General features: G+C 61.6%; 104 protein-coding genes, 2 tRNA genes and 3 pseudogenes (2 of these 109 running past the window's edge). 60 read left to right on the top strand and 49 right to left on the bottom strand.

The annotated features are described in order from the left end of the window. Nucleotides 1-689, top strand: partial view of a pyridoxal phosphate-dependent aminotransferase gene (locus FJ970_RS30685; protein WP_140765125.1) — the 3' portion only. 478 nt of this gene lie to the left of the window's left edge; the window shows 689 of its 1,167 coding nt (coding positions 479-1,167); the start codon falls outside the window, past its left edge; the stop codon is at nucleotides 687-689. Nucleotides 690-702: 13 nt separating this feature from the next. Here the strand turns inward: FJ970_RS30685 and hemA are convergent, their stop codons facing one another. After that, entirely contained in the window at nucleotides 703-1,980 is a 1,278-nt protein-coding gene (hemA, locus tag FJ970_RS30680; protein ID WP_227791987.1) for a 5-aminolevulinate synthase, read from the bottom strand. Nucleotides 1,981-2,259: 279 nt separating this feature from the next. On the opposite strand from hemA, the gene galE reads away from it, so the two are divergent. The 4 genes from galE to FJ970_RS30665 all read left to right on the top strand — a co-directional run bounded on the left by galE (nucleotide 2,260) and on the right by FJ970_RS30665 (nucleotide 5,881). Then, complete coding sequence (galE, locus tag FJ970_RS30675; RefSeq protein WP_140758862.1) at nucleotides 2,260-3,255, top strand: UDP-glucose 4-epimerase GalE; 996 nt, start codon at nucleotides 2,260-2,262, stop codon at nucleotides 3,253-3,255. A gap of 118 nt (nucleotides 3,256-3,373) precedes the next feature. Continuing rightward, a complete protein-coding gene (locus FJ970_RS30670; protein WP_140758863.1) occupies nucleotides 3,374-4,624 on the top strand; it encodes a D-amino acid dehydrogenase in 1,251 nt (416 codons plus the stop codon). Continuing rightward, nucleotides 4,521-4,841, top strand: coding sequence for an alanine racemase (locus tag FJ970_RS33995; RefSeq protein WP_415752020.1), 321 nt, complete (start codon nucleotides 4,521-4,523; stop codon nucleotides 4,839-4,841). The genes FJ970_RS30670 and FJ970_RS33995 overlap by 104 nt, the downstream gene beginning before the upstream one ends. A 59-nt stretch (nucleotides 4,842-4,900) precedes the next feature. Next, the gene (locus FJ970_RS30665; RefSeq protein WP_227791985.1) at nucleotides 4,901-5,881 is read left to right on the top strand and encodes an arginase family protein; all 981 of its coding nucleotides are present in this window, start codon (nucleotides 4,901-4,903) and stop codon (nucleotides 5,879-5,881) included. On the opposite strand, the gene FJ970_RS30660 is transcribed toward FJ970_RS30665, so the two are convergent. The 7 genes from FJ970_RS30660 to FJ970_RS30630 form a co-directional block, all read right to left on the bottom strand. Then, entirely contained in the window at nucleotides 5,882-7,258 is a 1,377-nt protein-coding gene (locus FJ970_RS30660; RefSeq protein WP_140758864.1) for an FGGY-family carbohydrate kinase, read from the bottom strand. Continuing rightward, complete coding sequence (rhaM, locus tag FJ970_RS30655) at nucleotides 7,255-7,572, bottom strand: L-rhamnose mutarotase (RefSeq protein WP_140758865.1); 318 nt, start codon at nucleotides 7,570-7,572, stop codon at nucleotides 7,255-7,257. The genes FJ970_RS30660 and rhaM overlap by 4 nt, the downstream gene beginning before the upstream one ends. Continuing rightward, nucleotides 7,572-8,573, bottom strand: a complete 1,002-nt coding sequence (locus tag FJ970_RS30650; RefSeq protein WP_140758866.1) for an ABC transporter permease — start codon at nucleotides 8,571-8,573, stop codon at nucleotides 7,572-7,574. Before FJ970_RS30650 ends, rhaM begins: the two co-directional genes overlap by 1 nt. Beyond that, nucleotides 8,570-9,550, bottom strand: coding sequence for an ABC transporter permease (locus FJ970_RS30645; RefSeq protein WP_140758867.1), 981 nt, complete (start codon nucleotides 9,548-9,550; stop codon nucleotides 8,570-8,572). Before FJ970_RS30645 ends, FJ970_RS30650 begins: the two co-directional genes overlap by 4 nt. Next, nucleotides 9,547-11,088 carry a sugar ABC transporter ATP-binding protein gene (locus FJ970_RS30640; RefSeq protein WP_140758868.1) on the bottom strand — a complete coding sequence of 514 codons (1,542 nt, stop codon included), beginning with the start codon at nucleotides 11,086-11,088 and terminating at the stop codon, nucleotides 9,547-9,549. Before FJ970_RS30640 ends, FJ970_RS30645 begins: the two co-directional genes overlap by 4 nt. Before the next feature lie 83 nt (nucleotides 11,089-11,171). Then, complete coding sequence (gene rhaS, locus FJ970_RS30635) at nucleotides 11,172-12,167, bottom strand: rhamnose ABC transporter substrate-binding protein (protein WP_140758869.1); 996 nt, start codon at nucleotides 12,165-12,167, stop codon at nucleotides 11,172-11,174. 54 nt (nucleotides 12,168-12,221) lie between these two features. Beyond that, nucleotides 12,222-13,025: a DeoR/GlpR family DNA-binding transcription regulator gene (locus FJ970_RS30630; protein WP_140758870.1), complete on the bottom strand. Its 804-nt coding sequence runs from the start codon at nucleotides 13,023-13,025 to the stop codon at nucleotides 12,222-12,224. A 187-nt stretch (nucleotides 13,026-13,212) separates the two neighbouring features. Between FJ970_RS30630 and FJ970_RS30625 the strand changes: the two genes are divergently transcribed. The 3 genes from FJ970_RS30625 to ggt all read left to right on the top strand — a co-directional run bounded on the left by FJ970_RS30625 (nucleotide 13,213) and on the right by ggt (nucleotide 18,556). Next, nucleotides 13,213-15,315, top strand: coding sequence for a bifunctional rhamnulose-1-phosphate aldolase/short-chain dehydrogenase (locus FJ970_RS30625; RefSeq protein WP_140758871.1), 2,103 nt, complete (start codon nucleotides 13,213-13,215; stop codon nucleotides 15,313-15,315). Nucleotides 15,316-15,408: 93 nt separating this feature from the next. Then, nucleotides 15,409-16,701, top strand: a complete 1,293-nt coding sequence (rhaI, locus tag FJ970_RS30620) for an L-rhamnose catabolism isomerase (RefSeq protein ID WP_140758872.1) — start codon at nucleotides 15,409-15,411, stop codon at nucleotides 16,699-16,701. A gap of 115 nt (nucleotides 16,702-16,816) precedes the next feature. Then, entirely contained in the window at nucleotides 16,817-18,556 is a 1,740-nt protein-coding gene (gene ggt / locus FJ970_RS30615) for a gamma-glutamyltransferase (protein WP_140758873.1), read from the top strand. An 84-nt stretch (nucleotides 18,557-18,640) separates the two neighbouring features. Here ggt and FJ970_RS33830 read toward each other — a convergent pair whose 3' ends face one another. Next, entirely contained in the window at nucleotides 18,641-18,982 is a 342-nt protein-coding gene (locus tag FJ970_RS33830; RefSeq protein WP_135916977.1) for a hypothetical protein, read from the bottom strand. Nucleotides 18,983-19,287: 305 nt separating this feature from the next. Here FJ970_RS33830 and FJ970_RS30605 point away from each other — a divergent pair. Then, nucleotides 19,288-19,476, top strand: a pseudogene (locus tag FJ970_RS30605) (hypothetical protein); the annotation flags it as partial. Here the strand turns inward: FJ970_RS30605 and FJ970_RS30600 are convergent. The 5 genes and pseudogenes from FJ970_RS30600 to FJ970_RS30580 all read right to left on the bottom strand — a co-directional run bounded on the left by FJ970_RS30600 (nucleotide 19,465) and on the right by FJ970_RS30580 (nucleotide 22,673). Next, nucleotides 19,465-19,953 carry a hypothetical protein gene (locus FJ970_RS30600; RefSeq protein WP_227791982.1) on the bottom strand — a complete coding sequence of 163 codons (489 nt, stop codon included), beginning with the start codon at nucleotides 19,951-19,953 and terminating at the stop codon, nucleotides 19,465-19,467. The pseudogene FJ970_RS30605 and the gene FJ970_RS30600 sit on opposite strands and share 12 nt — an antisense overlap. Nucleotides 19,954-20,207: 254 nt before the next feature. Further along, on the bottom strand, nucleotides 20,208-20,648 hold the full coding sequence (locus FJ970_RS30595; protein WP_140758874.1) for a hypothetical protein: 441 nt from the start codon (nucleotides 20,646-20,648) through the stop codon (nucleotides 20,208-20,210). A 328-nt stretch (nucleotides 20,649-20,976) separates the two neighbouring features. Beyond that, nucleotides 20,977-21,273 carry an adenylate cyclase gene (locus tag FJ970_RS30590; RefSeq protein ID WP_140758875.1) on the bottom strand — a complete coding sequence of 99 codons (297 nt, stop codon included), beginning with the start codon at nucleotides 21,271-21,273 and terminating at the stop codon, nucleotides 20,977-20,979. A gap of 537 nt (nucleotides 21,274-21,810) precedes the next feature. Further along, nucleotides 21,811-21,963, bottom strand: a pseudogene (locus FJ970_RS30585) (L-rhamnose mutarotase); the annotation flags it as partial. Nucleotides 21,964-21,998: 35 nt separating this feature from the next. After that, the gene (locus FJ970_RS30580) at nucleotides 21,999-22,673 is read right to left on the bottom strand and encodes a GntR family transcriptional regulator (protein WP_140758877.1); all 675 of its coding nucleotides are present in this window, start codon (nucleotides 22,671-22,673) and stop codon (nucleotides 21,999-22,001) included. Between the two features lie 469 nt (nucleotides 22,674-23,142). Between FJ970_RS30580 and FJ970_RS33990 the strand changes: the two genes are divergently transcribed. Further along, nucleotides 23,143-23,556 (top strand): LLM class flavin-dependent oxidoreductase, encoded by a 414-nt coding sequence (locus tag FJ970_RS33990; RefSeq protein WP_140758967.1) that lies wholly within the window; start codon nucleotides 23,143-23,145, stop codon nucleotides 23,554-23,556. 142 nt (nucleotides 23,557-23,698) lie between these two features. Here the strand turns inward: FJ970_RS33990 and FJ970_RS30575 are convergent, their stop codons facing one another. Next, complete coding sequence (locus FJ970_RS30575) at nucleotides 23,699-23,863, bottom strand: toxin-antitoxin system HicB family antitoxin (protein ID WP_140758878.1); 165 nt, start codon at nucleotides 23,861-23,863, stop codon at nucleotides 23,699-23,701. Nucleotides 23,864-24,006: 143 nt separating this feature from the next. Between FJ970_RS30575 and FJ970_RS30570 the strand changes: the two genes are divergently transcribed. Next, entirely contained in the window at nucleotides 24,007-24,726 is a 720-nt protein-coding gene (locus tag FJ970_RS30570) for a hypothetical protein (protein ID WP_140758879.1), read from the top strand. Between the two features lie 184 nt (nucleotides 24,727-24,910). Here FJ970_RS30570 and FJ970_RS30565 read toward each other — a convergent pair whose 3' ends face one another. Both FJ970_RS30565 and traA read right to left on the bottom strand, forming a co-directional pair. Next, nucleotides 24,911-25,141 (bottom strand): helix-turn-helix transcriptional regulator, encoded by a 231-nt coding sequence (locus tag FJ970_RS30565; RefSeq protein ID WP_140758968.1) that lies wholly within the window; start codon nucleotides 25,139-25,141, stop codon nucleotides 24,911-24,913. A gap of 129 nt (nucleotides 25,142-25,270) precedes the next feature. After that, the gene (traA, locus tag FJ970_RS30560; RefSeq protein WP_140758880.1) at nucleotides 25,271-28,306 is read right to left on the bottom strand and encodes a Ti-type conjugative transfer relaxase TraA; all 3,036 of its coding nucleotides are present in this window, start codon (nucleotides 28,304-28,306) and stop codon (nucleotides 25,271-25,273) included. A 173-nt stretch (nucleotides 28,307-28,479) separates the two neighbouring features. Between traA and FJ970_RS30555 the strand changes: the two genes are divergently transcribed. From FJ970_RS30555 to FJ970_RS30535, 5 genes are all read left to right on the top strand, one after another. After that, the gene (locus tag FJ970_RS30555; protein WP_140758969.1) at nucleotides 28,480-28,806 is read left to right on the top strand and encodes a conjugal transfer protein TraD; all 327 of its coding nucleotides are present in this window, start codon (nucleotides 28,480-28,482) and stop codon (nucleotides 28,804-28,806) included. Nucleotide 28,807: 1 nt separating this feature from the next. Further along, complete coding sequence (locus FJ970_RS30550) at nucleotides 28,808-29,056, top strand: conjugal transfer protein TraD (RefSeq protein WP_140758881.1); 249 nt, start codon at nucleotides 28,808-28,810, stop codon at nucleotides 29,054-29,056. Between the two features lie 206 nt (nucleotides 29,057-29,262). After that, entirely contained in the window at nucleotides 29,263-29,508 is a 246-nt protein-coding gene (locus tag FJ970_RS30545) for a hypothetical protein (RefSeq protein WP_227791981.1), read from the top strand. Nucleotides 29,509-29,716: 208 nt separating this feature from the next. After that, entirely contained in the window at nucleotides 29,717-29,953 is a 237-nt protein-coding gene (locus FJ970_RS30540; protein ID WP_140758883.1) for a hypothetical protein, read from the top strand. Nucleotides 29,954-29,979: 26 nt separating this feature from the next. Further along, entirely contained in the window at nucleotides 29,980-30,690 is a 711-nt protein-coding gene (locus FJ970_RS30535) for a hypothetical protein (RefSeq protein WP_140758884.1), read from the top strand. Here FJ970_RS30535 and FJ970_RS30530 read toward each other — a convergent pair. Continuing rightward, nucleotides 30,656-31,732, bottom strand: coding sequence for a ComEC/Rec2 family competence protein (locus FJ970_RS30530; protein ID WP_140758885.1), 1,077 nt, complete (start codon nucleotides 31,730-31,732; stop codon nucleotides 30,656-30,658). The genes FJ970_RS30535 and FJ970_RS30530 overlap by 35 nt on opposite strands. A gap of 120 nt (nucleotides 31,733-31,852) precedes the next feature. Between FJ970_RS30530 and FJ970_RS30525 the strand changes: the two genes are divergently transcribed. After that, complete coding sequence (locus FJ970_RS30525) at nucleotides 31,853-32,659, top strand: ComEC/Rec2 family competence protein (RefSeq protein WP_140758886.1); 807 nt, start codon at nucleotides 31,853-31,855, stop codon at nucleotides 32,657-32,659. 231 nt (nucleotides 32,660-32,890) lie between these two features. Next, a complete protein-coding gene (locus FJ970_RS30520; RefSeq protein ID WP_140758887.1) occupies nucleotides 32,891-34,699 on the top strand; it encodes a hypothetical protein in 1,809 nt (602 codons plus the stop codon). An 11-nt stretch (nucleotides 34,700-34,710) separates the two neighbouring features. On the opposite strand, the gene FJ970_RS30515 is transcribed toward FJ970_RS30520, so the two are convergent. The 3 genes from FJ970_RS30515 to FJ970_RS30505 all read right to left on the bottom strand — a co-directional run bounded on the left by FJ970_RS30515 (nucleotide 34,711) and on the right by FJ970_RS30505 (nucleotide 36,242). Beyond that, nucleotides 34,711-34,899, bottom strand: coding sequence for a hypothetical protein (locus tag FJ970_RS30515; protein ID WP_227791979.1), 189 nt, complete (start codon nucleotides 34,897-34,899; stop codon nucleotides 34,711-34,713). A gap of 195 nt (nucleotides 34,900-35,094) precedes the next feature. Further along, nucleotides 35,095-35,943 (bottom strand): IS3 family transposase, encoded by an 849-nt coding sequence (locus FJ970_RS30510; protein WP_140758888.1) that lies wholly within the window; start codon nucleotides 35,941-35,943, stop codon nucleotides 35,095-35,097. After that, a complete protein-coding gene (locus tag FJ970_RS30505) occupies nucleotides 35,892-36,242 on the bottom strand; it encodes a transposase (RefSeq protein ID WP_140758889.1) in 351 nt (116 codons plus the stop codon). The genes FJ970_RS30510 and FJ970_RS30505 overlap by 52 nt, the downstream gene beginning before the upstream one ends. A gap of 99 nt (nucleotides 36,243-36,341) precedes the next feature. Here FJ970_RS30505 and FJ970_RS30500 point away from each other — a divergent pair. The 12 genes and pseudogenes from FJ970_RS30500 to FJ970_RS30450 form a co-directional block, all read left to right on the top strand. Beyond that, nucleotides 36,342-36,491 (top strand): annotated as a pseudogene (locus FJ970_RS30500) (IS3 family transposase); the annotation flags it as partial. A gap of 245 nt (nucleotides 36,492-36,736) precedes the next feature. Then, entirely contained in the window at nucleotides 36,737-36,928 is a 192-nt protein-coding gene (locus FJ970_RS30495) for a hypothetical protein (RefSeq protein ID WP_227791978.1), read from the top strand. Nucleotides 36,929-37,012: 84 nt separating this feature from the next. Then, entirely contained in the window at nucleotides 37,013-37,312 is a 300-nt protein-coding gene (locus FJ970_RS30490; protein ID WP_140758890.1) for a hypothetical protein, read from the top strand. Nucleotides 37,313-37,326: 14 nt separating this feature from the next. Next, complete coding sequence (locus tag FJ970_RS30485) at nucleotides 37,327-38,118, top strand: hypothetical protein (RefSeq protein ID WP_140758891.1); 792 nt, start codon at nucleotides 37,327-37,329, stop codon at nucleotides 38,116-38,118. Between the two features lie 203 nt (nucleotides 38,119-38,321). After that, a complete protein-coding gene (locus FJ970_RS30480) occupies nucleotides 38,322-39,275 on the top strand; it encodes a tetratricopeptide repeat protein (RefSeq protein WP_140758892.1) in 954 nt (317 codons plus the stop codon). Nucleotides 39,276-40,283: 1,008 nt separating this feature from the next. Further along, on the top strand, nucleotides 40,284-40,418 hold the full coding sequence (locus FJ970_RS33745; RefSeq protein WP_265336210.1) for a hypothetical protein: 135 nt from the start codon (nucleotides 40,284-40,286) through the stop codon (nucleotides 40,416-40,418). Nucleotides 40,419-40,493: 75 nt separating this feature from the next. Next, a complete protein-coding gene (locus FJ970_RS30475; RefSeq protein ID WP_140758893.1) occupies nucleotides 40,494-40,694 on the top strand; it encodes a hypothetical protein in 201 nt (66 codons plus the stop codon). Between the two features lie 226 nt (nucleotides 40,695-40,920). Next, entirely contained in the window at nucleotides 40,921-43,185 is a 2,265-nt protein-coding gene (locus tag FJ970_RS30470) for a hypothetical protein (protein ID WP_227791976.1), read from the top strand. Nucleotides 43,186-43,525: 340 nt separating this feature from the next. Then, the gene (locus FJ970_RS30465; RefSeq protein WP_140758895.1) at nucleotides 43,526-43,981 is read left to right on the top strand and encodes a MucR family transcriptional regulator; all 456 of its coding nucleotides are present in this window, start codon (nucleotides 43,526-43,528) and stop codon (nucleotides 43,979-43,981) included. Nucleotides 43,982-44,537: 556 nt separating this feature from the next. Continuing rightward, nucleotides 44,538-45,140, top strand: a complete 603-nt coding sequence (locus FJ970_RS30460) for a hypothetical protein (protein ID WP_140758896.1) — start codon at nucleotides 44,538-44,540, stop codon at nucleotides 45,138-45,140. Between the two features lie 52 nt (nucleotides 45,141-45,192). Continuing rightward, nucleotides 45,193-46,050, top strand: coding sequence for an RES family NAD+ phosphorylase (locus FJ970_RS30455; protein ID WP_140758897.1), 858 nt, complete (start codon nucleotides 45,193-45,195; stop codon nucleotides 46,048-46,050). 88 nt (nucleotides 46,051-46,138) lie between these two features. After that, the gene (locus FJ970_RS30450) at nucleotides 46,139-47,941 is read left to right on the top strand and encodes an SIR2 family protein (protein ID WP_140758898.1); all 1,803 of its coding nucleotides are present in this window, start codon (nucleotides 46,139-46,141) and stop codon (nucleotides 47,939-47,941) included. A gap of 389 nt (nucleotides 47,942-48,330) precedes the next feature. On the opposite strand, the gene FJ970_RS30445 is transcribed toward FJ970_RS30450, so the two are convergent. From FJ970_RS30445 to FJ970_RS30430, 4 genes are all read right to left on the bottom strand, one after another. Then, on the bottom strand, nucleotides 48,331-48,708 hold the full coding sequence (locus FJ970_RS30445) for a hypothetical protein (RefSeq protein WP_140758899.1): 378 nt from the start codon (nucleotides 48,706-48,708) through the stop codon (nucleotides 48,331-48,333). Between the two features lie 538 nt (nucleotides 48,709-49,246). Then, nucleotides 49,247-50,434: a tyrosine-type recombinase/integrase gene (locus FJ970_RS30440; protein WP_140758900.1), complete on the bottom strand. Its 1,188-nt coding sequence runs from the start codon at nucleotides 50,432-50,434 to the stop codon at nucleotides 49,247-49,249. Nucleotides 50,435-50,604: 170 nt separating this feature from the next. After that, nucleotides 50,605-50,680, bottom strand: a tRNA-Phe gene (locus tag FJ970_RS30435). A 171-nt stretch (nucleotides 50,681-50,851) separates the two neighbouring features. Continuing rightward, nucleotides 50,852-51,745 carry a helix-turn-helix domain-containing protein gene (locus FJ970_RS30430; RefSeq protein ID WP_181178605.1) on the bottom strand — a complete coding sequence of 298 codons (894 nt, stop codon included), beginning with the start codon at nucleotides 51,743-51,745 and terminating at the stop codon, nucleotides 50,852-50,854. A gap of 83 nt (nucleotides 51,746-51,828) precedes the next feature. Between FJ970_RS30430 and FJ970_RS30425 the strand changes: the two genes are divergently transcribed. From FJ970_RS30425 to FJ970_RS30405, 5 genes are all read left to right on the top strand, one after another. Beyond that, nucleotides 51,829-53,100: an ABC transporter substrate-binding protein gene (locus FJ970_RS30425; protein ID WP_140758902.1), complete on the top strand. Its 1,272-nt coding sequence runs from the start codon at nucleotides 51,829-51,831 to the stop codon at nucleotides 53,098-53,100. Between the two features lie 160 nt (nucleotides 53,101-53,260). Continuing rightward, on the top strand, nucleotides 53,261-54,121 hold the full coding sequence (locus FJ970_RS30420; RefSeq protein WP_140758903.1) for a carbohydrate ABC transporter permease: 861 nt from the start codon (nucleotides 53,261-53,263) through the stop codon (nucleotides 54,119-54,121). Further along, complete coding sequence (locus FJ970_RS30415; protein ID WP_140758904.1) at nucleotides 54,118-54,954, top strand: carbohydrate ABC transporter permease; 837 nt, start codon at nucleotides 54,118-54,120, stop codon at nucleotides 54,952-54,954. Before FJ970_RS30420 ends, FJ970_RS30415 begins: the two co-directional genes overlap by 4 nt. A gap of 8 nt (nucleotides 54,955-54,962) precedes the next feature. Continuing rightward, complete coding sequence (locus FJ970_RS30410; RefSeq protein ID WP_140758905.1) at nucleotides 54,963-56,042, top strand: ABC transporter ATP-binding protein; 1,080 nt, start codon at nucleotides 54,963-54,965, stop codon at nucleotides 56,040-56,042. A gap of 36 nt (nucleotides 56,043-56,078) precedes the next feature. Continuing rightward, nucleotides 56,079-58,106 carry an aldo/keto reductase gene (locus FJ970_RS30405; protein ID WP_140758906.1) on the top strand — a complete coding sequence of 676 codons (2,028 nt, stop codon included), beginning with the start codon at nucleotides 56,079-56,081 and terminating at the stop codon, nucleotides 58,104-58,106. Between the two features lie 22 nt (nucleotides 58,107-58,128). On the opposite strand, the gene FJ970_RS30400 is transcribed toward FJ970_RS30405, so the two are convergent. Continuing rightward, nucleotides 58,129-59,004 carry an AraC family transcriptional regulator gene (locus tag FJ970_RS30400; protein ID WP_140758970.1) on the bottom strand — a complete coding sequence of 292 codons (876 nt, stop codon included), beginning with the start codon at nucleotides 59,002-59,004 and terminating at the stop codon, nucleotides 58,129-58,131. Between the two features lie 246 nt (nucleotides 59,005-59,250). On the opposite strand from FJ970_RS30400, the gene FJ970_RS30395 reads away from it, so the two are divergent. The 6 genes from FJ970_RS30395 (at nucleotide 59,251) to FJ970_RS30370 (ending at nucleotide 68,309) form a co-directional block, all read left to right on the top strand. Next, on the top strand, nucleotides 59,251-60,717 hold the full coding sequence (locus FJ970_RS30395; RefSeq protein ID WP_140758907.1) for an alpha-glucosidase/alpha-galactosidase: 1,467 nt from the start codon (nucleotides 59,251-59,253) through the stop codon (nucleotides 60,715-60,717). A gap of 160 nt (nucleotides 60,718-60,877) precedes the next feature. Further along, nucleotides 60,878-62,959, top strand: a complete 2,082-nt coding sequence (locus FJ970_RS30390) for an ABC transporter substrate-binding protein (protein WP_140758908.1) — start codon at nucleotides 60,878-60,880, stop codon at nucleotides 62,957-62,959. A 137-nt stretch (nucleotides 62,960-63,096) separates the two neighbouring features. Next, nucleotides 63,097-64,104: an ABC transporter permease gene (locus tag FJ970_RS30385; protein ID WP_140758909.1), complete on the top strand. Its 1,008-nt coding sequence runs from the start codon at nucleotides 63,097-63,099 to the stop codon at nucleotides 64,102-64,104. After that, nucleotides 64,105-65,241, top strand: a complete 1,137-nt coding sequence (locus FJ970_RS30380) for an ABC transporter permease (RefSeq protein ID WP_140758910.1) — start codon at nucleotides 64,105-64,107, stop codon at nucleotides 65,239-65,241. A 10-nt stretch (nucleotides 65,242-65,251) separates the two neighbouring features. Further along, on the top strand, nucleotides 65,252-66,919 hold the full coding sequence (locus FJ970_RS30375) for an ABC transporter ATP-binding protein (RefSeq protein ID WP_140758911.1): 1,668 nt from the start codon (nucleotides 65,252-65,254) through the stop codon (nucleotides 66,917-66,919). Between the two features lie 19 nt (nucleotides 66,920-66,938). After that, the gene (locus FJ970_RS30370; RefSeq protein ID WP_140758912.1) at nucleotides 66,939-68,309 is read left to right on the top strand and encodes an alpha-glucosidase/alpha-galactosidase; all 1,371 of its coding nucleotides are present in this window, start codon (nucleotides 66,939-66,941) and stop codon (nucleotides 68,307-68,309) included. A 49-nt stretch (nucleotides 68,310-68,358) separates the two neighbouring features. Here FJ970_RS30370 and yacG read toward each other — a convergent pair whose 3' ends face one another. From yacG to FJ970_RS30325, 9 genes are all read right to left on the bottom strand, one after another. Further along, a complete protein-coding gene (gene yacG / locus FJ970_RS30365) occupies nucleotides 68,359-68,556 on the bottom strand; it encodes a DNA gyrase inhibitor YacG (protein WP_140758913.1) in 198 nt (65 codons plus the stop codon). Further along, on the bottom strand, nucleotides 68,553-69,179 hold the full coding sequence (locus tag FJ970_RS30360) for a Maf-like protein (protein WP_140758914.1): 627 nt from the start codon (nucleotides 69,177-69,179) through the stop codon (nucleotides 68,553-68,555). Before FJ970_RS30360 ends, yacG begins: the two co-directional genes overlap by 4 nt. Before the next feature lie 18 nt (nucleotides 69,180-69,197). Beyond that, nucleotides 69,198-69,416, bottom strand: a complete 219-nt coding sequence (infA, locus tag FJ970_RS30355; protein WP_006329283.1) for a translation initiation factor IF-1 — start codon at nucleotides 69,414-69,416, stop codon at nucleotides 69,198-69,200. Nucleotides 69,417-69,613: 197 nt separating this feature from the next. Next, nucleotides 69,614-70,024 carry a low molecular weight phosphatase family protein gene (locus FJ970_RS30350; protein ID WP_246682584.1) on the bottom strand — a complete coding sequence of 137 codons (411 nt, stop codon included), beginning with the start codon at nucleotides 70,022-70,024 and terminating at the stop codon, nucleotides 69,614-69,616. Between the two features lie 47 nt (nucleotides 70,025-70,071). After that, nucleotides 70,072-70,557: a UPF0262 family protein gene (locus FJ970_RS30345; RefSeq protein WP_140758916.1), complete on the bottom strand. Its 486-nt coding sequence runs from the start codon at nucleotides 70,555-70,557 to the stop codon at nucleotides 70,072-70,074. 6 nt (nucleotides 70,558-70,563) lie between these two features. Beyond that, complete coding sequence (hisD, locus tag FJ970_RS30340; RefSeq protein WP_140758917.1) at nucleotides 70,564-71,856, bottom strand: histidinol dehydrogenase; 1,293 nt, start codon at nucleotides 71,854-71,856, stop codon at nucleotides 70,564-70,566. A gap of 7 nt (nucleotides 71,857-71,863) precedes the next feature. Beyond that, nucleotides 71,864-72,295 (bottom strand): DUF2948 family protein, encoded by a 432-nt coding sequence (locus FJ970_RS30335; protein WP_140758918.1) that lies wholly within the window; start codon nucleotides 72,293-72,295, stop codon nucleotides 71,864-71,866. Between the two features lie 304 nt (nucleotides 72,296-72,599). After that, on the bottom strand, nucleotides 72,600-73,892 hold the full coding sequence (gene murA / locus FJ970_RS30330) for a UDP-N-acetylglucosamine 1-carboxyvinyltransferase (RefSeq protein ID WP_015316269.1): 1,293 nt from the start codon (nucleotides 73,890-73,892) through the stop codon (nucleotides 72,600-72,602). Between the two features lie 129 nt (nucleotides 73,893-74,021). Next, a complete protein-coding gene (locus FJ970_RS30325) occupies nucleotides 74,022-74,198 on the bottom strand; it encodes a hypothetical protein (RefSeq protein ID WP_140758919.1) in 177 nt (58 codons plus the stop codon). Nucleotides 74,199-74,359: 161 nt separating this feature from the next. Here FJ970_RS30325 and FJ970_RS30320 point away from each other — a divergent pair. Further along, nucleotides 74,360-74,434 (top strand) — tRNA-Thr (locus FJ970_RS30320). A gap of 1,033 nt (nucleotides 74,435-75,467) precedes the next feature. Here the strand turns inward: FJ970_RS30320 and FJ970_RS30315 are convergent. Then, nucleotides 75,468-75,608, bottom strand: a complete 141-nt coding sequence (locus tag FJ970_RS30315; RefSeq protein ID WP_181178609.1) for a hypothetical protein — start codon at nucleotides 75,606-75,608, stop codon at nucleotides 75,468-75,470. Nucleotides 75,609-75,977: 369 nt separating this feature from the next. Between FJ970_RS30315 and FJ970_RS30310 the strand changes: the two genes are divergently transcribed. The 5 genes from FJ970_RS30310 to FJ970_RS30290 all read left to right on the top strand — a co-directional run bounded on the left by FJ970_RS30310 (nucleotide 75,978) and on the right by FJ970_RS30290 (nucleotide 81,253). Then, a complete protein-coding gene (locus FJ970_RS30310) occupies nucleotides 75,978-77,549 on the top strand; it encodes a DUF882 domain-containing protein (protein WP_140758920.1) in 1,572 nt (523 codons plus the stop codon). Nucleotides 77,550-77,681: 132 nt separating this feature from the next. Beyond that, nucleotides 77,682-79,070: a multicopper oxidase family protein gene (locus tag FJ970_RS30305; RefSeq protein ID WP_140758921.1), complete on the top strand. Its 1,389-nt coding sequence runs from the start codon at nucleotides 77,682-77,684 to the stop codon at nucleotides 79,068-79,070. A gap of 169 nt (nucleotides 79,071-79,239) precedes the next feature. Beyond that, entirely contained in the window at nucleotides 79,240-80,553 is a 1,314-nt protein-coding gene (locus tag FJ970_RS30300) for an NAD(P)H-dependent oxidoreductase (protein ID WP_140758922.1), read from the top strand. Nucleotides 80,554-80,618: 65 nt separating this feature from the next. Continuing rightward, nucleotides 80,619-80,861, top strand: coding sequence for a type II toxin-antitoxin system VapB family antitoxin (locus FJ970_RS30295; RefSeq protein ID WP_140758923.1), 243 nt, complete (start codon nucleotides 80,619-80,621; stop codon nucleotides 80,859-80,861). Next, the gene (locus FJ970_RS30290) at nucleotides 80,861-81,253 is read left to right on the top strand and encodes a type II toxin-antitoxin system VapC family toxin (protein WP_140758924.1); all 393 of its coding nucleotides are present in this window, start codon (nucleotides 80,861-80,863) and stop codon (nucleotides 81,251-81,253) included. Before FJ970_RS30295 ends, FJ970_RS30290 begins: the two co-directional genes overlap by 1 nt. A gap of 13 nt (nucleotides 81,254-81,266) precedes the next feature. Here the strand turns inward: FJ970_RS30290 and proC are convergent, their stop codons facing one another. From proC to FJ970_RS30275, 3 genes are all read right to left on the bottom strand, one after another. Beyond that, the gene (gene proC / locus FJ970_RS30285; protein ID WP_140758925.1) at nucleotides 81,267-82,082 is read right to left on the bottom strand and encodes a pyrroline-5-carboxylate reductase; all 816 of its coding nucleotides are present in this window, start codon (nucleotides 82,080-82,082) and stop codon (nucleotides 81,267-81,269) included. A gap of 62 nt (nucleotides 82,083-82,144) precedes the next feature. Continuing rightward, nucleotides 82,145-83,473 carry an O-antigen ligase family protein gene (locus FJ970_RS30280; protein WP_140758926.1) on the bottom strand — a complete coding sequence of 443 codons (1,329 nt, stop codon included), beginning with the start codon at nucleotides 83,471-83,473 and terminating at the stop codon, nucleotides 82,145-82,147. Next, nucleotides 83,442-84,440: a glycosyltransferase family 2 protein gene (locus FJ970_RS30275; RefSeq protein ID WP_140758927.1), complete on the bottom strand. Its 999-nt coding sequence runs from the start codon at nucleotides 84,438-84,440 to the stop codon at nucleotides 83,442-83,444. The genes FJ970_RS30280 and FJ970_RS30275 overlap by 32 nt, the downstream gene beginning before the upstream one ends. Before the next feature lie 170 nt (nucleotides 84,441-84,610). Between FJ970_RS30275 and FJ970_RS30270 the strand changes: the two genes are divergently transcribed. Genes FJ970_RS30270 through FJ970_RS30260 form a run of 3 tightly spaced genes read left to right on the top strand, consistent with a single transcriptional unit; the run spans nucleotide 84,611 to nucleotide 87,506 of the window. Further along, nucleotides 84,611-85,783, top strand: coding sequence for a glycosyltransferase family 4 protein (locus FJ970_RS30270; protein ID WP_140758928.1), 1,173 nt, complete (start codon nucleotides 84,611-84,613; stop codon nucleotides 85,781-85,783). Further along, a complete protein-coding gene (locus tag FJ970_RS30265; protein ID WP_140758929.1) occupies nucleotides 85,780-86,583 on the top strand; it encodes a WecB/TagA/CpsF family glycosyltransferase in 804 nt (267 codons plus the stop codon). Before FJ970_RS30270 ends, FJ970_RS30265 begins: the two co-directional genes overlap by 4 nt. Next, nucleotides 86,580-87,506, top strand: coding sequence for a DUF6492 family protein (locus tag FJ970_RS30260; RefSeq protein ID WP_181178611.1), 927 nt, complete (start codon nucleotides 86,580-86,582; stop codon nucleotides 87,504-87,506). The genes FJ970_RS30265 and FJ970_RS30260 overlap by 4 nt, the downstream gene beginning before the upstream one ends. A gap of 105 nt (nucleotides 87,507-87,611) precedes the next feature. Here the strand turns inward: FJ970_RS30260 and FJ970_RS30255 are convergent, their stop codons facing one another. Further along, on the bottom strand, nucleotides 87,612-88,907 hold the full coding sequence (locus FJ970_RS30255) for a lipopolysaccharide biosynthesis protein (RefSeq protein ID WP_140758930.1): 1,296 nt from the start codon (nucleotides 88,905-88,907) through the stop codon (nucleotides 87,612-87,614). Between the two features lie 200 nt (nucleotides 88,908-89,107). Here FJ970_RS30255 and FJ970_RS30250 point away from each other — a divergent pair, with 200 nt between their 5' ends. From FJ970_RS30250 to FJ970_RS30235, 4 genes are all read left to right on the top strand, one after another. Then, nucleotides 89,108-91,708 (top strand): Wzz/FepE/Etk N-terminal domain-containing protein, encoded by a 2,601-nt coding sequence (locus FJ970_RS30250; RefSeq protein ID WP_140758931.1) that lies wholly within the window; start codon nucleotides 89,108-89,110, stop codon nucleotides 91,706-91,708. A gap of 181 nt (nucleotides 91,709-91,889) precedes the next feature. After that, nucleotides 91,890-92,789 carry a bifunctional methylenetetrahydrofolate dehydrogenase/methenyltetrahydrofolate cyclohydrolase FolD gene (gene folD / locus FJ970_RS30245; RefSeq protein WP_140758932.1) on the top strand — a complete coding sequence of 300 codons (900 nt, stop codon included), beginning with the start codon at nucleotides 91,890-91,892 and terminating at the stop codon, nucleotides 92,787-92,789. 7 nt (nucleotides 92,790-92,796) lie between these two features. Further along, nucleotides 92,797-93,816 (top strand): GlxA family transcriptional regulator, encoded by a 1,020-nt coding sequence (locus FJ970_RS30240; protein WP_181178613.1) that lies wholly within the window; start codon nucleotides 92,797-92,799, stop codon nucleotides 93,814-93,816. Between the two features lie 110 nt (nucleotides 93,817-93,926). After that, nucleotides 93,927-95,579, top strand: a complete 1,653-nt coding sequence (locus tag FJ970_RS30235; RefSeq protein ID WP_140758933.1) for a vWA domain-containing protein — start codon at nucleotides 93,927-93,929, stop codon at nucleotides 95,577-95,579. A gap of 67 nt (nucleotides 95,580-95,646) precedes the next feature. Here FJ970_RS30235 and edd read toward each other — a convergent pair whose 3' ends face one another. The 3 genes from edd to zwf all read right to left on the bottom strand — a co-directional run bounded on the left by edd (nucleotide 95,647) and on the right by zwf (nucleotide 99,714). Further along, on the bottom strand, nucleotides 95,647-97,470 hold the full coding sequence (edd, locus tag FJ970_RS30230; protein ID WP_140758934.1) for a phosphogluconate dehydratase: 1,824 nt from the start codon (nucleotides 97,468-97,470) through the stop codon (nucleotides 95,647-95,649). A 73-nt stretch (nucleotides 97,471-97,543) separates the two neighbouring features. After that, nucleotides 97,544-98,260 carry a 6-phosphogluconolactonase gene (pgl, locus tag FJ970_RS30225; protein WP_140758935.1) on the bottom strand — a complete coding sequence of 239 codons (717 nt, stop codon included), beginning with the start codon at nucleotides 98,258-98,260 and terminating at the stop codon, nucleotides 97,544-97,546. Next, the gene (gene zwf, locus FJ970_RS30220; RefSeq protein ID WP_140758936.1) at nucleotides 98,242-99,714 is read right to left on the bottom strand and encodes a glucose-6-phosphate dehydrogenase; all 1,473 of its coding nucleotides are present in this window, start codon (nucleotides 99,712-99,714) and stop codon (nucleotides 98,242-98,244) included. The genes pgl and zwf overlap by 19 nt, the downstream gene beginning before the upstream one ends. A 305-nt stretch (nucleotides 99,715-100,019) precedes the next feature. Between zwf and FJ970_RS30215 the strand changes: the two genes are divergently transcribed. Next, entirely contained in the window at nucleotides 100,020-100,766 is a 747-nt protein-coding gene (locus FJ970_RS30215; RefSeq protein ID WP_140758937.1) for an SDR family oxidoreductase, read from the top strand. 19 nt (nucleotides 100,767-100,785) lie between these two features. Here the strand turns inward: FJ970_RS30215 and FJ970_RS30210 are convergent, their stop codons facing one another. The 3 genes from FJ970_RS30210 to FJ970_RS30200 all read right to left on the bottom strand — a co-directional run bounded on the left by FJ970_RS30210 (nucleotide 100,786) and on the right by FJ970_RS30200 (nucleotide 104,786). Beyond that, nucleotides 100,786-101,670, bottom strand: a complete 885-nt coding sequence (locus FJ970_RS30210; RefSeq protein WP_140758938.1) for an SH3 domain-containing protein — start codon at nucleotides 101,668-101,670, stop codon at nucleotides 100,786-100,788. Nucleotides 101,671-102,056: 386 nt separating this feature from the next. Then, on the bottom strand, nucleotides 102,057-103,343 hold the full coding sequence (locus FJ970_RS30205) for an NAD(P)/FAD-dependent oxidoreductase (protein ID WP_140758939.1): 1,287 nt from the start codon (nucleotides 103,341-103,343) through the stop codon (nucleotides 102,057-102,059). Between the two features lie 6 nt (nucleotides 103,344-103,349). Then, nucleotides 103,350-104,786, bottom strand: coding sequence for a glutamine synthetase family protein (locus FJ970_RS30200; protein ID WP_181178615.1), 1,437 nt, complete (start codon nucleotides 104,784-104,786; stop codon nucleotides 103,350-103,352). A 149-nt stretch (nucleotides 104,787-104,935) separates the two neighbouring features. Here FJ970_RS30200 and FJ970_RS30195 point away from each other — a divergent pair, with 149 nt between their 5' ends. Next, nucleotides 104,936-105,652, top strand: a complete 717-nt coding sequence (locus FJ970_RS30195; RefSeq protein WP_140758941.1) for an HAD family hydrolase — start codon at nucleotides 104,936-104,938, stop codon at nucleotides 105,650-105,652. Nucleotides 105,653-105,724: 72 nt separating this feature from the next. Here FJ970_RS30195 and FJ970_RS30190 read toward each other — a convergent pair whose 3' ends face one another. The 3 genes from FJ970_RS30190 to aceA all read right to left on the bottom strand — a co-directional run bounded on the left by FJ970_RS30190 (nucleotide 105,725) and on the right by aceA (nucleotide 108,003). Continuing rightward, complete coding sequence (locus FJ970_RS30190; RefSeq protein ID WP_140758942.1) at nucleotides 105,725-106,129, bottom strand: response regulator; 405 nt, start codon at nucleotides 106,127-106,129, stop codon at nucleotides 105,725-105,727. A gap of 277 nt (nucleotides 106,130-106,406) precedes the next feature. After that, nucleotides 106,407-106,649 carry a hypothetical protein gene (locus FJ970_RS30185; protein WP_006202762.1) on the bottom strand — a complete coding sequence of 81 codons (243 nt, stop codon included), beginning with the start codon at nucleotides 106,647-106,649 and terminating at the stop codon, nucleotides 106,407-106,409. A gap of 64 nt (nucleotides 106,650-106,713) precedes the next feature. Further along, entirely contained in the window at nucleotides 106,714-108,003 is a 1,290-nt protein-coding gene (gene aceA, locus FJ970_RS30180; RefSeq protein WP_140758943.1) for an isocitrate lyase, read from the bottom strand. Between the two features lie 237 nt (nucleotides 108,004-108,240). On the opposite strand from aceA, the gene FJ970_RS30175 reads away from it, so the two are divergent. From FJ970_RS30175 to FJ970_RS30160, 4 genes are all read left to right on the top strand, one after another. Then, nucleotides 108,241-109,689 carry a helix-turn-helix domain-containing protein gene (locus FJ970_RS30175; RefSeq protein ID WP_140758944.1) on the top strand — a complete coding sequence of 483 codons (1,449 nt, stop codon included), beginning with the start codon at nucleotides 108,241-108,243 and terminating at the stop codon, nucleotides 109,687-109,689. 152 nt (nucleotides 109,690-109,841) lie between these two features. Then, nucleotides 109,842-110,741: a DUF2167 domain-containing protein gene (locus FJ970_RS30170; RefSeq protein ID WP_140758945.1), complete on the top strand. Its 900-nt coding sequence runs from the start codon at nucleotides 109,842-109,844 to the stop codon at nucleotides 110,739-110,741. A gap of 140 nt (nucleotides 110,742-110,881) precedes the next feature. Then, nucleotides 110,882-111,853: a DMT family transporter gene (locus FJ970_RS30165; protein ID WP_140758946.1), complete on the top strand. Its 972-nt coding sequence runs from the start codon at nucleotides 110,882-110,884 to the stop codon at nucleotides 111,851-111,853. 328 nt (nucleotides 111,854-112,181) lie between these two features. Then, nucleotides 112,182-113,277: the 5' portion of a polyamine ABC transporter substrate-binding protein gene (locus FJ970_RS30160; protein WP_140758947.1), read on the top strand. 2 nt of this gene lie beyond the right edge of the window; the window shows 1,096 of its 1,098 coding nt (coding positions 1-1,096); it begins with the start codon at nucleotides 112,182-112,184; the stop codon is cut by the window's right edge — 1 of its three bases falls inside, at nucleotide 113,277.

The raw sequence follows: 113,277 nt of genomic DNA, 5'->3' as shown, positions 1-113,277 counted from the left end.
CGGTCACGCCGCGCACGAAGGCGTTGTTCATCAACACGCCGTCCAATCCGACCGGCTGGACCGCCGATCATGAGACCTTGCGGGCGATCCTCGATCTCGCCCGTGCCAAGGGTCTGTGGATCATCGCCGACGAGATCTATTCGCTGTTCCACTATGGTCATGGCCGCGCGCCATCCTTCCTCGACATCGCGGAGGCGGAAGACCGTATCCTGTTCGTCAACAGTTTTTCCAAGAACTGGGCGATGACCGGCTGGCGCGTCGGCTGGATCAAGACGCATCCTAGCCTGCAGCAGGTGTTCGAGAACCTGATCCAGTATTCGAACTCGGGCGTCGCCCAGTTCATGCAGCGCGGCGCGGTCGCGGCGCTCGACGAAGGCGATGGCTTCGTCGCCGAACAGGTGGAGCGAGCGAGGAAGGCCCGTGACCTGGTCTGCGGCATTCTCGGCGAAACCGGCAAGGCGCGCTTCACCGTGCCGCAAGGCGCCTTTTATCTGTTCTTCACCGTCGACGGCATCACGGATTCACGCAGCGCTGCCTTCGACATTGTCGACAAGGCCAATGTCGGCCTGGCGCCCGGCACCGCCTTTGGCCCCGGTGGCGAGGCGTTCCTGCGGCTTTGCTTCCACCGCCGCCTCGACCAGCTCGAGGAAGCGGCAAGCCGGCTGGCAAGATGGATAAAGACTGTTTGAGCAGGTGGCGGGCTTAACCGCCCGACTTGGGCACCAAGAGCGGGATGATGCGGTCGCTCTTGGCCACTGAAGGCCGTCCCGCCGAACCGTAGGGAATGCCCAGCGCGTCCCAGGTTTCGACCAGCGCGTCCTGCAACTCGGCGATCAACGCATCGGAATGGAACGGCGTCGGCGTGATGCGCAGCCGCTCGGTGCCGCGCGGCACCGTCGGGTAGTTGATCGGCTGGATGTAGATGCCGTGCACGCCGAGCAGGCGGTCGCTGGCCATCTTGCAAAGTTCCGGATCGCCGACCAGCACCGGCACGATATGGGTTGGTGACTCCATCACCGGCAGGCCGGCGGCGGAGAGGATCTGCTTGGTTCGGCTCGCCTGCCGCTGCTGGGCGTCGCGCTCGGCCAGCGAGCGCTTGAGATGCCGGATCGACGTTGTGGCCGCGGCGGCGATCGCCGGCGGCAACGCGGTGGTGAAGATGAAACCGGGCGCATAGGAGCGCACCGCGTCGATGACAGCGCTGGTGCCGGTGATGTAGCCGCCCAGCGTGCCGAACGCCTTGGCGAGCGTGCCTTCGATGATGTCGATACGGTCGGCCAGGCCTTCGCGCTCGGTGATGCCACCGCCGCGCGGCCCGTACATGCCCACCGCATGGACCTCGTCGATATAGGTCATGGCGTTGTAGCGCTCGGCGAGTTCGACGATCTCCTTGATCGGCGCGATGTCGCCATCCATCGAATAGACGCTTTCAAAGACGATCAGCTTGGCGCGTTCGCGCCCGGCCGTCTGCAACAGGCTTTCCAGATGCGCGACGTCATTGTGGCGGAAGATCTTTTTCTCGGCGCCCGAGCGCCTGACACCTTCGATCATCGAGGCATGGTTCAGCTCGTCCGAGATGATCAGGCAGTTGGGCAAGAGCCGTGCGATGGTCGAGATCGAGGCTTCGTTGGAGACGAAGCCGGAGGTGAAGACCAGGGCGGCTTCCTTGCCGTGCAGGTCGGCGAGCTCATGCTCGAGCTCGACCAGCGGGTTGGACGTGCCCGAGATGTTGCGGGTGCCGCCGGCGCCGGAGCCCATCTTGCCGGCCGCGTTCTGGAATGCGGCGATCACGTCGGGATGCTGGCCCATGCCGAGATAGTCGTTGGAACACCAGACGGTGATTTCCTCGGCGCGGCCGTTGGAACGCCAGATGGCGCGCGGAAACTTGCCCGCGATGCGCTCGAGGTCGGCGAAAACGCGGTAGCGACGCTCTGCATGCAGCTGGTCGATCGCCTCCTCGAAGAAACGCTGGTAATTCATGTCGGCTTCCCAATTTTGCGCGGGATCATAATCATTGCCCTATTGGTCGTCCACCGGGCCGATTTGGTCAAAATGCCACGCCTCGGACCTGTTCCTAACGACGGCGGATCGTGGCCTATTCCCAATCCGTGGCACACTCTTTGGTTCACTTTTGTTTCAGCACGATGCCACATCAAGTGAACGCTGGTTACCTTGGGTTTTAATGGGCAGACGGCAGACTTTCCAGTAAGGCGGTTGTTGAGACAGTTTCCGATAAATCTTGGGTAAGCGAGGATTTGGATGACGGTTTTGGTGACAGGCGGCGCCGGCTATATCGGCAGCCATATGGTCTGGGAATTGCTGGATGCGGGCGAAAGCGTCGTCGTTCTCGACCGGCTTTCGACCGGCTTCGAATGGGCGGTGGCGCCGGAGGCAAGCCTGATTGTCGGCGACGTCGCCGACAAGGAATTGGTGGGCTCGGTCATCAGAGAGAACAAGGTCGACGCGATCATCCATTTCGCCGGTTCCATCGTCGTCCCGGAATCGGTCGCCGACCCGCTCGCCTACTACGAGAACAACACCTCGAAGACACGCACGCTGATCGAAACCGCGGTGCGCGAAGGCGTGCCGAATTTCATCTTCTCCTCGACAGCCGCCGTCTATGGCGGCGCCGGACTGGAGCCGGTGCGCGAGGATGCCCGCCTGGCGCCGGAATCGCCTTATGGCCTGTCCAAGCTGATGAGCGAATGGATGCTGCGCGACGCTGCGATGGCCCATGACCTGCGCTACACGGCGCTGCGCTATTTCAACGTCGCCGGCGCCGACCCGAAGGGCCGCACCGGCCAGTCGACGCCGGGCGCCACCCATCTGATCAAGGTCGCCTGCGAGACCGCGCTCGGCAAGCGCCCGTTCATGCAGGTCTTCGGCACCGACTATCCGACGCCCGACGGCACCTGCATGCGCGACTATATCCATGTCAGCGATCTGGCCGCCGCGCATCGCCTGGCCTTGCAGCGGCTGCGCGCCGGCGGCGCCAGCCTCGTCGCCAATTGCGGCTATAGCCACGGCTATTCGGTGCTCGAGGTCATCGACAGCGTGCGCCGCGCCTTTGGCCATGATTTCGAGGTCAGGATGGGCGACCGGCGTCCCGGCGATGCCGCTGCGGTGGTTGCCAATTCCGATCTCGCCCGCTCGGAACTCGGCTGGACCCCGCAGCGCGACGATCTCGATCAGATTGTCAACGACGCGCTGGCCTGGGAGCGCATCCTGACCAGCAAGAACTCCGCCCGAAGCTGAGCGCGCTTTCCCCAGAGCTCACAAGCCCCAAGGGCTCGCAAGGCGCGCGGCGACGCGCTATGCAAGCATTGGCGACACGATGTGGAGGCGCCGTGCCGCGAGAGCTTTGGGGGATGGCATGAAGATAACGGTGCTTGGAGCCGGCGTCGTCGGTACGGCGGCAGCCTACTATCTGGCCGCCGACGGTCACGAGGTCACCGTGATCGAGCGCCATCCGGCGCCGGCGCGGGGCACCAGCCAGTCGAATGCCGGGCTGGTGTCTCCGGGCGATGCCACCGCCTGGGCCTCGCCGGCGGCACTCAAGACGTTCCTGCGCGGGCTCTACAACCATGATCTCGGCATCAAGGTGCGGCTGCGCTTCGATCCCTATTTCCTCGCCTGGAGCCTGCGCTTCCTGCGCCAGTGCACGGTGGCCCGCCTGCGCGCCAACAGCCAGGTCAAGCTGCGCCTCGCGCTCTATTCGCGCGACTGCATCAACGCCATTTCAGCCGATGCCGGCATCCACTACGACGAGCGCAAGAAGGGCATCCTCTACTTCTTCCGCTCGCAGCACAGTCTCGACACCGGCACCGACAATTACCGCTATCTGGCCGAGCATGGCCTGCCGATCGAGATCGTCGGGCGCGACCGGCTGATCGAGCTTGAACCAGGTCTTGCCGGCGTGAAGGAAAAGATCGCCGGTGGCGTCTACTCGCCGATCGACCAGACCGGCGATTCCCGGCAGTTCGTGGAAAAGCTCGCTGCTTATGCCGCCGAAAAGCTTGGCGTGAGGTTTCGCTACGGCACCACGGTCGAGGGCCTCGATATCGAGGGCGACCGGATCCGCGAGGTGATGACGTCGGCCGGACCGGTCACCGGCGACGCCGTCGTCATATCGATGGGTCCCGAAAGCGGTCTGCTCGGCCGGCGCTACGGCATCGACCTGCCAGTCTATCCGGTGAAGGGCTATACGGCGACGATTCCGCTGGAGGATGAGAGCAAGGGCCCGACCATGGGCGGCGCCGACGAGGATCAGCTGATGGCCTATTCGCGCCTCGGCAATCGATTGCGGTTGGCTTCGACCGCCGAATTCACCGGCTTCGACCGTACCCACAAGCCCAGCGACTTCGCCACCATGTTCAGGACCGGCAAGGACCTGTTCCCCGGCGCCTTCGATGAGAAAAAAGCCGAGCTGTGGGCAGGTTTGCGGCCAATGATGCCGAACTCGGTGCCGGTCATCGGCCAGGCGAAATACCGCAACCTCTACCTCGACACCGGCCACGGCCATGTCGGCTGGACCATGGCCTGCGGCTCGGGAAAATTCCTCGCCGACCTCGTCGCCGGCCGCAAGCCGGAGATCGACCCGCAGGGCCTGGTCTACAGGGGATAAGAGGTCGGGACCGCAAGTCGCCATCGACCTTGGCCACATCGAGCGCAACGCTCGCACCGTCGTTGACCGCTGCGCGCTTTCGGGCATCAAGGTGTTCGGCGTCACCAAGGGCACTTGCGGCATGCCGCAGGTGGCGCGCGCCATGCTGCGCGGCGGCGTCGCCTGGATCGCCGAATCGCGCTTCGAGAACATCCGCCGTCTACGTCACGGCCGATAGGCACCTCCGGCTACGACGCCTTCGGCAACCAGCCTGTCTTCCCCGACGAAGGCGACAGGTTGCGCGCCATCGCCAATATCGGCCGCGAGGACGTACTGGTCGAAGGGTTGGCGCCGATCGCCAAGGGGATACGGGTCCCGGGGGCGTCGAGCGACCATCTGCTGCTCGATGTCCAGGACGCCGATCCGCCGCTCGCCGTTGGCGATCGCGTCGCCTTCCGCATGAGCTATGGCGCCATGCTTTTGGCAATGACCTCGGAATATGTGGAAAAAGCACCGACGCACGATGTCGCGGATTTCTCCGGCCGCAAGATGGTGTCGATCTCGGCCGAAGCGGAAGCGGCTCGCATCCTCGCGCGCGAAGCAACCGGTGCCCGGCTGGAGGCAATGAATTTCGACGTCGTCGAACTGGCCGACATCGACCGGCCGCCCTCGGGCCTTTTCCGGCTTGCCGCGGGCGCCGATCGACGCATTGCGCACAAGGCGCTGACTGCGACGGCCCGTGCGACGCATTCCTTCGGCCTGATCTGGATCGATTCCATCGCCGCGCTGATGCCGGAGGAAGAGGACGGCATCGACCTGCCGGAAGTGTCGGTGCTGGCGCGCGCGCTTGGCCTCGACCACAAGGCCGGCGCGCTGCAGCCGCAGCTGTCGCCGGAAAACGTCGTCATCATCGGACTGCGCCATGCCGACCCGGCCGAAGTGCGGGTGCTGAAGGATTCGCGCGTCTCGGCCTTCACCATGACCGACATCGACGCCATGGGCATGCGCGACCTGATGCATGAGGCGATCCGCATCGCCATCTCGGGCACGCAAGGCTTTCACGTCAGCTACTCGCCTGATGTGACCGAATTCGCCGGCTGGGCGGCTGGTTCCGGCGGCCTCACCGTGCGCGAGACGCATCAGGCGATGGAGGCGATCGCGCTTTCCGGCGGATTGCTGTCGATGAGCGTTTCGGGGCTGACTGCCGAGTTGGAGCCCAGGATCGGCACCGACGCGGTCAACTTCGTCATGTCGGCCTTCGGCAAGCGGATCCTCTGATCAGCCAATAGCCTTGACCGCGGCTCGCCATGCGCGCGCATACTCCGCCAAGGCCGGATCGGCCGGCGGCTCTTGTGTCTGGCCCTTGCCATGCACGGCCCGCTGATCCGACGCCAACAGGGCGGCCCCGATGCTGGTGCCGGTAGCGGCTTCCGATGCGATGACCGGGCGGCCGGTGCTCGCGGCAAGCATCCGCGTGAACAACTGGTTGCGCGCGAAAGGTCCCTCGACGGTCGTTGGACCATCGCTGCCGATCAGGTCGAGGCAGGTGGCGGTCATCAGCGCCAGGTAGAAGGAGATGGCGGCAAAGCGCTGGCCGGGAGGGATGGCCTCGCCCTTGCGCCATGCGGCGGTCTGATACGGAAATGGCCCCGAGCCTTGCTGGATCGAAGGCAAAAGCATTGTCTTGCGCGCCAGCACCGCAGTGACATCGCTATCGTTCCAGTTCTGCGCCGAGCCTTCGGTTAGTAGCGAGAATTCGCGGCCGCCCATGAACCGCGCCGAGGGCACGGGGTTGCCAAGTGCATTGACATTGACGAGCGTATCCCTTGCCGGATCGAGCGCCACCGCCGTGCCGGCGACCGCCATCGATACCACCCAGGTGCCGGTCGAGACCACGGAGAAGGGCGGTGCGTCGGACAGGAGATGCGGCAGTAGGGAGGCATTGGAATCATGCAGGCCGCAAAGGACCGGCGTTTGTGGGTCGAGGCCGGTGCGCTGCGCAAGCTCGGGCAGGATCGGGCCAAGACGATCCCTGGCCGGCCGCACGGGCGCCATCAGGTCGCGCCAGCCCATGCGGTCGACAAGCGCCGAAAAATCCGCCGTCCATGGGTTCCACAAATCGGTGTGGCAGCCGAGCGAGGTGACCTCGTTGGCGGCGACACCAGTCAGGCGCAGCGCCCAGTATTGCGGGTACATCAGCATCGCGGCGGCCCTGGCGAACTCCGTCGGGAAGCTTTGCTGCTGCCAGAAGAATTGCGCCCCGAGATTGAGGCCGAGCGGCAGGCGCGGCGTGCCGGTCTCGGTGAAGGGCGGGCGGATCGCGTCATAGCCTTCCGCAAGCTCGTCGGGCCCGTCGAATTCATAGTCGAGAACAGGCAGCACGAGTTCGCCGGAGTCATCCACCAGCACGCCTGTCGCGCCATGGGTGGTGATCGAAATCGCGTCGATGCGCTGTTCGCGGTTGAGGACGGCAAGGCCGTCGAGGATGAACGCCCACAGCGCTTCGACATCGTGATGCGGGTAGGGCGCCTGTCGCACCGGTGCGTTCGCCATGCGGCGCAGCGCCGCCTCGCTCAATGTGGCGAGATCGACCAGCGCCACCTTGGCGTTGGTCTTGCCGATATCGATGACGGCGATGTGGCGGATCGCGCTCATTCCATATGGAACATTATTTCCAGGGGCACCGCCACCGGCTCGTTATCAGGCCTGGTCTTCATGATGTCGGCCATTTCAGCCCACCAGCGCTGCATCACCGGATGCTTCGGCAGATCGTCCATGCCGTGACCATCGGGCCGCCACAGCACGCCGAACAGGATGTTGGTCTCTTCGTCGAGATGGATCGAATAGTCGGAGACGCCGGCCTGTTTCAGCAGCGCGACCAGTGACGGCCAAATTTCGTCGTGGCGCTTTTTGTACTCGGCCTTCATGCCGGGCTTGAGCATCATCTTGAATGCGTATTTCTCGGGCATCAGGCCAGGCGTCCCCCGCGCAACCGCCGCCAGACGATCGGCAGCGCGATGACGATGATCAACAGCAGGCCGATGAAGATCGACATGACGATGCCGGGCACGTTGAGCAGGCCGAGGCCGAAGGTCACCAGCCCCATGATGAAGGCGGCAAGCACGACACCAACGATGCTGCCGGCGCCGCCGAGAATGCTGACACCGCCGAGCACCACCATGGTGATCACCTCAAGCTCATAGCCCTGCGCGATCGACGGCCGGGTCGAGCCGAGCCGCGAGGTGATCAGCACCGAGGCGATGCCCGACATCAGCCCGGTCAGGCAGAACAGGATGAATTTTATGCGGCCGACGCGCACACCGGAAAACTGCGCCGCGACCGGATTGTTGCCGATAGCGAAGGCGCGGCGGCCGAAACTCGTGCGATGCAGCACAAACCAGTAGACGACGGCCGCGATGAGGAAGAGCACCAGTTCGAACGACACCACCCACCAGACGTAACCCTGGCCGAAGAAGGCGAAGCTTTCGGGATAGCCCTTGTAGGCCTGGTCGCCGAGGATGATGAAGGCGATGCCGCGAAACAGGCTCATCGTGCCGATGGTGACGACGATCGACGGCAGGCCGAGCCGCGTGACCAGCAGCCCGTTGAAGGCGCCGCAGCCGAGCCCGACGACGATTCCGATCGCCACCAGCACTGGCGTGTCGGCACCGGCTTGCACAGCCATGCCCATCATGGTCGAGGCGAGCGCGATGATGGCGGCCACCGACAGGTCGATCTCGCCGGAAATGATCAGCAGCGCCATGGCGAAGGCGATCAGACCCTTCTCGGTGAAATTGAAGGTAAGATCGGAGAGCGAATAGGGGTCGAGGAAATAGGGCGAGGCGAAACTGTTGATGGCGAAGATAGCGATAGCCACCACGACCAGCAGCGCTTCCCAGGAAAAGATCGCCGAAGAGAACGGCTTGTCGAGCCGGTCGGGAATGTGGCGCGGGGCAGGGACGTCGGTCATGTCACCGCTTCCACTTTCTTGAGGATGATGCGGCCCTGCTGGCGTTCGCCGCGCGCGTTGAGCACGACGGCCAGGATGATGGCACTGCCCGAAATCGCCATCTGCCAGAAGGGCGAGATGTTGATGACCGGCAACGCGTTGGAGATGATGCCGAGGAACAGCGCACCGAGCACGGCACCCCCGACCGAACCGATGCCGCCGGCGATCGAGATGCCGCCGATGACGCAGGCGGCGATGATGTTGAGCTCATAGCCGTTGGCGACCTCGACCGACGCGATGACGTACCGCGAAATCCAGAGATAACCGCAGAGGCCACCGATCATGCCGGAGATGCAGAAGACGATGAATTTCGTGCGGCCGACATCGATGCCGGTATAGACAGATGCCGTCGGATTGACGCCGATGGCATAGATCGAGCGGCCGAGCGGCGTGCGTGTCATCAGCACGAAGAAGAGCGCGATGACCAGGATGGCGATCCAGGACAAAACTGGAATGCCGAGGAAAGCCGCGCGCTGGAAGCCGATGAAATCCGGGCTCATCTTGTCGGCATTGACCCATGCGCCGCCGGACAGGACGAAAGTGGCGCCGCGATAGATGGTGAGCGTGCCCAGCGTCACCACGATCGAGGGGATGTTCAGCCGCCACACCAGCAGGCCATTGATTGCGCCGAGCACCAGCCCGACGGCAAGCGCGACGGCGATCAGCAGCGGGATCGGGATCGCCGGATGCGCGGCGTTCAGCATCGCCACCACCATGCCGGTGAAGCAGAGGTTCGAGGCCATCGACAGGTCGATGGAGCGTGTCAGGATGACGACCATCTGGCCGAGTGCCAGGATCATCAGGATCGAGGTGTCGTTGAACACCTGGCGCAGGTTGCCTGCATCGGCAAAGGCGGGAAAGCGCGTCGAGATCAGCCCGATCAGCACGACGATGGCCGCGAGCAGCCAGATTTCGCGGTATTTCAGGAAAGCCTTCATGCCGCGATCCCCGCTGCTGTCCTGACCAGCGTCTCGGCGTCCAGTCCCTTGTTGTCGTAGACCGCTGCGACGAGGCCCTCGCGCATGACGACGACGCGGTCGGACATGCCGAGAATTTCAGGCAGTTCCGACGACACCATGATCACCGACAGGCCCTGCGCCACAAGCTCCGCCATGAACCCGTGCACGGCGGCCTTGGAGCCGATGTCGATGCCCTTGGTCGGTTCGTCCAGGATGATCACCTTGGGCGTCGTCGCCAGCCATTTGGCGATGACCACCTTCTGCTGGTTCCCCCCCGAAAGCGTGCCGACATCCTGGCTGAGTGAAGAGGCGCGCAGATCCAATCGCTCGGTGTAGGAACGGGCGAGCGAAAATTCCTCCGCCAGCCGAAGCATGCCGGATTTGGAGGTGCGGGCGAGCGATGGCAGAGAAACATTCTGGAAGATCGGCAGGCCGATCACCACGCCCTGTTTGCCGCGTTCCTCCGGCACGTAGACGATGCCGGCCTCGATTGCTTCAGCCGCCGATTTCGGCGCGATCGCCTTGCCTTCCAGCGTGATTGTGCCGCCGCTGGTGCGGGTGATGCCTGAAATCGCCTGCATGACCTCGCTGCGACCGGCGCCGACCAGGCCGTAGAAGCCGAGGATTTCGCCCTTGTGCAGTTCGAAACCGATGTCGTTGAACTCGGTCGGATGCGACAGGCCGGAAACGGAAAGCATCGGCGCGCCGATCTCGGCCTTGCGTTGCGGAAAGATGTGGTCAACCGAACGGCCGACCATCATGCGAACGATCTGGCTCTGGCCGGCATCCCTGATCAGGCCTTCGCCGACCATCTCGCCGTCGCGGAACACGGTATAGCGGTCGGCAATGCGATAGATCTCGTCGAACTTGTGGCTGATGAACAGGATCGCCTTGCCCTGCTCCTTGAGGAATTCGATCAAGAGGAAAAGCTCTTCGATCTCCTTCATCGAAAGCGCGGCCGTCGGCTCGTCCATGATGACGATCCGGGAGTCGATCGACATGGCGCGCGCGACGGCGACCAGATGCTTGTTGGCGATGCCGAGGTCCCTGAGCCGCGCATCGGCGTCGATATGGCCGGCATGCATGGTGTCGAGCACTTCGCGCGCATTCTTGCGCATCGTGCGCCAATCGATGGTGCCGAAGCGCGTGCGCGGCGCATGGCCGAGGAAGATGTTTTCGGCGACGCTGAGATCGTCGAACAGCACCGTCTCCTGATGGATGGCGGTGACACCGTGGCCGAACGCGGCATGCGCGCTGGGCAAGGTGACGGGCTGGCCGTCAATGCTGATGGTACCTGCGTTGGGCTGGTAGATGCCGGTCATGATCTTGACCAGCGTCGACTTGCCGGCGCCATTCTCGCCGATCAGCGCGGTTACCTGGCCCGGATAAAGCGACAGGCTGACATTGTGCAGCGCCCGCACACCGGGAAAGCTCTTGGAGATGCCGGACAGCGTCAGGCGTGGAGCAGAAGCTGGAGGCCGCTCCTTCGTCTCGCTGTGTTGGGCCGTCGTGTCCATATCGTATCAAGCCCTGAAACTAGGTCCGTTTGAAGTCGCGGCGGGACCAAAGCCCCGCCGCGTCTGCTTGAAAGGCTCAGAGATCAATAGATCTTGGAGAACTTCTCGATGTTGCTCTTGTCGAACTTGAAGGGCGGAGCCATCGCGGCCGAATTGGTGTCGTCGAGCGTCACCTTGCCGACGCGGCCGATCGACAGCGTGGCGCCCGGCTTGGCTTCTTCCTTCTTCACCGCCAGGTCATGGGCGAGGTAGACGGCGGAGTAGCCGAGGTCGATCGGGTTCCACAGCGCAACCGCCTGGCTGGCTCCGTTGTCGATGAACTTCTTGAATTCCGACGGCAGCGCCAGGCCGGTGACGTTGACCTTGCCGATCAGGTTCTCGTCGGTGACGACCTGGGCGGCGGCGACGACGCCGACGGTGGTCGGCGCGATGATCGCCTTGAGGTTCGGATAGGACTTCAAGAGGCCCTTGGCTTCGTCGGTGCTCTTGGCCGAGTCGTCATCGCCATAGACCGTGGCGACGAGCTTGATCTTGGGGAACTTCTCCGGCAGCACCTTCTTGGCCGCTTCGATCCAGGAATTCTGGTTGGTCGCGGTCGAGGAGGCCGACAGGATGGCGACGTCGCCGCCTTCCGGCAGATAGTCGGCGGCAAGCTTGATGATGGTCTCGCCGATCAGGCCGGTGTCGGACGGGTTGAGGTGAAGCTGGCGGCCTTCCTTGGCGACGCCCGAATCCCAGGAGATGACGGTGATGCCGCGCTCCATGGCCTTCTTCAGCACCGGCACCAGCGCGTCGGCGTCATTGGCGGAAATCGCGATGGCGTTGACCTTCTGTGCGATCAGCGAATTGACCACTTCGATCTGCGCCTCTGCGGTCGCCTTGGTCGGGCCGGTGTAGATGATATCGACGTCGCCGAGTTCCTTGGCTGCCTCTTCGGCACCCTTGTTGGCGGCATCGAAGAAGCCGTTGCCGAGCGACTTCACCACCAGCGCGATCTTGACGTTTTCCGCGTAGGCGGCATTCACGAACATGGCGGCCGAGAAGGCCGCCGTGACCATCAGTTTCTTCAAGAAGCTCATCGAATTTCCTCCCTTGAGCGTTGCATTCCATCGCCGCTGCGGCGTGAGTTCGTCTCAGGCCTGCAGTGAAGATTCTTCCCTTGTCGACTTGCGGGCGACGATCAGCGTCACCCCCGCGGTTTCCAGCATCTTGGCTTCGCGGTCCTCGATGCCGTCGTCGGTGATGACGGTGGCGATGCGCGAAAGACCGCACAGGATCAGGCTGGAGCGTTTGCGGAATTTCGAGGAATCGACCAGCACCACCAGTTCGTCGGCCTGGTCGATCAGCTTCTGCTCCGCCTGGATCAGCAGCGGATCGCCCTCCATCAGGCCGAGCGGCCCCAACCCCTGCGCGCCCATGAACATGCGGCGCGCATAGAAATTGCGGGTCACGTCATTGTCGAAGGGCGACAGGATGATGTTCTGCTCGCGATAGATCGTGCCGCCCGACAGCATCACCGTGTTCTTGGAGTGCTTGAGCAGATGCTCGGCGATCGGGAACGAATTGGTGAAGATCGGCATGCGGCGGCCGGTCAGGAAATGCACCATCTGGAAGGTGGTGGTGCCGCCATTGATGATGATCGGCTCGCCGTCCTTGCATAATTCCACGGCTTCGCGTGCGATGGCTCGCTTCTGCGCGGCGTTGAGTGTTTCGTTGACCGAGAAGGGACGGCCGGCCAACCCGATGAACTGAGGCGGCGAGATCGCCTCGGCGCCGCCGCGCACGCGGCGCAGGCGCTTCTGGACATGGAGGGCCGCGATATCGCGCCGGATCGTCGCTTCGGACGACTCCGTCAGGTCGACCATCTCCTGCACCGTCACCACGGGCTTTTCCTGGACGGCGGACAGAATGATCCTGTGGCGCTCTTTTTCGTGCATGGTTCCTCCCTGCCTCGGCATCTAGGCACTCAAAACGAGCAGTGTCAATCATTTCCGATCATATAATTTCATTGTGCAGTGCAATATGATTGGTATTGATCGTTTGTGATTGACAAGCTCGCCTCTTGCGTAGACATTCCCCGGCGAAAAAGGAGCGCATCGTCCGCGCCCCAAGGGAGGATTACCTATGCTCGACAAGCGCTCCGGCTCGCGCCTCGCCAATCTGTGGGATGATGCGAAGGCGAAGGGGATGAGCGAGCCCGAGCTTCTGGTCTGTCGCTCGAACACGCTCGGCTCCGACAAGCGCGTCACCAATTATGGTGGCGGCAATACATCCTCGAAGATATGGCAGAAGGATCCGCTCACCGGCGAGAATGTCGAGGTGCTGTGGGTCAAGGGCTCGGGCGGCGACAGCGCCTCGATCAAACTGGACGGCTTCGCCACCCTCTACATGGACAAGCTGCGGGCACTGAAGGGGCTTTATCGCGGCGTCGAGCACGAGGACGAGATGGTGGGCTATCTGCCCCACTGCACCTTCAACCTCAATCCACGCGCGGCCTCGATCGACACGCCGCTGCACGCCTACGTGCCGAAGCCCTTCGTCGACCACATGCATCCCGATGCCATAATCGCCATTGCCGCGGCGAAGGATTCCAGGGCGCTGACCAATGAAATCTTCGGCGATGCCATAGGCTGGCTGCCGTGGAAACGGCCGGGCTTCGAACTCGGCCTGTGGCTGGAGAAATTCTGCCTCGAACACCCCACCGCCAAGGGCGTCATCCTCGAAAGCCACGGCCTGTTCACCTGGGGGGACACGCCAAAGGAGTGCTACGAGACGACGATTTCGGTGATCAACCAGGCGATCGAATGGTTCGAGCGCCGCTCCGAAGGCGTGGCGATCTTCGGAGGCGAGGTGGTGAAGTCGCTCGACGCCGCCGATCGCCGTGCCATTGCGGCCAAGCTGATGCCGAAAATCCGCGGCCTGATCTCGGAAAAGAGCCACAAGCTCGGCCATTTCGACGATTCTTCCGCCGTCCTCGAATTCGTCAACTCCAGGGATCTGCGCCCGCTGGCCGCACTCGGCACATCGTGCCCGGACCACTTCCTGCGCACCAAGATCCGCCCGCTGGTCATCGAATTCGATCCGGCAAAGCCTGATGTCGATGCCGTCATAGCGCGCCTCGCAGACGACATTGCCGAATATCGTGTCGGCTACCAGGCCTATTACGACAGCTGCAAGCATGCGGATTCGCCGGCCATCCGCGACCCCAACGCGGTAGTCTATCTGATGCCCGGCGTCGGCATGTTCACCTTCGCCGGCGACAAGGCGACGGCGCGCATCTCGGGCGAGTTCTACGTCAACGCCATCAACGTCATGCGCGGCGCCTCGACCGTCTCGTCCTATGTCGGCCTGCCCGCGCAGGAAGCCTTCGACATCGAATACTGGCTGCTCGAGGATTTGAAGCTGCAGCGCATGCCGAAGCCGAAGTCTCTCGCCGGCCAGATCGCGCTGGTCACCGGCGGCGCCGGCGGCATCGGCCGGGCCACGGCCAACCGCCTGCTGCGCGAAGGCGCCTGCGTGGTGCTGGCCGATATCGACGAGGCGGCGCTCGCCGGCGCCAATGAGGAACTGGCCAAGGCCTATGGCAAGGATTTCGTCCGGGCGGCTCTCATCAACGTCACCTCTGAAGATCAGGTCGTCGCCGGCTTCGCCGAGACGGCAGTCGAGTTCGGCGGCATTGACATTCTGGTCTCCAATGCTGGCCTTGCCTCCTCGGCGCCGATCGAGGAGACGACGCTGGCGCTGTGGAACAAGAACATGGACATCCTGTCGACCGGCTATTTCCTGGTCTCGCGCGAAGCGTTCCGGCTTTTCCGGGTGCAGAAGATCGGCGGCAACGTCGTCTTCGTCGCCTCCAAGAACGGCCTTGCCGCGTCACCCAATGCCGCTGCCTACTGCACCGCCAAGGCGGCCGAGATTCATCTGGCCCGCTGTCTCGCGCTGGAAGGCGCGGAAGCGCAGATCAGGGTCAATGTCGTCAACCCGGATGCGGTGTTGCGCGGCTCGAAGATCTGGACCGGCGAGTGGAAGGAACAACGCGCTGCCGCGTACAAGATGTCGACCGACGATCTCGAAGAGCATTACCGCTCGCGTTCGATGCTGAAGCGCTCGGTCTTTCCGGAAGACATCGCCGAGGCGATCTATTTCCTGGCCTCCGACATGTCGGCCAAGTCGACCGGCAACATCATCAATGTCGACGCCGGCAACGCACAGAGCTTTACACGCTAAGGACCCTTCCCTCTCCCCGTTTCACGGGGAGAGGGTGCCCGAAGGGCGGATGAGGGGCGGCGCCAGCCGAACGAGTACTGGGAGGAACAGCAGTTGTCCGAAACCATCATTTCCGCCGACATCGTCGATAAGAACAATGCCGCGCGCAAGGCCGACCTCGAGCGCGACTACGCCTCGCTCGGCGAGCGGCTGGACCGGCGCGGCATCGCCATCGATGCGATCAGGGACAAGGTCGAGAAATTCGCCGTGGCGATCCCGTCCTGGGGCGTTGGCACCGGCGGCACGCGCTTTGCCCGCTTCCCCGGTGCCGGCGAACCGCGTGATATCTTCGACAAGATAGAGGATTGCGCTGTCATCAGCCAACTGACGCAGGCGACCCCGACCGTCTCCCTGCACATCCCGTGGGACAAGGCCGACCCGAACCGGCTGAAGCAGGCGGCTTCCCGCTTCGGCCTCGGCTTCGATGCCATGAATTCCAACACTTTCTCGGATGCGAAGGACCAGAAGCTCTCCTACAAGTTCGGCTCGCTGTCGCATGCCGATGCCGGTACGCGCCGCCAGGCAATCGAGCATAATCTCGAATGCATCGAGATCGGCAAGACGCTGGGCTCCAAAGCGCTGACGGTGTGGATCGGTGACGGCTCGAATTTCCCCGGCCAGGTCAATTTCGCCAAAGCTTTCGAGCGCTATCTCGATGCCATGCGGGAGGTCTATGCCGGCCTGCCCGCCGACTGGAAGCTGTTCACCGAACACAAGATGTACGAGCCCGCCTTCTATTCCACCGTCGTGCAGGACTGGGGCACCAACTACATCATCGCCAAGGAATTGGGCGACAAGGCGTTCTGCCTCGTCGACCTCGGCCACCACGCACCCAACGTCAACATCGAGATGATCGTGTCGCGGCTGATCCAGTTCAAGAAACTCGGCGGCTTCCATTTCAACGATTCCAAATATGGCGATGATGACCTCGACGCCGGTTCGATCGACCCCTACCGGCTGTTCCTGGTCTTCAACGAACTGGTCGATGCCGAGCTTTCCGGCGCCGAGGGTTTCGACCCGGCGCACATGCTCGACCAAAGCCACAACGTCACCGACCCGATCGAAAGCCTGATGTTGTCGGCGGTCGAAGTGCAGCGCGCCTATGCGCAGGCGCTGCTGGTCGACCGCAAGGCGCTCGAAGGTTTTCAGGACGGCAATGACGCGCTGATGGCGACGCAGACGCTGAAGGCAGCTTACCGCACCGACGTCGAGCCGATCCTGGCCATGGCGCGGCTGAAAACCGGCGGCGCCATCGATCCTGTCGCCGCCTACCGGTCAGCGGGCTACCGCGCCAAGGTCGCGGCGGAACGCCCGGCGGTCGCCGGCGGCTCCGGCGGGATTGTTTGAGGCAAATTCGACTGCGGATGTTCCCCTCACGACGTGCTTCGTGGGAGCCCATTTTTGTGAATGGACTCGGTCTCTCCGAGAGGGTTTTCTAGGTGTCCCCGCCCGGAGACCTGCCATGCATTTCACCCGTCGCACACTGATCGCCGCCAGCCTTTCGCTGACCTTCGCCCTTGCGCCCCTGACGGCCGTTTTTGCCGCCTCTCCAGCACCCGCCAAGGGCGAGAACGGCATGGTCGTCACGGCACAGCATCTGGCTTCCGAAGTTGGCGTCGAGGTGTTGAAGAAGGGTGGCAACGCCGTCGATGCCGCGGTCGCCGTCGGCTATGCCTTGGCCGTGGTCTACCCCAATGCCGGCAATATCGGCGGCGGCGGCTTCATGACCATCCGTTTCAAGGACGGTAAATCGACCTTCCTCGATTTCCGCGAGCGGGCGCCGCTTGCCGCGACCAAGACCATGTATCTCGACAAGGACGGCAACCCGGTGAAGGGCGCCAGCCTCGACGGCTATCTCGCAGTCGGCGTCCCCGGTTCCGTCGCCGGTTTCGAAATGGCGCGCCAGAAATACGGCACCTTGTCCAGGCAGGACCTGATGGCGCCGGCGATCGCCTATGCCAAGGAGGGGTTCATCCTCAATCAGGGCGATGCGGCTTCATTTGCCGGCGGCGCCGAAAGGTTGGCGAAGGACCCAGCGGCGACCGCCATCTTCCTCAAACCGGACGGCAAGCCCTATGGCATTGGCGAGAAGCTGGTTCAGCCCGACCTTGCCGCGTCGCTCTCGGCCATTTCGGAGAGAGGTGCCGATGCCTTCTACAAAGGCGCCATCGCCGACGCCATCGTCAACGCGAGCGGCGCCAAGGGTGGTATCCTAGCCAAGAGTGATTTCGAGCAATATACGGTGCGCGAACTGAAGCCCGTCACCTGCTCCTATCGCGGCTACGAAATCATCTCTTCGCCGCCACCGAGCTCGGGCGGCGTCATCATCTGCGAAATCCTCAACGTGCTGGAGGGCTATCCGCTCTCCTATCTTGGCGCTGGTTCGGCCGAGACCGTGCATGTCATGGTCGAGGCGATGCGCCACGCCTATGTCGACCGCAACTCGGCGCTCGGCGATCCCGATTTCGTCGACAACCCGGTCTCCAAGCTGCTGGATAAAGCCTATGCCAAGGACATCCGCGACAAGATCGATCCGTTCCGCGCCGGCGTGTCGCAGGACCTCATGCCGAAGGGCTTCGGCGAATCGAAGGAGACGACGCATTATTCGATCATCGACAAGGACGGCAATGCGGTCGCGGTCACCTACACGCTGAACGGCTCGTTCGGCGCTGGCGTCGTCGCCGACGGCACTGGCATCCTGCTCAACAACGAAATGGACGACTTCACCCAGAAACCCGGCGTGCCCAACCTCTATGGCCTCGTCCAGGGCGAAGCCAACGCCATCCGGCCGAAGAAGACACCGCTGTCCTCCATGAGCCCGACAGTCGTGACCAAGGACGGCAAGCCGTTCATGGTCATTGGCAGCCCCGGCGGTTCGCGCATCATCACCATCACGCTGGAGGCGATCGTCAACGTCATCGATCACGGCATGAACATCCAGCAAGCGATCGACGCGCCGCGTATCCATCATCAATGGTTGCCCGACACCGTCTATGTCGAGCCGTTCGGACTTTCGCCCGACACCGAAAGGCTGCTGGCCGGCATGGGGTATCACCTCGATCTCGCTGACCAGACCTGGGGTCAGGCGGCCGGAATCCTGGTCGGTGGCAAGAGCCTGGCGGAAATCGAGAAGGGCGGTGGCGCGCGCTACAATGGCGCCATAGACAGCCGCGCGGCGTCGGGCGAAGCGCTTGGATATTGACAGGCCGCAAGCCTGTTCCTTGCCTGACGAGGCCGGATTCCGCCTTTCGGGACCGGCCTCCGCTTCATGGCCCGGCAGCAGCCGTCAGGTCACCAGCGTGATGGTCGATGCAATCAGCATCAAGGCGGCGATGCCGACGAACAGCGCATAGATGCGTGGCCGGTCGAGCAGCAGCGCGTTACCCGATATCCAGGCCGACGTGGCGCCGCCCAGCGCGAAGAGGAAGCCGTTGCGATGGCCGAAAGTCATCGATGCGGCCATCAGGCCGCCGATGATCAGGGCGCCGAACACGATGATCACGGCGACCGCGTATTTCTCGAAGTCGTTGTTGCCGATCCCTGGTCCGATCGCGTTCAGATTCGGCAGGTCGTCGGGATCGAAGGGGCTCGCCGACCCGTATTCGTCTTGACCCATGGATTCTCGCATCACTTGATCTCCGCTGACCGGCAACAAACCATCAACGCCTGCCGAGCGCAACCCGATCGCACGTCCCTCTCCATGTTGACCGACACCTTCAAACACTTTCCGGCCGCGCTTGTCACCGATTTTTCGGCCACCTGGCTCGAATGCAACCGCGTTGCCGCCCGGATGGCACGCCCACTCATATGGGCCGTGTCCGGGGGAAAAGATAATGCCGCCGATCAATTCAGCCCCGGTAGGCCTAGGCGGCTGCGGCGGGAAGTCGCAGCGCCCGGCAGGTCCCGGCCGGATTGTTCGGCACACTGCCCTCGGCGCAACGCCTCGACGCGCTCCCAGGCCTGCGGGCGAGCTTCGAGCTGCACGCCGGCGAAGACCACACGTCGATCCTGCCGGTGACGGTCAACCGCGCGGTGCGGGCGGCTTTCGCGGTGCGGCAAAGGAATACCGCCTGGCTGAACACCTGCCTGGGTAAGAATCACCTCGCGCCATCATTCCTGTGAAGGGGAGGCGCTCAATCGACGATAGGGGATGCCATCGAATCTTGCCGTCACAAAATCGGTGACGGACATCTTGCGCTTGCGTCCGTCGCTGCAGGCGTAAACCGGCCAACCGGCATCGCTGCATTCGCTGGCTGCGCAAATACGTGCCAGGCAGTTACCGACAGTCAACCGGAAGCCGCCCTTGCCGGCGAAGCCTTGCAACAGGCTGCCGTCCGCCGAGCGCCATGTCCGCGCACGGAATTCCGCTCGCAAAAGCAATGGTTCGAGGGGGATCGCAAGATTGGTTTCGCCGGCATGCCCTGCGAACTGCAGACGGAAGCGCGCCATTGCAGTCGTGTATGCGGTCACAAGATCCGATTCGCGAAAATAGGCGATCGGCAGGTTGGAGCGGTCAAACAGATGAGACATACGCTCGCTTGCCTCTACCGGCGTCAGCAAGGCAACAAAGGTAAGAAAGGCGAAGCAAGCTCGCGACATTTTACAGCAGCCATATCGATCTCGGCCTGCCGGTTTGGCCCCGGTTGCCCTCCGGCAACATCCCGCCAAATCTCGCCCTGCGCAAGCCGCTTGCTGAGGCAGTCCATAAGGCGGCCGAGTGCAGCAATTCGCAAGGCCGCCGAGTTAAAGCGATTGGAGCCGAAGACGGTGATCGCATCAACCAATTTGCGCGGGCGGGCGACATACAGTCGGCGTTCGCGGCAAGGAGGAACACCCGCAGCAGCCGGAGTTCCTCAGCGGAGGCGAGCCGGCGGCAGTTCGAACAGCTTGGCGCCGTTCTCCTGGCCGCGCTCGACATAGCCGATGATGCCGAACCATCTGGCGACATCAGGCCCCTGCAGCCAGCTGCGCGAGTGGATGGGAAGGTTGCCGGCGAGCGCCTGGATATGCCTGATATGCCGCTTGCAGAAACGGACGGTCGAGCCGCGGAAGAAATCCTCCTGCGCGGCAAACAGCGTATCGGCGGCGTCGCTGTTCTCATGCCAGGCGATGATCGCCACGGCCTTCTCGCCCTCGACAAGCGCGTGCGCCCGGCCTTCCTTCAAGTTCATCATCAGATTGTCGTAGGCGATCTTGCTGTCCTTGCCGGCCGCCGCGTATTCCTCCGACATCCGCTTGGACAGGCCATGGAAGACGTCCTCGAGGTCCCCGAGCGTTGCTGCGCGTGCTCTCATTTCACCTCCTGCAGCCCCGCGGGAAGTTTGCCCTACGGTCGATGGATCACCAAGCAAATTGAATCCGACAGAAGTCCGGTGAGCGCAAAGTCGTTCCGTCGATCGATCTTTGTGACGGGCCCCACCAGGCCGACGGACGTGGGCCTGGTCCCGATAATTTCCGAAATCCGAGGGTTGGAAAACGTTCGGGGCAGCAGATTCGCCCCTTTTTCGCGCGGTGCTGAGGAGTTTCCGGCCTGGTCCGCGCCGGCAAGTGATGTCGACTGGTGAATGCATTGGCCCGGCTGCTTCGGCGACCGGGCCAGTGATCCGCGGATCGTGCTGCCACCTAGTGATTATGGGACTGCTGGAAGCCGGCCACGTCGTACTGAGATACGCTCTTCGGATTTTTCGAGTTTTGCGGCTGGGTGCCCGCGTAATGTGTTCCGGCATTTCCATCCGGGTTGAAGGCCGAGCCCGGAGCAGAGCTGGCGTGGCCGGGGGTCGCACTTCCTGTTTGAGGGGTTCCGATGGTTTGGCCGGGCTGACCTGTCGTGCCCGTCACCGTGTGGACATTGGTGGCCAGGGCCATGCCAATGGAACCCATCAGTAAGCCTGCCATCATCGGAACCAGGAGATGTTTCATGGTCGTTCTCCCAAAAGCATTTGATTTTGGGTGCTCGGGGTCTTGTGAGCACCCGGCGAACTAAAGTTAGAACGCTCTTCGGACCACCATTCGTCCCGACTATCGCAAACCTGTGATCTGTTTATTTCACCGTGACACGTTTTGGCCCTGCGGCTTCGGCCTCCCGTCTTTTAAGTAAGATATAATGGAACAGGGACCTATGGATTCCGGTTAACTGGATATGCCAGCCAAGATCAAGGAACCACAGCCGAAGCCCGGCCCGCAGCCGCCCGTCAGTCGGCCGGACAAGGAAGCACTGTCGGAGCTTGAGCATATCGATCCACCACCGCGAGACGTGCGAGAGGCGCCGGCACCAAACCCCAATGGCGACAAGAAAACCTAAGCGACGCCACGCGAACACGCCTGCAACAGCGCATGCGGTACGAGAGCGATCGAGCGTTTCCTCCCAGTCGAATGTCCGCGCGGAGTCCGAAGAGGAACGCGCTCTCGATGCGCCGGAACAGGTTGCCATAAGGGCTTCGATCCGACTTGATTGGCGAAAAGAAGGTTCTCGGGCTCGCGCACGTAAATCGAATGGATGTCGGCGCGGCTGATGACCGCCAGCACCTCCAGCCAGACCGCGGCGTGGACGCGCTTGTATTCCGCGATCGCCTCCGCCTTCAGGCTGATACAAAGCCCCATTCTTCGCATGTGACGATCCGGTTCGGTTGCCCGTGCCGGCGGCTTCAGCCGAGCAGGTCGGCGGCGACTTCGAGCGTGTTGCGGAACGACGTCTCGAGATGGTGCTCCATTGCCTTCGCGGCGCCTTCGGCGTCGTGACGCTTTAGTGCGTTGAGAATGGCTTCATGCTGCTCGATCGTCTGTTCGCCATAGCCGGGTTTGGGAATGGCGAGGTAACGGCCGCGGTCCATCTGCGCCTTGGAGATGTCGACAGCCCGCCAGATCATCGGCAGGCCGCAGATCTCGGCAATGGTGCGATGAAATACGTCGTCGAGCTGGATCGCGGTGGCGTATCGGCCGCGCGATATGGCGAGCCGGTGGGCCGCCATATTGTCCTCGAGCAGTTCCGCTGACGCCGGCGTGAGCTTGACGGCCGCGCGCTTGGCGCTCTCCATCTCCAGCGCCCGGCGGATGACATAAGCTTCCTCCAGGTCGGCGCGGCTGATCGGCGCGACATAAGTGCCGGTCTGGGCCAGGATCTTCACCAGACCCTCGTCGCTGATGCGCTTGACCGCTTCCCGCACCGGCGTGCGCGAGACGCCGAGCGCTTCGGCGATCGCCACCTCGTTGATCACTTCCCCCGGCTTCATCTGCCCGACGACGATCAGGTTGCGGATCTTCTGATAGATCTGATCGCGGAGCGGCAGAGCCCGATTGAGGGTCGAAGGATCCAGGTCCATGGCAAATCCGTAGCTTCGTTCAGCGGAAATGATCAGGTATATTAGAATGTAAATCGGAATGCACCCAATCCGAGGGTAATCTCTGCCGACGATGGAGTGATTGCTCAGGTCACGGAATCCAGCTTGCATCGTGCCTTCCCCGGTCGAGGATGGCCGCCTGGCGATCAATCACCATGGCCGAGATCATGGACGGCAAGGAGGTCAGGGACCGGCTGCCGATCCCGCTGACCGTCGTCACCAAGAACAATGTCGGCTCGGTCGAGCCGGCATTCTGATCGAGAGGCCGGCCCGGGCAAACCGGGCCGGCCAATCCTCTATTGTTTCGCGGCGACCGGATGACTGACCGCGTCGCGGCCGGAATGGCGGATGCGGCGGCGCGGCCGACGAGAACCGGGCATGAAGGTCAGCTTGATCTTCTTTTCCAACTCCTATCCGGAAGAGGCGGGGCGCCCATGCCGTGAGCTCGGAGATGGCGCGCCATGGCGGCCGTAATGGCTTCGAGGCCGTCTGGATACCCGAGCGCCACTTCCACACAATGGGACGCATATATCCCAACCCGGCGGTACCAGCCGCTTATCCCGCCTCGATCACGACAAAGATCCGGCTGCAGGCTGGCAGCATCGATGAGACATGCAAGGCTCGAACCACTCCACCCATTCGGGCCAAAAGTGTTACCCATGTCTCCGGCACGAACCGTAACCCATGTGTCCGGAACGGACCAAGAGAGGATGGTGCCAGAGGCGGAATCGATCAGGTGATTGATCTATTTGAATTTATTGAACAAAACTCAGTGCGGATAACCCTCGAATACCCGCGAAATTACCCAATCCAAATTCATACCGGTGGTTCGATTCCATTTTCCACAGGAAATTGCCCTGTTTAGACCCTATGCTAGCGGCACCTCGCAATTTGTTTCGAAGCCCGCCAACGAATCGCAACACAGTTGGCGCAGCTTCTACGCTTCATCCGCTGCATTTTGATAGCGCCTTACCGAGCGGGATTTCTCCAAATATCCCGACCAGCCTTTACTGTTCGTCGTCCTTGTGCGGCTTGAGTCCGCGACGTTCCGCATATTCGAGAATTGCAACCTCGATCACGGCTGTGATCGAGCGCCGGTCAACTACCGCGAGTTTCTGCGCCAGCGTTAATATCGCTGGATCAATGCGGGTAGTGAATGACTTCTTTGGCATTTCCACTCAGTGCTTGAACTTCGCGCTCGGCTGTGCATACATGTGCACGTGCTGTGCAATTGCATTGCACGTGCATCGGCAGAAGAGGGCGCGCCAACGCCCTGATCTGCCTGACCACGTTCAAGCTGGTTGGAGCTCGGATCATGGCTGATTCCGACAATACCACGACTTTGCCCTACGTCACGCATCAGCGCGACGGCGGGAGAATCGCAACTGATCCTGTAGCGACTCCGGTATTGAAGACAGATAGGACTGTCTCCGTTGGAGAAGATCCTGCCATTGCCTTGTTGCGGGAATGGCGACGAACGCAACACGTATCGTCGTTGCTTTGCCGATTACAGCAGCACTTGGAGAGACGTGTCATAAATGAAGCCGAGTGCCCGAGGCCGGTATTGGTTGGGGCCAGGGGAGCCAACGGGGTTAAACTAGAACTCCGACACCAGCCGCAATCTTCTCGGCTTTCTCGCGGAAAAGGTGCGAGCAATGCTAACGCGCAGCTATGGCGCGCATGCAGGGAAGTGGCGGACCACAAGTTTGCTTATGCTATTGCCTGCGAGGCGGAAGTCTTGGCCATGACTGCAGCCTTGAAGCTCCAGGACGAGCTTTCGAATACGCCGGCCCGAACTCTGGCGGGCATTGTCGCAAAGTTGGAAATCATAGCCAAGGCAGATCACGAGATAGATGATCCAACCGATTTTCCTTGGCCGCAAATCGTTTCGATCCTTCAGGATTTGAAGGCGATTGCCGGAAGTGTGCATGTCGAACGTCCCGGCCGATCCACCATTCGCGCGGACGTCGCCGGTCACTTGACCATGGCGGAAAACCTGATGCGTATGGAGAGGGGCGACGGTGACGCTCGTTGATCCCCAGCGTCCGGATTCGGTTTAGATCTCTGTTCGCATTTGATTCCTCGCACTGAACCGCCGTCGATCGCAGCCGAGGCAAACACCGCATCCCTAGTAGCCAACTAGCAGGGGCGTCCTCTGTCCTCAGCAATGCGCTCGGTTGGACTAAGTTAGTCGCGGCTGGCTCTCCTGCATCCCGCTTTCATATCGACGGCGCCCCGTCTGGCCGATCGGCTTTGTCCTTCGGCTGCCACCGGATAGGATCGGCAACCCAGCAATCAATCTCGGATTCTTGCCAGCCTGCGCCGTTGACGCTGATCTTGATCTGGGCAGGGAAGGAGCCTTCGGCGATCTTGCGGTAGAGGGTGGAGCGGGTTAGCCCGGTGCGGAAGAGGACGGTTTTGAGGCGGATGATCCGGTCTGGTTCTCGCATGGTTTGTCCTGCCTCCTGCTGGTTGTTGCTGACCGCTGTCGGGACCAACTGGGCAGGGTATTGGTAGGCACGCAAGAAGCATGATCCCGTCGGGCGGCCATAGCGTGGTGTCGGCGGCAGATCGGAGGGTTACAGTCCGATGCCGCGACCTCGACCGAGGTCGATGCCGTTGCTGAACGCGAGTTCCGCGCCCAGGCGCCGGCCGGATTCGACTTGGATGCCAAGCGCCTTCTTATGATTGGCAAGCAGCGATTCCAGTTGCGGGTCGCGCTCGAGACTCTTGGCCATGTCGGACATGGCCGAGCGCGTTGACCTGTAGCCGGACATATCGCCGGCCTCGTATTGGCGCTGGCTGGTCCTTTTCAGCTTTTGCCAGTCTTCCACGAAACGGTCGGCCCGGCGGCCTGGATCAGTGCGGATTTCGGTTTCAAGCTGGAGAGCGCGCACGACGCGGTTGACGCGACCGGCCCCCGCTTCACGAACCAGTTCGGGGTTCTTGACGTAGGCCGCTTCAGCATCGCGCCAGCCATAGGGCCGAACCTTCTCGAAAGCGCGGCGGGCATCCCTCAATTCGCGCATCTGCTCGGGACTGCCCTGGCCGTCCGCATTTCCAGTGCTAATGATCGCATCGATGGCACGCGCGTGGCGCACAAGCGCGTTCGTGCGAGCGCTGCGCAGCGCCGCTTCCGGATCCACCGGCGCATCCCCCTCGCGCTGCGCTCCCCTGGCGGAAGCTTCTCTTTCAGGCACGGCATCGCCGTTTTGAGCTCGACCGTCTTCCCTTCCCGGCTGATGCCCACGATCCTGACTGGGCTCGGCGTCGGCGGGCAAGCGCAATCCGTCGAGCAGCCCGTCGATCCTGTCTCGAAGCTTCTCCGGAACGATCCGGCGCACGATCTCGACCACACGCTCGCGGAAGGTGATCCCGCGCCGCTCGGCATAAGTCTGCGCCGGGTCGATCTGGTCGTAATCCGACGCCATGTCCTTGGCGCGGTCTCGTGACAGCGACCGGACGAGCTTTTCGCGCGTAGCAAAATCATCGCTGCCGTAATGCAGGTCTATACCGTCTCGATGCCGCGACAGCGCAACGTAGCTCCCATGCGCATCCATGCCTGGCGTCGCCAGCACGTACGTGCGATCGACTGTCATGCCCTGCGCCTTGTGGATGGTCGCGGCATAGCCATGATCAATTTGGGAATAGTCCTTCAGGTCAAAGTGCACAGAACTGCCGTCGTCAGTGCGAACCGTCATGCCCTGCGTGCTTACCTCATCGATCACACCGAGCGTGCCGTTCTTGACGCCGAGGCCGCGCTCGTTGCGCAGGAACATCACGCGGTCGCCGCGTGCGAAACTTCTCTCGCCCCGTTCGACGCCTATCTGAACATCGCCGCCGAGATCTCCGGCAACGCGCATGCGCTCGCGCGCTGCCGTGTTCAGCGCGCGCACCTCGTCGTTTGTGTGGGTGAGGATGATCCGGCTTGCCTCGGGCTCTGCCTGCCTGTCGCGATCCCACCGTTCGACAAGATCGCTGCGCGCCTCATCGCGCGAGGCAGCCTGGTGCACCATGCCTCTGTCTTCATAGGCGCTGATCGCAGCGCCGATCCTGCCGGTTGCCAGATCGCGCGTGGCGTTGCGCTGCCAGTCCTCGCGCTGCCGTCGCACCTGGCCGATTTCGACGCCGCCGTGGCGCTCGTGGATCGAACGGAATGCAGCGCCGGCCTCGATCGCCTGCAACTGCTGCGGATCGCCAACGAGGACGACCTTTGCGCCAACGTTCGCCGCATGGGAGAGCACGCGCTCCAACTGGCGCGTGCCGACCATGCCGGCTTCGTCGATCACCAGGACATCGCGAGCTGTAAGCAGATCCCTGCCCTGTCCCCAACCATGTTCCATGCTGGCGATGGTGCGCGAAGCAATTCCTGATCCGCTTTCGAGATTCTCAGCCGCTATGCCGGAGAGTGCGGCGCCTTGAACCTCGTAGCCGGCTGCTGCCCACGCCTGACGCGCAACGCCCAGCATGGCGCTCTTGCCCGTTCCGGCAAAGCCGACAACGACGCCAAGACCGCTGCCGTCGGTGACATACGCGAGCGCTTCGACCTGCTCGCCTGACAGGACAAGGCCGAGCTGTTTGGCATGTGCCAGAGCAGCCTCGCGATGCTGATCACTTACTGCATGAAATCCATCCCCGACCATGCGTTCCGCCGCGTGGTGCAGGCGCTGTTCGGTCTCGATCATCTGTCGGGTGGTGAACCGATCGTCTCCGCGCCCGTCCTTGCCGAGTTCGACCAGATGCGGGGCGTTGCTGACGGCTGCCATCACCGCGTCGAACTGCTCGATTCCGTCGCTGTGCCGATGCGCGAACTTCGCAATGTCTTTTCGGGTGAAGGTCGATTGCTGATGGGTGATGGCGTCCAGCGCCACGGATGGATCGGCAATGATGCGCGCGCCATTGTTGCGCGCGATCTCGCGATGCAGTTCGGCGCGATCGGCCTCAATGCCGGCAGCATCGAGGCCGCTGTCTTCAATGCGATGCGCCGGAGCACCAATCTGGGTTTGCGGCTCCAGGGCGATGCCTTGCGCTTCCAGACTGCGATGATCGATGCGGGCGTCGATGTCGAGTTCGGCCAGGCGCTCATTGGCCAGTTCCGCCCAACGTTCGCGCCAGCGCTCGACCAGTTCGGTTCGGTTCCAGTCTCTAACCTTTGACCCAAAGCCATTGTCGTCCACGGACCGCATGGTGAGCATGACATGGGCATGAGGTTTTGGACTGCCATCCTCTGCCCTGTCCCAATGCACATTGAGATCGGCGACCATGCCCTGGCTGACAAACTCCGTCTGCACGAAGTCGCGTGCCAACTCGATGCCCTGCGCCTGGTTCAGTTCGCGTGGCAGGGCAAACTCCACCTCACGAGCCAGTTGCGCATCCTTGCGCAACTCGAAGGCCTCTACGTCATTCCACAGCCGTTGGCGGTCGCTCCAGGCTTCCGGTGCATTCTCCGGCAGCAAGACCTCGGAATGAACGACGCCACGCTTGGCCGAGAAGTCATGCGTGCGCTCGATGCGCTCGTCACGCAGCCGCGAGGCTGAGCGGTAGGCGGCAGACGCCACAGCGCTGCTCCCAGCCTTGCGGCCAATGACCTTGACGTGAAGATGATAGATCGCCATCGCGACCAGATCATTTGCACGTCAAAGCGTACGTCGGCACGACCTATAAGCGCGCCCTCCCTCGAAAAATTCTCGGGATGGACCAGCCCGTCCCGGACTGTCTCGGCAACCCTGAAGCCTTCCGGCAGACGCTCCCCTATCATGGCAGCATCGACAAACCGATGGAGACAGCCATGCGCAAACCACGCGACTTCGACGCGGAACTGAAGGCGCTGGAAGACAAGGCGCGCGAGCTCAAAACGCGAAAGGTTCAACAGCTTGGTGAACTGGTGATCGCCACCGGAGCCGATCAACTCAGCACCGAGGAACTTGCCGGGGCGCTGGCCGCAATCGCCGAAACGAAAGACACCGCAAAGCGCGATGCATGGGCCAAGCGTGGGGTGATGTTTTTCGAGAGCCGGACACGGCGAACTCCTCCGGCATCTGAAAGCAACCCGCGTGGCGTTCCAGCGCAACCGGGCGGCACTCAACCGCCGGCAAGCGGCACTGGCTCGGCATGACATGCGCGCGTGGCAGGTCGAGCGCCGCAAACGCACCCGACATCTGATCGAACTCGGCGGTCTCGTGGTCAAGGCAGGCATTGTTGATCTTACTGCCGACGATCGCGAAATGATCTACGGGGCGCTGCTTTGGATCGCCGCCAAGCTGCAGGCCCATGACGGAAAGCATGCGCGGGAGCTTTGGGCCGCGAAGGGAAAGCAGGCATTCAATGCGGAACGGGATGAGGAGAAAAAGGGTCAACGAACGTAGCGATGGTTGTCGGGAGCGGTGGGCGGCGCAAAGGCTCCGAGCAGTGGCTCAGCCGGTGCGCCATGCAGCCGACGCTGCAAGGGATCGTCACCCGAAGGGCGAAGACGCGAAGGGGCTTCGGGCGCGTGCGCCTCGCGCCCGCTCCTGCAGGTCCATCGTCGGGCCGGGATCGGAGGGGGTACTCGTCAGCCGAGATCGAGAAGCGCATGGCTGACGGTACGAGTGCCGCCACGGTGCGCCGGCAGTGGAAGAATTGGGGCTTGCCGCTGCATGAGGTCGGCGGCCCGAAGCATCGCCGGATTGCGGTCAATCTGACTTTCCATGAGCGCGCGAAGCTGGCCCGCCAGGCGAAGAAGCGCGGATTAACAGGCGAGGAATATCTTCGCCGGATCAACGTCTGCGCGATTCGAGACGACATGTACGATGCAATCACAGATGGCCAGTTCGATTGATGTCCGGCTGGACCCCGACCCTTGTTAAAAACGCTATGGTGCACGCGTTCGAGGTGCTGCTTGACAGGGCCGGATTGGTTCAAGAACAACCGGCCGGAATATCGGGTCGAGTTCTCCGACGAGGTCAACCAGCATCAGGCTGGCACCGCTCGCACCACGACGCGGGTGCGCGTACAGCGCACCGCGCACCGCGCGCGACATCTCTCGTATGGAAAAGGTGCTGATCGGCAGCAACAACCTGCCGAATTGGGGCCGCTTTGTTGAGAGTGAGCCCGCTTCGCGTCGAGCGCTGGTGACTTGGTGCTTCTGGGAAATTCGCGGCCGTCACACTGAGGTCGAATGCGATCGCCGCGGCTGGGCGTATTCGACGTTCCGCCGGCGCCGGGAAAACGCCGCAAAGATGATCGCTGAAAAACTGAATGCTGCCGTTGTGCCGCCGTGGTAATGGTGCCCCGGGACTTGGGGTAAGATATGGATCCGCTTAGTCGCTTCAGCAACTACGATGTTTTTGCATATCTGCCGCAAGGCTTCATGGCCCTGGCGGCGATAGATTACATCTTCGGCACCACGGTTGTCCTGGCTGCTGATTGGGATGTGCCCAAGGGTGCGTTGGTGGTCTTCGCGGCCTACATCATGGGCCATGTGGTGGCCATGCCTGCCTCGACGATTCTTGAAAGATGGATCGTGCACGGCTGGATGAAGCCGCCCTCCTATCACCTTTTTCAAGGCGGCCAGAAAACATTCATTAACTATGCCTTCGCCGAGTTTTCGCGCCCACTTGCACAAAGCGTGAAGGAAGATGCGCTGGCCCGCCTCGACATGTTTACCGTCGGGCGGGAAGAGGGAGACGTAGTGTTTTGGAAAGCATATCCGCTGGTCAAGCGTGACGAGAAGGCAGCCCCACGGCTCGAGATGTTCTTGAACCTCTATGGATTTTGTCGCAATGCGGCTTTCGTCAGCGGCTTAGCGGGGTTGGTGATCCTGGCGCAATATGAATGGGCAGCTCGCCACAGTGCCCCACTGCCAGATCAACATTTCACTGTTGCCATCCTACTGCTGATCGCGGGCTTCATCCTGTTCCGCCGGTTTCTGAAATTCTACATGCACTATACCCGCGAGGTGTTTGTAACGTTCGCTCAAATTGCGCCTATTCCTCAATCTCGTCCGGATACAGTTCGCTAGTTGCTGGCCCCCAGCCTCGAGAAGGCGCAGCGGAAGAAAAAGAATGGAGACTGCGCCCTTCGGTGGTGTACACCTTCCCCCCTCGATGCATCATGGCGCGGATAACCGCTTTGCGAGGGTGGTCTTCATCTTCCTTGGCCGAGCTGATGAAGGCGTGGAATGTTTCGCTTCCCGCTACAGGCTGGCTGCCAAGTCTGGCTCCTAGCCAGGTGTCGCAGATTTCGGTGGAAAGATTACGGCGTGATCCGTGGTGCGGCACTTGAAACCGGTCGATCCCTGGGAGGAACAGACCGACCAGCGGTGCGAAGGCGGCCGCTTCTTGAAGACCGTCCACGCTAGCATCACCGGTGAGGAGTATTTTCCGCCCGTTCAGCAATGCATACTGGATCACCGACATTCGGTTCTCGGCGCTGGTCGGTTCGGATGAGAATTTTTCGTAACCCCATCCCTCTGTGACCAACTTAACGGTGGCCTTTGCGATGGCCAAAATACCCTCCACCAAAGTGTCGAGGGGGGACTTCGCGGCTGGCGTTTTCTCCGATTCGACAACGAGATCCAGAAAGCGAGCTTTAGTCGGCGCCAGCGCCGTGAACGCCCCGATCTGGGCCCCTTGGAACGGCTCCGACATCGGAATGCCCTTGGCAACGGCGATTTCTTCAAGCGCCGCCAGATTGGAGAAATTCTCTTTCAGCTCTTTCGCCAGGTTCTCGACGTTACTGAACCTTTGAAAACGATTGATAATCTCACCGGCATAAAGCCATGGCCGGAGAATCCACAGGCGTCCTATCTCGTAGTTTTCCAGAATGTAACGCAATCCCCCTGCATGATCGTGATCATTGTGGGTCACAACAACATGGTCGATTTTCTTCGGACTGCCGTAATGCGTGTTGATGTGAGTGGCCAGCTTCTCACCAGTGTCGACGTAGCCGCCGTCGACAACGTGAATGTACGTCTGGCCCGCAATTTCGTATCGAATGGAGATCGCATCTCCACTTTTCTGCGTTTCCACGTCCAAGAAGTCGATTTCGTAGTAGTCAGCCATTTCAGCCTCGCCACTTTGAACCCTCGGAAAGGGTAGACGCGAAACTAGCCCGTCGCCAATTGGCTTTTGTCCGAAATTCACCGAATACTTGGAGTCACAACCGCGCCCGAGGGGGAAATTATGGATTTAAAGATCTTTGACGTGGAGCACGGTGCCTGTGCCCTGCTGACCTGTGATGACAATACCCGCCTTATGATCGATTGCGGGCAGAATGCCGCTACCGGGTGGACGCCTGGGGGCTATCTGCGGCGCCTCGGCATTAGCTACCTCGATATGCTTGCGATTACCAACTATGACGAAGACCACGTTGACGGGCTTCCGGACCTACGCAACAGCGTGGATATCGGCTGGCTGTGGCGGAACAAAAAGGTCTCCTCCCAACATATTCGTTACCTCAAATCCGAAGATGGGATGGGCGCTGGGATCGACACGCTAGTTGACATGATCGACTTCGAGTTTACAGGGACCGCCTCGTCAACTGCTCGCCCAAGTTTCCTGGGCCTGAAGAGCACGTCCTTTTCAAATTCTCCGACGATATTTGGTGATGAAAACAATCTGAGCATGGCTTTGCATCTATCGTGTTACGGCATTGGTGTCTTGTTCCCCGGCGACCTTGAAGGGCCGGGCTGGCTTCGGTTACTCGAAGACCCCTCATTTCGGGATGCTCTAAGCAAAACACAGGTTCTGATTGCCTCTCACCATGGGAGAGAGAGTGGGATCTGCGAAGAAGTATTCGAATTCTGCCATCCTTACTTTATCGCGATCTCCGACAAAGGTTACATGTACGATACTCAACTTACGATCCCATTCTATCGAAGCAAGGCCCTCGGCGCCCAGTTCCGCCAAGCCTTTCGACGAGTGTTAACAACACGCGGCGATGGCCGCATTGGATTCCGGTTCTCTCCTACTGGGTGGTGGCCCTACTAAGCCGCCACACAGGGGTGGAATGTCAGCGCCACGGGTGGGCCTACCCGACTTTTCGTAGACGGCGAGATGCCGCAGCAAAAGCGATCGCCGAGGAGCTGGATGCGGTCGGCATTGTGGCTTGGTAGTTCAGCCCCATACAATTAACGGTGGAATGGCACGGGTGCGCCATTGACACTGATCACGCGATTTTCGACTGCTTGACGCTAAGCCACTCGAATCGCGGACAAAGATTTGCACTTCCCGAAATGGATATCTGTTGCTTGGGAAAACCTCTCCCGCCGCTATCTGGCCGGCGGTTTCGCTTGGATGAGTTTTGCGCTGATCGCAGCGATAGCCTTCCTTCTTTCCATCGGGCCAGACATCCAAATTTCCCTTTTCGCACTAGTCAACAGCGACAATCCGTCAATTTACGAGTCGTCATATCAGACTGATTTAATCAAGTGGCCAAATTTGAGCACTTGGCTGGCGCAAGCTATCAATGCCCAATTTTGGCTTGAGGCCGCTGCAATTTACCTAATTTCGTTCTATACTCGTTCATTTAGAAGTATTGTCCATATGTTAGCGCTCTCAACTTTCCTTGTGACTGCTATAGTTGATGTATCTATACTTACCATTTTGGGACCGAGAAATTTTGATGAGTTTTTCCAGAACATCGTAGCGGATTTTATAGGAGGCATCGCGCTGGCCTTCTTCGTAGCAATTATATTGGCCGCGTGCGAATACGTCTGCAGATCGTTCTCAGATCGGTCCCGTTTCCTCGGCATCTGGCTTTCGGGCGGCGTGGCAATCATCGTGGGTATTCTCACATCTACGGCCGCGTTCTATATCTTCGACTTCTTTTATCGGCCGTTGCCAGTCCGCTTAGAATTGGCGCTGGACTACCCATCCGGCGGAACAATAATTGCGGATCCGACTGACCCTCGCCCTGTGGCCCAGTTCGATGGCACGAAGGCTACACGGCAGCCATTTTCATTCGCGCCCAACGTTTCACAGGGCGCAGAGGTGGAATGGGAAAGTCCGCAAGGGCCAACGAAGTTACAGTGGAAAGCGCTAGGCACTCCCGCCAAATTTGACGTCGAGCTAGTGCTCTTCGGGGGATGCTGGGACCTAGCTAAAGCGAAGGCCGTCAGTCAGAGAACAGGCTACGTGCTCTCCAATGTGCGAGCGGTCGATCTTTGGGTTGACGGGGGCGTCGACCGCCTGTCTGTTGATCGGTCTGGCGAAGTGGATGACGAACTAAGTTTTACTCACCAACGTGTGTCTCTTTTTTCCACGGCGAGAGGGCAGGAAAAGGACGCCGTTGATTTTCAGCAATTTGTTGCCGGCAAAGCGGCACTCGAGATTAGGACTTCCGATCCCGGACTCAGCTATTATGCAGCGACGACGGCATTCTCTATCGACAATGACGTGGTCACAAATAAAGCCAAGACGTTGCATCTTGTTGTGGACGGGAAAGAAACGCTACTCCAGCTAAAAACAAAGGCTGGGTCGCTCAAGGGGTCCGAGCCGTTGGTCTGTAGGCAGCTAAGTGCAGGGGCCGCCGTGTCTCGATCCTCCGTGGATATGGATTCCATTGGTGGCTTACTTGGCATTTTGGTGAAAGCCAGTGCGGTGCCTGGTAGTGCTCACTACCTAACGCCCACACAGAGCTTAGAGGTCAATGCTGAGAGCGGGTGGATCACTCTCAAGGGACTCAAGACAGAGGCATTGGGTCAACTACCACCCACGCACGCCGAAATGATTGCCGTTGGCCACGGTGTCCATAGCGTCAAGGTGAACCAAGAAGCAGACAAAGTCCTCGATACCGATGACTACGTCGCTGTCGGAAACCTGGATGGCGCATATGACAACAACGGCCGCATTCATTTCACGGGCACGGCGGACTTGCTGTGGCGGAACAGCGCCCGTGCCAACCCTACCAAGTGGGAGAGTACCACAGAAGCTCGTGGTCGCCTGATAGCGATCGCGGTCGCTGCATTTAGCTTCCTTACCAGTATCTTCGCTTTACGATTTAAGAATAACGGCGACTTATCTATGTAGTTTCGGCGGCTTCAGTGCGGCGCTAATAGCGTCGTCGCGATTCCGATAAAAAACCCGCCAAACATCTTGACCATGTCAGACGCGGCCTTCAGCCACGCTTGGTTTTCTGGGGTGTCTTTGGTCACCAGTAGCACCCATATCGAGCCTAGAAACGCAATTCCGATGATTGCTATGACCAGAAGGGCGACATATGGGATCATCCACCCCAAGTCCGGTCTGGGCGCAGTCGCCGCCGCTGCTGACCTGCCACTGAGTTTTTCCTCCACCTGGAGTTAGAGTCCGACCTCCAAGAAGGACGGACAGATGAAGCGAAAGCGGTTCGCGGAAGAGATGGGGTGTCAACGGCTTCCAAAACTGACCCCCGATTGGAGTGCGCCCTTGCGGGTGGACAGATTTCAGGCCGCTGATTTGCCGGTGTGCCGGATGTGTTGATCCTCGAACTGCTGCGGGCTGAGATATCCCAGCGCCGAATGGAGCCTGCGTTTGTTGTAGACCTCGTCGATGAAGTGGGGAAGCTGCGCTGCAACGTCCTCGAATGTTTCGAGCGCCATCGGGTAGATCGCCTCGACCTTTAGCGTCTTCCTGAGGCTCTCCGCCTTGGCGTTGTCATAAGGGTTGCCTTTGCGGCTCATCGAGCCTGCCAGACGATGGCTGGCGAGAAGCTGCCGGTAGGCCTCGGCGGCATACTGGGAACCTCGATCGGAGTGATGAATGCAGCCTGGCGGCGGCGTTCTGCGCTCGACTGCAGCGCCCAAGGCAGCCATCGTCAGGCGGGCGTCGATCGATCGGCCAATGGCGTAGCCGACGATCATGCGTGACCATGCGTCGAGGACGATGGCGACATAAACGAAGCGAGCCGGCAGCGCGACATAGGTGATGTCGGCCACCCAAAGCTGGTTCGGCCCCGTCGGCACGACGTCCTTGGCCAGGTTGGGGAAGATCGGGCTGTCATGATCGCTGTCGGTGGTGGCGACGTATCGGCGCCTCATCACGGGCTGCAAATCATGCTCGGCCATCAGGCGGCGGATCTTCTTATGGTTCACGACCATGCCTTGCTGGCGCAGCGCCGCGCCCACGCGGCGATAGCCGTAGAACTCGAACTCGCCGCGGACCAAAACCATCGCCTCGACGATGGCGGTGTCGTCGGCTGGCCGTTCGGGACGGTCATAGAAGCTGGAACGCGCCATGCCCATCAGCCGGCATCCTTCGGCGACACTGAGGCCACGGGGCCGGTGACGACGGATGTAATCCCGCTTTTCGGCCGCGGAGCACTTTTCAGGGCCCCCTTTAGAAACTCCAGTTCCAGAGCCTGCTTGCCGACAAGCCGCTCAAGCGCGGCGATCCGCGCCTCGTATTCCGTGATCAGAGCTGCTGAGGCCACATCTTCATCCAAGCCGCCTGCTTCATACTTGCCAACCCAGATCCGGATCAGAGTGCGGGTGATATCGTGCCGTTGCGCCAAGCTGTGAAACGTATCGCCCGACAGATATTCCTGAACAACCTGACGCTTAAAGGTGATGCTGTAGCTGCGGTGTCTTGCCATGGTTCTCTCTCCGAAAACCCGACAGCACTGGTAAATCCCTGAAACCCAATCTGTCCACCCGCAGGGGCGCACTCCAGATCGGCGTCCAATTTTGCACGCCGATTCACACGCAAGGTCTACAGGACGAGAGAGGACGCCAGGGCGGATGTGTTCGATTATATCGAGCGCTTCTACAACCCGCGGCGTAGGCACTCGACACTGGGCTATCTGAGCCCCGTCGAGTTCGAGGAGCAAGCTATGCTAGCTTAACCTGGTGTCCGAAAAACCGGCAGCAGGCCAGAGCGCTCGCAGCTCGGGCAGACGCGCCACCCAGAAAGTTCGGAAGCTTCCAGAACCGAAGTCGACGCCGAATTATAGAACCTTCACGACGGTTTTGGGCCGTGACCGGCCCGTCAGGTTTCGGGCCTGGATTACAGAAACCTGCAGGTCTCCGACCTCAAACCGGACATCCAAACGGCGCGTAATTGATGTCCGCTTCGAGCCCTCTTTCTTAAATGCTGTCGAAAAAACCAATGGCGGCTTTGGCGGATCAAGGAACCTTTTCAGGTGAACAGGATGGCGCAGGAATTCGGCGACGAGACCTCCCATGTGGTCGGCCGCAGCAAGAGCCGCAGCTGGAAGAAGTGGCGGAAGAAGATATCAGCCGCACTATAAAAATAAAGCTGTGCATTCTTCTTGCCGCCTAAGCAAAGCGACGAAGAATCAGCCGAACATTGGAGCCGCAACAGACCAGAGGGGTCTTGACCTCGATAACCAAGGAGGACGGTACAATGGCTCCAGTTCTCAGTCGGCGTAAGGCAAAGGCACTCATCAGCAAATTTGCCAAAGAAGCGCGTCCTGCCACTCTCGGTGAGAATATCGCCAATGTCACCGCTGCTCTCCATGAGCTTGCCGGTACCGGGAAACACGCCTGTACCATCCATCGGGAGCCGGGCACGAAGACGGTTTGCTGCGCAATGCCCGCTTCGGATTGCGAAAAACTGGACGAGTATCTGAAGACGCATGTCGATGCGTCTTACTACGCCAAAGTCGGCACAAACGAGACCTGCATACACGACGCTTGTACGTGAGCCGGGAGGTCAACATGAGAAAGGCTGCGAGCGCATTTCTAGCGGTTCCGTTTGTTCTTTACGGCTGTGCTACCCCCAAATTCGATGTAGGAACGGACTACGGCTACCCAAAAATCACCGACGTCATCAAGCGCCTCGGCTGCGAGCTCACCGATCTCGTGAAAGACGGCGCAGATTCCCAGGAAGACCTTCTCGACAGCAACTATGCGGTCGGTGTCCAGCTGGAACTGGATGTCAACGATAGTGGCGAATTGAACCCACAAATGAATTTTCCGATCGATCCGACATTCGCTTTCCACGCGGGGTTTAAAGTCGGCAACTCGCGGACACAGCATTTTACGGAAAACCTATACTTCGATCTCCACAACCAATACAAACTGTGGCAAGAGGCCGAAAAGGTTAAGGTTACCACTGGCAAGAACACGATGGAGGATTGCCCGAATGACGTGGGAACGCTTGCTGGTGACCTGGGCATAAAGCAGTCAGTCGCTCTCGCACTGGCGTCATCCAATCGCCAACCATCTGAGCTTAAAGGAGCTGCTGGTGAGTTTGGAGGCTTTGTGAACTTCGTCATCACCAAGAACGTCAACGCGGCCGGTCCGAGCTGGAAGCTCACCCATTTCGAAGGCCCAGGGTCTTTGGCGATGCTCCAACGCATCAACACGGACAAGATAACCTTTGGCTTTGCGCCAGGAAAACCGCCCAAAAAGGGGGAGAAAGCTTCACCGTCCGATAATCAGCGGCTCAAGGATATCCTAAACCAGCTCAATCTCGGGCAAATTCAATCGGCCATCATCAGCCGTTGACGGCTTTCTCTTCAGCACGCCTGATATCAATAGCATCATGCGCACCCTCTTCTTCGAACGCGAGCTTGTTCGATCCTTCAGATACAATATCGACCGCTTCTGTCTTTTCGTGTACGATCAAGGCTTATTGGGTCGCCGGTAAAGCGTTTTGCAGCAATCCAATTTGCGCGATAGGCCAACCAGGCTAGGGCGGAGACGAATCAGTGACCGACTATTCTTGGCTTTCTTCAACGATTGAGGCTGCGGCAAAGATTGCGAACCCTCTATCTTTGGCAGGTTTTGGGCTTTCATTGTTTTTCGGCGCCGTCACCCTTCTGATCAATAGGGCTAAGATTGATGCCATTGGTCAATCTGGACTTATTTCCATTTTAAAACTAATTTTCACGTACGCATTTCTATTATCTCTGGTTGCTCTTATAGTAGGAGTATCTGCCTGGCTTCTTAGTAACGTCGTCGGACCAATGATAATGGGTAACACCATCCAATCATTGCTACTTCGACATGACTACAAACAGGCAATTACTCTCGCCACCCCTTATCTTCAGAACAACCCGCGAGACGATGTTGTACGTCACGAACTAGGGACAAGTTACTTTGTTACCGGCAAGTTAGTCGAAGGAAGAGCCCTTTACAAGGACATGGAAGCCTTGTACCCCGGATCAAACGACTGTGAACCACATCGAGCGTCTGCGATAGCTTCAATTGCCGCATTCGATATACCATTGGGAAAAATTGAGGATGGACTATCCTATTCAAACAGACTTATAAATTGCAAACAAATTACCGATCCGTACATGTTCAATCATATGAATCTTTTAGCAATTCAAGACAAATCTGACAGATTAGAAATTCCAAACGGATATCAGTTCCACGCAAGCTACTTTAAGTCCAAATATGCTCTCCTGCAGTTTGCATTTTACCTTAAGAAGAGTAGAAAATATACTCCTGATCTTAACGTATATCTCAAGGATGCATACTGCGATGATGATCAGATAAAAAAAATACTCGAGAATAGATTTGAGGGTGGAGATTTTTCGGCGTCAGCTATTACGGCGCAAGAGTTCGGCTATGAGTCGGGCGTATTGACGAGCATGCTGTCGCGTGAACAAAGGGCCGATCTGACGAAGTGGCTGACATCAGCGGATTGTGCGGTCTAACTCGGAGGAGAACATGAAGACCAGATTCCTTATCGTCGTTCTCGTGTTATTTGCGGCGTTCGCAGTCGCCTCCGCACGGCCGGGAGGAGAGGAAGGAAACGCTACGTGTTGCCCTCCAATGTAGCTAGTCGAGTTGAGGCAGCAATCGCCTCGCGAGGTCAATTGGACGCAGCCAACACTTGCACATGATCCTGTCAGCTTCGCGACCCGATCATCGAGCCGCTTGGCTTCCATTTCTGCCTTTAGGCCTTCTGCGCCGATTGCACCTGGTCGATCGCGGTGACCAGGCACGCCCGAGTATGCTGACCCCCGCTGTAGGCGGGGTCGACATATAGCGTGAGTTTAATCGAGCCACAACGCTAGCGGCAGCCGCGGAAGATGACATTGCCGGAAGCGTCGAGTGCAGCGGCCCTCACTGTTTCGATCAGCTTCGAGGTACGTGGCCCGGGCATTGCCTGCGGCGCACGCAGTGCACTAGTAAGGCAATTGGCCGGAACCCACGATGGAGGTGGATCGGCCTCAGCCATCTACGGCCCCGCCCACCCGTCGCAAATCTCTGCCACAAGTCATCACGGCTCCGACGAACGGCCATCGCCGGTCCCCAAGTCGACCTCGCTCGGGCAAAGTGACGTCAGTGAGCATTCATACTCACAGCATCTTGGCAAGACTCGTAATCCGGGAAATAACCGTTTGCCGACAAATCCCGCAGGCAGTCCAATCTCCCCACTCGACTGGCCACCTCGAACAATTCTTGCGTGCCCCTGATACGGTCTTCAGTAGGCCGCTCACGTAATATCATGCGGTTTATTCGCGTTACCCACTCGATTGCTAGGAACGACGTCTACCGGGGGCATCTGAGGCTGTGAGCTAGATTTTGATGCCAAGTGAGGCGACTGCAGACTGTATTCTCACCATCGCCTATTTGGCGCAAGTATCCATCGATCGAAATTTAGCTTGAACTGAAGTTCAAACGGATCAATACTGGCACATCTAAAGAGGGATCAGGCCATGGACTTCATCGAGCGAATATTCGGCGTATCTCCGGACGGGGGTTCTGGCTCCATCGAAGCGGCGCTGATCATGGTCCCTATCGTGATCGCAGGCCTTGTGCTGGTGGCATGGAAGCGCGCAAAGTCCGGCTGAGGCGCCTTTCGAATAGACGCGGCGATCCAGCCGCCCCGGGGCGCCATTGGCCACTCCAGCGATAGGAGGTCCGGCATGCCCGACAAGGATTTGAAGGATTCAAAAGGCGATCCCGGCAAGGCGCGTGACGACGGCAAGCCGGGGAAGAGCAAGCCTCAGCCGTTGCGCCAACAGGGCGAGCATCAAGTGCAACTGCAGCCGATGCCTCCCCCGCCGAGCGAAGAGCGGTCCATCCACCAGCGCCGACCGCTGCCGCCGGTTCCAGAAAAGAAGTGAAAGCCTGATCGAATAGGACCAGCAGAAGCACAGCAGCTTACCGAACGCGCCCGCGAGATTAAGAGCCGCCGAATGGAGGGACGAGATGGCCAAGTCAAGCAGCAGCCGCAAAGGCTCAGGCAGAGGCAGGCGTACGTCTGCGGCCGCTCGATCGCCGGTTCGGGCCGTTGCACTGCTTGATACCCCGCCCGCGATAGAGCGGCCGAAGCGGATTCACCCGCGGCATTTGCTGCCGCTGATCGCGGAAGGCGTCGAGCGCGATATTCACAGCGTATCCAAGGAGATCCGACTGGCGCCTGCGTTCATGGCGGCGCGCGCCGCAGGCGACGAGATAGCGCTGTCGCACAACACAGAGCTGACTGGCCCGGCGACCAACAGCACCGCATCCAACGTCGGCGAGCCAAGCTGCGCGGTCAACGGCGACATCGTGCTCTACACCGGCAACTGGTACGCAGCGGTTTCTACCGACGGCGGCGCGACTTTCCAATACATGGATCCGGAAAGTGCATTCCCGCTGCCAAGCCCGAACATCCGGTTCTGCTGCGACCAGGTCGTCCAGTACGTGCCTGAGCTAGATATGTTCGTGTGGCTGCTGCAGTATGGTCCTGAGTCAGGCGATAATATCCAGCGGCTGGCCTTTGCCAAATCCGCCGATGTCGCCAAAGGCCGCTGGAAGGTATTCGACATAACCACCAGCATGCTCGGCGTGCCCGGCGCCTTCCTTGACTTTCCCGACCTCGCCATCGGCCAGAACTATCTCTACATGACAACGAACATCTTCAGGGCCAACGACGTCGGCTCGGCGGTCGTGCGCATTAGCTTGGCTAGCATCCGTGTCGGCAGCCCGACAGAAACCCATTTCGTTTCGATGGAGCTGCAGAGCTTCCGCGTCGCGCAGAACACCGGCAACGTCGGCTATTTCGCAGCCCACCAGGACACAAGCACGCTCGCGGTCTTTGCCTGGCCGGAGAATGCGGCGGCTCCCACCAAGACGCAGGTTGCGGTGGCGCGCTGGCTGGGTGGCAACGGCTACATCTCGCGGACGCCCGACGACCGCCGATGGCTGGATCGTGCCGACCCCCGCATCACCGGCGCCACGCGTTCTGGCAACGAGCTTTGGTTTGCTTGGAGTGTCGATGCCAGATCCAACCGAAGGGCGCGTCCCTTCATCCAGATCGCCAGGATCGGCCTTCCCGGCTTTGCGCTGATCGACAACGTCAACGTGTTTGATCCCAATGCCGCCACCAGCTACGGCGCGCTGTCGACCAACGCGGACGGCGAGATCGGCATCTCCTACATGATCGGCGGTCCTCAACAGTTCCCGAGCCACGTCGTGGGGATCCTGACCGGTTCCGAAAAACACTTGATCGTTGCCAATGGCGAGCGCAGCCCGATCGGCGATCCCTCGACCGGTAAGGGGGAATGGGGTGACTATCTGGCGGTGCGTCCCGTGCATCCTGGCGGTAAGCTATTTGCGGCCACCGGCTACACGATGAAGGGCACGGGCAATGGCTCGAACCGCGATGTCACCCCGCGCTTCGTAACATTCGGACGCGCACGCAACGGCGTGGGCGGCCTGGGCATCCCACCGGTACCGTCTCCGCCCCCGCCGGCGCCGGCTATACCACCTTCAGGGATCGACGACCTCAAAGCGCCGTTCGGCGATGTCAACACACTCGCCACGGTGTCGACGGCGGTCGCGATCGCGATCAAGACGGCTTGCGCCGCCGAGGGGCAACAGGCGATGCCGGCCGATCAGGACATGGTTGTCGGACTGAAGATGGTCACCAAGCCTGGTGTGGAGCGCTGGTCGATCAAGACCGGCACCGATCGCGACGTGGCACTTGTCGGCAAGAATGTGATCGGCGGCAAGAAGCTCGCCACCGGCATCGTCGAGACGACGATCGAGGAGCTCAACCTGATCGGCCGTCCGGCGGATATGCGTCCGCCGACCAGCCTCTTTCCGAACTACCAAGAACGCCGGCGCGGGCCGGTGGAGTTCACCGTGTGGCGCATCGAATGCGTCGTGATTGGCGTCAAGCTCGAGAAGGACGGCGACTATCACCTAGTCTTGCAAGGTGCGAGCAGCAAGATGATGGTTGGTGAAGTGCCGACGCCGCGTCCGCCGTTTATCGACGCAGCCGCGCCGTGGCTGCAAAATATTAAGGACGTCAGGCAGGCGGTTGACGACAAGTTGATCGCGCCGCTGTCACCGCACGACTTCGTGCAGCTCAACGACACGCTGGTACCCCGCGACGCCGTCAGCGACGATCAATTCCTGCTGCAGCCGATGGCATTGGAGAGGCTGCCGGTCTCGTTCCGCACGCCGCTGGACGAAGCCCTGGAGATGCCGACCTTTGAGGCGCAAGTAAAGCCGACCGCGGCGCGCATTACTGGCGTCGGATTCTTCGACCGCATCCATGGCGCCACCGGCACCTCGCCGCTGAACGGCATCGAGTTGCACCCGATCCTGAAGATCGAGTGGCTATAGGGGACGGAGACGCTAGCGCGACGCCAAGGCGACGCGGCGGCAGGTATCACCGTAGTACGTTGGTGCAGCGCATGATCGGTCGTCTCAACAGACCAGTGGCCCGCCCTTGCTGAAATCTGGCGGATGCCTTCTATGAAACCTGTCCGATAGAAGACGCATGCATCTCGACCTCCTTCACCGGTACGCGATCTCAGGCGAATTAATTGAACTCCGAGGAGCTTGGCCTCTGCGAGAGCCCTCTCACAGCTTCCGCTCTTGGGATTTATCTCGGCATCGCTCAAAATTGCGGTATAGGACAGATGCGTGAAGCGAGCTTTATCCCCACTCGAGGAGCGAATACTTGAGCGATCAAAACGAAGCCCAAACTGCCGATCTCGTCGGGCTGACTGCAGACATTGTCTCTGCCTATGTCAGCCAAAATCCACTACCCGTTGCTGGGTTGCCGGATCTCATCGCGTCGATTCATTCGTCCTTGACAAACCTTGGCCAGCGCAAGGTGACCGAGCTAACGAAGCAGGAGCCGGCCACAAATCCCAAAAGGTCGGTTACGCCGGACTACATCATCTGCCTGGAAGACGGGAAGAAGTTCAAATCGCTGAAACGGCATCTCGCTGTACACTACGGGCTCACTCCGCACGACTATCGCGAGAAATGGGGATTGAAACCGGATTACCCGATGGTCGCTCCGAATTATGCGGCTCAAAGATCAACACTCGCGAAGGCGGCGGGGCTCGGACGCAAACCACAGCCTTCCCCAGCCAAGAAAGCTCCTGCCAAGCGCAAGCCAAACGCTTAGTGGCGGCAAACTTCTGGAGCGTCCCACCTCGGGCGCTCCGGTTTTTCGCCTAAAACGACCTACCGGCCACTGCTGGGGCGCCTGCTGCCTTATCTCACACGCCCTTCAACGTTTGCGTCTTCGAAAGAGCGCCGCCGATAGCAGAAGAGTGCTTCTTCGATAGTGGGTCTCGCGATGTAGCGGTCTCCCGCTATCACCAAATTCGTCAATTAAATCAATACATTGAATCCAAATCAGCGGCGTGAAAAAGTCACGCCGCTGACGGCGATTTACGTCGCTTTACGGCAGTTTACGGCGATTCAGTGAGCACAAGAGTGAGCACGGAAACACGGCTCACCCGTTCCGAAGCATAGCGCGCCGTCCAGCGTCAGCCGCCAATGCCGCATCTGGTTCTTCGAAGCGCGGAACGTGTCGGCATCCTTCACGCCGTTGAAGTTCATCGCGTTGGAAATGTTCTGGTTCGCGGCGCGCAGGCGAGGCCAATCGCGGCATAGATGAGCCGCGCGGTACTGGATTCGGTGCCGTGCCCCCTTTACCGTGCTGGGTGTGGGGCGTTTTGACCAAGCGCACCCGATCTTTTTCAGGTTCGCTCATGTTCGATGATGAAACTCGTGATGCGCTTTATCTCAATGTGGGCCGCTGCCTCTCAGCTTGGAATCAGGTTGAGGACCAAATCCTGCATTTGACCCAATTCGCTCTCGAGGCGGGCGGGCATCGGGATGCAACCTTCGCAGCCGGTTATTGGATGGTGGTCTCTTTCGACGCGAGATTGAAGCTATGCAATGCGATGATTTCCTATGCGCTGCGTGGCTCTCGGAATGAAGACTTCAAACTCCGATGGGATACACTCAACAACAGGTCCCACGCAAAAAGCCGAAAGCGAGCAGAGATCGCGCACGGGTCCGTGGTCGTTACGCGAGAGGGAGATCAAGACCAGTTCCACGCTTACTTTTTTCCTTATTACCACAAGAGGCAGTTCGATCATCATGCCTCCGGTGGATTCTGGAAAGGCGAGTCGTTCTCGGGTACGACGAAGCATCTAAGGGTCGAAGACCTTCAAAATATCGCGGCTGCCTTCAATCGCCTGCGGGACGATATTGCTGAGCTTCAATCCGATTGGGTTAAGCGAGACATACTCGCAAAAGATGGCGAACAATGATTCGTACAGGAAAGCGTTCCTAAGCTTTTCTGTTGGCGCGTGAGCTGGTGAAATGGATACTGATAACCCTGAGAAGCCAGAATTTGCCTCCTACCGCAGCTATTGGGACTTTGCGAAGCGCGTTCGCTTTCAACAGCGATACGTTTGGGACGAACACGTCAAAGCATTCATCGCAACCGTGCTTGCAACGCTGAAAGACCGAGATGTTTTCCTGAGAAGGGGTACCGTTTTCTTTAGAGCCCAGCGGGGTATCGAATATGTGAGATTCCGGAAACACGACCCCGACGAACCATCTGGTTACTCTGCTGCGCGGATGAAGCCGAGACCAAATCGAGCAACGGAGGGCCGGGCGAACGCGTCGGGGGTTTCGGTTCTATATCTCGGCAGCACCTTGCAGACAGTGATCTCCGAAGTTCGGCCCTGGGTCGGCGCAGACATCTCAGTTGCGCAACTTAAGCTCAAGCGAAGATTGAAAGTGGTGGACCTTTCACGTGGGCATGGTCGTTCGGCTTTTGGTTCAATTCCGCTAGGGCATTTCTTGGAAGGCACGCCGCTAACCCTTGAGCAGAAGGAAGCTGCAGTATGGATCGACATAGACAACGGTTTCTCGCAACCGGTCACCTTGTCTGACGATACTGCCGATTACGTGCCAACGCAGATACTAGCTGAAGTCTTCAAGAATGCGGGCTATGACGGTATTGTCTACAAGAGTCAGTTTGGCGAAAAAGGTTATAATATAGCCCTTTTCAATCCAGACGATGCGAATGTGATCAACTGCGCACCGTACAGAGTTGAAGGCTTCGAAGTCTCGTTCGATCAAATTGGAAACCGATGGTTTGTTCCCAAGCGAACAAGAAGTTCTAAAGCCAAACGGACAATGCCGGGAGCAAGGCGGAAGGCTGGAAAGTAGCATCATTAAAGCCCCTCATTACACCTGCGCAGAGGGGCAGAATCAGCTATTTCTCTGGACGCATAAGCAATGAGGTACAATAAGTCAGATGAGTATTCTCGCAGGCGATCCTCTCACGCAACTTGCATTCTCAATGTTCGAAAACAAAGGCGTTTATGCCTTGCTTCTCGGATCTGGCCTTTCCCGCACTGCCGGGGTTCCGACCGGCTGGGAAATCACACTTGATCTGGTCCGACGTATCGCGCTTGCGAAGGGTATCGAGAATCAGGCGGATTGGGCTGAGTGGTATCGGAAGGAAACTGGTGGCGAGCCCGACTATTCGGCGCTGCTAGCAGAATTAGCCATATTCCCGGCCGAACGTAGGTCGATCCTGCATTCCTATATCGAGCCCGATGAAGAAGACCGGGCAGAAGGCAAGAAGTTGCCCACTGCTGCGCACCATGCTGTCGCGAAACTCGTGCGCGACGGCTACGTTCGCGTCATCGTCACAACCAATTTCGACCGACTGTTGGAAAACGCACTGCGCGAAGCTGGTGTCGAGCCAACCGTCGTTTCGTCACCGGACACGTTGTTGGGAGCCGAGCCGATAACGCACAGCAGTTGCTACGTGCTGAAACTGCACGGCGACTACAAGGACGCACGTATCCTAAACACCGACGAAGAACTGAGTACCTATCCAGAGTCCTATAATGCCCTGCTGGATCGCATCTTCGATGAGCACGGCTTGGTTGTGTGTGGGTGGTCAGGCGAATGGGACCATGCTCTGCGCGCTGCAATGTTGAGGGCGCCAAACAGGCGCTATCCGACATTCTGGACCGCACGAGGTAAGATGGGAGCGGGAGCCGAAGCGATAATCGATCAGCGTAGAGCTGTTTCGATCTCGATACCCGATGCAGATGGCTTCTTCACCACGCTGAGCGAGCGGGTCACGACATTAGGAGCAACGCAGAAACAAAATCCACTCACGATCGATCTGCTGATTGGATCGGTAAAGCGATATGTGGCCAAACCGGAATTTCGCATCCGCCTCGACGAATTGCTGACGCAGGAGGTTAACAAACTGTTTGACAGCCTCGACGTGCCAGAACTGTCACCGCAAGGAGGTTGGTCTGGCGAAGAATTTCGTCAGCGAGTTGCGCGTTACGAGGCGGCAACAGAATCTCTAGCAAAGAGCTTTGGGGTCCTCGGTCGATGGGGCGACGGCTCCGAACTCGTCATCGTCGCCGAAACCATCCGGGCCATGGTAGTTAGGGCAAATAAGGAAGGAAGCGGCCTCACAGCTTGGCTGGGCCTGCGGACATATCCTGCCGTTTTGATGATGACAGCGTATGGGCTCGGACTCGTTCGATCTGAACGCTGGAAGCCGTTGCACGATCTCTTCTCCCTCCAAATCGCGAGGGAAGACCGCGAACCCAAGCGGGTCGCAAATTACCTATTCCTATGGGGATGGAAGGGCTCGGGCGATGATATATGGAACAACATAGCCGGGTTCATTACCACCACCCCTAACAACACTACCAAAAGGAGAACGCCACTCAGCGATCATCTATACGATGTGTTCAAAGACTGGGGGCCGTCGTTCATTGGGGTCGCGGCGGATGATCAGCTTCTCTTCGATTGGTTCGAAGCTTTGGGCGGTCTGGCACATCTTGAAGAAAACAGTGAAGAGAGTCTGAAAGAACAGCTTTCGCGGCATGACAACAAGGTGCGCATGTCCACGGGCCGGCTCGGCTGGCGGAGTGAAGGACTCAGACCGATTGAGCACGATCTGAAATCGACAGAAAGGCGGACGGCTCTGCTACAAGCGGGTTTTGCTCACGGGAGCGCATCCTATCTTGATCTCTACCTGGAGAATCTGCGCCGGATCGCCAGTTGGATGGAATGGCATTGAGGCGCTACGTTTAACTGATCAATGCGCGCCTGGCGTGTGCAGCGCAAGGCCGCCCTAACGCTTCGCCAACTTGGCCAGCGTGGACCGGGAAGCACCGGTTGCCGCGACGATCGAATAGACCAGTCTGTGACCGCTGCGGCAGGGGCGTCCATCCACGCCAATTCTTGATATATTATAGTCTTCCGCCATAGCAGACTCCTTTTGCCGTGCATCGCTCGGCGTTCAGATCGTCGGGAAAGGTGCCGGGTCGGGGCCGGCGAAGATTACGCGTTATCGTCTGCCGTGCTGATACAGGTCGCCGCAAAAGTTTCGGAGCCCCAGCGCTGACGGCAGTGTGGGAGGTCAGCGCCGAAATCCGGCGTCCCTACCACAACTAGCCACTGGGTCCTTTATCGCGACTGAAGCTTCTTACATACGAGTTGGGTCTTGACCAAGCAGCCAATGCAATACGAACCGGCGCTGTTTCCCCAAGACGTCAGGCCAACGGCATAGTAGCCATCCGGGCAAGTTGTGGTGACTGGACCATATCCGCCATTTGTTGCTGCAGGGGTTCCATTTTTAGGTAGACTGCCGCTGAAGTATATAGCGTCATAGACGTAAATTGCCGTTACAGTGACTAACGCTGAAAAGACAGCAGTTAAAAGGCCGAGCTTCAACTGAGGCCGCTCATTGAGCCTTTGCCTGACAGCAGGAATTTGCGCGAAAAGCCACGCAAGGGCTAGTGGTACAGCCCAGCCTATGGCGGCTGCAAACAGGTGATCAATCATGTCTATGCCCCCGATTTCGTTTCGGACCGATTGTATTTTTCAGTCCATGGGCGTCTGAGACGGTGACTTCACACGTGGATCGTACTCAGTAGCATTAGCTTGCTATAAACTACTCAGTCAATCAGCCTCGGAAGGAAACCTGTGACGCGCCTGTGCTCTGCGGCAGACACCGGCTGTTCCGGCAACAACGCTGGCCGCGTCAATAGCGCAGCCGGGTCCAAGATATCGTCTTATGATGGGAATGGCGCCCCGGCCGGATGGCTCATGCCGTCGCATGCTGCCTAAATCAATAGCATCCTACATGATGGGCTCTTTGGCGGGTAAGTTCTGAAATTCACTGTAAGTTGTTGATTTTTTTGATGATATGGCGGAGAGAGCGGGATTCGAACGCGTGAGGTCCGACGAATGCGATCACCCTGCTTAGAGCCTGCACCTAAACGCAAGGTGGCCGGCCAGTAAGCAGCTTAAGTACCTTTGCCTCTGGCGACGGACTACGCCAACTTGGAAAGAGCGGCTCTGCCGTGGAATGCGGACAAAACTAACGGGCCATCTTTAGTCTATCCAGCAAATCTCCCCACTCCTGCATCAGAGTCACCCGCTGCTCCCAATAGGTGGCGCGGTTGTAGGTCCGCCGGATTGCGTTCTTATCCTGATGCGCCAGCACCGCCTCAATTACGTCTGGATCGTAGTTGCGGGCATTGAGGATGGTGCTGGCCGTGACCCGAAAACCATGGGCGGTCACTTCGTCCTTGCCGTAGCCCATACGCCGCAGCGCAGAATTCATGGAGTTCTCGGAAAGCGGACGCCTGGTCGAACGAATCGAAGGGAAGACCAGGCCGCCGTGCTCGGAAAGCGGCCAGATCTCTTCCAAGACCCGAAGCGCCTGTTTGGATAGCGGCACATCGTGCGGAGCACGCATCTTCATGCGTTCGGCCGGGATGCGCCACACAGCCTTATCTCGGTCAAACTCGCCGCGCGTCGCGCCCCGCACCTCTCCGGGACGGACGCAGGTAAGGGCAAGGAACTGGACGGCGGCTTTGAGGGTTGGCCAGCCGTCGTACTCATCGATCGTCACGAGGAGCTGGCCAAATTTCTTTTCATCGGTAATCGCGGCACGGCCGTTGGCTTTCGGCGCCTGAAGTGCGCCCTGGAGTGCCAGGGTGGGATCGGTCTCGGCTCGCAGGGTGACAATCGCCAACCGGAAGACACTGCCGATGACGCCACGTAAACGCCTAGCCGATTCCCGTCGGCCGCTCTTCTCGATTTTCTGAAGGATCTGGAGAATCTCGGCGGGAGTGATCTCTCGGATGGGACGGTTGGCGAGCGGGCTGGCCAAGTCTTCGAGGAGCCACTCGGTCTTGGTCACCGTGGCTGCCGCGGCGTCCCGTTCCTTCATCCGTGTGATGTATTCCTCGGCGATCAGCCCGAAGGTGGTGCGCGCTTCTGTGAGGGCCGCAACCTTCTCCTCCTTGCGCTTGGCGGAAGGGTTGATGCCGGCGATCAGCAATCTCTTGGCATTGTCCCGCCTCACTCTCGCGTCGAGAAGCGAAACAAGCGGGTACTTGCCAAAAGAGAGGATGTTTTCCTTTTGCAGATAGCGATAACGCAGCTGCCAGAGCTTCGAGCCGCTTCTTTGGACGACGAGATAGAGCCCATCACCATCAGCAAGGCGATACGGCTTGTCTTTAGGCTTGGCGTTCTTACAGGCGAAATCGGAGAGCGACATGGGTAACGGACCTCCTGGGCATGGGTAATACCCGGATCGTTACCCACAAACTGATGCGTTGCAACGGTACACGGCGGGTCGCCATGAGCGGGCCAGACCAGACAACTAATTGATTTCTATGGATTAGTAGGACAGTGTGAGAAGTGGTGGGAAGCCGTGGGAAAGGCAAGTGGTGCCCAGAGGCGGATTCGAACCACCGACACGCGGATTTTCAGTCCGCTGCTCTACCAACTGAGCTATCTGGGCCTGCTCCGGCTAACGAAAACTCGTGTTCCGGATTTCATGGCGACGCCGTGGCGCCCCTTGAAAGCGCGTGGGTTATAGCACGGGAATTCGGCCTGTCCAGCGCCCAGATGTGGATTTCCTTTGGGAAAAGAAATGCCGTCCGATGGGCCTGTTTCCATGCCGTGCGCACGCCTATCTGGCGCTTGCCAGTCCCTTGCGGAAGTCGGACGGCGTCATGCCGGCCAGCTTGCGGAAGGATTTGTTGAAGGCGCTGAGCGAGCCGAAGCCTGAATCCATGGCGACGCGCAGCACATTGGCGTCCTGATGCATCAACAGCGCCTGCGCGTAGCTCAGCCGCAACAGGTTGACATATTCGTTGAGCGTCATGCCGGTCGATTTCTTGAACAGGCTCATGGCGTATTTCGGGTGGATGTCGGCGGCCGCCGCTATGTTCATGCAATCGATGTCGTAGAGGAAATTCTCGGCGATGAAATCGCACATACGCCCGACATTGCGCGACGACTGCTGGTCGAAGGGAGTGCCCCCTTCCTGCCCGGCGGCGTTTCCCGGCACCAGCCGGTAGGGCTCGAACCGCACCCGCTCCAGCCTGAGCAGGAGTTCGTTGACGGCGTGCTCGGCCTTGGCCGGATCGCCAGAGCGGGCATAGCGGTTCCAGCGGGCAAAATTGTCGTTGTCGGATTGATCGGTGGCGCTGGTTACCAGCGTCGCACCCGTCATCAGCCGGTGGCGTACGTCCGCCGGCAAATGCAGGCGAAAGAAGTGCACCAGTGGCAGATGCGCGCCGGCATAGACGGCGTCGTCGCTCAAATCGTCCATCTGGTGCGGCAGGCCGCCCCAGAACAGGCACATCTCGCCGGCCGAAAGCGCTATTTGGTGCTCGTTCATGCGGTAGTGGACGGTGCCGCGGACGATGAAATTCACCTCGACCTGGGCGTGCCAGTGCGGCTTGAGCATCACCAGCGGATTGGTGTGGAACATCTGTAACAGCAGCGGCAGGCCTTCCACGCTGCTGGCGCCGGGCTGGTAAAACGGCCTGTCAGACATCTTACTTTCCGCCAATTTCATATTCCCTCTGTCAGGGACAGGCCTTTGCCGGTGCCTAGTCTAGCCACGCTCGCAGAGAGAGCAAATGAAATGGGAGGATTTCAATGCGCATCACACTGTCCTGCGCCGCGCTAGCGCTTGCCCTGGGCTCCGCCCCGGCTTTCGCACAATCCGGCGAAATCACGATCTGGAGCTGGAATATCGCCGCTTCATCCCTGAAAGCAACGGTTGCCGGCTTCAACAAGCTGCATCCCGACATCAAGGTCACGGTCCAGGATCTCGGCAACCAGCCGACCTATGACAAGTCGATCGCCGGATGCGCGGCCGGCGGCGTCGGCCTGCCCGATATCGTCACCATCGAGAATGGCGAGGCCGAGAATTACTGGAGCCAGTTCCCCGACTGTTTCGTCGACCTGCACACGCTGGGCTACACGGCTGAGGACCAGAAGAAATTCCCCGATTTCAAGCGCACCGAACTCGAAGTCGGCGACAAGGCCTATGCGATGCCGTGGGATTCCGGCCCGGTCGCCGCCTTCTATCGCCGCGACTTCTATGAGAAGGCCGGCGTCGATCCGGCATCTATCAAGACCTGGGACGATTTCATCGCCGCCGGCAAGAAGATCCAGGCCGCCAATCCGGGGGTCTCGATGACCAACGCCGATTTCAACGGCGACAGTGAATTCTTCCGCATGATCTCCAACGAACAGGGCTGCGCTTATTTTGCCGAGGATGGCCAGTCGATCACGGTCAACCAGCCCAAATGCGTCGACGCCATGACCAAGGTCAAGGAGATGAAGGACGCCGGCATCGTTTCGTCGGCCGACTGGAGCACCAAGATCACCAACAACACCGCCGGAACCGTTGCCACCCAGGTCTATGGCGGCTGGTATGAGGGCACCATCCGCACCGAGTCGGCCGGCGAAAACGGCAAGTGGGGCGTCTACCTGATGCCGAGCCTGACCGCGGACGGCCCGCGCGCCGCCAATCTCGGCGGCTCCTCGCTCGCCATCACCTCGGCGTCGAAGAACAAGGAAGCTGCCTACGAGTATTTGAAATACACGCTCGGCACCAATGAAGGCCAGATCACCATGCTGAAGGAGTTCGGTCTCGTCCCCTCGCTGGTCTCGGCCCTGAACGACCCCTATGTCAGCCAGGGCCTGCCCTACTGGGGTGGCCAGGCGGTGTGGAAGGATATTCTGGGCACCTTGCCCAAGGTCGTTCCGAGCCGCGGCACGCAGTTCCAGAGCGATGCCGAGATCATCGTGCGCGCCGTGCAGACCAAATATCTGGCCGGCGGCTATCCCGACGCCAAGGCGGCACTCGACGATGCCGCCAGCCAGATCGCCTCGGCGACTGGGCTGCCTGTCAAATCCTGAGGTGCTGACAGCTTCCTTCTCCCCGTCGCTATACGGGGAGAAGGTGCCGGTCCACTCTCCGCAGCTGCTGCGGAGGACGGGCAGGCGGATGAGGGGCGGCGCCTACTTCGGCAATTGCCGCCTGCACAAACCAGAAAAGCAGAAAGGAGGAGGAGAAAAGATGCGCAACCGCAATGCCACGGCCTATCGCTTCCTCACACCCTATCTCCTGATCTTCGCCATCTTCTGGGTGTGGCCGATCATCTCCTCGTTCCTGATCTCGTTCCAGGCGACGCGCACCGTGCCGTGGCGCTTCGCACCCGGCTTCAACTGGGGCCGGCTGATCGGCGATCCTGCCTTCTTCAACGCGCTGAAGAACACGCTGCTCATCCTCGTCATCCAGGTTCCGGTGATGATCGCCTTGGCCATGGTGATGGCGGTGCTGCTGAATTCGCCGCTGCTCAAGGCGCGCGGCCTCTACCGCTTCGCCTTCTTCGCCCCGGTCGTGGTCGGCGAGGTCGCCTATTCGGCGGTGTTCCGGCTGATGTTCAGCCTCGATTTCGGCATCGTCAACAAGCTCCTGAACAGCATCGGTCTGCCCAAGGTCGACTGGTTCTCCAATGTCACGCCGGCCATGGCGCTGATAATGATCGCGGTCACCTGGCGCTGGGCCGGCTACAACGCCATTATCCTGCTGGCCGGCATGCAATCCATTCCCGACGATGTCTACGAGGCGGCGACGCTCGACCGGGTGAGCAAGCTCAAGCAATTCTTCCACATCACCCTGCCGCTGTTGAAGCCGGTCATCGTCTTCTGCGCCGTGCTGTCGATCATCGGCACCATGCAATTGTTCACCGAGCCGTTCCTGATCACCGAGCGTGGCGGGCCGGGCGGCGGCACCGAGACGCTCGGCCTGCTGCTTTACCGCCAGGGTTTCCGCTCGCTCAACTTCGGCTATGCCTCGGCCGTGGCCTACACCATGGCGGGTCTCGCGATCGCCATCACGCTGGTGCAGCTGTGGCTGACGAGGGAACCGAAATGAGCTCGCTCTCATCGGCAAGGCTGAAACGAAGCATCGCGCTGCACCTCTTCCTCACGCCCTTGGCGCTGATCTGGCTGTTTCCGCTGTGGATGATGGTGGTGTTCTCGACCATGCCCGACAACGGCATCTTCAGTCCGGGCATCGAACTGTTGCCGCACGGCAATTTCATCGACAATTTCAACAACCTGCAGCGCGACACCGACTTCGTCGGCGCCATCATCATCTCCGTTTGCGTGGCGGTGACCTACACCGTCCTGTCGGTGCTTTTGACCTCGATGGCCGGCTGGGCGCTGGCCCGCTACCAGTTCTTCGGCAAAAGCGTGGTCGTCGCCATCATCCTGGGCACCATCACGCTGCCCTATGCGGTGGTGCTGATCCCGCAATTCATCATGGTGGCGCGCGACTTCAAGCTCGCCAACACATGGATAGCGCTGATCGTGCCGCCGCTGTTCAATTCGCTTGGCGTGCTGTTCATGCGCCAGAGCTTTTCCATGATGCCCGATGACCTGTTCGATGCCGCCCGCGTCGAGGGCGTCAAGGAGTGGCGCATCTTCGTCTTCATCGCCTTGCCGTTGGCCCGACCGATGCTGGCCGCGCTCTGCATCATCCTGTTCCTCGCCTCCTGGAACAATTATCTGTGGCCGCTGCTCATCAACAGCCAGCCGGGTTCGATGACAGCACCCGTGGCGCTCGGCACGCTGATCGGCCTGACCAAAGTATCGTGGGGCGGCATCATGGCGGGCGCGGTGATGCTGACCGTGCCGATGCTCATCGTCTTCGTGCTCCTGCAGCGTCATTTCATCGCCGGCATCGCCGCCGGCGCGGTCAAGTAGGGAGCAGAATGGCCACCGTCACACTCACAAATGTCGCCAAGCGCTTCGGCGCCTTCGAGGTCGTCCATGGCGCCAACATCGACATCGCCGATGGCGAGTTCGTCGTCTTCGTCGGCCCGTCGGGCTGCGGCAAGTCCACGCTGCTCCGGATGATCGCCGGGCTGGAGGACATCAGCGGCGGCGAGATCGCCATCGGCGGCAAGGTGGTCAACGATGTCGAGCCGGCCGACCGTGGCATCGCCATGGTGTTCCAGTCCTACGCGCTCTATCCGCATATGAGCGTCGAACAGAACCTCTCCTTCGGGCTGCGCATGACCGGCAACCCCAAGGCCGACACCGAGCGGCGGGTGAAGCGCGCGGCCGAGATCCTGCGCATCAGCGAATTGATGGAGCGGCGCCCCAAGAAACTTTCCGGTGGCCAGCGCCAGCGTGTCGCCATCGGCCGCGCCATCGTGCGCGAGCCGCAAGTGTTCCTTTTCGACGAGCCGCTCTCCAATCTCGATGCCGAACTGCGCGTCCAGATGCGGGTCGAGATCTCAAGGCTGCACAAGGAACTCGGCGCCACCATGGTCTATGTCACCCACGACCAGACCGAGGCGATGACGCTCGCCGACCGGATCGTCGTGCTGCGCGGCGGCCATGTCGAGCAGATCGGCCGGCCGCTCGATCTCTATGACAATCCCGACAATATTTTCGTGGCCGGCTTTGTCGGTTCGCCGAAGATGAACTTCATCAAGGCCCACATTGTCGGGCGTGATGCAAAAGGTGTTGTGATCGAGCTGGCGGGCGAGGAGAAAACCCGCATCACGCAGCCCCTGACGGATACCGCGCCGGAACCCGGCAGCAAGGTCATCGTCGGCGTGCGGCCCGAGCATTTCGGCGGTGCCGGTGAAGGCGACGCCGACCTTGTCGTCGCCATCGACGTGGTCGAGCACCTGGGCGGCACGAGCTTTCTCTATGCCAGGACGGCCCATGGCGAGGACGTGGTGATCCAGCGCGACGCGGCAAAGGTCCCCGAGACATCAGATGTCACCGTTTCCATCCGCAAATCCTACCTGTTCGACGAAAAAGGGCTGCGGCTGCGCTGACCGGCCGCCCCTTTCCCAGCCCGCAAGGAGAATGACATGACTGTATCAACACCCATTCGCTGGGGCATTCTTGGGCCGGGCGGCATCGCCAAGGCCTTTGCCGGCGGCGTCGCCGGCTCGCGCACCGGGAAACTGGTCGCCATCGGCGCGCGCAACCCCGGCAAGCCGGGGCTGGCAGAGAGCTTCCCCGGCGCCCGCATTCTCGACGGTTATGACGCTCTTCTCGCCGATCCTGAGATCGATGCGATCTATATCGCGGTCCCGCATCCCGGCCATGCGCAATGGGCGATCAGGGCGGCCGAAGCCGGAAAGCATGTGCTGTGCGAAAAGCCGCTCGCGCTGACCGCTTTCGAGGCCGACGCCATGATGCATGCGGCGCGCAAGGCCGGCACCTTCCTCGGCGAGGCTTTCATGTACCGGCTGCATCCGCAGACGCTGCAACTGGTCGACCTGATCAAGTCCGGCGTCATCGGCGAGATCAGGATGATCAAGTCGAGCTTCGGCTTCGCCATGCCTGATTTCATGCCGCAGCACCGGCTCTACGCCAACGATCTCGCCGGCGGTGGCATCCTCGATGTCGGCGGCTATCCCGTTTCGATGGTGCGGCTGATTGCCGGCGCTGCCGCAGGAAAGCCATTCGCCGAACCCGACAAGGTCGCTGGCGCTGCCCATCTTGGCCAGTCCGGCGTCGATGAGTGGGCCTCGGCCCTGCTGCATTTTCCCGGCGGCATCGTCGCCGAGGTTTCCTGCAGCATCTCGCTCAACCAGGACAATGTCCTGCGCATCTTCGGCACCAAGGGGCGTATCGAGGTGCCGGACTTCTGGTTCGCCGGCGGCGACCGCGATGTCGGCCTCGGCCGGATCGACGTGATCGGTGCCGACGGCGCGCGCGAGACCATCAGCGTCAACGAGATGCGCCATGTCTATTCCTTCGAGGTCGACGCCGCCGGCGAGGCGATCCGTGCCGGCAGCCAGGAATTCGCCTGGCCGGGCATGAGCTGGGCCGACAGCCTCGGCACCTTGCGCGTGCTCGACAGATGGCGCGCGGCGGTGGGGCTGGAATATGAGATCGAGAAGGCCTCGCTACGCACCAACACCATCTCCGGGCGACCCTTGCGCCCGGGCGGCACGGCGATCACCAAGCGCATCATTCCGGGCTTGGCGAAACCGGCCTCCGTGGTGGCGCTCGGCTTCGAGGATTTTCGCACCTTTTCCTCCGGGTCGATCCTGCTCGACGCCTTCTTCGAGGCTGGCGGCAATCTCTTCGACACCGGCTATGTCTATGGCGGCGGCTACACCGAGACGCTGCTCGGCCAATGGCTCAGGAACCGTGGCGTGCGCGAGCAGTCGGTCGTCATCGCCAAGGGCGCGCATTCGCCGCTCTGCTATCCCGACGTGATCGCCAAGCAGCTTGCCCAGTCGCTAGACCGCCTGCAGACCGACCATGTCGATGTCTATTTCATGCATCGCGACAATCCGGACGTGCCGGTCGGCGAATTCGTCGACGCCATGGACCGCGAGGTCAAGGCCGGGCGCATTCGCGGTCCGTTCGGCGGCTCGAACTGGACGATGCAGCGCATGGACGAGGCGATTGCCTATGCCGAGCGCACCGGCAAGCAGAAGCCCGGCGTGCTCTCCAACAACTTCTCGCTGGCCGAAATGCTGGAGCCGATCTGGGCCGGCTGCGTCACCTCCTCCACCGATGATTGGAAAGCCTGGCTGACGTCCAGGCAGATGCCGAACTTCGCCTGGTCGAGCCAGGGGCGGGGCTTCTTCACCGACCGCGCCGGGCGCGACAGGCGCGACAGCGAGGAACTGGTTCGGGTCTGGTACTCCGAGCGCAATTTCGGCCGCCGCGACCGCGCGATCGAACTCGCCGCACGGCTGCGCAAGAGCCCGATCCACATTGCGTTGGCCTATGTGCTCAATCAGCCTTTCCCGTCGGTTCCGTTGATAGGGCCCCGCACGCTGGGCGAACTGGACGACAGCTTGCGTGCGCTGGACATCGCGCTTTCGCCTGCCGAACTCGAGTGGCTGGACGGCGGCAGCCTGCACGCGGCCTGACAAAACAAGGTCCCAAGCGGCGTCAGGCTTCGTCGTCCGACAGCCTGACGCCGCGCCTGGCCGGCATTTGCAGGCTGGCATACATGCCGGTCGTGCGGAACTGGCTGGGCGTCGTGCCGTAAAGCCGGCGGAAGACCTTCGAAAAATAATTCGCGTCCTCGAAACCGCACAGGATGGCCACTTCCTTTACCGGCAGGAAGTCCGCCTTGGTCAGCAGTTTCGCCGCCCGTTGCAGCCGCTGCTGCAGCACGAACTCGGCGGGCGGCAGGCCCTCGCTCTCGGCGAAGCAGCGCGAGAAATGGGCCCGGCTGAGCCCGCTGATCTGGACGAGGTCCGCCACCGGCAGGGCTTTGTCGAGATTGGCGTTGATGTGATCGATGACCGGCTGCATGGCGCTCTGTTTTTCGGCAAAGGCGTGCGAGCCGAACACATCGTCATAGAGCGCCATCGCCGCCTCGTAGGCGATGGCCGAAGCAGCGCCTGGCGAAGCGGCCCCCTGGATGAGGCGAAGGCTGCAATCGGCGAGATGATCGATCGTCGCCGGCTGCAGCCGAAAGACCGGTCCCGACACGTCGAGGATCGATTTGTGGATGCGCAACGCCTCCTCGCCGTTCATCGAGATCCAGAAATATTCCCAGCGGTCGCCCTTCGCCAGCCAGTAGCGGTGGTTGTGCGGCACCAGCACCAGCAGCGTGTCGTTCGTCTGCAGGCGGTAATCCCGGCTCTCGTAGCGCAGCCGGCCGGTACCGCTGATCGTATGCTGCAGCACGGTGAACGGTGTCTGGCCGCGCTTTCGCCCGTCCCAGTCATAGGTCACGTCCTCGCGCACCTCATAGCCCGTGCTTGTCGGCATGGCATGCAGGCGCTGGCGGCCGCGCGGCAGCGAGACCGTCCGCATCGACTGTCCGTTGGCGATCAAATCCCGCAGCACAAAATTACCCCTGAAAGCATAATCCTTCTCTGGCCGTGCCCGCGAATATGCGCATAATCCCGCCTCGAAGAACGCGAATAACCCGCGATCGAGGAGCGGGCGGGAGGAGAGAAAGCCGGTTTCCGGCTTGAATGGCATGCACGCCAAGGCGTGTGGCCGTTTTCCTCCCTTGCTGCTCCTTGCCTAGCATTCGATTGGATCGAGGTGAAGGTGATGAGTTTCAAAATCGCTATTATCGGCGCAGGCAGCGTTGGTTTCACCAAGAAGCTGTTCACCGACATTCTCTGCGTGCCGGAATTCAAGGACATCGAATTCGCGCTGACTGACGTCAGCGAGCACAATCTTGGGATGATCAAGGCGATCCTCGACAGGATCGTCGAGGCGAACGGATTGCCGACCAGGGTGACCGCGACGACCGACCGCCGCAAGGCGATCGAGGGCGCGCGCTATATCATCAGCTGCGTGCGGGTTGGCGGCCTCGAAGCCTATGCCGACGATATCCGCATTCCCTTGAAATATGGCATCGACCAGTGCGTCGGCGACACCATCTGCGCCGGTGGCATCCTCTACGGCCAGCGCAACATTCCAGTGATCCTCGATTTCTGCCGGGACATTCGCGAGGTAGCGGAGACGAATGCGAAATTCCTCAACTACGCCAACCCGATGGCGATGAACACCTGGGCGGCGATCGAATACGGCAAGGTCGACACGGTCGGTCTCTGCCACGGAGTCCAGCATGGCGCCGAACAGATTGCCGAGGTGCTGGGCGCGAAATCGCCGCGGGAACTCGATTATGTCTGTTCCGGCATCAACCACCAGACCTGGTTCGTCGAGCTGCGGCTGAACGGCCGTGAAATCGGCAAGGACGAACTGGTCGCCGCCTTCGAGGCGCACCCGGTCTATTCCCAGCAGGAAAAGCTGCGCATCGACGTGCTCAAGCGCTTCGGTGTCTATTCGACCGAAAGCAACGGGCATCTCTCCGAATATCTGCCCTGGTACCGCAAGCGTCCCGACGAGATCACGCGCTGGATCGACATGTCGGACTGGATCCATGGCGAGACGGGCGGTTACCTCCGTTATTCCACTGAGACCCGCAACTGGTTCGAGACCGAATACCCGCAATTCCTCGAAGCGGCGTCGAAGCCGATCGATGCGTCAAAGCGCTCCAACGAGCATGCCAGCCACATATTGGAGGCGCTGGAAACCAACCGCGTCTATCGTGGCCACTTCAACGTCAAGAACGACGGCGTCATCACCAATCTGCCACGCGACGCCATCATCGAGTCACCCGGTTTCGTCGACCGCTTCGGCATCAATATGGCCGCCGGCATCACGCTGCCGGAAGCCTGTGCCGCCACCTGCATGGCCTCGATCAACGTCCAGCGCATGTCGGTCCATGCCGCGATCTCAGGCGACATCGATCTTCTGAAGCTCGCCGTGCTGCACGACCCGCTGGTCGGCGCCGTCTCGACGCCGGAGGAGGTCTGGCAGATGGTCGACGAAATGGTCGTCGCTCAGGCGCAGTGGTTACCGCAATATGCGCATGCGATTCCGGCGGCCAAGGAGCGGTTGTCGAAATCAGCGGTCAAGACCCGCGAATGGGCGGGTGCCGCGCGGCGGAACGTGCGCTCGATCGAGGAATTGCGCGCCGAAAAAGCCGCACTGAAACAGGCTGGCTGAAAAACCGGGCGCGGCGGCGGACCCACGGGAGGCAGGTCCATCGCAGTCAGTCGTCCGGAAGCAGTTCCAGGAAGAGTGTGAAGCGGTTTTCCATCCGCAATTGCGTCGAGGCATAAACAAGACGAGCAGCAGCAGACGTCTGAACACGAGGGAGGAGACAATGAGGAACCTACGCAGCATTGGCATTGCCGCTGGACTGGCGCTGAGCGTCTCCGTTCCGGCGCTCAACGCTTTCGCTTCCGAACCGACCGTCGCGCCGGTGCCGGCGACGTTTCCGGCCGAGGGCAAGATCAAGTACGTGGCGCGCGACTCCATCCTGGAGTTCAAGGCGCTGCCCGAGTATCACGAGCCCGACTGGGTCACGGAAAAATACGTCAAGGCAGGCAAGCTGCCGCCGGTGAAAGATCGGCTGCCGAAGGAGCCGCTGGTCTTCAAGACCGGCAACATGCCTGATGGCATCGGCGTGTACGGCGATACGATGCGCCATGTCATCGGCGGCCGGCCGGAAGGCTGGAACTACGGCGCCGGCCAGACCCAGGGCTGGGGCGGCATCGACATCGGCCTTTCCGAATGCCTGACGCGCACCGCGCCGCTGTTCCAGGTCGAGGCGAAGGACACCGAGCCGCTGCCCAACCTCGCCAAAAGCTGGGATTGGTCAACCGATGGCCACAAGCTGACCATGCATCTCGTCGAAGGTGCCAAATGGTCCGACGGCGTGCCATTCAACGCCGACGATCTCATGTTCTACTGGGACGACGAGGTCATGGATCCCAACGTCTCGCCGCTCAATGGCGCCACCCAGGAGACCTTCGGCGTCGGCACGACGCTCAAGAAAATCGACGACTACACCGTCGAGTGGACCTTCAAGGATGCGTTCCCGAAACAGCACCTCTACGCAATGGCCTATGGCACCTTCTGCCCCGGTCCCTCGCACATCTTGAAGCCGCAGCACCCGAAATATTCGAAGAACACCTACGACCAGTTCAAGAACGCCTTCCCGCCGGAATATATGAACATGCCGGTCATGGGCGCCTGGGTGCCGGTCGAATATCGGGCCGACGACATCATCGTCATGCGCCGCAATCCGTACTATTGGAAGGTGGACGAGAAGGGCAACCAACTGCCCTATCTCAACGAGCTGCATTACAAGCTGTCGACCTGGGCCGACCGCGACGTTCAGGCTGTCGCCGGTGCAGGCGACTTCTCCAATCTTGAGCAGCCGGAAAATTTCGTTGCCTCTCTGAAGCGCGCGGCGGAGCCGAATGCGCCGGCACGTCTGGCCTTCGGCCCGCGGCTGATCGGCTACAATCTGCGCCTGAACTTTTCCGCCAATGGCTGGGGCAACCCGGACGAGCGCGGCCAGGCGATCCGCGAACTGAACCGCAACGAGGATTTCCGCAAGGCCGTCACCATGGCGCTTGACCGCAAGGCGCTGGGCGATTCCCTCGTCAAGGGGCCGTTCACCGCGATCTATCCGGGCGGCCTCTCCTCGGGCACCAGCTTCTATGACCGCAAATCCACCGTCTACTATCCTTTCGACCTCAAGGGCGCCAAGGCCGAACTCGCCAAGGCCGGCCTGAAGGACACCGACGGCGATGGTTTCGTCAACTTCCCGGCCGGTACCGCCGGCGGCAAGAATGTCGAGATCGTGATGCTGGTCAACAACGACTACACGACCGACAAGAGCCTCGCCGAAGGCGTGGTCGCGCAGATGGAGAAGCTTGGCCTGCGGATCGTGCTCAACGGGCTTAACGGCACCCAGCGCGATGCCACGCAATACTCAGGCCGCTTCGACTGGCTGATCCGGCGCAATGAGCAGGAGCTGACCTCCGTGGTGCAGAACACCGTGCAGCTCGCTCCAGTCGGCCCCAAGACCAGCTGGGATCACCGCGCGCCGGAAAGCGGCGAGGTCGATCTGATGCCTTTCGAGAAGGACCTCGTCGACATCGTCAACAAGTTCGTCTCGTCGGCGGATAACGACCAGCGCGCCAGTCTGATGCGGGACTTCCAGAAGATCTCGACCGAACACGTCTACAATATCGGCCTGACGGAATATCCCGGCGCGCTGATCATCAACAAGCGCTTCTCGAACATTCCGCAGGGCACCCCGATCTTCATGTTCAACTGGGCCGAGGATTCGATCATACGCGAACGGGTCTTCGTCGCGGCCGACAAGCAGGCCAAATACGAACTTTTCCCCGAAGAGCTTCCCGGCAAGCCCGGAGACAAGGGGCCGATGTAAGTTTAAGGACCCCGATGTAAGTTTACCTCCCCTGACTGAGAGAGACCCGGCCGCGTCGCTGGCGCGGCCGGGACAAACCAACCCTCCGAACGCCCCTCCAAGGGAGCGACCCGGCGAGATGAGGAAGCGGACCGTCCATGCTGCGATTCCTGCTCACGCGCATAGCGTCGGCAATACCGGTTCTCGTTATTCTGAGCCTGGTCACCTTTGCCATCATCCAGGCGCCGCCTGGCGACTATGCCGATTACATCCGCTCGCAGCTCATCAACCAGGGCGGAGCCTCTTTCGCCGAGGCCGACGCGCAAGCCCAGGCCTATCGCGTCGAACACGGCCTCGATAAGCCGCTGCCCGTCCAGTATCTCAACTGGGTCGGCGGCATCGTCACCCGCGGCGATTTCGGCTACAGCCTCTATTACAACAAGCCGGTGGCCGACGTGGTCGGCGAGCGGCTGCCGCGCACGCTGCTGCTCGCGCTGGTCTGCCATCTGCTTGCATCGGTGCTCGGCATCACCTTCGGCATCTGGGCGGCGACCCGCCAATACACCTGGATCGACTCGACCCTGTCGGCGATTTCGTTCCTCGGCATGACGGTGCCGCGCTTCCTGATGGCGCTGATCATCGTCTATCTCCTGGTCTTCCAGTTCAACGTGTCGGAGATCGGCTCGTTCTTCTCGCCGCAATATGGCGGTGCGCCATGGTCGTGGGCCAAATTCGTCGACCTGGTCAAGCATGTCTGGCCGGTGGTGGCCATCGCCACCTTCGGCGGCCTCGCCTACAATATGCGCGTCATGCGCGGCAATCTGCTCGACACGCTCAACGCGCAATATGTCGAGACGGCGAGAGCCAAGGGACTGACTGGCGGAGCCGTCGTCATGCGCCACGCGGTGCCCAACGCACTGCATCCGCTGGTCATGTATCAGGGCGTGGTGCTGCCCTATATGCTGACCGGCGAGATCGAGACGGCCATCATCTTCGCGCTGCCGACCGTCGGTCCGGCGATCGTCGGCTCGATGGCGGTCGGCGACGTCTATGTCACCGCCACCTTCATGATGGTGCTGTCGGCGACGCTGATCGTCGGCAACATCATCGCCGACATGCTGCTCGTCCTGCTCGATCCGCGCGTGCGCCAGTTCGGGGAGGGCTAGATGCTGGCACGAGACCCTTCACCACCGCCACTGCCGGCCGAGCGAGCCACGGTGGCGCCCACACGCGGCAATGAGAGCTACATGGCGCTGGTCTGGCGCCGGCTGAAGCGCTCCTGGACCGGTATGGCCGGGCTTTGGCTGGTGGTGCTGCTCCTGGTCATGGCCGTGTTCGCCGAATTCCTGGCGCCGATGGATCCGAAGGCGACCGATGTCGGCTTCGCCCCGCCGCAGCTGCCGTCCTTCCATGACAAGGACGGCAATTTCGTCGCGCGGCCGAGGGTCTACGCGCTGGCCGATTCGGCCGACCTCGATCCGGTCACTTTCCAGCCCATCGTCGGCCCCGACTACGACCATCCGAGGCTGCTCGGCTTCTTTGTCGAAGGCGCACCCTACAAGCTCTTCGGGCTGATACCGGCGAACCGGCATTTCTTCGCCTCGACGGACGGCCAGCCGGTGCATTTCCTCGGCACCGACAAGTTCGGCCGCGACGTGCTGTCGCGCGCCATCCACGGCTCGCGCGTCTCGCTGATGATCGCGCTGACGGTTGTCTTCATCATCACCGTCATCGGCACCACCGTTGGCATGGTCTCCGGCTATTTCGGCGGCCGGTTCGATGTCTGGATGCAGCGCTTCGTCGAACTGGTGCTCGCCTTCCCGCAACTGCCGCTCTACTTGGCGCTGACGACGCTGATCCCGGTCACCGCGCCGACCGATGTGTTCCTCGCCTTCGTCATCATCGTCATGTCGGCGCTCGGCTGGGCGCAGATGTCGCGCGAGGTGCGCGGCAAGACACTGGCGCTGGCGCGCATAGAGTATGTGCGCGCCGCCATGGCCGTCGGTGCGACAGACCGGCGCATCATTCTGCAGCACATCTTCCCCAATGTGATGAGCCACGTGATCGTCGCCGTGACGCTGGCGATCCCGACGGTGGTGCTGCTCGAATCCTTCCTCGGGTTCCTCGGTTTTGCCGTCAAGCCGCCGCTGATCTCCTGGGGCCTGATGCTGCAGGACACCGCGACCTATTCGGTCATCGGCACCTATCCCTGGATCCTGTCGCCGGTCGGTTTCGTGCTCATCACCGTCTTTGCCTTCAACGCGCTGGGCGACGGCCTGCGCGATGCCGTCGATCCATATTGAGGGGACCGGGATGACCGTCGTACTCGCGGAGCCCTTCGCACCAGCCTTCCGCCTTGACCATGATGGGCGCCAGGGAGAGCCCGTCATCGATGCCCGCAACATCGAGGTCGCCTTCAAGGTCGAGCACGGCGTCGTCGAGGCGGTCAAGGACATCTCGTTCCAGCTCTATCGCGGCGAGACGATCGCGATCGTCGGCGAATCTGGTTCCGGCAAGTCCGTGACGGCGCGCACCGTCATGGGGTTGCTGTCGCGCCGCGCCACCGTGTCGCCGAAATCGAGCATCTGTTACGACGGTCAGGACATCCTGAAATTCCCCGAAAGCGCCCGGCGCAAGCTGCGCGGCAACCGCATCTCGATGATCTTCCAGGAGCCGATGAGCTCGCTCAATCCGATCTATACGGTCGGCAGCCAGATCGTCGAAGCAATCCGGGTGCATCGCAAGGTGAGCCGCAGGCAAGCCTGGGCACGGGCGCTCGAACTGCTGCGGCATGTGCAGATTCCCGAACCCGAGGCGCGGCTCAAACAATATCCGCACCAGCTCTCGGGCGGGCAGCGGCAGCGCGTGATGATCGCCATGGCGCTCGCCAACGATCCCGACGTGCTGATCGCCGATGAGCCGACGACCGCGCTTGATGTCACTGTCCAGGCACAGATCCTCAACCTGATCCGCAATCTGCAGAAAGAGCTGCGGATGGCGGTGATCCTGATCACCCACGATCTCACCGTGGTGCGCAAGTTTTCCGACTATGTCTATGTGATGCAGCATGGCGAAATGTGCGAGCACAACGTCACCGAACGGCTCTTCGCCGCTCCGCGTCATCCCTACACGCAGCGGCTGCTTGCGTCCGAGCCACGCGGCCGACCGCAACCGCTGCCCGAGGGCTCAGGCACCATCCTCGAGGCGAATGGCGTGCGCGTCTGCTTCATGCTGCGCCACGGCACGTTCCTGAAGCCCGACTGGCGTGAACTGGTCGCCGTCGACGATCTCGACCTCAAGCTTTGCCGCCACGAGACGCTGGGCCTGGTCGGCGAATCCGGTTCCGGCAAGACCACCTTCGGCCAGGCGCTGCTGAGGTTGACCGACGCCAAACGCGGCGAGATCCGCTTCGATGGCCAGCCTATCCATGGCTTGTCGCGAGCGCAGATGCGGCCGCTGCGTTCGCGCATGCAGATCGTTTTCCAGGATCCGTTCTCCTCGCTCAACCCGCGCATGACGATCGGCCAGATCATCGAGGAAGGGCTGATCGTCAACAGCATCGGCGCGACACGGCGCGAACGGGTCGAGCGGGTGCGCGAGGCGCTGGTCAGCGCCGGCATGCCGGGCGATATCCTGTCGCGGTTTCCGCATGAATTCTCCGGTGGCCAGCGCCAGCGCATCGCGATTGCGCGGGCCATCGCGCTCGAACCCGAATTCATCCTGCTCGACGAGCCGACATCGGCGCTGGACCTCTCCGTCCAGGCGCAGATCATCGATCTGCTGCGCAAGCTGCAGGATGAGCGCGGCCTGAGCTACCTCTTCATTTCGCACGACCTCAAGGTGGTGCGCGCGCTGTGCCACCGCGTCATCGTCATGCAGCACGGCAAGATCGTTGAGCAGGGACCCGTCGACGAGGTCCTCACCAATCCCAAGACCGCCTACACCGAACGGCTCGTCAGGGCCGCTTTCGACGTGGCCTGAACACATGCCGGAGGTTACATTGGCAAGACATCCCAGGATCACTTTCATCGGTGCCGGTTCGACGGTGTTCATGAAGAACATTGTCGGCGACGTGCTGCAGCGCCCGGCGCTTTCGGGCGCCACGATCGCGCTGATGGACATCAATCCGCAGCGGCTGGAAGAAAGCGCCGTCGTCGTCAACAAGCTGATCGCCACACTCGGCGTCAAGGCGAAGGCCGAAACCTACACGGACCAGCGCAAGGCGCTGGCGGGCGCAGATTTCGTCGTCGTCGCCTTCCAGATCGGCGGCTATGAGCCCTGTACCGTCACGGATTTCGAGGTGCCGAAGAGATACGGCCTGCGCCAGACGATCGCCGATACGCTCGGCGTCGGCGGCATCATGCGCGGCCTGAGGACCGTGCCGCATCTTTGGAAGATCTGCGAGGACATGCTTGCCGTGTGTCCGCAGGCGATCATGCTGCAATACGTCAACCCGATGGCGATCAACACCTGGGCGATCTCAGAGAAATACCCCGAGATCAGGCAGGTCGGGCTGTGCCACTCGGTGCAAGGCACGGCGATGGAACTGGCGCACGATCTCGACCTTCCCTACGACGAGATTCGTTACCGCTCGGCCGGCATCAATCACATGGCCTTCTACCTGAAGTTCGAACATCGCCAGCCGGACGGATCCTACCGCGACCTCTATCCCGATCTTGTGCGCGCCTATCGCGAAGGCCGCGCGCCGAAGCCCGGCTGGAACCCCCGCTGCCCCAACAAGGTGCGCTACGAGATGCTGACCCGGCTGGGTTATTTCGTCACCGAAAGCTCGGAACATTTTGCCGAATACACGCCCTATTTCATCAAGGACGGCCGCCCCGATCTGATCGAGAAATACGGCATTCCGCTCGATGAATACCCCAAGCGCTGCATCGAGCAGATCGAGCGCTGGAAAGACCAGGCGCAGGCCTATAACTCGGCCCAGCGCATCGAGGTCGAGGAGTCCAAGGAATATGCCTCATCGATCATGAATTCGGTCTGGACCGGCGAGCCGTCGGTGATCTACGGCAATGTCCGCAACAATGGATGCATCACCTCGCTGCCCCGCGATTGTGCCGCCGAAGTGCCGTGCCTCGTCGATGCTTCCGGCATCCAGCCGACCAATATCGGCGACCTGCCGCCGCAGCTTACGGCGCTGATCCGCACCAACATCAATGTGCAGGAACTGACGGTGCGGGCGCTGATGAGCGAAAACCGCGAACACATCTACCACGCGGCGATGATGGACCCGCACACTGCGGCCGAACTCGACCTCGACCAGATCTGGTCACTGGTCGATGATCTCCTGGCCGCTCACGGCGACTGGCTGCCAGCCTGGACGCGTGGAAATCGCAAGAACCAGGCCGCCTGACCGGCGGCCCTGGCTTCATTTCGGCCCTGGCTTCATTTCGGCCCTGGCTTCATTTCGGCTCGTCGGTGTCCGGTTCTTCCTCGTCGTCGCGCGCCGAGATGACATAGGCGCCCTTCAGCCAGCGGTTGAGGTCGATGTCCTTGCAGCGCGTCGAGCAGAACGGATAGGTCTCGCGCGCCGACGGCTTGCCGCATTCGGGGCAAGGGCGCTTGGGCCGCAACGGCGTCACTTTGTCGTCGAGGCTCATGGCCGCGCGGACAGCCAGTTTTGATGGGCCTTGAAACCTTCGCCCGAGAGCAGCGCCGCCGTCTCATAGAGCGGCAGGCCGACGATGTTGGTGTAGGAGCCGACGAGCTTGACGACGAAGGAGCCGGCGAGACCCTGGACGGCATAGCCGCCGGCCTTGCCGCGCCATTCGCCCGAGGCGACATAGGCGTCGATCTCCTCGCGCGGCAGCCGCTTGAAACGCACCCGCGTCTCGACCAGCCGCTGGCGCATTTTGCCCCCCGGCGTGATCAGGCAGATGCCGGAATAGACCCGGTGCGACCGGCCGGACAGCAGCCCGAGGCAGTTGGCGGCGTCATCCAGCGTTTCGGCCTTGGGCAGGATGCGCCGCCCGACGGCGACCACCGTGTCGGCGGCCAGCACGAAGCTCGGCGCATAGTCCGTCTCGGTCTTCAGCGACGCGAACGCCTTCTCGGCCTTTTCCTTCGACAGGCGTTTGGCCAGCGAACGCGGATGCTCGGCACGCAGCGGCGTTTCGTCGATATCGGCTGGCAGGATGCGATCCGGCTCGATGCCGGCCTGCTGCAAGAGTTCGATGCGGCGCGGCGAACCCGAGGCAAGCACCAGCTTTTGCGAAATGCTCATCGCGCTCGGGTCTTGATCTTACTTGAAACGGTAGGTGATGCGGCCCTTGGTCAGGTCGTATGGCGTCATCTCGACCAGAACCTTGTCGCCGGTCAGCACGCGGATGCGGTTCTTGCGCATGCGGCCGGCCGTATGGGCGATGATCTCGTGTTCGTTTTCGAGCTTCACCCTGAACATCGCGTTGGGCAACAATTCCGTGACGATACCCGGAAACTCGAGGACTTCTTCCTTCGGCATTCGATACCTTTGCTTGGATGACAGTTCCGGCGCCTAGAGCATGATGCCGAAAAGTGTGAAGCGGATTTCCGACGACATCATGCTCTACTTCTTTGACCTAGAGTCGGATGATTTCAGGTCGGACAGACCTGAAATCATCCGACTCTAGCCGGAATTTCGGCGGAACCTATATGATAATCGTGCGCTTGTGAACACGCTTAATCCGTCGCGTTTTTTGCTTCGGGAAGCAAAAAACGTCGGCTTATGCGCAACTTCAGCCGCTCGCGCACGTCGCGATAGCTGGCCATGATCTGTTCGCGCGTGCCGCCGGCACCGGTCGGGTCCGGCGTCGGCCAGTATTCCACCTCGACGGCAAGCGAGCGGGTGAGTTCGAGCGCGGCATGGTGCGCCTCCGGCGCCAGTGTCACGATCAGGTCGAAATAGTCGTCCTCGAGATCGTCCAGCTTCCGTGGATGGCGTTCGCCCAGCATCAGGCCGTCCTCGGCAAGCACGGCGTCGACGAACGGGTCGCGCTCGCCGGCGCGCACGCCGGCCGAGGCGACGAAAATTGTGGCGGGCAGCACCCGGCGCGCCAGCTGCTCGGCCATCGGCGAGCGCACGGCATTCATGCCGCACAGGAACAGGACCGAGTGGGGCAGGGCGCCGGGGACCAGGATCAGCCCCGCCAGTGCAGCACGCAGACCAGCGTGAACAGGCGTCGCGCCGTGTCGAAGTCGATGTCGATCTTGCCGGAGAGCCGATCCATCAGTGTCTGCGAGCCCTCATTGTGCAGGCCACGGCGGCCCATGTCGATCGCCTCGATGTGGCTCGGCGTCGAGGAGCGGATGGCGTCGTAATAGCTCTCGCAGATCATGTAGTAATCTTTGACGATGCGCCTGAGCGGCGTCAGCGACAGGATGTGGGTGACGACGGCGGCGCCGTCCTCGCGCGCCACGGCAAAGACCAGGCGGGACTCGGCCAGCGACAGCTTCAGCCGGTAAGGACCTGTGCCGCTGTCATTGACAGGCTTAAAACTGTTCTCCTCGATCAGGTCGAAGATCGCCACCGCCCGCTCATGCTCGATATCGGGCGTCGAACGGCCGATCGATTCATCGAGTTCGACATCGATCAGTTTTGCGCGGGTTTGATGGTGGCCCGTCATGCCGGCCTACATGTTCAGCCGTATGGCGACGGAGCGACCATGCGCGTCGAGCCCTTCCGCCTGCGCGAGTGCGATCGCCGCCGGTGCCAGCATGCGCAACTGCTCCGGCCCGAGCTTCAGGACCGAGGTGCGCTTGACGAAGTCGAGCACTGACAGGCCCGACGAGAAGCGCGCCGAGCGCGCTGTCGGTAGCACGTGGTTGGAGCCGCCGACATAGTCGCCGATGACCTCGGGAGTGTGGCGGCCGAGAAAAACCGCGCCCGCGTTGCGCATCTTCGCCAGGAAGCCCTCGGCATCGTCGATGGCCAGCTCGACATGTTCGGCGGCGATACGGTCGACCAGCGGCAGCGACGCCTCGATGGTCGGAACCAGGATGACGGCGCCGAAATCGCGCCAGCTCGCCGCCGCCGTCTCGCCCCGCGACAGGCTCTGCAACTGGCGTTCGACCGCCTGTTCGACCGCTTTGCCGAAAGCCGGGTCGTCGGTGATCAGGATCGACTGCGACGACACGTCATGCTCGGCCTGGGCAAGCAGGTCCGCCGCGATCCACTCCGGATCATTGCCGCCGTCGGCCACCACAAGCACTTCCGACGGCCCGGCGATCATGTCGATGCCGACAGTGCCGAATACCCGCCGCTTGGCCGCGGCGACATAGGCATTGCCGGGGCCGACGATCTTGGCCACCGGCTTGATCGTCTGCGTACCATAGGCAAGTGCCGCGATCGCCTGCGCGCCGCCGACGCGGTAGATTTCGGAGACGCCCGATATATCCGCCGCCACCAGCACCAGCGGGTTGACGACGCCGTGCGGTGCCGGCACGACCATGACGATGCGCTCGACGCCGGCTACCTTGGCCGGCACGGCGTTCATCAGCACCGAACTTGGATAGCTTGCCGTGCCGCCCGGCACATAGAGCCCGACCGCGTCGATCGCGGTCCAGCGCGAGCCGAGCTCGACGCCGGCGGCATCGGTGTAGCGTTCGTCCTGCGGCTTTTGCCGCTGGTGATGGGACCGGATGCGGTCACGTGCGAATTTCAGCGCCTCGACCGTGGCCGGATCGGCCTCGGCATAGGCGCCGGCGATGTCTTCCGCCGAGACGGCAATGCCGAGATCGGCGAGGTCGCCTCCGCCGAATTTCTGCGTGTAGTCGATCAGTGCCGCGTCGCCCTCGGCACGCACGCGCGCGATGATGTCGCGCACCACGGCGTCGACATCGGCCGATACCTCGCGCTTGGTCAGGAGGAACGCGGCGAAACGCTGCTCGAAATCGGCGTCGGACTGGCGGAGCGTGATGGCCATCGTATGCTCAAGCCCTGTGTATGGGGCGTGACGTGGCTTCCCACGCGCCGCCGATATCGGCAAGGCGGGCCTCGATGCATTCGACATCGAGCATGATCGTGCCGCCGCCCGAAAAGATCAGTTCGACGATGCCGGCGGGCTTGCTGATCTCGATGAAGCTGATCGCCAGCAGGGAGAGGATTTCGGCCGGCTTGTCGCGGGCGATGCCGTTGGTCTTGGCGCCCAGCACCCGGTCGAAATGCAGCACGGCCTGCCGTCGTTCATTGTGCTGGCGAAACAGGCCGGATTTGGCCTCCCACACGAAACGGTTCATGGTCAGCACGAACCGTTTGGCCTTGGGCAGGAATTCGAGGTCCGCGACCTTCATCACGGCGTCCTGGAGATGAGCCGAGACGATGCTCAGATCCTGGTCGTCGAGCGCAATGAGTTTCAAGGCCATGCGGATTTCACACCTGAAGGTTGGCAATCAGCCTTTCTGTTAGGCGGTCTTTCCGATCGGTGCAACCGCGACAGGGATCCTGCTGATGCATGTCGCCTGGAAGTGTCCTCGGTTCCGGGATAACGACATGCATAAAATCAGAAACTTACAGCAGGTCGGGCGAATCCTATTCGCCGCGACATGCTGTAGAGGGATTTGCCTCAGGTTTTGCGCACCCCTCATCGGCCGCTGCCAAGCACTTCTACCCGTATAGCGAGGGGAGAAGGGCGCTTCGCAGATGATTTCGCCAAGCGACCGCAGATCGCTAAGCCGAAATACGCTCGATCACCGCGCCGCAATTGGAAAGCTTTTCCTCCAGCCGCTCGAAACCGCGGTCGAGATGGTAGACGCGGTTGACCGTGGTCTCGCCCTCGGCCGCCAGGCCAGCGATGACCAGCGAGACGGAAGCGCGAAGATCGGTCGCCATGACTGGAGCGCCCTTCAGCTTCGCCACGCCGTCGACGATCGCCGTCTGGCCCGAAAGCGTGATGTGGGCGCCGAGCCGCGCCAACTCCTGGACGTGCATGAAGCGGTTTTCGAAGATCGTCTCGGTGATGCGCGACTTGCCCTTGGCCATGGTCATCAGGCCCATGAACTGCGCCTGCAGGTCGGTCGGGAAGGCCGGGAAGGGCGCCGTCGTCACGTCGACCGGCGAAATGCCGGCGCCGTTGCGCTTCACGCGGATGCCGGAATTGGTCTGCGTGATCTCCGCGCCCGTCTGCGAAATCACGTCGAGCGCCGTCTGCAGCAGCTCCGGCCGTGCGCCTTCCAGCACGACGTCGCCGCCGGTCATGGCGACAGCCATGGCATAGGTGCCGGTCTCGATGCGGTCGGGGATGACGCGAACGCGCGCCCCCGACAGCGCTTCGACGCCGTCGATGGTGATGGTCGGCGTGCCGGCGCCGGAAATCCTGGCGCCCATCGCGTTGAGGCATTCGGCCAGATTGACGATCTCGGGCTCGCAGGCGGCGTTTTCGAGCACCGTCTCGCCCTTGGCGAGCGATGCCGCCATCATCAGCACATGGGTGGCGCCGACCGAGACCTTGGGGAAGACGTAACGGTTGCCGACAAGGCGGCCATTCCGCGTCTTGGCGATGACGTAGCCGGTGTCGACATCGATATCGGCGCCCAGCGCCTGCAGGCCTTCGAGGAACAGGTCGACCGGGCGCGTGCCGATGGCGCAGCCGCCGGGCAGCGAGACCTTGGCCTCGCCCATCCGGGCCAGCAGAGGCCCGATCACCCAGAACGAGGCGCGCATCTTGGACACCAGCTCGTAAGGAGCGGTGGTGTCGACGATGTTGCGGGCGGAAAAGTTGATGGTGCGCGAATAGCCCTCGTTCTGCTTCTCGCGGCGGCCGTTGACCGAATAGTCGACGCCGTGATTGCCGAGGATGCGGATCAACTGCTCGACATCGGCCAGATGCGGCACGTTTTCGAGCGTCAGCGTGTCGTCGGTCAGAAGCGAGGCGATCATCAGCGGCAGGGCGGCATTTTTCGCACCCGAGATCGGAATGCTTCCGGCAAGCTTGTTGCCGCCGACAATTCTGATGCGATCCATTGGAGAACGTCCCTCTCGGCCAGAAAAGGCCGGTTCAATCGTTTAAGTATCGGCCCGTCTAGACCATTGGCCAATCTGGTTCAAGAAATAGGATTTCGCCCACCCCGGTCCAAGAGTGGCCGATTTGAGTTAATCTTTCTGCATTTCCTTTGAAGCAGTGAGCCCGTCGGGTCGCTGGTCGGCCTCACCTGTGCGGCGCGAGCGCGACTGCGCCTTGCGCTTCTGCAGATTGGCGCGCAATTGCTCGGCGAGCCGGTTCTTGCGGATTGTTTCGCTGCTCTTCGGTGGATTTGTCTTGTCGCTCATCGTCCCGCCCCGGCTGGCGACCAGCCAACCCGCCATTCAGGGATAGCCAACATTGTGGCGCCGCCATGTCATGGAAAGCTATCCGGCAAAGGCTTTCACAGAAGCGTTGTTCTTGGCCTTGCGCTTACCGGTTCGATATGGCAGAAGCCCCGCCATCGGCGGCTGCGGTAGCTCAGTGGTAGAGCACTCCCTTGGTAAGGGAGAGGTCGAGAGTTCAATCCTCTCTCGCAGCACCAGTCTATCTTGTTGAAATCCCTCAACCATTTGACACGCAAGGCGTTGCGCCCATTATTCCGCTACAAAAGTCGTAACAAGAGGGCATGAATCTCGCGGCCGGACGCAATCGATATCTGCTTTTTCGGGGACGGCCGCTATTAATAGCAGGATCGTCGATCAGATTGCGACGAGCCCCGTGATAGCTGCAGCGCTGATGGCGACCGGTTCGTCGGGGCATGGAGCCCGGGAGATCAACGCGCAATGTAACGTGCCGAGTTGATCTGCTGTGCGGAGATGTCAGCGGAGCCAGACATATTGACCCAATGCAAGGCACATCGGCTTTGCAGAACGCCCGTTCTCGAACACGCTCGTGACACACTTCGCCACCGGCCTATGTTCCACCTTTTACCGGTTCCTTCGTTCGTATTGATGTGTTCCCATTATATTAGCTGGACCATATATTTCTAAGTCAGCCGGCGTGCCGCCCGCTCCTCAAAGCCCCGCCGGTTAGGCCCAGCGGCCTGACGCTGCCAGTCCCCCTAGCACCCACGCCGCTGGGCCGCCCGTTCACGCCCGCTGATCTGATGTCTGCGGATGGCTGGTGAAACGCTATCTTGCGGTCAAGGCCCCAGCGTCGCGGCGCGGCTGGCAAAACAGCACTTTGACGATCCCGGCATCCAGCCGCTTCGACACGCCGGCTTGCCTCAACAAGGGCCCAAGCCTGTCAGGCCGACGGTCAGTCGAACACACCTCGACAGCCTGTCGGGCAGCAGCCGCTGTCAATGGCACGGCTGATATGGGTAGAACTCGCCGGGCGGAGACCCCGCCATCTGGCCCGGCGAGCCTACAACCTGATCGGATTATGCGACCAGGGCCGGGATCAACCGGCAATGTGTCATGTGCAAGAACGATACCAGCACCTTAGTGCTGAAATGGGACAGGAGAGGACCAGCGTTCAAAATGGCGCTGCTCGAAAGCCGGCTTCCAGTCGCGATTGCGTTCCCCGCTACTGTCCCTCGAAGTGCTAGAAATATCCGCGCATCGTTGGGGTTGTTACTTGCCCCGGCCGAGAATCCGGTCGGCAATGCAGTCTAACGAGAAGGCGCCGGCGCCGCGTGTCAGCACGATAAGCAACAGCGAAGACCACAGCAGGTGCTCGGCCCAGTTCTCAGCGAAATTCGATTCGTCAGGCATAGCTAATCTGTACCTATGCTAACGCAAGCTGTGCCAGAGGCAAAGGCGGACAAATCTGCTACGAGGCTGACCTACTTCAACGTTAGCGGAGTCGTCTCGGTCAGCAACAGTCCGATAGCATCTGCCGTTGGCGCGTTCAGCCGGAAGACAACGTGGCTTCGCCCAAAGGCGGGCGTTCGGCAATCTCCAGCCGAAACGCGTTCCCCGCATGACACGATTCGTTAACCAAGATGCTGTTCTTCGACATGACGTGTTGTGGGATGGCTGACTGTGCGCCTTGTCAAGCCGGCGCGAAGGAGAGTGCTGAAAAGAAGGCTCCGCATCCGGCGAGGACGTTGAATCGCCCGAAACAGGAACGATGTGCAAGGCATGAGTGTGATTGAAAGCCAACAGAGCGCGCCCGGCGGTTTCCGCTGGTGGACCCGGTTGCCGGCCTTCGTGGTCGCTTTCTTCTGCATGTGCATCACCGATGCGTTCGCCGAAACGCGCGCTCTGCGAATTCAGCATCTCCATACCGGCGAGAAGGCCGAGATCGTCTTCAAGCGCAACGGGCGCTACGATCAGACGGGGTTGAAGAAGATCAATTTCATGCTGCGCGACTGGCGCCGCAACGAGCCAACCAGGATGGATCCGCGCCTGCTCGACCTTGTCTGGCAGGCTTACCGCGCCAGCGGCTCGACAGCCTATATCCACGTGGTCAGCGCCTATCGCTCGCCGGCAACCAACGCGATGCTGCGCGGCCGCTCGAAAGGAGTGGCCCGGGAAAGCCAGCACATGGTCGGCCGCGCCATGGACTTCTTCCTGCCGGATGTGCCGCTGAAGAAGCTGCGCGACATCGGCCTCAAGATGCAGGGCGGCGGCGTCGGCTATTACCCGACCTCCGGTTCGCCCTTCATCCACATGGATGTCGGCAATGTGCGGCATTGGCCGGGCATCAGCCGCCAGGAACTGGCCAGGGTCTTCCCGGACGGCAATACGCTGCATGTGCCGAGCGACGGCAAGCCGCTACCTGGCTACGAGCAGGCGTTTGCCGCCTACAAATCCCGCAAGGCCGCCGGCACGCCCAACATCGAACTTGCAAGCGCCGTCGGCGGCCAGCCCAAGCCGGCTCGCGGCCTGCTGGCGTCGCTGCTGGGTGGGCGCAGCGCGGACGAAGCGGATGATGCCGCGCAAGCCGTGCCTGCGCCACGCAAGCCGGCCAAGCCAGTTGAACTCAAACAGGCCGGACAGGGCATCGCCATCGTGGCGCCGGAGGCAGCCCGACGCACGGATATCCAGATCGCTTCCGTCGATCAGGCCGAGGAATCGCCGGCTGGACAGGGCGGCAAGACGCCTGAAGCGATCGTCATGGCGATGGCGCCCAGCGCAGTGCCGTTGCCGGCCTTCGCGCCGCGCGCCGGGTCTATGACGCAGGCCGAACTGCCGGAGGCAACCAACACCGAGATTCCCTTGAGCAAGGCCGGTGCCGCTCCCCCGATTGCTGGTCCCGACATAGTAGCGCTAAACATCCCGGTCCCGACATGGCGGCCGGAAGACCAGACGGGGCCGGCGCCTCGGCCGGAGGCGGCCAAACCCGCCGATGCAATCGGTGCCTTGCTGGCCATGCGTCACGCCGACGATGGTCTCGATCCGCTGGCCGGCCAGCGGGTTGCACTCCCCGCATCGAAGCCCGAAGATCGTGTCAGGACCAGCCCCAAGGCCGACCGTGTCCAGCGGCGTCTCGATCCCGAAGCCAGCGCCGTCATCGTGCCGCTCGAGACGGGTCGCCGCATCACCGGCGGAGCCGGGTCGAAAGCGGCAACCATCATTGCCGCCAATTTCATCCGCACGGCGCCGGAGCAGGTCTATCTCGATGGATTCCAGCCACGGCGACAGGCGTCCGATCACCGCCGCTTCACCGGCTCCGCGGTGAAATTCCTGCCCATCGCCAGCTTCAAATAAAGCTCGAAGGCATCCGTTCACTGGCACGCGAGAAGCCGACGCCCTGACCGGTGTCGTTGGCAAACGGATGCCAGTCCGGCTATTGACGGTAAAAGATGCGAATGGCAGTCAGCTTTTCCGTTGGAGCGCAACATGATCACACGCCGCGGGCTTTTGAAAACCGCCGCCAGCGCCGGCGCGAGCGGGGTTGGGCTTGCCGCGATGAGCAGGCTTGGCGGCTGGGCCGCGGCCACGCCTGAGCCGGTGGTTCTGCAGACGGCGAAAATCCGGGCGAAGCTCATGGATGTCGGCCAGACCAGGGATGTGCTGACCTACGGCAACGCCGGAATGCCTCCGGTCGTCAGGATGAAAAAGGGTGAGCCCTTCGCCGCGCGCCTCGTCAACGCCATCGATGATCCGACGACCATCCACTGGCATGGTATTCGCCTGCCGAACAAGATGGATGGCGTGCCCTTCCTGGTGCAGCCCTATGTCTACACCGGCGACCATTTCGACTATGCCTTCACGCCGCCCGACGCGGGCACCTTCTGGTACCACCCGCATTGCAACACGCTGGAGCAGATGGGGCACGGCCTGACCGGCGTGATCGTGGTCGAAAACCCGAACGATCCGAAATTCGACGCCGAATTTGTCCTCAATCTGCGCGACTGGCGCCTTGGCGACGACGCTCAGTTCATCGACCAGTTCCGGCCGCGCGATGCTGCCAGGACCGGCACTTACGGCACGGTGCGCACCGCGAACTGGCTCGACCAACCGCAATATGACGCCCCCGCCGGCGGGTTGGTGCGGCTGCGCGTTGCAATCACCGATGTCACCCGAATCTACGCCTTTCGCGTCGACGGCGCCGAAGCTGATGTCATCGCGCTGGACGGCAACCCGGTGCCGCAGCGTTTTGCACCCGATGCCCTATTGCTGGGGCCGGGGCAACGCATGGAACTCGTCATCCGCATGCCCGATGAAGAGGGCGCGATCGTCAGCCTGCGGGACGTCAGGGGCACCAAGCCCAAGGTGCTCGCAACGCTGGGCGCGACGGGCAACTCGCTCGAGCGGGATAGTCGCGATCTTGCACCGCTGGAGGCCAATCCGGTGGCCGAGGTCGATCTCACCGCCGCCCAGCATATTTCGCTGGCGCTCAGCGCCACGGCGGAGAACGTCCCGAGCGACGGCATCTGCGGCTCGCTCGGCTACAGTTTCTGGGCGATCAACAAAGTGCCATGGCCGGGCGATACGCCCGATCCGACCGCGCCTTTGGCCGAACTGAAGCTTGGCAAAAGTTACATCATCGACATGGAGAACCTGACGCCGCAATCGCATCCGATGCATTTGCACGGCATGAGCTTCAAGGTGCTGTCGTCCTCGACGCGTCCGGTGCGGCCGTTGATTTCGGACACTTATCTCATCCAGCCCAATGAGAAGGTGAGCCTGGGCTTCGTCGCCGACAATCCCGGCGACTGGCTGCTGCACTGCCACATCATCGAGCACCAGAAATCAGGCATGACGAGCTACGTCAGGGTGGTCTGAAGCCGTCACGACAATGTCAATTGGCAACCCTTTGGGCCAATAATTCGCGGCAAATGCGCCTTTTCCCGGCGATTCCGTTGGAAATCGCCGGTCGCGGGCGGTTTCGTTGGCACAGGGGACCAGTCCCTGCTAATCCGGCCCCAAATCAAGAAGCTGTGGACATCCCTGCATGACCAATGTCGCCTTGACGGGACTTGCCCGCGATCTCGACAGACGCGCCGCCGAGGGCCGCCCGGTGCGCGTCGGTGTCATCGGCTCCGGCGAAATGGGGACCGACCTCGTCACGCAAGGCATGCTGATGCCGGGCATTGCGGTCTGCGCCGTCTCGACCCGTCGTCCGCACACCGCGCGTGACGCCATCCGCATCGCCTATGGCGACGAGGCGATGGCGGTCGAAGCCGACACCGCGTCGAAAGTCACCGGTGCCATCGAGGGCGGGAGGATCGCCATCACCTCCAATGAGATGCTGGTCACCAATCCACTGATCGACGTCGTCATCGACGCCACGGGAAAACCTGGCGTCGCCGCCGACTTCGATCTGATGGCGATGGAGCACGGCAAGCATCTGGTGATGATGAATGTCGAGGCCGACGTCACCATCGGGTGCTATCTCAAACAGCAGGCCGACCGGCTTGGCGTCGTCTATTCGGTCGGCGCCGGCGATGAGCCGTCGAGCTGCATGGAGCTGATCGAGTTCGCGTCCGCACTCGGCCTGACCATCGTCTCGGCCGGCAAGGGCAAGAACAATCCGCTCAACCATGATGCCGTGCCAGACGACTATCGCGACGAAGCGATCCGTCGCAACATGAACCCGCGCATGCTGGTCGAGTTCGTCGACGGCTCCAAGACCATGGTCGAGATGTGCGCCATCGCCAACGCCACCGGGCTGGTGCCCGACGTGCCGGGCATGCATGGTCCCAGGGCAGACCGCGACGACCTCGTCAAGGTGCTGATCCCGCGCGAGGATGGTGGCCTCCTGCTGAAGAAGGGCGTCGTCGACTACACCGTCGGCAAGGGTGTGGCGCCTGGTGTCTTCGTCATCGTCGAGGCGACGCATCCGCGCATCATCGAGCGCATGGACGACCTGCATATCGGCCACGGCCCTTATTACAGCCTGTTCCGGCCCTACCATCTGACGTCGCTGGAAGTGCCGCTGACCGCGGCCCGCATCGTGCTGTTCGGCAAACCGGACATGGTGCCGCTGCCGAGGCCGGTTGCCGAGGTCTGCGCCGTCGCCAAGCGCGACCTCGCCGCCGGCGAGACCTTCGATGCGATCGGCGAAACCTGCTATCGTTCCTGGACGATGACTGTCGAAGAGGCTCGCACCCGGCGCGCCGTCCCGGTCGGCCTGCTCGAGGGTGGCAAGGTGCTGAAACCGGTCAGGAAAGGCGAGTTGCTGACCGCCGACAATGCGGCGCCCGACCAGACGACCAGGTTGTTCGCGCTGCGCCGGCTGCAGGATGAGATGCTGTACGGAAAATAGTGCGTCGTGGCGTAGTCATGACAAATGCACTATATTGTAGTGGCAACGTCGCCGAGGATCGACCAATGAACCTCCAGATCAGAGACCCGCGTGCACGCGAACTGGCACAGCGGCTGGCCGCCAAACGCAAGATTTCGATGACCGAAGCGGTTATCGAAGCGCTTGAGTCTGAATTGAAACGGGAAAGCGGACACATCCCCCTGGCGAAACGGCTGGCTGCCATCGCGGATGAACTTAAAGCCAAGGCCGGCCCCGGCGGCCGACCTGTGAGCAAGGATGAAATCGACGACATGTGGGGACATCCCTGATGTTCGTTGACACCTCCGTAATCGTCGCAATTCTTTCGGGAGAAGGGGATGCCGGCGAGTGGAGCGATCGGATGGCGGCTGCACCTCACAAGATTACGTCCGCGCTGGTTGTGCTCGAAGCGTCGATGCGGCTTTCTACGATGCTTGCTGTCGAACCGGTGGTCGCGGAAATGGCGATAGAGGCGCTGCTGAGCGAGGCCGAAATCGAAATTGTGCCGATCGACGCCGGCGATGCCAAACTGGCGATCCAGGCGTTTTCGGATTATGGAAAGGGACGTGGGCATCCCGCGCAGCTCAATCTTGCCGATTGCCTGTCCTACGCTTGCGCAAAGAGCCACGGCTCCGCGTTGCTCTACAAAGGCAACGACTTTTCGCACACGGATCTCGCCTAGCGAGATGTCCGCTCTACTTCCCCAGTTCGATCGACCTTAGCCGCGCCGCTTCCACTGCTTGCGTGAGCAGGTTGGTCAGCCGGTCTTCGCCCATCAGCACGCCAAGCGCGGCTGCCGTCGTTCCGTTGGGGCTGGTCACCTGCTGGCGCAGCATACCGGGGTCCTCGCGGCTTTCGGCGGCGAGCGATGCGGCGCCGTAGACGGTCTGCATGGCGAGCAGCCTGGCGGTTGCCGTCGGCAAGCCGGCCTTTTCGGCAGCCACGGTCAGCGCCTCGATGAAATGGAAGATGTAGGCCGGACCCGATCCGGACACGGCGGTCACCGCATCCATCAGGCTCTCGTCATCGATGGTGGCCACTTCGCCGCTGGCCGACAAGAGGTCGGCGACGAAGCGCTTGGCGTCGTCGGAAACCAGGGGATTGGAAAACACCACCATCATGCCCTTGCCGATCGCCGCGGGCGTGTTGGGCATGCAGCGCACGATAGGCGCGCGGTTGCCGAGGATTTCCTCGAAGGTGGCGGAGGGCGTGCCGGCGGCGATGCTGACGAAAGTGGTGCGGCCGTCGCCGAAGCGCTTGTAGGCGGTGGTGACGTCACGGATCACCTGCGGCTTCACGGCGATGACGACGAGTTCAGGCACGGCATCGGCCGGAATGGCTTCGGCTTCCGCCGCCGTGCCGCAGCCGAGTGCGGCGGCTCGATTGCGCAGGTCGGCATTGGGCTCGACCACGAAAACGGTCGACGGTGCAAGCTTGCCGGACTTCAGCCAGCCCGAGAGCATGGCGTAACCCATATTGCCGCAGCCGGCGAGAACAAGCCTGATCGTCATCGAGAGCCCTCCGAGGAGAAAGGCCATGACATAGACGCTCGCGGGTCGGTGGGAAAGCCCTCTCAGGAGCGCTGGACGGGCATGCGCACCGCGATCGGCCGCAGCGACACTTGCCTGAGGCCCAGCACGCCAAGCACGAAGAACAGCCAGACCGGATCGCCACGATGGAAGAAGAAGCTCTCGAGGAATGCGTTGAGTGCGGTGAACAGCACCACCATCATGAAGAAATCACCGAGATAGATGTTCTCCTTGCGCAGCGGAATGCGCATGTAGTCGCGCAACGGTGCGATGAGGAAAGTGTAGACCGCCACGCAAAGAGCAGGAATGCCCATCAGCACGGCGATGTCGAGATAGCCGTCATGACCGTGCACGATGGTCCTGATGTCCCACGGGCGGTCGAAGGGCTGGTCCTGGTTGAGCAGCAGCGGCGTGCCCCAGAAGCTCTCATAGCCGTAGCCGGTCCACGGCTTCTTCGCCAGCATCGAGCCGGCGAACTCCCACAGCGTCGTGCGGCCGGTATAGGTCAGATCAGGGAAGTAGATCGCCGCCAGGTGCTTCACAGGCGTCAGGAAGACGATGCCCAGCGTGCCGACCGCCGTGGCGATGATCGCCAGCGTAAACAGGATCGGCGTACCGAGCCGCATGCCCATCAGGCTCGGAAACATCACGATTAAGATCGAGAACGGCACCAGCCCGGCGGTGGTCTTGGAGCCGGTGTGCAGCATGAAGATCATCGCCGCGCAGAAGATACCCGCACCCCACCAGCGTTGCCCGCGCCGGTAGAGATAAAGGCCGGCGAAACTGAAGCATGCCATGATCGGTCCGGCGATGTTCTTGTGGGTGAACACGCCGCGCCACAGGCCGGCATGTTCGGGCTCCTGCGAGTCGGCCGTGTGCATCGCCTCGTGTGGAAAGACGACGAGGCCGAGATAGGACAGGCCCATCACCACGACGGCGGTGAAGATGATGACCCTGGAGAAGGACTCGGCGTCGCGGGGCAGCGCCAGGATCGTTGCCATCGTCAGGATCCCGATCATGGTGAAGGACGCCGCGCGCATCGCCGACGGCGGGTCGGTCGCCAGCACCACCGACAGGAAGAAGAAGCCCAGCATCAGTATCCAGGAAGGGCTGAGCAGCGAGCGCACGACACGCGGATCGGCGAAGGCCATCAGCGCGAAGATCGAAACCGCGCCGAGCGAACCGAAGCCGAGCTGATTGACGATGTCGCCACCTTCGCCGGTGAGTTCGGCGCCCGCCGGCTGGAACGGGCGGAAGGACACCATGATGACGGTGAACAGCAGCGCCGCGATCGCGGTCGCCACGCCCCCGCGCGTGAACGCGGCGCTGAGCGGGGCGCGCTCAGTTTTTCTCAGGCTGGCGGTATTGCTCATTGGCATATCCGAATTCGGCCAGCACGCGGCCGAGCGCCACATGGACGGGATAGATGGCGATCGCCGGCGATCCCGTGCGCGCCAGCCGCATCACGCCGCGAAGCGGCGAGGCGGCAAGCAAGGCCAGGCTCTTGGCGAACACCTTGGCACCGGCGAAGGGCGTGCCGGCGCGCTTCTTCTTTTCCACCAGCGTCGAGATGACACCGTTGCGCAGGCTGCGGGCACGAATCCAGTCGGTCTCGAGGCGCCGGGTCGGAACGGTCTCCCGCACCTTGGCTTCGGCGCACCAGCCCAACACGAAGCCCCGTTGCGCCGACCGGCTGAGAAAATCGGCGTCGCCGCCGCCCATGAAATTGAATCTGAGATCGAGGAAGGGCGGCCCCATCGCGGTCAACACGTGGCGCCCGACCAGAAGATTGCCGGACGAATAGAGCGCGGGCACCCGTCCCGTCTCCCGGTAGGGGGGCGCGAAAACAGGATGCTCGGCCCAGGTCGCATGGGCGGGATCGGCAAAGACAGGCACCTGCGGGCCGCCGACGATATCGGCGCCGAGCGTTTCGGCTGCGCGGCACATCCGCTCCAGCCATCGGGGATCTGCGATCTCGTCATCGTCGATGACCAGCAGATGCCTGAAGTTCGGGAAATGCAGGATCGCCGTCTGCCAGCCGGCATTATAGGCACTGCAATTGCCGCGTTCATGCGCGATGACGACCATGCCTGGTATCTCGCCGCGCTCGAACAGCGGCAGCACCGCTTCGGCGCCTTCACGCGCCTCCGCCTCGTTTTCCATGACGATGACGGCAAAGCACCTGCCGGTTTGCTGTGCGCGCAGCGATGCAAGCGTCTCCAGCACCTGTTCGGGTCGCTTGAAGGTCGGCAAGGTGACGATCGCTTCGACCGCCTCCACCTTGAGCTCGGGAGACCGTCCCGCGATCGATACCGAACCGTCCAATGGCAAAGGGATCATCCGTATCCAGCCGCGTCGTGAGTCGCGTTCTGGTAGCATCACGGTGATAAGGTTTCGTTAATCACCTTGCGCGGAGAAGCCCGCCGGGCATGGGCTTTGGGGCGTTGATCGTGCTCGTTTAATCAAGGGTTCACCGCGCTTTGCTACCGGCTACACCACAGGATAGTGAGATGCATCTGCTGTTCGCCACATCGATCGTGCCCGACGGTGCTCTCGCCTCGGGCTACGAGATCGCCAATGCAGCGATCATCGCCGCCTTGCGGCGCGCCGGCGCGCGCGTGACGGTCATCGGCTTCACCTGGCCCGGGAAAGCCGCGGTAGATCCCGAAAATACGGTGGTGCTTGGTGCGATCGACGTGCGCACCGAAAGTGCTTCGCCGCTGCAGAAGCTCGCCTGGGTCGGCAAGGCGATGGTTTCGGGCCTCACCTTCGCGTCGGTCAAGTTGCGTGCGGTGTCCGACCACGATCTTCAGGCCGCTATCGAACGAGCCGGTCCGTTCGATGGCTATGTGCTGAATTCGGTGCAGTTCGCCGGCGCTTTCGAAAGGCTCTTCGAAGACCGGCCTTCGATTTTCTTCGCCCACAATGTCGAGCATCTCTCGGCGCGGGAGAACGCCGCTGCCGTCGGCGGCATTTTCCAGCGCCTGCTGTTCCGGCGCGAGGCGAGGCTGCTCAAGCTGGTCGAAGAGCGCCTCTGCCGCCGCGCGCGCTTTGTCTTCGCGCTGGCCGAGGAGGATCGCGTGGCACTCGGTGTCGCCTCGGATGATCGCTCGGCGGCGCTGCCGCTGGTAACCGGCGCCACGGCGCCAGCCCGGAAAGGCCGGCGCCCGATCGACTGCGACGCGGCCCTGATCGGCACCTGGACCTGGCAGCCGAACCGCATCGGCCTCGACTGGTTCCTGGGCAAGGTGGTGCCGCATCTGCCGCCTGGTTTCCGAATCCGCATCGCGGGCCACATGCCTTCCGGCGTCACCTCGACGCATCCGGGCGTCCAATTTGTCGGCCGCGTTCCGGATGCCCGGGCTTTCGTCTGTGGCGCGGCCGTCATCCCGCTGATCAGCACCGCGGGCAGCGGCGTGCAGTTGAAGACCATCGAGACCTTCGAGCTTGGCCTGCCCTCGGTCGCCACCAGCCGCTCATTGCGCGGCATCGACCACCGGCCTGCCAATTGCGTGGTCACCGACGATCCGGCCGGCTTCGCCCAAGCCCTGCAGGCTGCCGCGGCCAATATCCACGATATCGATGGCAGCACCTTCCATCGCCAGCAGGTCAAGGCACTCGACGTCGCGATTCGTGTAGGTCTCGAAAAGATAGGGGCCGTCAGGCAGGAGGTGTTTGCATGAACATGCACGCCCGCGCCGCGTTCGGACTCGACAGTCTGAAAATGATCCTCGGCATCCCGGTGCTCGGGATCCGCTGGGACGATGCAATTGCTCTGCTGAACCGATTGATCGCCGAGCGGCGCTTCACCAAGGTCAGCTTCCTCAACGCTCACAATGCCAACATCGCCTATACCGACCCGGTCTTCGCCGAGGCGCTCGACGATTTCCTCATCCTGCCGGACGGCATCGGCGTCGATCTCGCCGCGAAGCTTCTCTACGGCGCGCCGTTTCCCGACAATCTCAACGGCACCGATTTCGTGCCGGCCTTTCTGCAGGCTTCCAAGAGGCCGCTGACCGTGGGGCTGCTCGGTGCGACCCGTGTCAACGCCGAGGCGGCGTCGGTGAAGCTGGCGGCGCTTGCGGTGCAGCACAACTTCGTGGTCATTCACGATGGCTATTTCTCCGCCGCGCAGGAGCCGGAGATCATTGGCCGGATTGCAAAACTACGGCCTGACATGCTGCTCGTCGCGATGGGGGTGCCGCGCCAGGAGCTGTGGATTGAACGCCACATCGACGAACGCCATTGCACGTTGCCGGTCGCTGTCGGCGCGTTGCTCGATTTCCTGAGCGGCTCGGTGCCGCGCGCGCCGCTATGGATGCGCCGCCTGAGGCTGGAGTGGCTTTTCAGGCTGGCGATCGAGCCCGGCCGGCTCTGGCGCCGCTACGTGGTCGGCAATCCCCTGTTCCTGTGGCGGGTCGTCAACCAGAAATGGTCGCGCGGCGCCGAGGCCATCGGAGATGCTCCCGGAGAGTTTCGTTGAACAAGCGCTTCGTCCCAGATCCGCTGGCCGGCCCGGGCCTGTTGCCGAAGATGCCGACGGCAGCGATTGTGACGGCAAGCTATGCCCCTGACTTCGAGCGCTGCCGCCTGCTGTGTGAAACGCTTGACCGCCATGTCTCGGGTGCCGAGCACCACTACATTCTGGTCGAACATCGCGACCTCGCGCTTTTCCGTCAATTGGGGACCAGCCGCCGCTCGATCGTCGATGAGCGGGATCTCCTGCCGGGCTGGCTGCGCGCCTTCGACGATCCGCTCAGCCTGTTTCGCCGCCGCGTCTGGCTCAGCATGAAGACCCAGCCGCTGCGCGGCTGGCATGTGCAGCAACTGCGCCGCATCGCCATATCGGCGCACGCCAGCGAAGACGTGCTGGTCTTCTGCGATTCCGACGTCGCTTTCCTGAAGGCGTTCGATTGCGGTGCCTTCTGGCGCGATGGCAGGGCGCGCTTGTTCCGCCGCGATGGCGTGCTCGCCGGTGACGGCCATGACAATCATCGCGTGTGGTCGCGCAATGCCGGCGCCACACTCGGCATCGACCCGTCTCGGACATCGGTCCATGATTATATCTCGACGCTGATCGCCTGGCGCCGTGACACGGTGCTTGCCATGTGCGGCCGAATCGAAAAGGTCCATGGCCGCGACTGGGTCGAGGTGATCGGTTCGGCGCGCAAATTCTCCGAATGCATGATCTACGGCCGCTATGTCGATGATCTGCTGGACGGAGCCGGCCACTTCCACGGTTCGGAAGAATTCTGCCGTGTCCATTGGACGGGGGAGGCGCTGTCGGACGACGAGTTCCGCCGCTTCGTCGCCAGCATGGCGCCGGAGCAGGTGGCGATCGGCATGCAGTCCTTTATCGGCACCGATGTCGGCCGCATCCGCCGCCTGATCGGGCTTGATCGTTGACTTGATCTAGAGCAATTCCAGGAAAAGTGTGTAACGGTTCTGTCCGGAATTGCGTAAAAACAAAGATTTAGAGCGGTTCAGGATTCTATCAAACGCTGAACCGCGCTAGATTGCCTTCGCCGGCCTGCGCAGCGCCGAATAGGTCAGCAGCATCGACGCGAGATAGAGCAGCAGGAAGACGATGTTGAGCGACACCACCAGATTCGATGTATCGGAAATGGTGGTCAGAACATAGGCCAGCAGCAGTGCCTTGAGGGCGGCGAGCAGGCCGAGGTTGAGCGCCCGCACCAGCGTCTGGCCGCGCGCGAAGAGAAGCTCGGCCTGGTATTCGACCAGATTGCGCAGTCCAGGTACGCAGATCGCCAGCGCCACCAGGGGGGCGGCCTCGGAGACATTCCTGCCGAGCGCGTTGGGGAAGAAATGCAGCACGATGCCAAGCGCCGCCAGCGCCAGCGTCGAGACCGCGAACACACCGCCCTCGATGCCGCTCTTGACCGCCAGCCGTGCGAGGAGTTCGGGCGCGCGCATCATGCGCTGCACGAGCATCATCGAGAAGGTGCGGATGGGAATCGCCGTCAAGTCGACAAGGCGCATGATGATGGCATAGATGCCGGCCAGATGCGGTCCGCCGATCGCCAGCACCAGCAGCTTGTCGAACTCCATCTGCAGGTAGAACAGCACCTCCGCGCCGGCCACATAGATGGAATCGGCGAGCCGCCGCAGATAGAGCTCGATGCGCAGCCGCAGCCGCTGACGCGGATAAAACCAGCCGAAAGCCAAAAGCAGCGAGGCTGCGTTGGCGCCGATGTAGAACCAAGACCAAACCCAGATGCTGTGCTGTGCGGAAAACATGAACAACACCGCGCCAAGTGCCCGCAATGCGGTGGCCAGGATCGCAAGAACCGCGGCTCGGCCGAATTTACCCAGCCCGTTGTTGACGATCAGTGCCACTTCCACCGGCCGCCACAGCAGCGCCTCGGCAAAGACGATCGCCGTGAATACCGACAGCGGCACGGTGCCGGCAAAGAAGATCAGGTAGACGCCGAACGAGGCGGCGGCCAAAAGCGGCAGCGAGGCGGCGCCGAGCACCAGGAAGCCGGCGGTGAAGGTGCCGATCAGATTGGGCCGGATGGTGGCGGTGCGATAGAGCGCCGAAATGAAACCGAGGGCAAGAATCCGCGACAGCATGACGCCAGCCGCCGAAGCGGTGGCGAACATGCCGAATTCGGCGATCGAGAGCGTATTGGCGAGCGCGATGAAATAGGCGAGTGAAAACACCAGTCGCCCGCCAGCACCGCTGATCGCCGAAAAATAGTCGCGCACCAGCCCCCGTCGTTCGGCCATGAAGGTGCCGATCCGCGCGAAGGTCCGCCTTTGCGGTATGTCTCTGGCCTCAGTCATACGTCAAGGAAATGCGTAGGCCGGAAAGTTTAACGTGCCGTTTTGAAGCCTTCAGATGTGTTGAAAGTTCTTGCAACCATGGCGTGAATTCCTGCCATCGTCTTCCGGAAATTAACCTTTTGTTTCCTATGCCTGTTTAGCGTGGCTTAACGAATGGCCGACCGCCGCTTCCAAGCGGCCAAGAGTAAAGCTCCACGATAATGGTCGACAGGGAAAACCGTGAGGACTGGAAGCGCGAGCGCTCCTTGCTGGCGCTTGGCCAGGCCGTGCGTGGCGAGGACGACGCTTCGCTTGTGTCGATAGGGGACCGCGCGGACCCCTCGTGGCGCGAGGATGCCGCCACGCGACATCGCCTGGCCCGTTCCCGGCGCGAGACGAAGGCGAGCCCGCCGCCCGCCGGTGACGCTGCGCGGACCCCGCCTGACGAGGAGCCGCCGTTTGAAGCCGACGACGCCTGGCGTTCGCGGGGGGAACCTGGCACTGGCCATTTGCCACCCGACATGTCGCGCGCAAGGCCGACGCCGGAAGAACCTTCAGGGACGGGTCGCGCTCATGATGCAATCGAATCCCGCGCCACGAACGGAGCCGATACGTCCTCCGACGGCGGTGCGGACAGCCAGCAATGGAAACCGCTGATCGATCCGATGCTGGTCGTTCGCGGCGTTGCCAGGTCGAAGCTGCTGATCGTTGCGATCACGATACTGGGCGCCGGGCTCGGCATTGCCATCGCCCTGTCGATGCCCAAGAAATACGAAGCCACCGCCGAATTGGTCATCGAACCGGGAGACCTGAAGCTCTCGGATCGGGATCTCACCCAGCCGGTGGGGCAACCCGATGCCGCGCTGGCTGTCGTCGAGACCCGGATCAAGATGCTCACCTCGGGGACCGTACTCGACCAGGTCGTCAAGGATCTCGATCTCGTCAACGATCCGGAGTTCAACGGTCAGGGCTCCGGCGGCCTCGGCGTCATGTCGCTCATACGCTCGATTCTGTTGCGACAGGACGGATCGGTCGGTGCCGACGAGGTCCGCCGCCAGGCGTTGGCCGTCGGCAATCTGGCCGAGCGGCTGTCAGTGGAGCGTGCAGGCAAGACCTTTGCCGTCTCCGTCAGCGCCACCACCGAGGATGCCGCCAAGTCGGCGCGCATCGCCAACACGACGACCAGCGTGTTCCAGCAGATGACGGCGAAATACCAGTCGGACATGGCCGGACGTGCGACGAGCGAACTGACATCCAAGCTCGACGGGTTGCGCAAGAGCGTCGAGCAGGCCGAGCGCAAAGTTGAGGATTTCAGGGCCACGCACGATCTTGTCGACGCGCAGGGCCATCTGATCAGCGACGATCAGATGCTGAGGCTCAACGAGCAGCTCTCCGTCGCCCGGGCCCGTACGCTGGAACTGAATGCGCGCGCAGCCTCGGCGCGTTCGGTGGACGTCAATTCGATTCTGACCGGCACGTTGCCGGAAGAGATCAACTCCAACACCATGAGCGATCTGCGCTCGCAATATGCGACGCTGAAGCAGGAAGCCGATCGTGCCGCGGTTCGGCTGGGGCCGCGTCATCCCGAACTCCAGGCTCTCGACGCCCAGATTGCCGGCGCTCGCGAGCGCATAGCGGCTGAACTGCGCCGCATCGCCTCTTCGCTGCAGGTCGACCTCAAGCGTGCTGTCCAGCTCGAACAGGACCTTGCGTCACGACTGGCTCAGGCCAAGGTGCAAAGCGGCGACGTCAACAGCGACCTGGTTGCCCTGCGGGAACTGGAGCGGGATGCCACCGCCAAGCGGTCGGTCTACGAACAATATCTGCTGCGCGCCAAGGAGACCGGCGAACAGGAAAAGATCAACACCGCCAACATCAATGTGATGACCCCCGCTCAACCTCCGCTCGAGGCAAAAGGGCCGTCGCGGGCACTGGTCGCATTGGCCGGCCTGCTGCTTGGCCTTGCTGCCGGTGTTGGCCTCGGCGCCTTGCGCGGGACCTATGACAGCCTGCGCGAGACGGCAACCTCGCGCTCCCGCCGCGAGCGCAAGCTGAACGAGCGCAAGGTGGACGAACGCATGCTAGATCAACGCAGGGCGCCTCTTGAGGAGCAGTCGTTTCGAGCGGAGCCTCCGCCCGAGCCGCCAATGCCGGCAGCGCCCGTACCACCGCCCCCAGCACCGCCGCCGGTCACGCAGAACGAGGCCGCTCCCGCCGAAAGCTCCGGGAGGATCGGCGCACTCATGGCGAGACTGCGCAAGGCCATGTCCCGGAAATCCTCGGCCGAAGCCGACGACGACATCTCCAGCGAGTTCGCCTTACCCGCCTTTGCCGACAACGGCCGGCCGGCCAATGCTCCGACATTTCCTGGCTATCCGGAGTCCGGTTTCGGGCCTCGGCCGGCGGCCGGCCTGGATTATTCGCAGCCGCCTTTCCAGCCAGGCCCCGATGCCGGGTATGGACGGCAGATGGGGTCGCCCTCACGCTCGCCTCGGATGCCGCAACAGCCAACGTATCCGGCTCCGCCCTTGCCGTCCTCTCCCTATGCGCAGCCGTTGGGCTATCCCGGGCAGCCTAGGTCGCAGACGGGCCATTCCTATATGCAAGCCGAGGCGGGGCCATATGCGGCGCAGATGCCGTATCCGCCGCCCCCCGCTCCGACGCAGTCGTTGGCCCATCCAGCCGCCCCGCATGCGCGGCCGCTTCCGGTCGAGGAGGGTGGCGAACAATCATCGGTCGAAGAGATTCGCGCCAGCCTGCGCGAATTTCGCGAAGCGGTCCGCGAACTCACGGAAAGCCGCACCCGCCGCCGCTACTTCTGAGCTATCAGATAGGTTGCGGAGGCCGAACAAAACCGTGCCGGTTTCGCGTAAACGGCATGGGAAGGCGCTTTGACGGGATTGCGGGCTTGTATTTTCGTGACAATGCCGCGCTGCAGATCGCCGGCGCCGCTGTATTGTGTTTTTCCGAAGGCGGCAGGCGGAACGAAATTGAGGGTGGTTCATGGCCGAAGTGATTGACGGAAAGAGCGTCGCCGAAGACGTGGTGCGGATGGTCAAGGCGCTGACCTCCGAACTGGTCGCCAAGGGCAAGGCCAAGCCGGGTCTGGCCGTGGTCATCGTTGGCGAGGATCCGGCGAGCCAGGTCTACGTCGCCTCCAAATCCCGCACCGCAAAGGAATGCGGCTTTCATTCGCTTCAGCACACGCTGCCGGCCGAGACGTCCGAGGCGGCACTGCTCAAGCTCATCGCCGAGCTCAACGCCGACCCGGCCGTCAATGGCATCCTGGTCCAGCTTCCTCTGCCCGCCCATGTCGATGCCGGCAAGATCATCCAGGCGATCGCGCCGCAGAAGGACGTCGACGGGTTCCATTTCATCAATGTCGGCAAGCTCGGCACCGGCGAACTCGACACGGCCTTCGTTCCCTGCACGCCCGCCGGCTCGATGCTCCTGATCGAGCGCGTGCGCGGCAAGGACCTGTCCGGCCTCAACGCCGTCGTCGTCGGCCGCTCCAACATCGTCGGCAAGCCGATGGCCAATCTGCTGCTTGCCGCCAACTGCACCGTCACCATCGCCCACAGCCGCACAAAGGACCTGCCGGCGCTTGCCCGCACGGCCGACATCCTTGTCGCGGCAGTCGGCAGGCCCGAGATGATCAGGGGCGACTGGGTCAAGCCCGGCGCCACCGTCATCGATGTCGGTATCAACCGCATTCCCGCCCCCGAGAAGGGCGAGGGCAAGTCGCGCCTCGTCGGCGATGTCGCCTATGCCGAAGCGGCCAAGGCGGCAGGCGCCATCACGCCGGTGCCCGGCGGTGTGGGGCCGATGACCATTGCCATGTTGATGGCCAATACGTTAGCTTCGGCCTACCTTGCGGCCGGATTGAAGCGGCCTTCCTTCTGAGCCCGGGTTGACCCTGAAAGCCGCAGCTTTGCCGAATCCCTCTGTTTCCCCGGAACGGCCGGTCACGAATGATCCCGTTCAAGGCGGCCGGCAGTTCGCATTCCTGCTGGTCGACAAGTTCTCCATGTTCTCCTTGGCCGCCGCGATCGACACGTTCCGGTCGGCGAACCGCCTGCTTGGCCGCGATTTCTACGGCTGGACAACGGTCTCCGCCGATGGCGATCCGGTGATGGCCTCCAACGGCCTGCCGCTCAAGATCGACTACGCCGTCGCCGACCTGCCGCCGGTCGATATTCTTTTCGTCTCGGTCGGCCTGACCACCGAATTTCCCGGCAAGAGCAAGGTTCTGGCGGCGTTGCGCAGCTGGGGCCGGCGCGGCAACGCGCTTGGCGCCTTGTCGGTCGGATCCTACCTGCTGGCCGAGGCCGGCCAGCTCGAAGGCTATCGCTGCACCATCCATTGGGAAAACCGCGCCGGCTTCGTCGAGCGCTTTCCCGACATCAATTGCACGGGCAATGTCTTCGAGATCGACCGCAAACGCTACACCTGCGCCGGCGGCACCACTTCGATCGATCTGATGCTGGAGATCGTGCGCGGCGATTTCGGCTCCAACCTCGCCAATGGCGTCGCCAACCAGTTCCAGCACGAACGCATCCGCTCCGCCGGGGACCGTCAGCGCGTCGGACCGGAACGCGACCTGACCGGCAAGTCGGAGAAGCTCAGGCGCATCGTCGAACTGATGGCCGATCATCTCGACGAACCGCTGTCGGCGGTGCAACTCGCCAAGTCCGCGGGCCTTTCGGTGCGCCAGGTGGAGCGGTTGTTCCTGCGCCATCTCAACGTCACGCCCGGGCGCTACTACATGCGGCTGCGGCTGGAGCGGGCGCGAGAATTGCTGCGCCAGACCAACATGCCGATCCTCGATGTGGCGATCGCGACCGGCTTCACCTCGCATTCCTATTTTGCCCAGAGCTATCGACTGCAGTTTGGCCGCCCGCCCTCGGAAGAGCGCCGCACGACCTATTGAATTGGTACGCGGGAGCCTATGCGAGCTTCGTTGACAGCGGTGGCTTGTGTCCCGGCACGCGCTCAAATAGCTTCAGCCGGCGGACGAGGGGGCTAACTCAGGAGATTTCGATGGCGGGACTTGCACGGAGCGTCGCTGCGGCGATCCTCCTTTTGTCGATGACGACATTCGGCTTTGCCGCCAACAAGGTCATCATCATCCTCGACGCGTCGGGATCGATGTGGGCGCAGATCGATGGCAAGCCCAAGCTGGAAATCGCCCGTGAATCGCTGAGGACCGTGCTTCAATCAGTTCCCGCTGACGACGAGATCGGCTTCATGGCCTATGGCCATCGCGAGAAAGGCAGCTGCGACGACATCCAACTCATCGTGCCGCCTCAGGCAGGCTCGGCGAGCGCGATCTCGGCCGCCGCCGACAGTATGAAGTTCCTCGGCAAGACGCCGCTGACGGCAGCCGTCAAGCAGGCGGCCGAAGCGCTGAAATACACCGAGGACAAGGCGACCGTCGTCCTCATCACCGATGGTCTCGAAACCTGCGGCGGCGACCCTTGTGCGCTTGGCAAGGAGTTGAAGGCGTCCGGCGTCGATTTCACCGCCGACGTCGTCGGCTTCGGCCTGACCGCCGACGAAGGCAAGCAGATCGCCTGCCTCGCCGACAACACCGGCGGCAAATACATCCAGGCTTCCGACGAGAAGGCGCTGCAGGAAGCGCTGGTCGAGACCGTCGCGGCACCAGCGCCCGAGCCGGCACCGGCCCCCGCTCCAGCGCCCGAGCCGGCAAAGTCCGAGTTCAATTTCATGCCGACCGTGGTGCTGGCCGAGGGCGGCGATCCCGTCACCGACGGCAATGCCTGGGAAGTCTACAAGGCCAAATCGGACGGCACGCGCGGCGACAACATCACCACCGAATACGGCGAGTACAAAGCCACTCTGGAACCGGGCGACTACATCATCGTCGCGCGCGACGGCGAGGCCAAGGTGGAGCAGAAGGTCAAGATCGAGGCAGGCCAGGTCTACAGGCCGCTGTTCACCTTGAATGCGGGCACGCTGATCCTGCATCCGCGCCCCAGCCAAGGTGCCGATGTGGCCAGCGGGGCGGCTGTCGTGATCGCCTATCCCAGCGTCGACAACCCCCCGACCTATTATGGAGACACGAAAGTGGTCTTGCCGGCCGGCGACGAGAAAGTGACCGTCACGATCGGGCAGGGCGTGGTCACCGAAACGATTCCGCTCGCTGCCGGCAGGGTGATCGACAAGGACATCATCGTCGGCGTCGGCCATATCGTTGCCAACGCCTATTATGCGGCCGGCGGCGACAAGGCCGATGGTTCAGGCATCGGCTTCAAGGTGCTCAAGGCCAAGAAGAAGATCGATGGCACCCGCGACGAGGTCACGTATGCCTATGGCCCCGACAGCAAGTTCGACCTGCCGCCCGATGACTATGTGTTGATCGCGACGGTTGACCTCGCGGTCGTGGAACAGCCTTTCAGCGTCAAGGTCGGCGAGTTCCAGGACCTCAAGGCCACCATGAATGCCGGCGTGCTGGCGATCACGGCGCCCGGCACCTCCAAGATCGAGATTTTCGAGACGAAGAAGGACATCAATGGCAATCGCAAGTCGATCGGCTACGCCTATGACGAGAAGTATCAGGCCGCGATAGCGGCGGGCGACTACGCGGTGATCTCGGAGAAGGCGGACAACAGCAAGAAGGAAGGCACCGTGACCGTGAAGGCTGGAGAGCGGGTTGAACTGACGGTGCAATGAGGATTGCGATTTCGACCAGCAAAAAGGGCGGCCACGAGCCGCCCTTTTTCATGTCGCATGGAATGCGTCAGGCGGTTCCGAAGGCACTGGCGCCGTGATCGGCGCGGCCCACCAACTGCCGGAAGCCAGCGAAAAGCTCGCGACCGAAGCCGAATTCGTTGCCGATCAGATCGGCTTCGGCGGTGCGGCGCAGCGCCATTTCGGTCCCTGGCACCAGCACCTCCAGCGTCCCGGCATCGGCGTCGAGGCGGATGACGTCGCCGTCATGGATCCGCGCGATCGGTCCTTCCTCGACCGCTTCCGGCGTCACATGGATCGCCGCCGGCACCTTGCCGGAGGCGCCCGACATGCGCCCGTCCGTGACCAGCGCGACACGTTGGCCGCGGTCCTGCAGGATGCCGAGCACGGTGGTCAGCTTGTGCAGTTCCGGCATGCCGTTGGCCTTCGGCCCCTGGAAGCGGATGACGGCGATGAAATCACCGGTGAGCGTACCGGCCTTGAAAGCGTCGTTCAGCCCCTGCTGGCTATCGAACACCTTGGCCGGCGCCTCGATGACGCGTCGCTCCGGCTTGACGGCCGAAGTCTTGATAACGGCATGGCCAAGATTGCCTGAAAGCACCTTGAGGCCACCGGTCGGCTGGAACGCCTTGTTGAACGGCGCCAGCACCTTTTCGTCGCCGCTGTCACGAGGCGATGCCTCGCGCACCACGCTGCCGTCGGCGCCGAGCTTTGCCTCGACCGCGTAGGGCCGCAGGCCCTCGCCCCACACCGTCTGCACATCCTCGTGCAGGATGCCTTCGTCGAGCAGTTCGCGGATCAGGAAGCCGAGCCCGCCCGCCGCGTGGAAATGGTTCACGTCGGCAAGGCCGTTCGGATAGACGCGCGCGAGCAGCGGCACCGCTTCCGAGAGATCGGAAATATCCTGCCAGGTCAGCGCAATGCCGGCGGCAGCCGCCATGGCGATCAGGTGGATGGTGTGGTTGGTCGAGCCGCCGGTTGCATGCAGGCCGACGACGCCGTTGACGAACGAGCGTTCGTCAATCATCCGCCCGACCGGCGTATAGGCATTGCCCAGCGCGGTGATCGCCAGCGCCCGCTTCGTCGCTTCGCGGGTCAAGGCATCGCGCAACGGCGTGCCTGGATTGACGAAGGACGCGCCCGGCGTGTGCAGGCCCATCATCTCCATCAGCATCTGGTTGGAATTGGCCGTGCCGTAGAAGGTGCAAGTGCCTGGCCCATGGTATGACTTGGACTCGGCTTCCAAGAGTTCGGCGCGACCTGCCTTGCCCTCGGCATAGAGTTGGCGGACCTTGGCCTTCTCATCGTTGGGCAGGCCTGTCGTCATCGGGCCGGCCGGAATGAACACCGCCGGCAGATGGCCGAAGGTCAGTGCGGCGATCACCAGTCCCGGCACGATCTTGTCACAGACGCCGAGATAGACGGCGGCGTCGAACATGTTGTGCGACAGGCCGATCGCGGCTGCCATGGCGATCACGTCGCGCGAGAACAGCGACAGCTCCATGCCGGGCTGGCCTTGTGTCACGCCATCGCACATCGCCGGCACGCCGCCGGCGACCTGGGCGATGCCGCCGGCCTCGTGCGCGGCCCGCTTGATCAGGGCCGGGAAGGTCTCGAAGGGCTGATGCGCCGACAGCATGTCGTTGTAGGAGGTGATGATGCCGAGATTGGGCACCTTGTCGGCGCCGAGCGCCAGCTTTTCCGAGGGGCTGCACACCGCGAACCCGTGGGCAAGATTGCCGCAGGACAGCACCGACCGGTTGGCGGTCTGGTTCGACGCTTCGGCGATACGGCTGAGGTAACGCTCACGGCCCGGTTTGGAGCGCTGGCGTATCCGCTCGGTGATGGCTTCGATATCGCGTCTTGCAGTCATGGCATCAGGTCCTTTCAGCCGAGGTCCCGGAAACATCCTCCCGCCGTTGCCGGGACCATTTGTAAACTTGAAATCAGGGCGCCCAGAAAACCTCCACGGGCTTGGGCGATGCGTCGAGCACGGCGCGGATCGGCTTACGCGGTCCGGGCGCGATAGCGTTGTCGAAGGCGACGCGCTTGTCCTCACCCTCTATGTGCAAGGCGAGGAAACCCGCGTCGATGATGCGGGCGAGCGTCAGGGTCAGCCGCGGCTCGCCGGCGCTTTTGGCATGAACGGGCAGGATGATCCGGCCGGAGGCCGGGTCGAGCAGCTTCGGCAGATCGTCGGCGTCGGGAAAGAACGAGGCGGTGTGGCCGTCTGGCCCCATGCCGAGCACCACGGCATCGAGCGGCCAGGGCAGGGATCGCAGTGCCGCATCGTCGGAAGCCGCGGCATCCTCGATGCCGATGGCATCATGATAGAGCGGCACGAAACGGGCCGCCTTGGCCGCGTTCTGCAGCAGGTTTGCTGCCACCAGCCCGGCATTGGATCGCGGCGAGGAGGCCGGCACGAAGCGTTCGTCGACCAGCGTCACGATCACCTTGTCCCAGGCGATCGGCGCCGCAGAGAGCGCGGCGAAGAACTTTGCCGGCGTCGTGCCGCCGGAGACAGCCAGCAACGCCACCCCGCGCCGGTCGATCGCCTTCGTCAGGCGGTCGGCGACGCGGCCAGCCAGCGCCGAGGCCAGCTGCGGACGGTCGGCAAAGGCATTCCAGTTGTAGCCGGCGCTGTTCAATTGCTCTCGTGCCATGTCCGCCCGTCACGTTCGATCAGCGCTATCGATGCCGACGGCCCCCATGTGCCTGCCGTATAGCCCTGTGCTTCCTGCTTGGCGCCTTCCCAGGCATTCTGAATCGGGTCGATCCACTTCCAGGCGGCTTCCACCTCGTCGCGACGCATGAACAGGGTCTGGTTGCCACGGATGACATCCATGATCAGCCGTTCATAGGCGTCGGGCGCGCGGCCGTCGAAAGACTGCGCGAAACTCATGTCGAGCGAGATCTGACGCAGCCGCATGCCGCCCGGGCCCGGATCCTTGATCATGATGTACTGCTTGACGCCTTCGTCCGGCTGCAGCCGGATGACCAACTGGTTGGCGAAGATCGGTCCCGCGCCGCTGTCGCCGAAGATCGAATGCGGGATCGGCTTGAACTCGATGACGATTTCCGAAACCCGGGTCGTCAGCCGCTTCCCGGTCCTGAGATAAAACGGAACACCTGCCCAGCGCCAGGTACCGATCTCGGCCTTGATGGCGACGAAGGTCTCGGTGTTGCTGTCCTTGCCGAGCTCCTCGACATAACCTTTCACCGGTCCGCCAGCCGACGCGCCGGCGCGATACTGGCCACGCACGGTGTGCTTGGGCGCTTCGTTGCCGTTGATGCGCTTCAGCGCCCGCAGCACCTTCAGCTTCTCGTCGCGCACCGCGTCGGCGTCCATCGACGACGGTGCTTCCATGGCGACGAGGCAAAGCAGCTGAAGCATGTGGTTCTGCACCATGTCGCGAAGCGCGCCAGCCTTGTCGTAATAGGTGACGCGGTCTTCCAGGCCAACGGTCTCGGCGACGGTGATCTGCACGTGGTCGATATGGGCGGAGTTCCACAGCGGCTCGTAGAGCGCATTGGCAAAGCGCAGCGCCATCAGGTTCTGCACCGTCTCTTTGCCGAGATAATGGTCGATGCGGAAAATCTGGCTTTCGTGGAAGTCGTCGCCGACCAGGTCGTTGAGCGCCTGCGCCGAGGCGAGGTCGCGACCGATCGGCTTCTCCAGCACGATGCGCGAATTCGGCGTGATCAGATTGTGCTCTTTGAGCTTGTGCGAGATATCGCCGAACAGTGCCGGCGCCACGGCCAGGTAGAAGGCGCGGATGTGGTCGCTTTCGCCGATCGCCTTCTTCAGCTTGTCGAAGCCGGCGCCGCTCGTCGCATCGGCCGGGACGTAGGAAAGCCGCGCCAGGAAGGTCTTCAACTCCTTGGCATCGATGTCGGCCGGCTTGACATGGTCCGAAATCGCCTGCCTGGCGAAGGCCTGGAATTCCTCGTCGCTCATTTTCGAGCGCGACGTGCCGATGATGCGCGTCGGCTCGGAGAATTGATGGTCGCGCTGGCGGTAGTAGAGCGACGGCAGCAGCTTGCGCTCCGACAGGTCGCCGGTGCCGCCGAAGATGATGAAGTCGAAGGGGTCGACGGGGATGATCTGGCTGGTCATGGTCTGTCCGCTTTGACGCCGGTCGCGAGTACGCGGCTGATATATTCTAATCGATTTAAACTTTCCAGTGCCATGCTGTCACATCGAGGACCAATCGCTTGATATCGAATGGGTCCACCCGTGCGCTTGACACTGGCGCCACCTGGAGGCTTGTCGGTGAACGAAGACTCCGGAAGCTTTCGCAGTTGCAGCATAGAACCTGAATGTGACGAAAGCTAAGGGAGAAATCGTACCCCGTCGCGGCACCGGCCGGGTTGTCACCCTTCCGTGCAAGCTGCGCGATGAACCCAGGGAGCGGTAAACGCATGCGTTTGGAAAACAAGGTCGCCATTATAACCGGTGCGGCATCAGGCTTCGGCGAAGGCATGGCCAAGCGCTTCGCGCAAGAGGGCGCCAGGGTCGTCGTTGCCGATCTCAACGCCAAGGGGGCGGAACGCGTCGCAGGCGAGATCGGCGCGGCGGCAATCTGGACGCAGACCGATGTCTCGTTGCGCTCCGAGTTCGACGAGATGGTCTATGCGGCCAAAAGCGCCTTCGGCCGCATCGACATCATGGTCAACAATGCCGGGTTCACCCATCGTAATGGCGACATGCTCAAGGTCGATGAGGAAACCTTCGACCTGATTACATCAGTCAACATGAAGGCGATCTATCACGCCGCGCTTGCCGTCGTGCCTATCATGGAGCGGCAGGGTGGTGGCGTCATCCTGACCACGGCGTCCACCGCTGGCCTGCGGCCTCGGCCCGGCCTCACATGGTACAATGCCTCGAAGGGCTGGGCGATCACCGCCACCAAGTCGATGGCGGTGGAGCTCGCGCCGAAGAACATCCGCGTCAACTGCCTCTGCCCGGTGGCCGGCGAGACCGGCATGCTGGAGAAATTCATGGGCGCTGATACGCCCGAGATCCGCGAGACATTCCGCGCCTCGATCCCGCTCGGGCGGCTGTCGACTCCGCTCGATATCGCCAATGCGGCGCTATGGCTGGCCTCGGATGAGGCCGCCTTCATCACCGGCGTGGCGCTGGAAGTCGATGGCGGGCGCTGCATCTGAATGCGGCGATCTTCGGATATTACGCGCCGGGCTTGACGTAGCTCTTGTACACCCAGCCGTGCTTGCCGTTGTAGACGATCTCGCACCACTTCTTGCAGCCTATCAGTTGCACTGAAGTCCGGGCAGGCACCGTGCCGATGGGGGTAGCGCCCTTCTTCGGAGCACTGCGCATGGTCACAGTCCTGAGAATATGGCCGCTGCCCGCCGCCGCCACCTTGTGCGGCTTCGCTTTGGCTGCGTTATCCCCGCCTTGTGCATTCGCGGGCTTTTGTTCCGGTGCTTGCGGCTGCGTCTCCGGAATGGCTGCGGTCTGCGCGCCATCGGGGTTGCTGCTATTCGCAGGCGGGCTCGACGCGGCAACCTTGGCAAGCTCGTCGGTGGCATCGGTATCGGCAGACGATTGGGCGAATGCTGCCGCTGTTTTGCCAGGCGCCGGCTCAGGCTGCTTGGTTACCTGGCCGGGGGCGGCTGTTTGATCGGGATCAGTTGCCGCGGCAGCAGCCTTCGGCTGTGCCCCGGTCCAGCGGGGATCATTGGCCGCAAGCGCTTGTATATTAACCGCCGCCGCTGCCATGGCCGGTGAGACCTGGCTGGACTTGCGCTCCGCCCGCGGCGTCACGGCCGCCGCAGTCACCGTCGTCCCGGAGGGGGGAACTTTCGTCGTCTTCACCGGAATGGCTGGAATGCTCTGCGCGGGGCTGGCGGCCGCTTGCCTCTCGCTGGTCGGCAATGCCAGCCAGAGTGCCACGGCGGCAACGCCGAGCAGTGCGGCGGTGCCGACCGCGGCAATAACCAGGTGCGAGTTCGAACGGACTCCCTGCCAGAATGACGGGCGCATGTCATAGCCGAACTGCATGGCAAAGCGCCGACGTTCCGGAGCACCGAAACTGAAGGGCTCTCTCACTCTTGCCACCTCCATAAGCGGGCCGGTGTTCTTTCGATCAGATATCGCAAATTATGCGTTCGATCAGCATCGGTCCAAAAACGCGGACAGGCCCGCAACAATCCCCGAACAATCGCCCAGATGCGGACCTTTCGCCCGCGATTGTGGCATCAGTACGCCATTACCAAGGATTCTGCGCCTTTGCCGGCAATTCCGCAATGTGTCGCCCGGGCAACAAATGTTACATGGATATTACAATATTACATGAGATCGTGATCGCATGGGATAACGGCCATCCAATCTCTGCCTAAAGCACGTCGCCTCGAAACGGACTTATACAACGCACTTTTAGATCTTGTTTTGATGCAGGTCGTTCTTCCCCGAGCAGGTCACTTTTGCACGACGCATTAGATCCTGTCCCGCAGCGCGAACCAGTTGAGCGCGAGGAAAAGCAGCGGCGCGCGGAACCGGCGGCCGCCAGGAAATGGCGGAATTTTCAGCCCCTCGATCAGCTTCAGCCGGTCGCGGTTGCCGGCGACGGTTTCGGCATAGAGTTTGCCGAAGAAGTTGGACAGCATGACGCCGTGACCCGAATAGCCGCCGGCCGAGATCACATTCGGCATCACTTCGCGCACGAACGGCTTTCTCGGCACAGTGATGCCGACATAACCGCCCCAGCCATGGGTGATCTCGACATCGCTCAGTGCCGGATAGAGTTCCGCGATCTGGCGGCGAATGTGGATGTGGATATCCTTCGGATCGTTGACGCCATAGACCTCGCGTCCACCGAACAGCAGCCGGCCATCCCTGGATTTGCGGAAATAGCGCACGACGAAACGGGAATCGTCGACCGATTCGCCGCCCGGCAGCACTTTCGAATCAGACCCCAGCGGCACGGTCGCGCCGATGAAGGATCCGATCGGCATTATGTGCGCGGCACTGACCGGCTCGAGCGTACCGCCATAGGCATTGACCGCGATCAGGCATTTCTGCGCCGAGATCGTCCCTCTCGGCGTGGAAACCTTGACCTTGCCCCCTGCGGAAATGATGCCGGTCGATGGCGTCCCTTCGAACAGGTGCGCGCCGGCCTGTGCCGCCACCCGCGCAGTGCCGATCACCAGTTTCATCGGATGGATGTGGCCGGTGCCGGTGTCGCGCGTGCCGCCGAAATAGGCGCTCGAGCCCAGCCGCTCCGCCGTCTCCTTCGCATCCATGAATGAGATGTGCGGGTAGGAAAAGCGATTGGCCATGATCTCGGCATGCGCCTTGTAATCATCGACATAGCGCGGCTTGTGCGCGACCGAAAGCTGGCCTGGCATGTAGTCGATATCGATCTGATTGACGGCCGCGAAGTCAAGCAGGTGGGCTTTGGCCTCCTCCGCGAGATCGAACAGTGCCTTGGCGCGGGAAAGGCCATATTCGGCCTCCAGATCCTCGGCCCAGGCGCGCTGCCCGGTGCCGAGCTGGCCGCCATTGCGCCCGGAAGCGCCATCGCCGAAGCGATGCGCCTCGATCAGCACCACGTCCGCTCCAGCCTTGGCCAGATAAACCGCCGCCGACAGGCCGGTAAACCCACCGCCGATGATGACGACATCGCAGGTCCGGTCGCCGTCGAGTAGCGGATATTCAGGCCGTGGCCCAGCCGTGTCCTCATACCAGGAGCGGCCGGGCGAAATTGGGGATTGATAGTTCATGACTGGTCAGACGTTGAGCAGCAGATATTCCCGCTCCCACGGACTGATCACTTCCATGAACGTCTCGAATTCCGCGCGCTTGATCGCGGCATAGGTGGCGGCGAAGGACTTGCCCAGCAGTGCGCCGAGTTCCTCGTCGCCTTCGAACAGGTCGACGGCTTCGAGCAGGCTGCGGGGCAGGTCGATCTCATCCGCGTTGGCGGTCGTCAGCACCGGCGGTTCGGCCTTGATCTTCCTGGTGATGCCGATCAGCCCGCAGGCGAGCGAGGCCGCCAGCGCCAGGTAGGGATTGGCGTCGGAGGACGGAATGCGGTTCTCGACGCGCCGCGCCGCGGGGTCGGAACGCGGCACGCGGAACGCCGTGGTACGGTTGTCGTAGCCCCATTTGTTGTTGACCGGAGCCGATGCCGCCTGCGTCAGCCGCCGGTAGGAGTTGACGTAGGGCGCGAACATCACCAACGCGTTCGGCACGTGCTTCTGCATGCCGCCGATGAAATGGAAGAAAGCCTCGGTTTCGGAACCATCCTCGGCCGAAAAGATGTTCCTGCCCGTCTTCTTTTCGACGATCGACTGGTGGATATGCATGGCCGAGCCCGGTTGGCCCTGGATCGGCTTGGCCATGAAGGTCGCGTAGATCTCGTGCTTGAGTGCCGCCTCACGGATGGTGCGCTTGAACATGAACACCTGGTCGGCCAGTTCGATCGGGTCGCCATGGCGCAGATTGATCTCGAGCTGGCCGGCACCCTCTTCGTGGATGAGCGTGTCGATCTCCAGCCCTTGGCTTTCGGAGAAATGGTAGATGTCGTCGATCAGTTCGTCGAACTCGTTGACGCCGGCGATCGAATAGCCGGCGCCGCCGCCGATCGCGCGCCCCGAGCGGCCGACGGGCGGGGTCAATGGATAGTCCGGGTCCGGATTCTTGCGCACGAGATAGAATTCGATCTCGGGCGCCACGACCGGCTTCAGCCCAAGCTTGTCATAGGCCGCCAGCACTCGTTTCAGCACATTGCGCGGCGTGAATTCGACCGAGCGGCCGTCCTGGTGAACGAGGTCGCAGATGACGGCGGCCGTCGGGTCTTCTTCCCAGGGCACTACGGTCAAGGTCGACAGGTCGGGCATCAACTTGAGGTCGCCGTCGTCTTCCGGGTAGTGAAAGCCGTTGCCGTCCTCCGGATAGCCGCCGGAAATCGTCGTCATGAAGACGGCCGAGGGCAGCGCCAGTGAGGTATTGGAGGTGAATTTCTTCGACGGCATCATCTTGCCGCGCGCCACGCCGGCCTGATCTGGCGTGATGCATTCGATATCCTCGATGCCGCGCCATTCCAGCCAATCGCTGACTTCCTTCCAGTTCTTCACACCCCGCAGGTTTTTCACAAAGGCAGGCGTGCGCGCCCGTCCTCCGCGGCTCGACGGACGGACTTCCTTTTTTGCAGGCGGCATCATTCACCAGATTGGGTTGCGGATTTCGAAGTATAGCCGTGCCGCGCGATGGAAGGGAAGGGGAGCCACCGCCGGCATTTGCCGTTGCAGGTTGAAAATCGCCTGCCGGTCGGCTTAGGATTGGTGTCTTCCCGCACTTTGAGAAGCCGGCGATGCGAACCAGCAGCGAACTGACCACGATCGGCTTCGATGCCGACGACACGCTTTGGCAGAACGAACAATTCTTCCGCATGACGGAAAAGCGCTTTGCCGCCATGCTGGCCGATCATGGTGAGGAGCAGCAGATCTCGGCGCGGCTGTTGGAGGCCGAGCGGCGCAACCTTGCGATCTATGGCTTCGGCATCAAGGGATTTACGCTCTCGATGATCGAAACGGCGATCGAGGTCACCGATGGGCGCGTGCCGGCCTCGGTCATAGCGGAGATTCTCGACGCCGGTCGCCAGATGCTGGGCCATCCGATCGAGCCCTTGCCGCATGCACGCGAGACGGTCGAGAAACTCGCCGGCACCTTCCGCCTCGTGCTGATCACCAAGGGCGATCTGTTCGATCAGGAACGCAAGCTGGCCGGCTCCGGCCTGGGCGACCTGTTCGACGCTGTCGAGATCGTCAGCGACAAGACTGCCGCGACCTATGCGCGCCTCTTCAACCGCCATGGCGACGGCCCGGCAAGGAGCATGATGGTTGGCAATTCGCTGAAGTCGGACGTGGTGCCAGCCATCGAGGCAGGCGGCTGGGGCGTTCATGTGCCGCACGAACTGACCTGGGTGCTCGAACATGTCGAGGCGCCGGTCGCAGAGCCGCGTTTCCGTCAGATATCCGATCTCGGTCAATTGCCGGAACTGATAGAAAGCATCGCGAAGTCGGGCTGATCGCGCCTTTGATTATTTGCCTTTTGCATAATTCCGGACGGAAAACCGCTGCACGACTTTCCCGGAATTGCCTCAGCGGCTGATCAGACGATCGATCACCGGTTGCAGCCGTTCGGGCGTGATCGGCTTGGCCACCACCACATCGACGACATTCGCCAGGCCAAGGCTCTCTGGCGTGCCATTCTTGGTTGAAAGCAGGATCACGGGAGGAAGCGATTTGCCCGAAGCCCGGCGCAACGTTTCGATGCCGGGCATCAGATGGTCGCAGTCCTTGTTGTCGGGACCGCCGTCGAGGACAATTGCTCCCGGCACCAGCGTCCGCAAGGTTTTCGCCGCGATATCCGGCGATTCCGAGATTGGTCTGAGCCCGGACCGCTCGACGATCTTCGATACGACGACCCGGTTGATCGGCGATTTCCCGACAACAAGCACCCGCGAGAGATCGCGGATCGTCTCCGTGCTTGAATCCCGAGTCATCAGATTCACATGTTTTGCGGTCTCGCCATCGCGATTCACTGGGCACCCAAGTCGGCCAAGAAGTTCGCCCCTATTTCAATGCAGAGTTGAATCTGGGCGACAATTGGCGTGAGATCGGACCCTATGTCAAGTTGAAATAAAAGAACCTGCTGTCGCCCTCCACAACAGTGGATTCAAGCAACAGTACTGTACTGCTCTGTCCATCGTTCGGTTGCGTAAAAATAAAATTCACCTGCGCATACATTGCGCAGGTGAAGGGCCGCTTGGACGATTCCGATCAGCCATGGCTCTGCTGCGTGACGATCACCGGGATCAGCAGATCGCCCCAATTGCCGTCGCCGCCATGGTGCCTTGCAGAGCGCACGAGCTCCACCGAGACGCCCGCCTCGACCGCCTTCATCACCGACTGGTTCAGCCTGTGCAGATCGTTGGCCAGCATGCGGATCGTCGCCTGCTGGTCGACGCTCATCGTGGTCGATTGCTCTTCCGCCCGTTCCTTGACACGGCTTATCGATGCCATTGGTCTTCTCCTATGTCCTTGCCCTCTCGGGCGTTTCCTCTGTTGGTCGTCTTTTTTGGCGAGCTCACTCCGCTGCCGGCTTGAACTGCGCGTGCTCGGTCGATTCATGCATGGCGGTGGTCGACGACCGGCCCCCGGTGATCGCCATCGAGACGGCATCGAAATAGCCGGTGCCGACCTCACGCTGGTGCTTGGTCGCGGTATAGCCATTGGCTTCCGCCGCGAATTCCGCTTCCTGCAACTCGGAATAGGCCGCCATCTGCCGCGCCTTATAGCCGCGGGCGAGTTCGAACATGCCGTAGTTGAGCTGGTGGAAGCCGGCCAGCGTAATGAACTGGAACTTGTAGCCCATGGCGCCCAGTTCCCGCTGGAACTTGGCGATCGTTGCGTCGTCGAGATTCTTCTTCCAGTTGAATGACGGCGAGCAATTATAGGCGAGCAGCTTGCCCGGATGGTGCCTGCGCACCCCCTCGGCGAATTTCTTGGCCTGGGCCAGGTCGGGCTTCGAGGTCTCGCACCAGATCAGGTCGGCGTGGGGCGCATAGGCAATGGCCCGCGCGATGCAAGGCTCGATGCCGTTCCTGACCTGATAGAAGCCTTCCACCGTACGGCCGGCATCATAGTCGACGAAGGGCTGGTCGCGCTCATCGATATCGGAAGTGAGCAGCTTTGCCGCTTCCGCGTCGGTCCGTGCCACGACCAGGGTGGGCGTGCCCATCACGTCGGCCGCGAGCCGCGCCGCGTTGAGGTTGCGGATGTGCGCCGCGGTCGGGATCAGCACCTTGCCGCCGAGATGGCCGCACTTCTTCTCCGACGCCAGCTGGTCCTCATAGTGGACGCCGGCGGCACCCGCCTCGATGAACGCCTTCATGATCTCGAAGGCGTTGAGCGGGCCGCCGAAGCCGGCTTCCGCATCGGCAACGATCGGCGCGAACCAGGTCTCGACGGAAAGCCCCTTGCCTTCGGAGGTCTCGATCTGGTCGGCGCGCTGCAGCGTGCGGTTGATACGCTTGACCAGTTCGGGCGCCGCATTGGCCGGATAGAGCGACTGGTCCGGATACATCGCCGAGGCGGTGTTCGCGTCAGCGGCAACCTGCCAGCCCGACAGATAGATCGCCTTCAGCCCCGCACGCACCTGCTGCATCGCCTGGTTGCCGGACATGGCGCCCAATGCATTGACGAAGTCCTCTTCGTGGATGAGCTTCCACAGCCGGTTGGCACCCATTTCGGCAAGGCTCTGTCTGATCTGCACGGAACCGCGCAGCCGCTTCACGTCCTCCGGCGAATAGGGGCGTTCAATGCCGTCGAAGCGGCCTTCAGGCGCCGAGGGGACAAGGTTGTAAAAATCAGTCATTGGTCGCTCCGAAGGGTTTCTGCGCGATGTCCGTGCGCCAGTTGTCGTGGGTACTTCTATGTGACTGAATTTACATTGCGCCGCAAAATGAGCCAGGAAAATCAGCAAATCCCACCGGATATAAGGGAAAATCTGTATTGTGTTTGACAGGGAGGCATTGTAAATTTGTCAATCCTGTAGAGGCAAGCAAGCCGGGATCGCGACTGATTTCATGTAATTTCCTGTCAAGGATAGTCGATGGCTGACCAGAAGATTTTCGCCGGGCCGCGCATTCGCCGCATCCGCAACGCCAAGGGCCTGACCCAGACGGCGATGGCCGAGGGGCTCGGCATCTCGCCCTCCTACCTCAACCTGATCGAGCGCAACCAGCGGCCGCTGACGGTGCAGCTGATCCTGAGGTTGGCCTCCGTCTACAAGGTCGATCCGCATGAGCTTCAGGGCGAGGCGAGGGGGTCGGTCGCTGGCCTGAAGGAGGTGTTCACCGATCCGCTGCTGGTCGGCGAGCTGCCGGGGGACCAGGAACTGATCGAGCTTGCCGAGGCGGCGCCCAATGCCTCCGCGGCGGTGATAAAACTGTTCCGCGCCTATCGCGAGCAGGCCGAGCGGCTGTCCGACATCAACGAGCTTCTGGCGCGCGAGGGCCGTGCGACCGCGCTCTCCGGCGCCCGGCTGCCGATCGACGAGGTGCACGAGATTTTCGAGCGGCGGCCGAACCATTTTTCCTCGCTCGAGGAAGAGGCCGAGGCGTTCACGTCGGTGCTCGATCCCGGCGACGACCTGTTTGGCGCCTTGAAGGCATGGCTGAGGCGCGAATACGGCATCGTGGTCAAGGTTCTGCCGGTCGCCACCATGCCGAACTGGCGCCGCCGCTACGACCGTCACTCGCAGCGCCTGTTCCTGTCCGAGCGCCTGTCGCCATTCGACCAGTTGCGTGAAGTCGCGATGGAGGCCTGCCTGATCCGCATGACGGTCGCGGTCGCCGGCGAGATCCAGGCGCTAAGGCTGGCCACGGACGAGGCGCGCCGCCTTGCCCGCTTCGAACTCGGCCGCTATGCCGCCCATGCGCTGATGATGCCTTACCAGCCCTTTCACGCGGCGGCCGTTCGCTCACGCTATGACATCGACGTCCTGCGCTCGCGCTTTGGCGTCTCCTTCGAGCAGGCGGCAAACCGCCTGACCATGCTGCAGCGGCAAGGTGCTTCTGGCGTGCCCTTCTTCATGCTCGAGGTCGACAATGCCGGAAATCGCTTTCGCAAGGCCGGCAGCCAGGGCTTTCCGCAAAGCCGATTTGGCGGCGGCTGTCCCAAGCTTCCCGTGCATGTCGCCTTCACCCAACCCGGCCAGATCTTCGTCGAGGCGGTGGAAATGCCCGACGGCGCCGAGTTCCTGTGCATCGCCCGCACGCTGGAAGGACCGCAAGGCGCATTCTCCGAACGCCCGCGCCGCACGGCACTGCTGCTTGGCTGCGACATCGGTTTTCGCGACGACATCGTCTATGGCGCGGCCCTGCCCGGCACGGCAGTCGGCCCGAAGGTAGGGGCGGTCACCATCGCGGCGACGCCCATCGGACCGGCCTGCCGGCTTTGCGAGCGTGTCGGCTGCCTGGCGCGCGCCGAGCCGCCGGTGACCCGCCCCCTCGGCCTCGACGAGATGGTGACCGGCCTGAGCGCGTTCGATTTTCAGTAAGATCGGCGCCGGTGGAGAGCATGGTGGGGCAGGTTCTTCTTTGGTTGTGCAAACAACAAGCCTTCACGCGCCCAACATTGCGAGCAACAATATTGATTGAGCATTGGTAGTAGGATATCAAACCTCTAGCTGCGGATCGGCGGGGGGTATTGATGGGCAGGACGGTTCTTTGGGTTGGTCTGGGCCTTGCCCTGGCGATCTCGCCCGCATTTGCGGAGAAATCCTCGGGATTCTTCAAGTCCTATGAAGGATACAATGATGCCGGCAAGGCGTTCTTGGATAAGATTGATCCGAAGATCGGCGCGGTGGACCTTGCCGAAGGTGTGCATCTCAATCTCGGAGATAAGTTCTACTTTCTGAGCAAGAAAGATACGGTCTCGGTCCTGACCGAGGCTTGGGGCAATCCACCCGCTTCGGCTTCCGATGCCGTCGGCATGATCTTTCCAGCCAAATACGATCCCCTCTCGGACGGCAATTGGGGGATAGAACTGCGATGGGAAAAGATAGGCCATGTCGATGATGGCGATGCCGCATCAATCGATTATGGCGATCTGCTGCACAGCATGCAGGCGGACACCTTGTCGGGCAATGACCACAGGCTGAAGGACGGCTTTCCGCCCATTACGCTCATTGGTTGGGCCTCACCGCCGGTCTATGATGCGGCAAACAAGCGTTTGCACTGGGCCAAGGAATTGCAATTCGGAAACGATAGCGTTCACACGCTCAACTACGACGTCCGTTTTCTGGGCAGGGAAGGCGTTTTCGTAATGAGCTATATCGCCACGGTGGAGCAGTTGCCGGAGATAAGGCAGAGCCTGGACGAAGTCCTTGGTCTTGCTGTCTTCAATGACGGAAAAAAGTACACGGATTTCACACCGGGCGCCGATACGGTTGCGGCAGTCGGCATTGGCGGCCTGATAGCCGGAAAATTGGCGGCAAAGGCAGGTCTTATCGCTGTGGCGCTCATTGCGCTGAAAAAATTTGGCCTGATCCTGCTAGTCCCTTTGGCGGGTCTCTGGAGCCTCATTCGCGGCAAGAAAAACACTTCGTAAGGTTGGTCAAGCCTTGCAGTGCGCCAAACGGAGCGCCGCACTGGATCATCCCCGGTCTGCACCTTTGCGTTACGTGAACAGAGTAGTTTTTTGTCGTCCCTTGCGCATCGTCCCGTCCACAAAAGCTCGACAGTCGCGCCATGACAGACACGGCATCATCTCCGACCCTAGTTGCATCGACCGGCCTTGCTACTCCGACTGTCTCGCCGCGCGAGGAACGCGTCGGCATGCTTCTGGTCTTCCTGTCGGCGCTGATGTGGAGTTTCGGCGGCACCATCGCCCGCTTCATAGGCGTCGGTGACAGCTGGACCGTTATTTTCTGGCGCTCCGTTTGGGCTGCCGCCTTCCTGCTCTGCTTCATGGTCTGGCGTGACGGCTGGCGCGGCATGGTGAAGTCATTCCGGCACATGGGCCTGCCAGGCATTGCGGTGGGATTCTGCTTCGCCATCGCGTCGACCTCGTTCGTCGTGGCGCTTGCCTACACCACCGTCGCCAACATCCTCTTGATGCAGGCCGGCGTGCCGCTCCTGGCGGCCTTGTTTGCCTGGGCGCTGTTTCGCGAACGGGTAACCGTCGCAACCTGGATGGCGATTGCCGCCGTCATCGCCGGCGTCGCCATCATGGTCTCTGAATCTCTTGACGGCGCCGTCTCGCCCATAGGGGATGGACTGGCGCTGCTGATCGCGTTCATGTTCTCGATCGCCACCGTCATCACTCGGCGCTTCTCCAGCGTGCGCATGACGCCGGCGACCTGTCTCGGCACGATCCTGGCGGCGGGCTTCGCTGCCTCGCAGGCCTCGATCTTCATGGTGTCGGTCGGCGACATGGGCTTTCTCTTCGTCTTCGGCGTGGTCAATCTCGGCCTTGGCCTTGCTTTCTTCGCCACCGGCGCGCGCCTGATCCCGGCGGCGATCGCGGCACTGCTCGGTACGTTCGAGCCGATCCTGGGGCCAATATGGGTCTGGCTCATCCATTCCGAGGTGCCGTCCGGGCGCACCATCATCGGCGGCGCGGTGGTGGTCACGGCGCTGCTTGTCCATATTGGGCTCGAATTCAAGCGCCAGGCGCGACCGCAGCGGGCGGGGGTCACCGGAGTACCTTCGCCTAATTGATGCCGGCGCCGAAGCTTTGCCCATTGACAACGTCGCTGCCGCCCGGGCAGGCTGGGAACACGGCAACAACAAGACAGGCTTATCTTGCCAAGTCTCCCCGGCGGCTCGATCGAGACCGGACCACATTCTTGTATCTCTCTCCGCGCGGCGGCGAAAGCTTCTGACGGCACCGCAATTCCTTCCCGCCCCGAACGACCGGGTGGCGGCAGGCGGCGTGCCGGATGGTGCTTGTCGATCCCTGGAAAGCTCAATAGTCTGAAGCAAATGCCCGGCCGCGCGAGCATGTCGCGACGCGCCGGCGATGGAACACTCACCAAAGGAGAATAGCATGATCCGCAAAGCGCTCTGGCTTTCGGCAACCTCGGTATTTCTGGCGCTTTTAACGCCCGCCGGTCACGCCGCGGACCGCGTCGTCAACGTCTTCAACTGGTCTGACTATATCGACAGTTCGATCATCGACGATTTCACCAAGAAGACCGGCATCAAGGTCGTCTACGACACCTTCGATTCCAACGAAATCCTCGAAACCAAACTGCTCGCCGGCGGTAGCGGCTACGACGTCGTCGTGCCGAGCGGCAATTTCCTCGCCCGCCAGATCCAGGCCGGTGTGTTCCAGAAGCTCGACAAGTCGAAGCTGCCGAACCTCTCCAACATGTGGGACACGGTTATGGAGCGCACCGCCAAATACGACCCCGGCAACGAATACTCGGTCAATTACATGTGGGGAACGGTCGGCATCGGTTACAACACCAAGAAAGTGCAGGCAGCGCTCGGCACCGACAAGATCGACAGCTGGGATACCTTCTTCAACCCGGACAGCCTGGCCAAATTGAAGGATTGCGGCGTCTATGTGCTGGATTCTCCCTCAGACATCCTGCCGGCGGCCCTGAAATATCTCGGTCTGGACCCGAACAGCACCTCGCCGGACGATATCGCCAAGGCCGAGGAAGCTCTTCTCAAGATCCGCCCCTACATCAGGAAATTCCACTCGTCCGAATACATCAACGCACTTGCCAATGGCGATATCTGCCTGGCGGTCGGCTGGTCGGGTGATGTGTTCCAGGCTCGCAACCGGGCGGTCGAAGCCAAGCAAGGCGTGGAGATCGGTTATTCCGTGCCGAAGGAAGGCGCGCAGATGTGGTTCGATCAGATGGCGATCCCCGCCGATGCGCCGCATGTCGCCGAGGCGCTCGAATTCATCAACTACATGATGACGCCGGAAGTGATTGCGAAATCGTCGAACTATGTCCTTTATGCCAACGGCAACAAGGCATCGCAGCAGTTCGTCGATAAGGCGCTGCTCGACGATCCGTCCGTCTATCCGGACGCCGCGACCTTGCAGAAGCTCTATACCACCCAGCCTTACGATCCCAAGACGCAGCGCATCATCACGCGCAGCTGGACCAAGATCGTCACCGGCCAGT

The organism is Mesorhizobium sp. B2-1-8, from assembly GCF_006442545.2.
In the GTDB taxonomy this organism is placed as follows: Bacteria; Pseudomonadota; Alphaproteobacteria; order Rhizobiales; family Rhizobiaceae; genus Mesorhizobium.
The sequence above is the reverse complement of the archived record's forward strand: the minus strand, read 5'-3'. Positions and strand labels throughout refer to the sequence as shown.

Bases quoted from the DNA above. Each gene is read 5' to 3' on its own strand.
- FJ970_RS30335 (WP_140758918.1), bottom strand. From the start codon at position 72,295: ATGGCCTTGAAACTCATTGCGCTCGACGACCAGGATCTGAGCATCGTC.
- zwf (WP_140758936.1), bottom strand. From the start codon at position 99,714: ATGACCAGCCAGATCATCCCCGTCGACCCCTTCGACTTCATCATCTTC.
- FJ970_RS30175 (WP_140758944.1), top strand. From the start codon at position 108,241: ATGGCTGACCAGAAGATTTTCGCCGGGCCGCGCATTCGCCGCATCCGC.
- FJ970_RS30640 (WP_140758868.1), bottom strand. From the start codon at position 11,088: ATGGACACGACGGCCCAACACAGCGAGACGAAGGAGCGGCCTCCAGCT.
- FJ970_RS30475 (WP_140758893.1), top strand. From the start codon at position 40,494: ATGCCCGACAAGGATTTGAAGGATTCAAAAGGCGATCCCGGCAAGGCG.
- FJ970_RS30385 (WP_140758909.1), top strand. From the start codon at position 63,097: ATGCTGCGATTCCTGCTCACGCGCATAGCGTCGGCAATACCGGTTCTC.
- aceA (WP_140758943.1), bottom strand. From the start codon at position 108,003: ATGACTGATTTTTACAACCTTGTCCCCTCGGCGCCTGAAGGCCGCTTC.
- FJ970_RS30490 (WP_140758890.1), top strand. From the start codon at position 37,013: ATGGCTCCAGTTCTCAGTCGGCGTAAGGCAAAGGCACTCATCAGCAAA.
- FJ970_RS30430 (WP_181178605.1), bottom strand. From the start codon at position 51,745: ATGAAATTGGCGGAAAGTAAGATGTCTGACAGGCCGTTTTACCAGCCC.
- FJ970_RS30450 (WP_140758898.1), top strand. From the start codon at position 46,139: ATGAGTATTCTCGCAGGCGATCCTCTCACGCAACTTGCATTCTCAATG.
- FJ970_RS30530 (WP_140758885.1), bottom strand. From the start codon at position 31,732: ATGGCTGACTACTACGAAATCGACTTCTTGGACGTGGAAACGCAGAAA.
- FJ970_RS30515 (WP_227791979.1), bottom strand. From the start codon at position 34,899: ATGATCCCATATGTCGCCCTTCTGGTCATAGCAATCATCGGAATTGCG.
- pgl (WP_140758935.1), bottom strand. From the start codon at position 98,260: ATGGCACGAGAGCAATTGAACAGCGCCGGCTACAACTGGAATGCCTTT.
- FJ970_RS30650 (WP_140758866.1), bottom strand. From the start codon at position 8,573: ATGACCGACGTCCCTGCCCCGCGCCACATTCCCGACCGGCTCGACAAG.
- FJ970_RS30415 (WP_140758904.1), top strand. From the start codon at position 54,118: ATGAGCTCGCTCTCATCGGCAAGGCTGAAACGAAGCATCGCGCTGCAC.
- FJ970_RS30625 (WP_140758871.1), top strand. From the start codon at position 13,213: ATGCTCGACAAGCGCTCCGGCTCGCGCCTCGCCAATCTGTGGGATGAT.
- FJ970_RS30380 (WP_140758910.1), top strand. From the start codon at position 64,105: ATGCTGGCACGAGACCCTTCACCACCGCCACTGCCGGCCGAGCGAGCC.
- FJ970_RS30185 (WP_006202762.1), bottom strand. From the start codon at position 106,649: ATGGCATCGATAAGCCGTGTCAAGGAACGGGCGGAAGAGCAATCGACC.
- infA (WP_006329283.1), bottom strand. From the start codon at position 69,416: ATGCCGAAGGAAGAAGTCCTCGAGTTTCCGGGTATCGTCACGGAATTG.
- FJ970_RS30600 (WP_227791982.1), bottom strand. From the start codon at position 19,953: ATGTCGCGAGCTTGCTTCGCCTTTCTTACCTTTGTTGCCTTGCTGACG.
- FJ970_RS30445 (WP_140758899.1), bottom strand. From the start codon at position 48,708: ATGATTGATCACCTGTTTGCAGCCGCCATAGGCTGGGCTGTACCACTA.
- FJ970_RS30310 (WP_140758920.1), top strand. From the start codon at position 75,978: ATGAGTGTGATTGAAAGCCAACAGAGCGCGCCCGGCGGTTTCCGCTGG.
- FJ970_RS30425 (WP_140758902.1), top strand. From the start codon at position 51,829: ATGCGCATCACACTGTCCTGCGCCGCGCTAGCGCTTGCCCTGGGCTCC.
- FJ970_RS30395 (WP_140758907.1), top strand. From the start codon at position 59,251: ATGAGTTTCAAAATCGCTATTATCGGCGCAGGCAGCGTTGGTTTCACC.
- FJ970_RS30350 (WP_246682584.1), bottom strand. From the start codon at position 70,024: ATGAATGCCGTGCGCTCGCCGATGGCCGAGCAGCTGGCGCGCCGGGTG.
- FJ970_RS33830 (WP_135916977.1), bottom strand. From the start codon at position 18,982: ATGCGAGAATCCATGGGTCAAGACGAATACGGGTCGGCGAGCCCCTTC.
- ggt (WP_140758873.1), top strand. From the start codon at position 16,817: ATGCATTTCACCCGTCGCACACTGATCGCCGCCAGCCTTTCGCTGACC.
- FJ970_RS30345 (WP_140758916.1), bottom strand. From the start codon at position 70,557: ATGACGGGCCACCATCAAACCCGCGCAAAACTGATCGATGTCGAACTC.
- FJ970_RS30360 (WP_140758914.1), bottom strand. From the start codon at position 69,179: ATGAGCATTTCGCAAAAGCTGGTGCTTGCCTCGGGTTCGCCGCGCCGC.
- edd (WP_140758934.1), bottom strand. From the start codon at position 97,470: ATGACTGCAAGACGCGATATCGAAGCCATCACCGAGCGGATACGCCAG.
- FJ970_RS30455 (WP_140758897.1), top strand. From the start codon at position 45,193: ATGGATACTGATAACCCTGAGAAGCCAGAATTTGCCTCCTACCGCAGC.
- FJ970_RS30190 (WP_140758942.1), bottom strand. From the start codon at position 106,129: ATGACTCGGGATTCAAGCACGGAGACGATCCGCGATCTCTCGCGGGTG.
- FJ970_RS30290 (WP_140758924.1), top strand. From the start codon at position 80,861: ATGTTCGTTGACACCTCCGTAATCGTCGCAATTCTTTCGGGAGAAGGG.
- proC (WP_140758925.1), bottom strand. From the start codon at position 82,082: ATGACGATCAGGCTTGTTCTCGCCGGCTGCGGCAATATGGGTTACGCC.
- FJ970_RS30660 (WP_140758864.1), bottom strand. From the start codon at position 7,258: ATGAGCGCGATCCGCCACATCGCCGTCATCGATATCGGCAAGACCAAC.
- FJ970_RS30250 (WP_140758931.1), top strand. From the start codon at position 89,108: ATGGTCGACAGGGAAAACCGTGAGGACTGGAAGCGCGAGCGCTCCTTG.
- FJ970_RS30495 (WP_227791978.1), top strand. From the start codon at position 36,737: ATGCTGTCGAAAAAACCAATGGCGGCTTTGGCGGATCAAGGAACCTTT.
- FJ970_RS30440 (WP_140758900.1), bottom strand. From the start codon at position 50,434: ATGTCGCTCTCCGATTTCGCCTGTAAGAACGCCAAGCCTAAAGACAAG.
- FJ970_RS30575 (WP_140758878.1), bottom strand. From the start codon at position 23,863: ATGCCAAAGAAGTCATTCACTACCCGCATTGATCCAGCGATATTAACG.
- FJ970_RS30280 (WP_140758926.1), bottom strand. From the start codon at position 83,473: ATGAGCAATACCGCCAGCCTGAGAAAAACTGAGCGCGCCCCGCTCAGC.
- rhaM (WP_140758865.1), bottom strand. From the start codon at position 7,572: ATGCCCGAGAAATACGCATTCAAGATGATGCTCAAGCCCGGCATGAAG.
- murA (WP_015316269.1), bottom strand. From the start codon at position 73,892: ATGGATCGCATCAGAATTGTCGGCGGCAACAAGCTTGCCGGAAGCATT.
- FJ970_RS30255 (WP_140758930.1), bottom strand. From the start codon at position 88,907: ATGACTGAGGCCAGAGACATACCGCAAAGGCGGACCTTCGCGCGGATC.
- FJ970_RS30400 (WP_140758970.1), bottom strand. From the start codon at position 59,004: ATGCGGACGGTCTCGCTGCCGCGCGGCCGCCAGCGCCTGCATGCCATG.
- FJ970_RS30570 (WP_140758879.1), top strand. From the start codon at position 24,007: ATGGCTGATTCCGACAATACCACGACTTTGCCCTACGTCACGCATCAG.
- FJ970_RS30235 (WP_140758933.1), top strand. From the start codon at position 93,927: ATGGCGGGACTTGCACGGAGCGTCGCTGCGGCGATCCTCCTTTTGTCG.
- FJ970_RS30325 (WP_140758919.1), bottom strand. From the start codon at position 74,198: ATGAGCGACAAGACAAATCCACCGAAGAGCAGCGAAACAATCCGCAAG.
- FJ970_RS30505 (WP_140758889.1), bottom strand. From the start codon at position 36,242: ATGGCAAGACACCGCAGCTACAGCATCACCTTTAAGCGTCAGGTTGTT.
- FJ970_RS33990 (WP_140758967.1), top strand. From the start codon at position 23,143: ATGGCGCGCCATGGCGGCCGTAATGGCTTCGAGGCCGTCTGGATACCC.
- FJ970_RS30170 (WP_140758945.1), top strand. From the start codon at position 109,842: ATGGGCAGGACGGTTCTTTGGGTTGGTCTGGGCCTTGCCCTGGCGATC.
- FJ970_RS30525 (WP_140758886.1), top strand. From the start codon at position 31,853: ATGGATTTAAAGATCTTTGACGTGGAGCACGGTGCCTGTGCCCTGCTG.
- FJ970_RS30595 (WP_140758874.1), bottom strand. From the start codon at position 20,648: ATGAGAGCACGCGCAGCAACGCTCGGGGACCTCGAGGACGTCTTCCAT.
- hemA (WP_227791987.1), bottom strand. From the start codon at position 1,980: ATGAATTACCAGCGTTTCTTCGAGGAGGCGATCGACCAGCTGCATGCA.
- hisD (WP_140758917.1), bottom strand. From the start codon at position 71,856: ATGGCCATCACGCTCCGCCAGTCCGACGCCGATTTCGAGCAGCGTTTC.
- FJ970_RS30405 (WP_140758906.1), top strand. From the start codon at position 56,079: ATGACTGTATCAACACCCATTCGCTGGGGCATTCTTGGGCCGGGCGGC.
- FJ970_RS30270 (WP_140758928.1), top strand. From the start codon at position 84,611: ATGCATCTGCTGTTCGCCACATCGATCGTGCCCGACGGTGCTCTCGCC.
- FJ970_RS30275 (WP_140758927.1), bottom strand. From the start codon at position 84,440: ATGATCCCTTTGCCATTGGACGGTTCGGTATCGATCGCGGGACGGTCT.
- FJ970_RS30265 (WP_140758929.1), top strand. From the start codon at position 85,780: ATGAACATGCACGCCCGCGCCGCGTTCGGACTCGACAGTCTGAAAATG.
- FJ970_RS30540 (WP_140758883.1), top strand. From the start codon at position 29,717: ATGGAAAAGGTGCTGATCGGCAGCAACAACCTGCCGAATTGGGGCCGC.
- rhaS (WP_140758869.1), bottom strand. From the start codon at position 12,167: ATGAGCTTCTTGAAGAAACTGATGGTCACGGCGGCCTTCTCGGCCGCC.
- FJ970_RS33745 (WP_265336210.1), top strand. From the start codon at position 40,284: ATGGACTTCATCGAGCGAATATTCGGCGTATCTCCGGACGGGGGTTCT.
- FJ970_RS30315 (WP_181178609.1), bottom strand. From the start codon at position 75,608: ATGCCTGACGAATCGAATTTCGCTGAGAACTGGGCCGAGCACCTGCTG.
- FJ970_RS30555 (WP_140758969.1), top strand. From the start codon at position 28,480: ATGCGCAAACCACGCGACTTCGACGCGGAACTGAAGGCGCTGGAAGAC.
- traA (WP_140758880.1), bottom strand. From the start codon at position 28,306: ATGGCGATCTATCATCTTCACGTCAAGGTCATTGGCCGCAAGGCTGGG.
- FJ970_RS30670 (WP_140758863.1), top strand. From the start codon at position 3,374: ATGAAGATAACGGTGCTTGGAGCCGGCGTCGTCGGTACGGCGGCAGCC.
- FJ970_RS30535 (WP_140758884.1), top strand. From the start codon at position 29,980: ATGGATCCGCTTAGTCGCTTCAGCAACTACGATGTTTTTGCATATCTG.
- FJ970_RS30580 (WP_140758877.1), bottom strand. From the start codon at position 22,673: ATGGACCTGGATCCTTCGACCCTCAATCGGGCTCTGCCGCTCCGCGAT.
- galE (WP_140758862.1), top strand. From the start codon at position 2,260: ATGACGGTTTTGGTGACAGGCGGCGCCGGCTATATCGGCAGCCATATG.
- FJ970_RS30590 (WP_140758875.1), bottom strand. From the start codon at position 21,273: ATGAAACATCTCCTGGTTCCGATGATGGCAGGCTTACTGATGGGTTCC.
- folD (WP_140758932.1), top strand. From the start codon at position 91,890: ATGGCCGAAGTGATTGACGGAAAGAGCGTCGCCGAAGACGTGGTGCGG.
- FJ970_RS30565 (WP_140758968.1), bottom strand. From the start codon at position 25,141: ATGCGAGAACCAGACCGGATCATCCGCCTCAAAACCGTCCTCTTCCGC.
- FJ970_RS30205 (WP_140758939.1), bottom strand. From the start codon at position 103,343: ATGAACTATCAATCCCCAATTTCGCCCGGCCGCTCCTGGTATGAGGAC.
- FJ970_RS30195 (WP_140758941.1), top strand. From the start codon at position 104,936: ATGCGAACCAGCAGCGAACTGACCACGATCGGCTTCGATGCCGACGAC.
- FJ970_RS30410 (WP_140758905.1), top strand. From the start codon at position 54,963: ATGGCCACCGTCACACTCACAAATGTCGCCAAGCGCTTCGGCGCCTTC.
- FJ970_RS30645 (WP_140758867.1), bottom strand. From the start codon at position 9,550: ATGAAGGCTTTCCTGAAATACCGCGAAATCTGGCTGCTCGCGGCCATC.
- FJ970_RS30390 (WP_140758908.1), top strand. From the start codon at position 60,878: ATGAGGAACCTACGCAGCATTGGCATTGCCGCTGGACTGGCGCTGAGC.
- FJ970_RS30200 (WP_181178615.1), bottom strand. From the start codon at position 104,786: ATGATGCCGCCTGCAAAAAAGGAAGTCCGTCCGTCGAGCCGCGGAGGA.
- FJ970_RS30300 (WP_140758922.1), top strand. From the start codon at position 79,240: ATGACCAATGTCGCCTTGACGGGACTTGCCCGCGATCTCGACAGACGC.
- FJ970_RS30165 (WP_140758946.1), top strand. From the start codon at position 110,882: ATGACAGACACGGCATCATCTCCGACCCTAGTTGCATCGACCGGCCTT.
- FJ970_RS30420 (WP_140758903.1), top strand. From the start codon at position 53,261: ATGCGCAACCGCAATGCCACGGCCTATCGCTTCCTCACACCCTATCTC.
- FJ970_RS30550 (WP_140758881.1), top strand. From the start codon at position 28,808: ATGCGCGCGTGGCAGGTCGAGCGCCGCAAACGCACCCGACATCTGATC.
- FJ970_RS30375 (WP_140758911.1), top strand. From the start codon at position 65,252: ATGACCGTCGTACTCGCGGAGCCCTTCGCACCAGCCTTCCGCCTTGAC.
- FJ970_RS33995 (WP_415752020.1), top strand. From the start codon at position 4,521: ATGTCGGCTGGACCATGGCCTGCGGCTCGGGAAAATTCCTCGCCGACC.
- FJ970_RS30215 (WP_140758937.1), top strand. From the start codon at position 100,020: ATGCGTTTGGAAAACAAGGTCGCCATTATAACCGGTGCGGCATCAGGC.
- FJ970_RS30305 (WP_140758921.1), top strand. From the start codon at position 77,682: ATGATCACACGCCGCGGGCTTTTGAAAACCGCCGCCAGCGCCGGCGCG.
- FJ970_RS30630 (WP_140758870.1), bottom strand. From the start codon at position 13,025: ATGCACGAAAAAGAGCGCCACAGGATCATTCTGTCCGCCGTCCAGGAA.
- FJ970_RS30295 (WP_140758923.1), top strand. From the start codon at position 80,619: ATGAACCTCCAGATCAGAGACCCGCGTGCACGCGAACTGGCACAGCGG.
- FJ970_RS30545 (WP_227791981.1), top strand. From the start codon at position 29,263: ATGGCTGACGGTACGAGTGCCGCCACGGTGCGCCGGCAGTGGAAGAAT.
- FJ970_RS30485 (WP_140758891.1), top strand. From the start codon at position 37,327: ATGAGAAAGGCTGCGAGCGCATTTCTAGCGGTTCCGTTTGTTCTTTAC.
- yacG (WP_140758913.1), bottom strand. From the start codon at position 68,556: ATGAGCCTCGACGACAAAGTGACGCCGTTGCGGCCCAAGCGCCCTTGC.